The 115,343-nt window shown below is 71.3% G+C and carries 98 protein-coding genes, 1 pseudogene and 1 riboswitch (1 of these 100 cut by a window edge); of the genes and pseudogenes, 66 read left to right on the top strand and 33 right to left on the bottom strand.

The annotated features are described in order from the left end of the window. A protein-coding gene (gene glgP, locus FHS39_RS01025) for an alpha-glucan family phosphorylase (RefSeq protein ID WP_184345835.1) crosses the window boundary here: on the top strand, nucleotides 1-795 show its 3' end. 1,833 nt of this gene lie to the left of the window's left edge; only the last 795 of its 2,628 coding nucleotides appear in the window; its start codon lies beyond the left edge, outside the window; its stop codon occupies nucleotides 793-795. Nucleotides 796-945: 150 nt separating this feature from the next. Next, the gene (locus FHS39_RS01020; protein WP_184345834.1) at nucleotides 946-1,494 is read left to right on the top strand and encodes a hypothetical protein; all 549 of its coding nucleotides are present in this window, start codon (nucleotides 946-948) and stop codon (nucleotides 1,492-1,494) included. A 104-nt stretch (nucleotides 1,495-1,598) separates the two neighbouring features. Here FHS39_RS01020 and FHS39_RS01015 read toward each other — a convergent pair whose 3' ends face one another. The 3 genes from FHS39_RS01015 to FHS39_RS01005 all read right to left on the bottom strand — a co-directional run bounded on the left by FHS39_RS01015 (nucleotide 1,599) and on the right by FHS39_RS01005 (nucleotide 7,607). Continuing rightward, nucleotides 1,599-3,884 carry a M4 family metallopeptidase gene (locus FHS39_RS01015; protein WP_184345833.1) on the bottom strand — a complete coding sequence of 762 codons (2,286 nt, stop codon included), beginning with the start codon at nucleotides 3,882-3,884 and terminating at the stop codon, nucleotides 1,599-1,601. A gap of 271 nt (nucleotides 3,885-4,155) precedes the next feature. Further along, a complete protein-coding gene (locus FHS39_RS01010) occupies nucleotides 4,156-5,949 on the bottom strand; it encodes an ABC transporter ATP-binding protein (RefSeq protein WP_184345832.1) in 1,794 nt (597 codons plus the stop codon). After that, on the bottom strand, nucleotides 5,946-7,607 hold the full coding sequence (locus FHS39_RS01005) for an ABC transporter ATP-binding protein (RefSeq protein WP_246469742.1): 1,662 nt from the start codon (nucleotides 7,605-7,607) through the stop codon (nucleotides 5,946-5,948). The genes FHS39_RS01010 and FHS39_RS01005 overlap by 4 nt, the downstream gene beginning before the upstream one ends. Between FHS39_RS01005 and FHS39_RS25630 the strand changes: the two genes are divergently transcribed. Beyond that, nucleotides 7,594-7,722: a hypothetical protein gene (locus tag FHS39_RS25630; protein ID WP_281396759.1), complete on the top strand. Its 129-nt coding sequence runs from the start codon at nucleotides 7,594-7,596 to the stop codon at nucleotides 7,720-7,722. The genes FHS39_RS01005 and FHS39_RS25630 overlap by 14 nt on opposite strands. Before the next feature lie 87 nt (nucleotides 7,723-7,809). Here the strand turns inward: FHS39_RS25630 and glgX are convergent, their stop codons facing one another. Beyond that, nucleotides 7,810-9,999: a glycogen debranching protein GlgX gene (gene glgX, locus FHS39_RS01000; RefSeq protein WP_343069291.1), complete on the bottom strand. Its 2,190-nt coding sequence runs from the start codon at nucleotides 9,997-9,999 to the stop codon at nucleotides 7,810-7,812. Between the two features lie 198 nt (nucleotides 10,000-10,197). Here glgX and FHS39_RS00995 point away from each other — a divergent pair, with 198 nt between their 5' ends. The 6 genes from FHS39_RS00995 (at nucleotide 10,198) to FHS39_RS00970 (ending at nucleotide 15,658) form a co-directional block, all read left to right on the top strand. Then, a complete protein-coding gene (locus FHS39_RS00995; RefSeq protein WP_184345830.1) occupies nucleotides 10,198-11,424 on the top strand; it encodes a L,D-transpeptidase in 1,227 nt (408 codons plus the stop codon). Between the two features lie 280 nt (nucleotides 11,425-11,704). After that, nucleotides 11,705-12,889, top strand: coding sequence for an Ig-like domain-containing protein (locus FHS39_RS00990; RefSeq protein WP_184345829.1), 1,185 nt, complete (start codon nucleotides 11,705-11,707; stop codon nucleotides 12,887-12,889). A gap of 107 nt (nucleotides 12,890-12,996) precedes the next feature. Next, nucleotides 12,997-13,764, top strand: coding sequence for an enoyl-CoA hydratase/isomerase family protein (locus FHS39_RS00985; RefSeq protein WP_184345828.1), 768 nt, complete (start codon nucleotides 12,997-12,999; stop codon nucleotides 13,762-13,764). A 279-nt stretch (nucleotides 13,765-14,043) separates the two neighbouring features. Continuing rightward, on the top strand, nucleotides 14,044-14,547 hold the full coding sequence (locus FHS39_RS00980) for an ATP-binding protein (RefSeq protein ID WP_184345827.1): 504 nt from the start codon (nucleotides 14,044-14,046) through the stop codon (nucleotides 14,545-14,547). 358 nt (nucleotides 14,548-14,905) lie between these two features. Beyond that, nucleotides 14,906-15,406, top strand: a complete 501-nt coding sequence (locus FHS39_RS00975) for an N-acetylmuramoyl-L-alanine amidase (RefSeq protein ID WP_184345826.1) — start codon at nucleotides 14,906-14,908, stop codon at nucleotides 15,404-15,406. Between the two features lie 39 nt (nucleotides 15,407-15,445). Then, complete coding sequence (locus tag FHS39_RS00970) at nucleotides 15,446-15,658, top strand: EF-hand domain-containing protein (RefSeq protein ID WP_184345825.1); 213 nt, start codon at nucleotides 15,446-15,448, stop codon at nucleotides 15,656-15,658. A 35-nt stretch (nucleotides 15,659-15,693) separates the two neighbouring features. Here FHS39_RS00970 and FHS39_RS00965 read toward each other — a convergent pair whose 3' ends face one another. Continuing rightward, on the bottom strand, nucleotides 15,694-16,002 hold the full coding sequence (locus tag FHS39_RS00965; RefSeq protein WP_184345824.1) for a hypothetical protein: 309 nt from the start codon (nucleotides 16,000-16,002) through the stop codon (nucleotides 15,694-15,696). Between the two features lie 58 nt (nucleotides 16,003-16,060). Here FHS39_RS00965 and cutA point away from each other — a divergent pair, with 58 nt between their 5' ends. After that, on the top strand, nucleotides 16,061-16,390 hold the full coding sequence (gene cutA / locus FHS39_RS00960; protein WP_184345823.1) for a divalent-cation tolerance protein CutA: 330 nt from the start codon (nucleotides 16,061-16,063) through the stop codon (nucleotides 16,388-16,390). Nucleotides 16,391-16,463: 73 nt separating this feature from the next. Here the strand turns inward: cutA and FHS39_RS00955 are convergent, their stop codons facing one another. From FHS39_RS00955 to FHS39_RS00930, 6 genes are all read right to left on the bottom strand, one after another. Next, nucleotides 16,464-17,846 (bottom strand): L-serine ammonia-lyase, encoded by a 1,383-nt coding sequence (locus tag FHS39_RS00955; protein WP_184345822.1) that lies wholly within the window; start codon nucleotides 17,844-17,846, stop codon nucleotides 16,464-16,466. 156 nt (nucleotides 17,847-18,002) lie between these two features. Beyond that, nucleotides 18,003-19,106, bottom strand: coding sequence for a M14 family metallopeptidase (locus FHS39_RS00950; protein ID WP_184345821.1), 1,104 nt, complete (start codon nucleotides 19,104-19,106; stop codon nucleotides 18,003-18,005). Nucleotides 19,107-19,133: 27 nt separating this feature from the next. Further along, a complete protein-coding gene (locus FHS39_RS00945; protein ID WP_184345820.1) occupies nucleotides 19,134-19,943 on the bottom strand; it encodes a hypothetical protein in 810 nt (269 codons plus the stop codon). A gap of 10 nt (nucleotides 19,944-19,953) precedes the next feature. Then, on the bottom strand, nucleotides 19,954-20,682 hold the full coding sequence (locus tag FHS39_RS00940; protein WP_184345819.1) for an iron-containing redox enzyme family protein: 729 nt from the start codon (nucleotides 20,680-20,682) through the stop codon (nucleotides 19,954-19,956). 34 nt (nucleotides 20,683-20,716) lie between these two features. Continuing rightward, entirely contained in the window at nucleotides 20,717-21,805 is a 1,089-nt protein-coding gene (locus tag FHS39_RS00935) for a PADRE domain-containing protein (RefSeq protein ID WP_184345818.1), read from the bottom strand. A gap of 198 nt (nucleotides 21,806-22,003) precedes the next feature. Then, entirely contained in the window at nucleotides 22,004-22,996 is a 993-nt protein-coding gene (locus FHS39_RS00930; protein WP_343069289.1) for a hypothetical protein, read from the bottom strand. Nucleotides 22,997-23,343: 347 nt separating this feature from the next. On the opposite strand from FHS39_RS00930, the gene FHS39_RS00925 reads away from it, so the two are divergent. From FHS39_RS00925 to FHS39_RS00890, 8 genes are all read left to right on the top strand, one after another. Next, the gene (locus FHS39_RS00925) at nucleotides 23,344-24,642 is read left to right on the top strand and encodes an MFS transporter (RefSeq protein WP_343069288.1); all 1,299 of its coding nucleotides are present in this window, start codon (nucleotides 23,344-23,346) and stop codon (nucleotides 24,640-24,642) included. A 31-nt stretch (nucleotides 24,643-24,673) separates the two neighbouring features. Next, nucleotides 24,674-25,942 (top strand): ATP-grasp domain-containing protein, encoded by a 1,269-nt coding sequence (locus FHS39_RS00920; RefSeq protein WP_184345816.1) that lies wholly within the window; start codon nucleotides 24,674-24,676, stop codon nucleotides 25,940-25,942. Between the two features lie 256 nt (nucleotides 25,943-26,198). Next, nucleotides 26,199-27,491, top strand: coding sequence for a hydroxyacid-oxoacid transhydrogenase (locus FHS39_RS00915; RefSeq protein WP_246469740.1), 1,293 nt, complete (start codon nucleotides 26,199-26,201; stop codon nucleotides 27,489-27,491). Nucleotides 27,492-27,551: 60 nt separating this feature from the next. Continuing rightward, nucleotides 27,552-29,036: an aldehyde dehydrogenase family protein gene (locus FHS39_RS00910; RefSeq protein ID WP_343069286.1), complete on the top strand. Its 1,485-nt coding sequence runs from the start codon at nucleotides 27,552-27,554 to the stop codon at nucleotides 29,034-29,036. A gap of 41 nt (nucleotides 29,037-29,077) precedes the next feature. Continuing rightward, entirely contained in the window at nucleotides 29,078-29,566 is a 489-nt protein-coding gene (locus tag FHS39_RS00905) for a response regulator transcription factor (RefSeq protein ID WP_184345813.1), read from the top strand. A gap of 107 nt (nucleotides 29,567-29,673) precedes the next feature. After that, nucleotides 29,674-30,645 (top strand): GlxA family transcriptional regulator, encoded by a 972-nt coding sequence (locus FHS39_RS00900; protein WP_184345812.1) that lies wholly within the window; start codon nucleotides 29,674-29,676, stop codon nucleotides 30,643-30,645. A gap of 38 nt (nucleotides 30,646-30,683) precedes the next feature. Next, the gene (locus FHS39_RS00895) at nucleotides 30,684-31,733 is read left to right on the top strand and encodes an aspartate-semialdehyde dehydrogenase (RefSeq protein WP_184345811.1); all 1,050 of its coding nucleotides are present in this window, start codon (nucleotides 30,684-30,686) and stop codon (nucleotides 31,731-31,733) included. Next, entirely contained in the window at nucleotides 31,730-33,004 is a 1,275-nt protein-coding gene (locus FHS39_RS00890; RefSeq protein ID WP_184345810.1) for an amino acid kinase family protein, read from the top strand. Before FHS39_RS00895 ends, FHS39_RS00890 begins: the two co-directional genes overlap by 4 nt. Here the strand turns inward: FHS39_RS00890 and glyA are convergent. The 3 genes from glyA to gcvT all read right to left on the bottom strand — a co-directional run bounded on the left by glyA (nucleotide 32,961) and on the right by gcvT (nucleotide 35,818). Further along, nucleotides 32,961-34,220, bottom strand: coding sequence for a serine hydroxymethyltransferase (gene glyA, locus FHS39_RS00885; protein ID WP_184345809.1), 1,260 nt, complete (start codon nucleotides 34,218-34,220; stop codon nucleotides 32,961-32,963). The two genes, FHS39_RS00890 and glyA, sit on opposite strands and share 44 nt — an antisense overlap. A 34-nt stretch (nucleotides 34,221-34,254) precedes the next feature. Next, the gene (gene gcvH, locus FHS39_RS00880; protein WP_184345808.1) at nucleotides 34,255-34,635 is read right to left on the bottom strand and encodes a glycine cleavage system protein GcvH; all 381 of its coding nucleotides are present in this window, start codon (nucleotides 34,633-34,635) and stop codon (nucleotides 34,255-34,257) included. Between the two features lie 67 nt (nucleotides 34,636-34,702). Next, the gene (gene gcvT, locus FHS39_RS00875; RefSeq protein ID WP_184345807.1) at nucleotides 34,703-35,818 is read right to left on the bottom strand and encodes a glycine cleavage system aminomethyltransferase GcvT; all 1,116 of its coding nucleotides are present in this window, start codon (nucleotides 35,816-35,818) and stop codon (nucleotides 34,703-34,705) included. A 173-nt stretch (nucleotides 35,819-35,991) separates the two neighbouring features. Continuing rightward, a riboswitch (glycine riboswitch) is annotated at nucleotides 35,992-36,089 on the bottom strand. 155 nt (nucleotides 36,090-36,244) lie between these two features. Here gcvT and FHS39_RS00870 point away from each other — a divergent pair. The 12 genes from FHS39_RS00870 to mnmA all read left to right on the top strand — a co-directional run bounded on the left by FHS39_RS00870 (nucleotide 36,245) and on the right by mnmA (nucleotide 50,071). After that, nucleotides 36,245-36,892: an AAA family ATPase gene (locus FHS39_RS00870; RefSeq protein WP_343069284.1), complete on the top strand. Its 648-nt coding sequence runs from the start codon at nucleotides 36,245-36,247 to the stop codon at nucleotides 36,890-36,892. A 178-nt stretch (nucleotides 36,893-37,070) separates the two neighbouring features. Further along, complete coding sequence (locus FHS39_RS00865; protein WP_184345806.1) at nucleotides 37,071-37,850, top strand: enhanced serine sensitivity protein SseB; 780 nt, start codon at nucleotides 37,071-37,073, stop codon at nucleotides 37,848-37,850. A 164-nt stretch (nucleotides 37,851-38,014) separates the two neighbouring features. Beyond that, nucleotides 38,015-38,770 (top strand): enhanced serine sensitivity protein SseB C-terminal domain-containing protein, encoded by a 756-nt coding sequence (locus FHS39_RS00860; protein ID WP_343069365.1) that lies wholly within the window; start codon nucleotides 38,015-38,017, stop codon nucleotides 38,768-38,770. A 321-nt stretch (nucleotides 38,771-39,091) separates the two neighbouring features. Continuing rightward, nucleotides 39,092-40,090, top strand: a complete 999-nt coding sequence (locus tag FHS39_RS00855) for an ABC transporter permease (RefSeq protein WP_045933281.1) — start codon at nucleotides 39,092-39,094, stop codon at nucleotides 40,088-40,090. Nucleotides 40,091-40,208: 118 nt separating this feature from the next. Further along, nucleotides 40,209-41,984: an ABC transporter substrate-binding protein gene (locus tag FHS39_RS00850; protein ID WP_184345805.1), complete on the top strand. Its 1,776-nt coding sequence runs from the start codon at nucleotides 40,209-40,211 to the stop codon at nucleotides 41,982-41,984. A 122-nt stretch (nucleotides 41,985-42,106) separates the two neighbouring features. Beyond that, nucleotides 42,107-43,105 carry an ABC transporter permease gene (locus FHS39_RS00845; RefSeq protein ID WP_045933283.1) on the top strand — a complete coding sequence of 333 codons (999 nt, stop codon included), beginning with the start codon at nucleotides 42,107-42,109 and terminating at the stop codon, nucleotides 43,103-43,105. Further along, complete coding sequence (locus FHS39_RS00840) at nucleotides 43,102-44,244, top strand: oligopeptide/dipeptide ABC transporter ATP-binding protein (protein WP_184345804.1); 1,143 nt, start codon at nucleotides 43,102-43,104, stop codon at nucleotides 44,242-44,244. The genes FHS39_RS00845 and FHS39_RS00840 overlap by 4 nt, the downstream gene beginning before the upstream one ends. An 11-nt stretch (nucleotides 44,245-44,255) precedes the next feature. Beyond that, nucleotides 44,256-45,296 (top strand): ABC transporter ATP-binding protein, encoded by a 1,041-nt coding sequence (locus FHS39_RS00835; RefSeq protein WP_184345803.1) that lies wholly within the window; start codon nucleotides 44,256-44,258, stop codon nucleotides 45,294-45,296. A 117-nt stretch (nucleotides 45,297-45,413) separates the two neighbouring features. Next, a complete protein-coding gene (locus FHS39_RS00830; protein WP_184345802.1) occupies nucleotides 45,414-46,841 on the top strand; it encodes a M1 family metallopeptidase in 1,428 nt (475 codons plus the stop codon). An 84-nt stretch (nucleotides 46,842-46,925) separates the two neighbouring features. Further along, nucleotides 46,926-47,591, top strand: a complete 666-nt coding sequence (locus FHS39_RS00825; protein ID WP_045933287.1) for a trimeric intracellular cation channel family protein — start codon at nucleotides 46,926-46,928, stop codon at nucleotides 47,589-47,591. Between the two features lie 44 nt (nucleotides 47,592-47,635). Continuing rightward, nucleotides 47,636-48,805, top strand: coding sequence for a cysteine desulfurase family protein (locus tag FHS39_RS00820; protein ID WP_045933288.1), 1,170 nt, complete (start codon nucleotides 47,636-47,638; stop codon nucleotides 48,803-48,805). A gap of 114 nt (nucleotides 48,806-48,919) precedes the next feature. Then, nucleotides 48,920-50,071 (top strand): tRNA 2-thiouridine(34) synthase MnmA, encoded by a 1,152-nt coding sequence (mnmA, locus tag FHS39_RS00815; RefSeq protein ID WP_184345801.1) that lies wholly within the window; start codon nucleotides 48,920-48,922, stop codon nucleotides 50,069-50,071. Between the two features lie 7 nt (nucleotides 50,072-50,078). Here the strand turns inward: mnmA and FHS39_RS00810 are convergent, their stop codons facing one another. From FHS39_RS00810 to FHS39_RS00800, 3 genes are all read right to left on the bottom strand, one after another. Continuing rightward, complete coding sequence (locus FHS39_RS00810; protein ID WP_184345800.1) at nucleotides 50,079-51,209, bottom strand: sensor histidine kinase; 1,131 nt, start codon at nucleotides 51,207-51,209, stop codon at nucleotides 50,079-50,081. Further along, nucleotides 51,206-51,892 (bottom strand): response regulator, encoded by a 687-nt coding sequence (locus FHS39_RS00805; protein WP_184345799.1) that lies wholly within the window; start codon nucleotides 51,890-51,892, stop codon nucleotides 51,206-51,208. The genes FHS39_RS00810 and FHS39_RS00805 overlap by 4 nt, the downstream gene beginning before the upstream one ends. 243 nt (nucleotides 51,893-52,135) lie before the next feature. Next, nucleotides 52,136-52,594, bottom strand: a complete 459-nt coding sequence (locus tag FHS39_RS00800) for a hypothetical protein (protein WP_184345798.1) — start codon at nucleotides 52,592-52,594, stop codon at nucleotides 52,136-52,138. A gap of 250 nt (nucleotides 52,595-52,844) precedes the next feature. On the opposite strand from FHS39_RS00800, the gene FHS39_RS00795 reads away from it, so the two are divergent. From FHS39_RS00795 to FHS39_RS00745, 11 genes are all read left to right on the top strand, one after another. Beyond that, the gene (locus FHS39_RS00795; RefSeq protein WP_184345797.1) at nucleotides 52,845-53,384 is read left to right on the top strand and encodes an LOG family protein; all 540 of its coding nucleotides are present in this window, start codon (nucleotides 52,845-52,847) and stop codon (nucleotides 53,382-53,384) included. Nucleotides 53,385-53,398: 14 nt separating this feature from the next. Continuing rightward, the gene (locus FHS39_RS00790; RefSeq protein WP_184345796.1) at nucleotides 53,399-54,100 is read left to right on the top strand and encodes an SDR family oxidoreductase; all 702 of its coding nucleotides are present in this window, start codon (nucleotides 53,399-53,401) and stop codon (nucleotides 54,098-54,100) included. 25 nt (nucleotides 54,101-54,125) lie between these two features. Beyond that, nucleotides 54,126-55,148 carry a uroporphyrinogen decarboxylase/cobalamine-independent methonine synthase family protein gene (locus tag FHS39_RS00785; RefSeq protein ID WP_184345795.1) on the top strand — a complete coding sequence of 341 codons (1,023 nt, stop codon included), beginning with the start codon at nucleotides 54,126-54,128 and terminating at the stop codon, nucleotides 55,146-55,148. A gap of 8 nt (nucleotides 55,149-55,156) precedes the next feature. After that, nucleotides 55,157-57,421 carry an NAD-dependent DNA ligase LigA gene (gene ligA / locus FHS39_RS00780; protein WP_184345794.1) on the top strand — a complete coding sequence of 755 codons (2,265 nt, stop codon included), beginning with the start codon at nucleotides 55,157-55,159 and terminating at the stop codon, nucleotides 57,419-57,421. A 173-nt stretch (nucleotides 57,422-57,594) separates the two neighbouring features. Continuing rightward, nucleotides 57,595-59,688 carry a putative bifunctional diguanylate cyclase/phosphodiesterase gene (locus tag FHS39_RS00775; protein ID WP_184345793.1) on the top strand — a complete coding sequence of 698 codons (2,094 nt, stop codon included), beginning with the start codon at nucleotides 57,595-57,597 and terminating at the stop codon, nucleotides 59,686-59,688. A gap of 688 nt (nucleotides 59,689-60,376) precedes the next feature. After that, nucleotides 60,377-60,673, top strand: a complete 297-nt coding sequence (gene gatC / locus FHS39_RS00770; protein WP_045933298.1) for an Asp-tRNA(Asn)/Glu-tRNA(Gln) amidotransferase subunit GatC — start codon at nucleotides 60,377-60,379, stop codon at nucleotides 60,671-60,673. A 5-nt stretch (nucleotides 60,674-60,678) separates the two neighbouring features. After that, complete coding sequence (gatA, locus tag FHS39_RS00765; protein WP_221462257.1) at nucleotides 60,679-62,172, top strand: Asp-tRNA(Asn)/Glu-tRNA(Gln) amidotransferase subunit GatA; 1,494 nt, start codon at nucleotides 60,679-60,681, stop codon at nucleotides 62,170-62,172. After that, nucleotides 62,169-62,447 (top strand): hypothetical protein, encoded by a 279-nt coding sequence (locus FHS39_RS00760; protein WP_343069282.1) that lies wholly within the window; start codon nucleotides 62,169-62,171, stop codon nucleotides 62,445-62,447. The genes gatA and FHS39_RS00760 overlap by 4 nt, the downstream gene beginning before the upstream one ends. A 31-nt stretch (nucleotides 62,448-62,478) precedes the next feature. After that, nucleotides 62,479-63,987: an Asp-tRNA(Asn)/Glu-tRNA(Gln) amidotransferase subunit GatB gene (gene gatB / locus FHS39_RS00755; protein WP_184345791.1), complete on the top strand. Its 1,509-nt coding sequence runs from the start codon at nucleotides 62,479-62,481 to the stop codon at nucleotides 63,985-63,987. Between the two features lie 194 nt (nucleotides 63,988-64,181). Further along, nucleotides 64,182-64,802: an AMIN-like domain-containing (lipo)protein gene (locus FHS39_RS00750; protein ID WP_184345790.1), complete on the top strand. Its 621-nt coding sequence runs from the start codon at nucleotides 64,182-64,184 to the stop codon at nucleotides 64,800-64,802. A gap of 178 nt (nucleotides 64,803-64,980) precedes the next feature. Next, nucleotides 64,981-67,218 carry an MMPL family transporter gene (locus FHS39_RS00745; protein WP_184345789.1) on the top strand — a complete coding sequence of 746 codons (2,238 nt, stop codon included), beginning with the start codon at nucleotides 64,981-64,983 and terminating at the stop codon, nucleotides 67,216-67,218. Between the two features lie 52 nt (nucleotides 67,219-67,270). Here the strand turns inward: FHS39_RS00745 and FHS39_RS00740 are convergent, their stop codons facing one another. The 3 genes from FHS39_RS00740 to FHS39_RS00730 all read right to left on the bottom strand — a co-directional run bounded on the left by FHS39_RS00740 (nucleotide 67,271) and on the right by FHS39_RS00730 (nucleotide 69,774). After that, nucleotides 67,271-67,435 carry a DUF6191 domain-containing protein gene (locus tag FHS39_RS00740; protein WP_184345788.1) on the bottom strand — a complete coding sequence of 55 codons (165 nt, stop codon included), beginning with the start codon at nucleotides 67,433-67,435 and terminating at the stop codon, nucleotides 67,271-67,273. Between the two features lie 85 nt (nucleotides 67,436-67,520). Next, a complete protein-coding gene (locus FHS39_RS00735) occupies nucleotides 67,521-68,639 on the bottom strand; it encodes a PQQ-dependent sugar dehydrogenase (protein ID WP_343069280.1) in 1,119 nt (372 codons plus the stop codon). Nucleotides 68,640-68,763: 124 nt separating this feature from the next. After that, a complete protein-coding gene (locus FHS39_RS00730) occupies nucleotides 68,764-69,774 on the bottom strand; it encodes an aldo/keto reductase (RefSeq protein ID WP_184345787.1) in 1,011 nt (336 codons plus the stop codon). A gap of 73 nt (nucleotides 69,775-69,847) precedes the next feature. Here FHS39_RS00730 and FHS39_RS00725 point away from each other — a divergent pair, with 73 nt between their 5' ends. The 6 genes from FHS39_RS00725 to serA all read left to right on the top strand — a co-directional run bounded on the left by FHS39_RS00725 (nucleotide 69,848) and on the right by serA (nucleotide 79,685). Further along, nucleotides 69,848-70,822, top strand: coding sequence for a 2-hydroxyacid dehydrogenase (locus FHS39_RS00725; RefSeq protein ID WP_184345786.1), 975 nt, complete (start codon nucleotides 69,848-69,850; stop codon nucleotides 70,820-70,822). Between the two features lie 253 nt (nucleotides 70,823-71,075). Further along, on the top strand, nucleotides 71,076-73,985 hold the full coding sequence (locus tag FHS39_RS00720; protein WP_343069279.1) for a putative bifunctional diguanylate cyclase/phosphodiesterase: 2,910 nt from the start codon (nucleotides 71,076-71,078) through the stop codon (nucleotides 73,983-73,985). Between the two features lie 229 nt (nucleotides 73,986-74,214). Further along, nucleotides 74,215-76,104: an acetolactate synthase large subunit gene (locus FHS39_RS00715; RefSeq protein WP_184345784.1), complete on the top strand. Its 1,890-nt coding sequence runs from the start codon at nucleotides 74,215-74,217 to the stop codon at nucleotides 76,102-76,104. Nucleotides 76,105-76,131: 27 nt separating this feature from the next. After that, nucleotides 76,132-76,656 carry an acetolactate synthase small subunit gene (gene ilvN, locus FHS39_RS00710; RefSeq protein WP_184345783.1) on the top strand — a complete coding sequence of 175 codons (525 nt, stop codon included), beginning with the start codon at nucleotides 76,132-76,134 and terminating at the stop codon, nucleotides 76,654-76,656. A 146-nt stretch (nucleotides 76,657-76,802) separates the two neighbouring features. Further along, nucleotides 76,803-77,804: a ketol-acid reductoisomerase gene (gene ilvC / locus FHS39_RS00705; protein ID WP_184345782.1), complete on the top strand. Its 1,002-nt coding sequence runs from the start codon at nucleotides 76,803-76,805 to the stop codon at nucleotides 77,802-77,804. 276 nt (nucleotides 77,805-78,080) lie between these two features. Further along, nucleotides 78,081-79,685, top strand: a complete 1,605-nt coding sequence (gene serA, locus FHS39_RS00700; RefSeq protein WP_184345781.1) for a phosphoglycerate dehydrogenase — start codon at nucleotides 78,081-78,083, stop codon at nucleotides 79,683-79,685. 69 nt (nucleotides 79,686-79,754) lie between these two features. Here serA and FHS39_RS00695 read toward each other — a convergent pair whose 3' ends face one another. Continuing rightward, nucleotides 79,755-81,338 carry an MFS transporter gene (locus tag FHS39_RS00695; protein WP_184345780.1) on the bottom strand — a complete coding sequence of 528 codons (1,584 nt, stop codon included), beginning with the start codon at nucleotides 81,336-81,338 and terminating at the stop codon, nucleotides 79,755-79,757. 143 nt (nucleotides 81,339-81,481) lie between these two features. Here FHS39_RS00695 and FHS39_RS00690 point away from each other — a divergent pair, with 143 nt between their 5' ends. From FHS39_RS00690 to FHS39_RS00655, 8 genes are all read left to right on the top strand, one after another. Continuing rightward, nucleotides 81,482-82,477 carry a TetR/AcrR family transcriptional regulator C-terminal domain-containing protein gene (locus FHS39_RS00690; RefSeq protein ID WP_184345779.1) on the top strand — a complete coding sequence of 332 codons (996 nt, stop codon included), beginning with the start codon at nucleotides 81,482-81,484 and terminating at the stop codon, nucleotides 82,475-82,477. 171 nt (nucleotides 82,478-82,648) lie between these two features. Beyond that, the gene (locus FHS39_RS00685) at nucleotides 82,649-83,872 is read left to right on the top strand and encodes a cytochrome P450 (protein ID WP_184345778.1); all 1,224 of its coding nucleotides are present in this window, start codon (nucleotides 82,649-82,651) and stop codon (nucleotides 83,870-83,872) included. Between the two features lie 23 nt (nucleotides 83,873-83,895). Further along, nucleotides 83,896-84,099, top strand: coding sequence for a ferredoxin (locus tag FHS39_RS00680; RefSeq protein ID WP_184345777.1), 204 nt, complete (start codon nucleotides 83,896-83,898; stop codon nucleotides 84,097-84,099). Nucleotides 84,100-84,295: 196 nt separating this feature from the next. Next, complete coding sequence (locus tag FHS39_RS00675) at nucleotides 84,296-85,288, top strand: metal ABC transporter solute-binding protein, Zn/Mn family (RefSeq protein WP_184345776.1); 993 nt, start codon at nucleotides 84,296-84,298, stop codon at nucleotides 85,286-85,288. An 8-nt stretch (nucleotides 85,289-85,296) separates the two neighbouring features. Continuing rightward, entirely contained in the window at nucleotides 85,297-86,163 is an 867-nt protein-coding gene (locus tag FHS39_RS00670) for a metal ABC transporter ATP-binding protein (RefSeq protein ID WP_184345775.1), read from the top strand. Next, nucleotides 86,150-87,052, top strand: coding sequence for a metal ABC transporter permease (locus tag FHS39_RS00665; protein WP_184345774.1), 903 nt, complete (start codon nucleotides 86,150-86,152; stop codon nucleotides 87,050-87,052). The genes FHS39_RS00670 and FHS39_RS00665 overlap by 14 nt, the downstream gene beginning before the upstream one ends. Then, the gene (locus tag FHS39_RS00660; protein ID WP_184345773.1) at nucleotides 87,049-87,924 is read left to right on the top strand and encodes a metal ABC transporter permease; all 876 of its coding nucleotides are present in this window, start codon (nucleotides 87,049-87,051) and stop codon (nucleotides 87,922-87,924) included. Before FHS39_RS00665 ends, FHS39_RS00660 begins: the two co-directional genes overlap by 4 nt. Nucleotides 87,925-87,952: 28 nt before the next feature. Then, nucleotides 87,953-88,402, top strand: a complete 450-nt coding sequence (locus tag FHS39_RS00655; RefSeq protein WP_184345772.1) for a Fur family transcriptional regulator — start codon at nucleotides 87,953-87,955, stop codon at nucleotides 88,400-88,402. A gap of 16 nt (nucleotides 88,403-88,418) precedes the next feature. Here FHS39_RS00655 and FHS39_RS00650 read toward each other — a convergent pair whose 3' ends face one another. After that, entirely contained in the window at nucleotides 88,419-88,718 is a 300-nt protein-coding gene (locus FHS39_RS00650; RefSeq protein ID WP_184345771.1) for a hypothetical protein, read from the bottom strand. 152 nt (nucleotides 88,719-88,870) lie between these two features. After that, a complete protein-coding gene (locus FHS39_RS00645; protein WP_184345770.1) occupies nucleotides 88,871-90,142 on the bottom strand; it encodes a PucR family transcriptional regulator in 1,272 nt (423 codons plus the stop codon). Nucleotides 90,143-90,334: 192 nt separating this feature from the next. Between FHS39_RS00645 and FHS39_RS00640 the strand changes: the two genes are divergently transcribed. The 3 genes from FHS39_RS00640 to FHS39_RS00630 all read left to right on the top strand — a co-directional run bounded on the left by FHS39_RS00640 (nucleotide 90,335) and on the right by FHS39_RS00630 (nucleotide 93,583). After that, nucleotides 90,335-91,261 (top strand): proline dehydrogenase family protein, encoded by a 927-nt coding sequence (locus FHS39_RS00640; protein ID WP_184346600.1) that lies wholly within the window; start codon nucleotides 90,335-90,337, stop codon nucleotides 91,259-91,261. Nucleotides 91,262-91,506: 245 nt separating this feature from the next. Then, on the top strand, nucleotides 91,507-93,138 hold the full coding sequence (pruA, locus tag FHS39_RS00635; protein ID WP_184345769.1) for an L-glutamate gamma-semialdehyde dehydrogenase: 1,632 nt from the start codon (nucleotides 91,507-91,509) through the stop codon (nucleotides 93,136-93,138). A gap of 301 nt (nucleotides 93,139-93,439) precedes the next feature. Then, the gene (locus FHS39_RS00630; RefSeq protein ID WP_107072705.1) at nucleotides 93,440-93,583 is read left to right on the top strand and encodes a hypothetical protein; all 144 of its coding nucleotides are present in this window, start codon (nucleotides 93,440-93,442) and stop codon (nucleotides 93,581-93,583) included. 32 nt (nucleotides 93,584-93,615) lie between these two features. Here FHS39_RS00630 and FHS39_RS00625 read toward each other — a convergent pair whose 3' ends face one another. Beyond that, nucleotides 93,616-95,241: a purple acid phosphatase family protein gene (locus tag FHS39_RS00625; protein WP_184345768.1), complete on the bottom strand. Its 1,626-nt coding sequence runs from the start codon at nucleotides 95,239-95,241 to the stop codon at nucleotides 93,616-93,618. Between the two features lie 129 nt (nucleotides 95,242-95,370). Between FHS39_RS00625 and FHS39_RS00620 the strand changes: the two genes are divergently transcribed. The 4 genes from FHS39_RS00620 to cimA all read left to right on the top strand — a co-directional run bounded on the left by FHS39_RS00620 (nucleotide 95,371) and on the right by cimA (nucleotide 101,067). Further along, nucleotides 95,371-96,426 (top strand): 3-isopropylmalate dehydrogenase, encoded by a 1,056-nt coding sequence (locus FHS39_RS00620; protein WP_184345767.1) that lies wholly within the window; start codon nucleotides 95,371-95,373, stop codon nucleotides 96,424-96,426. Between the two features lie 191 nt (nucleotides 96,427-96,617). Continuing rightward, the gene (locus tag FHS39_RS00615; RefSeq protein WP_184345766.1) at nucleotides 96,618-97,706 is read left to right on the top strand and encodes a branched-chain amino acid aminotransferase; all 1,089 of its coding nucleotides are present in this window, start codon (nucleotides 96,618-96,620) and stop codon (nucleotides 97,704-97,706) included. 141 nt (nucleotides 97,707-97,847) lie between these two features. Further along, on the top strand, nucleotides 97,848-99,158 hold the full coding sequence (locus FHS39_RS00610; protein WP_184345765.1) for an MFS transporter: 1,311 nt from the start codon (nucleotides 97,848-97,850) through the stop codon (nucleotides 99,156-99,158). A 283-nt stretch (nucleotides 99,159-99,441) separates the two neighbouring features. After that, nucleotides 99,442-101,067 carry a citramalate synthase gene (gene cimA / locus FHS39_RS00605; protein WP_184345764.1) on the top strand — a complete coding sequence of 542 codons (1,626 nt, stop codon included), beginning with the start codon at nucleotides 99,442-99,444 and terminating at the stop codon, nucleotides 101,065-101,067. A gap of 37 nt (nucleotides 101,068-101,104) precedes the next feature. Here cimA and FHS39_RS00600 read toward each other — a convergent pair whose 3' ends face one another. Continuing rightward, entirely contained in the window at nucleotides 101,105-101,743 is a 639-nt protein-coding gene (locus tag FHS39_RS00600; RefSeq protein ID WP_184345763.1) for a TetR family transcriptional regulator, read from the bottom strand. Nucleotides 101,744-101,846: 103 nt separating this feature from the next. Between FHS39_RS00600 and FHS39_RS00595 the strand changes: the two genes are divergently transcribed. The 4 genes from FHS39_RS00595 (at nucleotide 101,847) to FHS39_RS00580 (ending at nucleotide 107,823) form a co-directional block, all read left to right on the top strand. Continuing rightward, on the top strand, nucleotides 101,847-103,349 hold the full coding sequence (locus FHS39_RS00595) for an FAD-dependent monooxygenase (RefSeq protein ID WP_184345762.1): 1,503 nt from the start codon (nucleotides 101,847-101,849) through the stop codon (nucleotides 103,347-103,349). A gap of 90 nt (nucleotides 103,350-103,439) precedes the next feature. After that, nucleotides 103,440-105,809, top strand: coding sequence for a polysaccharide lyase family 8 super-sandwich domain-containing protein (locus tag FHS39_RS00590; RefSeq protein ID WP_184345761.1), 2,370 nt, complete (start codon nucleotides 103,440-103,442; stop codon nucleotides 105,807-105,809). A gap of 219 nt (nucleotides 105,810-106,028) precedes the next feature. Continuing rightward, nucleotides 106,029-107,612 (top strand): acyl-CoA carboxylase subunit beta, encoded by a 1,584-nt coding sequence (locus FHS39_RS00585; RefSeq protein ID WP_184345760.1) that lies wholly within the window; start codon nucleotides 106,029-106,031, stop codon nucleotides 107,610-107,612. A 13-nt stretch (nucleotides 107,613-107,625) separates the two neighbouring features. Then, nucleotides 107,626-107,823 carry an acyl-CoA carboxylase subunit epsilon gene (locus FHS39_RS00580; RefSeq protein ID WP_184345759.1) on the top strand — a complete coding sequence of 66 codons (198 nt, stop codon included), beginning with the start codon at nucleotides 107,626-107,628 and terminating at the stop codon, nucleotides 107,821-107,823. 110 nt (nucleotides 107,824-107,933) lie between these two features. Here the strand turns inward: FHS39_RS00580 and FHS39_RS00575 are convergent, their stop codons facing one another. The 8 genes and pseudogenes from FHS39_RS00575 to FHS39_RS00540 all read right to left on the bottom strand — a co-directional run. Continuing rightward, on the bottom strand, nucleotides 107,934-108,515 hold the full coding sequence (locus FHS39_RS00575) for an ATP/GTP-binding protein (RefSeq protein ID WP_184345758.1): 582 nt from the start codon (nucleotides 108,513-108,515) through the stop codon (nucleotides 107,934-107,936). Next, on the bottom strand, nucleotides 108,496-109,020 hold the full coding sequence (locus FHS39_RS00570; RefSeq protein ID WP_078848004.1) for a DUF742 domain-containing protein: 525 nt from the start codon (nucleotides 109,018-109,020) through the stop codon (nucleotides 108,496-108,498). The genes FHS39_RS00575 and FHS39_RS00570 overlap by 20 nt, the downstream gene beginning before the upstream one ends. Before the next feature lie 84 nt (nucleotides 109,021-109,104). Beyond that, a complete protein-coding gene (locus FHS39_RS00565; protein WP_078848005.1) occupies nucleotides 109,105-109,518 on the bottom strand; it encodes a roadblock/LC7 domain-containing protein in 414 nt (137 codons plus the stop codon). 10 nt (nucleotides 109,519-109,528) lie between these two features. Next, a complete protein-coding gene (locus FHS39_RS00560) occupies nucleotides 109,529-112,660 on the bottom strand; it encodes a sensor histidine kinase (protein WP_425507721.1) in 3,132 nt (1,043 codons plus the stop codon). A 326-nt stretch (nucleotides 112,661-112,986) separates the two neighbouring features. Continuing rightward, a complete protein-coding gene (locus FHS39_RS00555; protein ID WP_184345756.1) occupies nucleotides 112,987-113,571 on the bottom strand; it encodes an ATP/GTP-binding protein in 585 nt (194 codons plus the stop codon). Further along, nucleotides 113,552-113,959 carry a DUF742 domain-containing protein gene (locus FHS39_RS00550; RefSeq protein WP_184345755.1) on the bottom strand — a complete coding sequence of 136 codons (408 nt, stop codon included), beginning with the start codon at nucleotides 113,957-113,959 and terminating at the stop codon, nucleotides 113,552-113,554. Before FHS39_RS00550 ends, FHS39_RS00555 begins: the two co-directional genes overlap by 20 nt. A 104-nt stretch (nucleotides 113,960-114,063) precedes the next feature. Beyond that, nucleotides 114,064-114,477, bottom strand: a complete 414-nt coding sequence (locus FHS39_RS00545; protein ID WP_184346598.1) for a roadblock/LC7 domain-containing protein — start codon at nucleotides 114,475-114,477, stop codon at nucleotides 114,064-114,066. A gap of 9 nt (nucleotides 114,478-114,486) precedes the next feature. Further along, nucleotides 114,487-115,343, bottom strand: a pseudogene (locus FHS39_RS00540) (histidine kinase); the annotation flags it as partial.

Here is a 115,343-nt window from a genome sequence, read left to right as displayed (position 1 = left end):
TCGGGCATGAAGGCCGCGCTCAACGGCTGCCTCAACCTCTCCGTCCTCGACGGCTGGTGGGACGAGTGGTACGAGCCGGACTTCGGCTGGGCCGTCCCCACGGCCGACGGCGCCGCCATGGACGAGGTGCGCCGCGACGACGTGGAGGCCGCGGCCCTCTACGACCTGCTGACCCAGCGCGTCGCCCCGCGCTTCTACGACCGGGCCGCGGGCGGGCTGCCGGTCCGCTGGATCGAGATGGTCCGCAGCACGCTGGCCAATCTGGGGCCCAAGGTGCTCGCCGGGCGCATGGTGCGCGAGTACGTCGAGGAGCTCTACGGGCCCGCGGCCCAGGCCCAGCGGGCGCTGGACCCGGTCGCCGCACGTGAGCTGGCCGCCTGGAAGGCACGGGTGCGCGCGGCCTGGCCGGCCGTCGCGGTGGACCACGTGGAGACGGTCTCGGACACCGAGCCGGGCGGCAAGGCGGAGCTGGGCACCACGCTCTCGCTGCGGGTGAGCGTCACGCTCGGCGAGCTGGACCCCTCGGACGTGGAGGTGCAGGCCGTCGCGGGCCGGGTGGACCACTCCGACCGTCTCACCCGCAGCACCGCCTTCCCGCTCAAGCCGGCCGGCGCTCCGTCCCTTGACGGCCGCCGCCTCTACGAGGGCCCGCTCACCCTCGACCGCACGGGACCCTTCGGCTACACCGTCCGCATCCTGCCCTCGCACCGCCTGCTGGCGAGCGGGGCGGAGCTGGGGCTGATCGCGGTCCCGCCGGAGTCGACGGGGGAGGCGGCCGGGGTGCTGATGCGGTGACGTGACCCGCGGCATTCTGTGCGGCCTGGTCAACGGTTGGTCAACCGTCGGCCAGGCCGCGGCCATGGCGGGATATGGATCGCGTATGCCTCTGGCGCCTTGCGGCGAAATGCGCGATTGGGGCGCGCGGGCTTCTGCCTACCGTGCCCTGTGAAAAGAACTGCTGTACGGGCGTCGGTCAGGATCGACCCCCCGAAGGGCCAGGTGCGCTTCGGTGGCGCGTGCCTGCTGCTGATGGGGCTCCTCATCGGCGGCTTCTGTGTGCCCGCCCTCCCGTTCGCCTCCGGCCTCGCCGGGACCCGGGGCACCCTCACCGTGGAGAGCCACCGGGTCAGCTACTCCTCGAAGGGCTCCACCACCTCCTCCGAGGGCACCTTCCGCTCCGACGACGGGAAGATCACCGACCACCGGGCTGAGGTCGACCCGAACTTCGCACTGCTGCGCCGGGTGCCCGTCTCCCGGGCACCGTGGGCGTCGTACTACGTCGTCCACCCGGCGCGTTTCCTCGGTTGGCTGGCGGGGTCGTGCCTCGCGGTGTGCTTCCTGCTCCTCGGGGGGCCGGGACTTGTCTCCGGCAGGCGGTTGAGCCGGGACGCTCCGGCCCCGGGGGCGAACCGGCTGTACCGGATCGTCGCGGGCGCCTTCTACGGTGCTGTCGGCTGCAGTGTGCTGGCGCTGGTCGTCGACCTCGTGACCTGAGCCCCGTCGTCGGCCGGAGACGATGAGACGCCGCCCGGGGGAGTCGGACTCACCCCGGGCGGCGCCTGGTTCGCGTGGTGTACCGGAAGGCTCGATCAGCTCGGTCAGAAGGAGAGCTTCCAGCTGTTGATCGTGCCCTCGTCACCGGAGTAGACGTCCTGCACCTGGAGCTTCCAGGTGCCGGCCGCCGAGACCGCGGAGGCGTCGACGGTGTACGTCTCCTTGACGTCCGCGGCGGAGTCGTAGGCGTCGGAGTCCTTCAGCCGCCACGTCTTGCCGTCCGGGGCGACCAGGTCGATCTGCAGGTCACCGCGGTAGGTGTGGGTGATGTTGACGTCCACCTTGAGCGCCGCGGAGCCGTTGCCGCTGCGGGTGACGACGATCGGCGAGGTCACGGCCGCACCGGCGTCCGGGATTGCCACCGGGGTGGTGTTCTCGAAGACGCTGCCGCCGCCCGAGGTGTTCACGGTCCACTTGAATGAGGCGGTGGCCGTCTTGCCGGCCGCGTCCTTGACCGTGACCGTCACATTGCTGGTGCCGGTGGCGGTCGGGGTGCCGGAGATCAGGCCGGTCGAGGAGTTGATCGACAGCCCGGCGGGCAGACCGGTGGCCGAGTAGGCCAGCGAACCGCCGGTCGTGCTGGTGGCCTTGACCTGGAGCGAGACGGCGGTGTTGACGATCGAGGTCTGGTCACCGGGGCTGGTCACCGAGACGCCGGAGGAGACCCGGCTGCCGACGTTGATGGCCGCCCATGCGTTGGCCGCGTTGTTGTACGTCTCGCTGCCGACGCCGAACAGCTCGCCGGCGGCCCACAGGGTCGCGTCCCGCGCGGTCGCGTAGTTCGTGTTGGACTGCATGCGCTCGCTCAGCGCCTTGTACCAGATCTTCGCGGCGTTGTCCCGGCCGATGCCGGTGACCGGCTGCCCGTCGGAGGTGGGGCTGTCGTAGTGCACGCCGTTGATGTCCTTGGGGCCGCTGCCCTCGGACGCCAGGTAGAACCAGTGATTGGCCGGGCCCGACGAGTAGTGCACGTCCAGGCCGCCGAGGCCGGAGTACCAGCTGTCCTTGGAACGGCCGTCCCGGCTGGGCTTGTCCTGGTAGCGCAGCGGGGTGCCGTTGCCGTTGATGTCTATCTTCTCGCCGATGAGGTAGTCACCCGGGTCGCTGGGGTTGTTGGCCCAGAACTCGACGGCGGTGGCCATGATGTCCGAGGTGGCCTCGTTCAGGCCGCCGGACTCCCCGCTGTAGGTGAGGTTGGCGGTGGCGGCGGTGACGCCGTGCGTCATCTCGTGCGCCGCCACGTCGATCGCGGTGAGCGGCTTCTTGTCGCCCTGGCCGTCGCCGTAGGTCATGCAGAAGCAGCTGTCGTCCCAGAAGGCGTTGACGTAGCTGCTGCCGTAGTGGACCCGGCTGTACGCACCCACGCCATCGCCCCGGATGCCGCTGCGGCCGTGCACGTTCTTGTAGTAGTCCCAGGTCAGCTGCGCGCCGTAGTGCGCGTCGACGCCGGCCGTGGCCGGGTCGCCGACCGTGCCGTTGCCCCACACGTCGCTGGACTTGGTGAACAGCGTGCCGGTCCCGGACGAGCCGTGGTTGAGGTTGTAGGTCTTGTGCCCGCCGCGGGTGGTGTCGTTGAGCTGGTACGAGCCGCCCGACTGCGAGGTGCCGATGGTGACCTGGCCGCTGTACTGGCTGTTGCCGGTGCCCGTCTTGACGCCCTGGAACTGGAAGAGCTTCTTCCCGGTCTTCGCGTCGGTGATGACGTGCAGCTGGTTCGGGGTGCCGTCGTCCTGGAGGCCGCCGACCACCGTCTCGTAGGCGAGGACGGGCGTGCCGTCGGCCGCCCAGATCACCTTGCGCGGAGCGCGGTCGGCCTTGGTGGCCTTGGAGCCCTCGGCCCGCGCGGCCTTGACCGCGTCCTTCTCGGCCGCGGCCGAGGCGAAGGACGGGGTGGTGCTCGCCACGGCGAGCCGGGCCTTGCTGGCCTTGGCCACGGTCTTGACCTTGCCGCCCTTGGTCGCGTCGACCACCAGGTCGCCGCCGAGCACGGGCAGGCCGTCGTAGGTGCGCTCGTAACGGGTGTGGACCGTCCCGTTGTTGTCCTTGACGATGTCCTTGACGGCCAGCTTCTCCTTGGCGCCGAGGCCGAGGGTCTTCGCGGTGTCCGCCTTGGTCGCGTTGGCCTCGCGCAGGAGCTCCGCGCGCTGCGAGGGGGACAGCTTGGCGGGCAGGGCGCCGTTGTCCGCCTTGGCGAGCACCTTGCCCGGGGCGGCCTTGGCGTCGTCCGTGCGGGCGGTGGCCTGGCCGGTCTGGACGCCGACGGCGAGCAGCGCCGTCACGGCGACGAGCGCGCCGGTCGCGGCGGTGCGGCGATGGGGGGTTGGTCTCACTCTGACTCCTTCTGCGGTGGCCGCGTACAGGTGGGCGCGGCCGGTGGGCGGCCGGACGGCGAGAGGGCCGTCCGGGCAGAGCACGGCAGAGCTGTGGAGAAAGGGGGGAAGTGTCGGGCCGTCGCGGGGAGGTGGGGTGTGAGGGTGTGGGGGTGCCCCGCGCCAGTTGAGGTGAAGAGTCCCACCGCCGCCCGGCGAGTGTCAGGGGCGCGTCAACAACTTGGCCGGAAAATGTTCGTTGGCCAAAGATCGATGTCCGTATACCGGGCGTTTACACAAGGCTCTCCCGCCAGGCCCGGTGCAGGTCAGCGAAGCGCCCGTCGCCCGCGACGAGTTCGGCCGGAGTGCCGTCCTCCACCACACGGCCGTCGGCCATCACGAGCACCCGGTCCGCGATCTCCACGGTCGACAGCCGGTGGGCGATCACCACGGCCGTCCGGCCGCGCAGCACCGTGTGCATGGCGCGCTGCACCGCCTTCTCGCCCGGGATGTCCAGCGAGGACGTCGCCTCGTCCAGGACCAGGACCGCGGGGTCGGCCAGCAGCGCCCGCGCGAAGGAGACCAGCTGGCGCTGGCCCGCGGAGATCCGGCCGCCGCGCTTGCGGACGTCCGTGTCGTAGCCCTCGGGCAGGGCGGTGATGAAGTCGTGCGCGCCGATGGCCTTGGCGGCCCGCTCGATCTCCTCGCGGGTGGCGTCGGGGCGGCCGATGGCGATGTTCTCGGCGACCGTGCCGGAGAAGAGGAAGGCCTCCTGCGTCACCATCACCACCTCGCGCCGCAGCTGGGAACCGGCGATCTCGCCGAGGGGGACGCCGTCCAGCAGCACGCGGCCGTGCGTCGGGTCGTAGAACCGCGCCAGCAGCTTGGCCAGCGTGGACTTCCCGGCGCCCGTCGCGCCGACGATCGCGACCGTCCGGCCGGCCCGCAGCGTGAGGTCGAAGCGGGGCAGCACCTCGCCGCCCGTGCGGTAACCGAAGGACACGCCCTCGAAGACGGCCTCGCGGCCCGGCCGGTCCGCGGGACGCGCGGGCAGCGGCACGGGCGCCGTGGGCTCGGGCACCGTGGGGCGCTGGGCGAGCAGGCCCGCGATCTTCTCCAGGGAAGCGGCCGCCGACTGGTAGGAGTTGAGGAACATCCCCAGCCGGTCGATGGGGTCGTACAGCCGCCGCAGGTACAGCACCGAGGCGGCGAGCACGCCCAGGGCCAGCGAGCCCGAGGCCACCCGGTAGGCGCCCCACATCACGATGGCGGCCAGCGCCACGTTGGCCGTCAGGCGGGAGCCGACCACATAGCGGGCCATCTCCAGCATGGCGTCGCCGTTGGCCTGCCGGTGGCGGTGGTTGAGCTCGTCGAAGTGCGCGTCGTTGGCGCGCTCGCGGCGGAAGACCTGCACCGGCCGGATGCCGTTCATGGTCTCGGTGAACTTCACGATGACCGCCGCGATCGCCGTGGAGCGCCTGCGGAAGACCGCCATCGCCCGGCGCCGGTAGGACCGTACGAGCAGACACAGCGGCGCGAGGGAGAGCAGGGCCGCGGTGCCCGTGCTCCAGTCCAGCAGGAGCAGCGTGGCCGAGACGTAGAGCACCGACAGCACGATGCCGACGAGCTCCTGGAGGCCGTCGTTGAGCAGCTCGCGGATGGCCTCGACGTCCGTGGTGGCCCGGGAGATCAGCCGTCCCGAGGTGTAGCGCTCGTGGAAGTCGACGCTCAGGCTCTGCGCGTGCCGGAAGATCCGGCCGCGCAGCTCGAACAGTGCGTCCTGGCCGACGCGCGACGACACCCGTACGAACGCCAGCTGGAGCAGGCCGGAGGCCACCGCGCAGAGCGCATAGCCGACGCCCACGGCGGCGAGCGGCCCGTAGTCGCCGCGGCGCAGGGCGGGGACGGCGCGGTCGATGGCGTACGCGACGAGGAGCGGGCCCGCCTGGACGGCGGCCTGCTGGAGCAGCAGGAGGAGCGCCGTGAGGCGGACCCGGCCACGGACGGGGGCCAGCAGCGAGCGCAGCAGCGCGAGGGAGGCGCCCTTGGGGGCGGGCAGCACGTCGCGGTCGAAGAGGTCGGTCATCGCCGGTGCTCCTGCTCTGACTCCGGGCCGGACATGAGTGAGGCGTACTCCCGGCTGGAACCGAGGAGTTCGGAATGGGTGCCCACCGCGGTGATGCAACCGCCGGAGAGCAGGGCCACGCGGTCGGCCAGCAGCACCGTGGAGGGCCGGTGGGCGACGACGAGGGCGGTCGTGGTCGCGAGGACGTCGCGCAGGGCCGACTCCACGAGGGCCTCGGTGTGCACGTCGAGCGCGGAGAGCGGGTCGTCCAGGACGAGGAAGCGGGGGCTGCCGATCACCGCGCGCGCCAGCGCGAGGCGCTGGCGCTGCCCGCCGGACAGGCTCAGGCCCTGCTCTCCCACCTGGGTGCGGTGGCCCTCGGGGAGGGCGTGCACGAAGTCCGCCTGGGCGACCGCCAGGGCGCGCAGCAGCTCGGCCTCCCGGGCGTCCGCCGCGCCCATCAGGACGTTCTCCCCGGCGGTGGCCGAAAAGAGCGTCGGCTCCTCGAAGGCGACGGAGACCAGCTCGCGCAGCCGCTCCCTCGGCAGCGCGGTGATCTCGGCGCCGTCCAGGGTGATCCGCCCGGCGGTCGCCTCGTGGAGCCGGGGGATCAGCGCGGTGAGGGTGGTCTTGCCGCTGCCGGTGGTGCCGACGAGGGCCATGGTCTCGCCGGTGCGGATGTGCAGGTCGACGCCGCGCAGGACGGGCGGGGCGTCCGCCGGCGCGTCGGGGTAGCGGAACTCCACACCCTCCAGGCGCAGTCCGCCCTCGCGCGCAGCGGCCGGGGCCCGGGAGGCCACGGCGCGGGAGGCGGCGGGGTCGCGGGCGTCCATCACCTCGAAGAAGCGGTCGGTGGCCGTGGCCGCGTCATTGGTCACCGCGAGCAGGAACCCGATGGACTCCACCGGCCAGCGCAGCGCCAGCGCCGTCGACAGGAACGCCACCAGGGTGCCCGCGGACAGCGCGCCGTCGGCCACCTGCCGCACGCCGAGCACCAGCGCCGCTCCGACGGCGAGCTCGGGCAGCGTGATGATCAGCGCCCACAAGGCGCCCAGCAGCCCCGCCTTGTCCATTTCCGTCGCCCGCAAGCGCCCCGCCAGCGCCGCGAAGGCGCCCTCCTGGCCGCGGTGCCGCCCGAACCCCTTGATGATGCGGATGCCGAGGACGCTCTCCTCCATCAGCGTCGTCAGATCGCCCACCTGGTCCTGCGCCGTGCGCGCCTTGCGGGAGTAACGCTCCTCGAAGACCGAGCACACCGCGATCATCGGGACGACCGGCGCGAGCAGCACCAGCCCCAGCATCCACTGCTGCTGGATGAGCACGACGAATCCGACCGCGATCGTGACCGCGTTGACCAGCAGGAACACCAGGGGGAACGACAGGAATATCCGGATCAGCGAGAGATCGCCGGTGGCGCGGGAGAGCAGCTGGCCCGAGGGCCAGCGGTCGTGGAAGGAGACGGGCAGCCGCTGCAGGTGCCGGTAGAGCGCCGCCCGCATGTCCGCCTCGACCCGCGCCAGCGGCCGTGCGAGCAGCAGCCGCCGCACCCCGAACAGGGCGGCCTCCGCGCACCCGAGCACCAGCAGCACCACACCGCCGAGCCACACCCCCGCCGGATCGCGGTCGGCCACCGGACCGTCCACGATCCACTTGAGCGCCAGCGGAATGACCAGGCTCATGCACGAGGCCACCACCGCCACGCACGCGGCCACCGCCAACCTGCCGCGCAGGGGGCGCACATACGGCCATAACCGCACCAACGAGCGCACTGCCGAGCGGCGCTCCGATCGCTGAGGCACTTCCCCGGTTCCGGTCATCAGAGGGAGACTACGGTCCGGCACCGACAACGCCCACCGGGATTTTCTGCCGAGGACTTCCGGCCTAGGACGCAGGTGTCTGCGCCCGCCACACCTGCACCGAGCGCCCCCGGACGATGACGCGGCCGCCCGCCGGGCGGCGGACGCGGGGGGCCGCGGACTGGTCCTCCAAAGCGGTGTTGACCAGGAGGGCGTACGACTCGGCCCAGGGCGGGCCCGGCAGGGTGAAGCGGATCGGGCGGGGCCCCGCGTGCAGGACGGCCAGGAGGCTGTCGTGGGTGCGGGGGGTGCCGTGCCGGTCGTCGGGAAGGTCGAGGCCCGAGAGGTACATGCCGAGGGTGGTGGCACTGGCGTACCAGTCGGCCTCCGTCATCTCCGTGCCGCCCGGCGTGAACCAGGCCAGATCCCGCACCCCGTCCGCGCCTCGCGGGCGGCCGGTGAAGAAGGCGCGGCTGCGCAGGGCGGGATGGGCGCGGCGCAGGGCGAGCAGCCGGGCGCACAGGTCGGTCAGGGAGCCGTGGCCGGTGTCCGCGGGGGGCGACCAGTCGACCCAGCCGGTCTCGTTGTCCTGGCAGTAGGCGTTGTTGTTGCCGCCCTGGGTGCGGCCCATCTCGTCGCCCGCCACCAGCATCGGCACACCGGTCGACAGCAGCAGCGTGGCCAGCAGGTTGCGGGCCTGCCTCCTGCGCAGGGTCAGCACGGCCTCGTCGTCGGTCTCGCCCTCGGCGCCGCAGTTCCACGAGCGGTTGTCGTCCCTTCCGTCCCGGTTGCCCTCGCCGTTGGCCTCGTTGTGCTTGCGGTCGTAGCTGACGAGGTCGCGCAGCGTGAATCCGTCGTGCGCGGTCACGAAGTTGACGGAGGCACAGGGGCGGCGGCCACCCCACCCGAAGAGGTCGCTGGAGCCGGAGAGCCGGTAGCCCAGGTCCCGTACGTCCGGCAGGGCGCTGCGCCAGAAGTCACGCACCGCGTCGCGGTAGCGGTCGTTCCACTCGGCCCAGAGAGGGGGGAAGGCACCGGTCCGGTAGCCGCCCGGGCCCACGTCCCAGGGCTCGGCTATCAGCTTGACCCGCCGCAGCACGGGGTCCTGGGCGACGACCGACAGGAACGGCGCGAGCATGTCCACGCCGTCCGCGGTGCGCGCCAGCGCCGCCGCGAGGTCGAAGCGGAAGCCGTCGACGCCCATCTCCGTCACCCAGTACCGCAGCGAGTCGGTGATCATCCGGAGCGCCTGCGGCTGGACGACGTGGAGGGTGTTGCCGCAGCCGGTGTAGTCGGCGTAGCGGCGGGGGTCCGCCTGCAGCCGGTAGTAGCGGCGGTTGTCGATGCCTCTCAGGGAGAGCATCGGGCCCAGCTCTCCGCTCTCGGCGGTGTGGTTGTAGACCACATCGAGGATGACCTCGATGCCGGCCGCGTGCAGGGCCCTGACCATCTGTTTGAATTCGCCGACCTGCTGGCCGCGGGTGCCGTAGGCCGCATATGAGGCGTGCGGCGCGAAGTAGCCGACCGAGTTGTAGCCCCAGTAGTTGCGCAGGCCGCGCCGCAGCAGGTGGTCCTCGTGGGCGAACTGATGCACCGGCAGCAGCTCCACGGCCGTGACGCCCAGCCGCAGCAGGTGTTCGACGGTCGCCGGGTGCGCCAGCCCCGCGTAGGTGCCGCGCAGCCGCTCCGGGACGCCGGGGTGACGCATGGTGAAGCCGCGGACGTGCAGCTCGTAGACGACCGTGTCGGGCCAGGGCGTACGGGGCCGGCGGTCGTCCGACCAGTCGTCGTCATCGGCGACGACCACGCCCTTGGGGACGAAGGGCGCGGAGTCCCGCTCGTCGCGGACGGTGTCGGCGATGTGCTGCTGCGGCCAGTCGCGCACGTGCCCGTACACCTCGGGGGGCAGCCGGAACTCGCCGTCGACCGCGCGTGCGTACGGGTCGAGCAGCAGCTTGGCCGGGTTCCAGCGGGCGCCCGTCCAGGGGTCCCAGCGGCCGTGGACGCGGTAGCCGTAGTGGCGGCCCGGCAGGACGCCGGGCAGGAAACCGTGCCATATGCCGTGCGTCAATTCCTTGAGGGGATGACGTGTTTCACCCGCATGGGGCCCGTCGTCGTCATCGTCATCGTCGAACAGGCACAGCTCCACGGCCTCCGCGCCGCCCGCCCACAACGCGAAGTTCGTCCCGGCCGCGCTGTCGGAGCCCGCCGTGAACGTCGCCCCGAGCGGTTCCGGGCTGCCCGGCCACACCTCTTGCACCGCTGCGCTCGACACGTGTTCGCCTCCGGCGGCTCTCGGGTGGCGCGCCGGGCACCCGGCTTCCCGGGACCGGGTGTCTGGCGATTTCGTCCTTCTCCCCGTTCTTCCCAGATCCACGCATGCGCTCACACGTGTGATCGGGTGCAGCAAGCGAGTGCAGCCACGTTTCCCGCGGCGGAGCGCGTCGTTGGGAGCAATGTGACACTTGCACGCATGCGCCCGGTTCGGCGGCCGGCCCTCGCGGCGCGACTGGCCACCTTGGTTGCCTTGGTCGCGCTCGCCGGATGCACCTCCGTGGCCCCGAGGACCGCGGTCACCGACGACGCGCGCCCGTCGGGCGAGCTGATCCGCGTCCTGCCGCGCGACCGGGCGGAAGGTGTGCAGGCCACCGACCGCCTGGAAGTGCGCGCGCCGCGTGGCCGGCTGGAGGGGGTGCAGGTCACCGAGGTGCACCAGGGCATCAGCCGGACCGTGCCCGGCCGCATCTCCGCCGACGGCCACGACTGGCGTCCGGAGTCCGCCGGCGACGCGCCCCGCCTCGGCTCCCGCTACACCGTCGACGTGGTCGCCCGGGACCCCTCCGGACGCCGCTCCCGGCGGCACACCGGGTTCAGCACGTACGCGCCCTCCCAGCGCTTCATCGGCTACTTCACGCCCGAGCCGCAGTCCACCGTCGGCACCGGCATGATCGTCTCGTTCTCCTTCGACCGGCCGATCGCCGACCGGGCCGCCGTCGAACGCGCCGTCCGCATCACCGCCCGGCCGGCGACCGAGGTCGTCGGCCACTGGTTCGGCAACGACCGCCTCGACTTCCGCCCCCGTCACTACTGGCGCGCGGGCACCCGGGTGACGATGGATCTGCGGCTGCGCGACGTGCGGGGCGCGGAGGGCGTGTACGGGCTGCAGCGCAAGACCGTCGCCTTCACCGTCGGCCGCGACCAGACGAGCACGGTGGACGCGGCCGCGCACACCATGAGGGTCGTGCGCGACGGCAAGCCGCTGGCGATCCTGCCCATCACGGCGGGCGCGCAGGGCACCGAGACCTACAACGGCAAGATGGTCATCAGCCAGAAATTTAACGTTACCCGGATGAATGGGAACACCGTCGGCTTCGGTGGCGAATACGACATCTCGGATGTGCCGCACGCGATGCGGCTGACCGCCTCGGGAACGTTCCTGCACGGCAACTACTGGGCCGGGCCGGGGACGTTCGGGGTGCTCAACACCAGTCACGGCTGCATCGGCCTGCGCGACGAGCAGGGCGGCAACCCGTCCAGTCCGGCGGGCTGGTTCTACGGCTCGTCGCTGGTCGGGGACGTGGTCGAGGTGGTCCATTCCGCGGAGCGGGTGGTCGCGCCGGACAACGGGCTGAGCGGCTGGAACATGCCATGGGGGGCCTGGCGGGCGGGGTCGGCGCTCGGGGGCGGCGGAGCCCGGTAGTCACCCCGTCGGCTGACGGTCCGTCGGGGAGTTGACGGCGGCCGGAAACTACCGCTTCACTTCGGCCATCGCCTTCACCACAGGCGCACGGTTCGTATCACCTCTCCCATTCGGGACTGAACGGTGACATTCGATAGGTCAGCGATGTCGGTGACGTGTGGTTATCTATCGACAGGCGCTCGACAGCGCTCAGGGGGCGCCGCGTGGCCGCGGGCCGTGCGAGGGGAGACGGATCGTTTTGAACGTGCAGCCGATATCGAGGAGCCGGGGCCGTCGTGCTGTGTTGCCGGCGCTGCTGCTCGGGTCGGTGCTGACGCTCGTCAGCGCCTGTGGTGGCTCGGACAGCGGGGGCAAGTCCGGCAGTGCGAAGGCCGCTGACGGCCCCTCGCAGGCCGTGGTGGAGATATCCGTCAAGGACGGCGCGAGCGACGTCGCGACCAGCGGCTCCCTGAAGGTGACGGCCCAGAAGGGCAGCCTGACCTCCGTCAAGGTCGCCGACGCCAAGGGCAACCCGGTGGACGGCAAGATATCCGGCGACGGCTCCTCCTGGGAGCCGTCGGGACACCTGGGAGCCTCCACCAAGTACGCCGTGGACGCGATCGCCAAGGACAAGGAAGGCCGCCAGTCCGCCAAGCACGCGGCGTTCACCACCCTCACCCCGCAGAACACCTTCGTCGGCTACTTCACGCCGGAAGACGGCAGCACCGTCGGCGTGGGCATGCCGGTGTCGCTCAATTTCAGCCGTGGCATCACCGACCCCAAGGCCGTCGAGAAGGCGATCAAGGTCACCGCCGAGCCCTCCGTCCCCATCAAGGGCCACTGGTTCGGCAACGACCGCCTGGACTTCCGGCCCGAGAAGTACTGGGCGGCCGGCACCAAGGTCACCATGACCATGAACCTCGACGGCGTCCAGGGCCGTGAGGGCGTCTACGGCACGCAGAACAAGACGGTGAAGTTCACCGTCGGCCGCAGCCAGGTCAGCACCGTCGACGCCGCCGCCCACACCATGAAGGTCGAGCGCGACGGCAAGCTCCTCAAGGACGTCCCGATCTCCGCCGGCGGCCCGGGCCACTCGACGTACAACGGCCAGATGGTCATCAGCGAGAAGTACGAAGTCACGCGCATGGACGGCCGCACGGTCGGCTTCGGCGGCGAGTACGACATCTCGGACGTGCCGCACGCGATGCGCCTGTCCACCTCCGGCACCTTCGTGCACGGCAACTACTGGTCGGGCGAGGGCACCTTCGGCTCGGAGAACGTCAGCCACGGCTGCGTCGGCCTGTTCGACCAGCGGGGCGGCGGCGACTCCTCCACCCCCGCCGCGTGGTTCTACAACAACTCCCTCATCGGCGACGTCGTCATCGTGAAGAACTCCGACGACAAGACGATCGCGCCGGACAACGGCTTCGGCGACTGGAACCTGTCCTGGGCCGACTGGTCCAAGGACGCCCCGCAGGACAGCTGAGCCCCGGCTGCCCGCCTAAGGGCCGCTGACCGAAAACGCCTCCGCCCCGGTGCACTGTGACCAAGTGCACCGGGGCGCACGTTGTTAACCGCAGCTAACCTGCTGTCATGACTGTGCATCTTGAGGTCGCCGAAGGCGTCGGCACCATCCGCCTGGACCGGCCGCCGATGAACGCGCTGGACACCGCCACCCAGGACCGGCTCCGCGAGCTCGCCGACGAGCTGACCCGGCGCACGGACGTCCGTGCCGTGGTGATCTGGGGCGGCGAGAAGGTGTTCGCGGCCGGCGCGGACATCAAGGAGATGCGGGAGATGGACCACGCCGCCATGGTCTCCCGCTCCCGCGGCCTGCAGGACTCCTTCACCGCCGTGGCCCGCATCCCCAAGCCCGTGGTCGCGGCCGTCACCGGCTACGCCCTCGGCGGCGGCTGCGAGCTCGCGCTCTGCGCCGACTTCCGGATCGCCGCCGACAACGCCAAGCTCGGCCAGCCCGAGATCCTGCTCGGCCTCATCCCGGGCGCGGGCGGCACCCAGCGCCTGGCCCGCCTGGTCGGCCCGTCCAAGGCCAAGGACCTCATCTTCACCGGCCGTCAGGTCGACGCCGCCGAGGCGCTCGCCCTCGGCCTCGTCGACCGGGTCGTCCCGGCCGCGGAGGTCTACGAGCAGGCGCACGCCTGGGCCGCCCGGCTCGCGGCCGGACCGGCGATCGCCCTGCGCGCCGCCAAGGAGGCGGTGGACACCGGCCTGGAGACCGACATCGACACCGGACTGGCCATCGAGCGCAACTGGTTCGCCGGGCTGTTCGCCACCGAGGACCGCGAGATCGGTATGCGCAGCTTTGTGGAGGACGGTCCGGGGAAGGCCAAGTTCAGCTGATCCGACGGCGGTTGGGGGCATTGCTCCCATGGGGGCGTACACCGGCGGTTGCCTCGTGCGGGGGAATTCTGTCAGGTGTGCGCACCCGCCCGCACGCCCCTGTGCCATGGCCTGGACGATCTTCCGTGCCCCCTGGGTCGCCGCAGGTCAGTTGAGGTGCCGCGGGGGCAACGGGGCCACTGGCATATGTCGGCGGGGGCGCGCGGAAGCCTCGCCTCCGCTGAATCGAATCCCGAGGTTCCACTCCGTGGCGCCGTGACGACGGCCATGATGGGGTGCATGGCGGGCCTGGAGGGAACGGAGCAGCCGCGGCAACGGGTCGGCACGGCCCCTGCCCGGTGGACGCCGACCGTTGAGGATGAACTGGCGCTCAAGGCGCTCGAGCTGTTCGGCAACCCCACCCTCGGCGAAGTCCGGCTGCCCTCGCGCCCCGAGTCGGCCGCCGCCGCCCGCCGGCTGACCCAGTCCGTCGTGCTGCGGCACTGGGGGCTCTCGGCCCAGCTCACCGAGCACGCCGTGCTGCTGGTCTCCGAGCTCGTCGGCAATGCCGTCCGGCACACCGGCGCCCGCTACTTCGGGCTGCGCATGCTGCGCCGCCGCGGCTGGTTCCGGATAGAGGTGCGCGACCCCTCGCGCGGGCTGCCGGTGCTGCTGCCCGTGCGCGAGCTCGACACCAGCGGGCGCGGGCTCTTCCTCGTCGACAAGCTCTCCGACCGCTGGGGCGTGGACCTGCTGGCGCGCGGGAAGACGACGTGGTTCGAGATGCGCGTGGTGGACCGGTAAACGAAGAGGCCCCCATCCGTCGGAATGCGACGGGCCGGGGGCCTCTTCGTACGGCCGCGGGAGAAGTTGGGGTGTGCTCCCGCGGCGCCATGACGACCTGGCCCGGGTCAATGGGGGTCGTGCCCGTCGACTATGACAGACGGGGCAGAGGACACCCAAACCGGAACCTCGTTTCGCAAGGTGATGTGTGCCACCCGCCTTGCATTCCATGAATAAAGCCGGGTGTGAATCTTATTTTTATGCGGCGTTCCGCAACTCTTTGGATCGCCGTGGCCGGAGTCCTTGCGCTCGCCCCGTCCTCGCCGTGTCATGAGCCGTGTCATGTTCGCGCTTGGCGAGTACGGACCCGGGAGCCCCCATGGAACAGCCCGACTCCCCGCAGCCCCCCACCCACTGGATTCCGGCGAGCGGCGCCAACTTCACCGTCTCCGACCGGCCCGATGCCTACCCTGTCGAGTTCGTGGTGATCCATGTGACCGAGGAGACCTTCGGCGACGCCATGCGGATCTTCCAGAACCCCAAGGCGAAGGTCTCCGCGCACTACATGGTCGCCTCCGCCGACGGCTACATCGGACAGTTCGTGCGCGAGAAGGACATCGCCTGGCACGCGGGCAACTGGGACTACAACACCCGCAGCATCGGCGTCGAGCACGAGGGCTGGATCGACCGCCCCGCATACTTCACCGACGCCCTCTACCGCGCCTCCGCCAAGCTGGTCGCGGCGGTCTGCGACCGCTACGGCATCCCCCGCACCCGCGACCGCATCATCGGCCATGTCGAGGTTCCCGGATCCACCCATACCGACCCCGGACCGCACTGGGACTGGGACCGCTATATGCGCCTGGTGACCGGCGGTTAGTCTGTGCCGGTCCGTCAATCACACCAAGGGGAGGCCCGCATGGCCGACATGGACGCAGCACGCAAGGCTTTTGAGCGGTTCGACGTCAATGGCGATGGTTTCATCACCGCCGCCGAGTACAAGAGCGTGATGGCCGAGCTCGGCGACTTCAACGTGACCGAGACGGTGGCCCAGGCACTGATCAACAAGCGGGACGCCAACGGCGACGGCCTGCTGTCCTTCGACGAGTTCTGGGCCGCACAGCAGCACTGACCCGTCGTGTTACGGGCCAGGGCGAGGGCCCCGGGTCAGCGCCAGCCACGCCGCTGCGCGCCGGCCCGGCGCCGCCGGTCGTTGCACAGCAGGCACCGGCCCCAGCCGGGCGGCAGCGGATCGTTCTTGTCGCCGAACAGCGGGTCCACCGCCCCGCGCGGATGCTCCGCACAGCCGGTGACCCCCGCCGCGGCGCCCAGCGCCGAGGCCGCGGCCAGCGCCCGGCGCAGCGCGTCCGCCAGCTGGTCGGCCTCGTGCGGCGCGGGGGTGGCTTCGAGGGAGAAGGCGATGTCCGAGGCGGTGGTGAGCGCGCTCTGGAGTTCGCGCAGGTCTGCGTAACTCATGCCGGCGAGCGTAACCGCCACCACTGACAACGCCGACCGCTGCGCTACCGTCGGCGCCATGCCGGACGCCGACCACCTGCTCGTGATGACCACGATCGACAGCGAGGAACGGGCCCGCCGCCTCGCCGGGACCGTCATCGACCACCGCCTCGCCGCCTGCGCCCAGATCGACGGCCCCCTCAGCAGCGTCTACCGCTGGCAAGGCGAGGCCGGGACCGCCACGGAATGGCGCATCCTCTTCAAGACCACGGCCGACCGCTACGCGGCGCTGGAAGCGCACCTCACGCGCGAGCACACCTACGACGTCCCCGAGATCGTCGCCACCCCCGTCACGGCGGGCAGCGACGCCTATCTGGGCTGGCTGCGCGCGCAGACCCGGGACGAATGACCCACGAGAAAACCCCGCCCGCGAGTGCGTCGCGGGCGGGGTTTCGTGGTGTTTCAGGGCGCCTGGGGCGTCCTCAGCACTCGATGACGTTGACCGCGAGGCCGCCGCGGGCCGTCTCCTTGTACTTGACCTTCATGTCGGCGCCCGTCTCCTTCATGGTCTTGATGACCTTGTCGAGGGAGACGTGGTGCCGGCCGTCGCCGCGCAGGGCCATGCGGGCGGCGGTGACGGCCTTGGCGGCGGCCATGCCGTTGCGCTCGATGCAGGGGATCTGCACCAGGCCGCCGACCGGGTCGCAGGTCAGGCCCAGGTTGTGCTCCATGCCGATCTCGGCCGCGTTCTCGACCTGCTCCGGGGTGCCGCCGAGGACCTCGGCGAGGCCGCCGGAGGCCATCGAGCAGGCGGAGCCGACCTCGCCCTGGCAGCCGACCTCGGCGCCGGAGATCGAGGCGTTCTCCTTGAAGAGCATGCCGATCGCGCCGGCGGCGAGCAGGAAGCGGACGACGCCGTCCTCGTCCGCGCCGGGGACGAAGTTCATGTAGTAGTGCAGAACCGCCGGGATGATGCCCGCGGCGCCGTTCGTCGGGGCGGTCACGACGCGGCCGCCCGCGGCGTTCTCCTCGTTGACGGCCATGGCGTAGATGGTGATCCACTCCATCGCGCGGGCCTGCGCGTCGCCCTCGGCGCGCAGCTGCCGGGCGGTGTTCGCCGCGCGGCGGCGGACCTTGAGGCCGCCGGGGAGGATGCCCTCGCGGGACATGCCGCGCGAGACGCACGCCTGCATCACGCGCCAGATCTCCAGCAGGCCTGCGCGGATCTCGTCCTCGGTGCGCCAGGCCTTCTCGTTCTCCAGCATCAGGGCCGAGATCGACAGGCCCGTCTCGCGGGAGAGGCGCAGCAGCTCGTCGCCGGTGCGGAAGGGGTACTTCAGGACGGTGTCGTCGAGGACGATGCGGTCCTGGCCGACCGCGTCCTCGTCGACGACGAAGCCGCCGCCGACCGAGTAGTAGGTCTTCTCCAGCAGCGGGGCGCCGCTCTCGTCGTAGGCGAAGAGCGTCATGCCGTTGGCGTGGTACGGCAGTGCGCGGCGGCGGTGCAGGATCAGCTGGGTCGGCTCGTCGAAGTCGATCTCGTGGCTGGAACCTATCTCCGCGCCGAGCAGCCGCAGCCGCTTCGTGGCGCGGATCCGCTCGACCTCGGCGTCGGCGATCTCCACGTCGACGGTGCGCGGGGAGTGGCCCTCCAGGCCGAGCAGGACGGCCTTGGGGGTGCCGTGGCCGTGGCCGGTGGCGCCGAGGGAGCCGAAGAGCTCCGCACGGACGGACGTGGTGTGCGCCAGCAGACCCTCGTTCTTGAGGCGGCGCGCGAACATCAGGGCAGCGCGCATCGGGCCGACCGTATGGGAACTGGACGGACCTATGCCGATGGAGAAGAGGTCGAAGACGGAGATGGCCACGGCGGCGGACTCCTATGTCTGCTCGTGGTGGGACGGGCGGGGCGGACCCTGCCATAAGAGTCCTCCCTCAAGAGACTAACGCCTTCTCCGCCCGTCTCCGTGGCCGCGGCAAGCGAGATGTCATCCGTCTCACCATGCGATATGTGCCTCAGGCGATCACTTCGCCTTCGTATCGCAACTCGCCAGCCCCTTGAGGGCTTGATCGAAAACCTCCCTGGCCCGGCGCAGCACGGCCGTGCCCCACCGGTCGTCGTCCACGGGCGCAAAAGCCGCACGGATGAGCCGCTTCTCCGGCGCCCGCACCGCGGACTCCGGCGGCTGCCGCAGGTGCAGCAGATTGTCCGCGCAGAGGGCGAGCAGCACCTCGGGTCCGGGCAGGGTGCCGAATTCCAGGGTGATCGCCGTGAGCTCCTGGCCCTCGGCCAGCCCGTCGGCGACCGCGGTCGCGGTGTTGCCGACGATCACGGTAGAGGAGGAGGTGCCCTCCTCGGAGGCGGTCAGCGCCGCCCCGTACCAGGCGCGGGCCCGCTCGTGCGCGCCCGCGTCGCGGCCGCCGCGGAAGATCGGCTCGCCGGTGCCGCGCTCGCCGAGGCCGGTGTGCAGGTCGATGTAGGCGATGTGCTCGGCACCGGCCAGGTGCTCCGCCACGATCCGGCGCAGCACCCGGTGCGACCACACGGGCCGCTCACCGCCGTAGAACAGGCCGTCCGCATGCCGGTACTGGCCCCGGGTGACGGCCTCCTGGAAGGTGCGCGCACCCAGCCGGTCACGGAGGCCGAGCAGCTCCGCGGTGGTCTCCTCGGGCGAGAAGCGGGCGCGGCCGTGGCCGAGGAGGGCCGGGTGCACCCGGTCGTAGGCGTCGTTGTGCGGCGGCGCACCGTGGTCGACGAAGTTCCGGTTGAGGTCGACGTTGTCCTCGTTGACGCGGCGCAGGTAGGCGAAGCCGTACGGATTGAGGGCGTGCACCAGCAGGACGCCGGTGTCCGGCCCGGCGGCCCGTGCCAGGCCCTCCTCCAGCAGGACGCGGCTCTGGCAGGCGGAGCCGCAGAAGCCCTCGATGCCGTGCGTCCCGGAGACCGTCACCAGCAGCCGGGAGGCGTCCTTCGGGCCCGTGTAGGCGGTGTCCACGGTCAGCTGCGAGCCGTCGGGGCCGTGGCGGCCGGGCAGCCGGTGGCTGCGCAGGCTCGCGCCCGCGGCGCTCGCGGCCCGCAGGAAGTCCGCGCGTGCCTGGGCGTAGTCCAGGGGGAAGAGCCGGTGCATGGCCGCCCTCTCGTTTTCCGGGGTGGGCTACGGACGGGGCCCGGGCGGCCGTACGCCGAGGGCCGTGAGGATGGCGTGCCGCCCGGCCTCGGTGGGGACGTGCAGCATGCACAGCAGCCGGTCGGCCGGTTCGAGGCGGTCGGCGAAGTGGGCGTTGACGGCCGGCACCGAGCTCAGGGGCCGCTTGCGGTAGAGGTCGCGGGGCCGCCCGATGCCGGGGAAGATCCCCTGCACCGGGTCGAACGGGTGCCCGGGGACCAGGGCCTCCGCCACCTCGGCCGCCAGCGGATCGGGGGTGCGGGGCGCCCCCGTGAGGTCGGCCCCCGTGAGGTCGGGGTACATGCGGATGTCCGGATGCCCGGCGAACGCGGCCATCGCGCAGTGCACCACCGGGTTGTAGGTCTTGAGCGCGATCACCTCGGGGAAGGCGTGCCCGTCGGCCAGCAGCCCGCGGAAGTGGGCGGCCCAGCTCGCGGCGAACAGTGCCCCGTGCCGGTAGGCGTCGCCCACGAACTGGGTCATCACGTGCAGACAGCTCCGGCCCGAGGGCAGCGCCGCCCACCGCGAGGTGAGCAGGGCGACGACCGCGTCCCGCTCCCGGTCCACGGCCGCCACCACGTAGTCGGCCTCGGTGAGCATGTCGCGGCGCTCGGCGAACAGCTCGCGGGCCCGCAGGTCGGGCATGGCCGTCACCAGGCCGTCGACGATCCACCGCTCGGTCGCGGGCGGCAGCAGCCGGCCGGGCGGCAGCGCCAGCACCTCGGCGCCCGGCTGCCCGGCCGCGCGGGCCGCCCCGGGGGTGCCGGGCGCAGCCGCCCGGCCGCTCGGGCCCCGCACCCCGGGGCCCTCAGGCCTCGGCCGCGGTGGGCAGCGCGATCTGCTCGCCCTCCTTGCCCAGCACGGTGCGCTGGTGCAGCTCCACGAAGTACAGCTTCCACAGCCAGTAGATGTGGTGCAGGTGCCGCTCGACCGCGCGCTCTTCCTCGTCCGTGGTGACCAGGCTGGTCAACACGCGCCAGACGAAGTCGTCGTGGTCGTCGTCCAGGTCGGTGTTGACGTGCGCGCGCTGGCCCTTGACCTCGTCCGCGCCCAGCACCTTCTCCAGGTTGTCCAGCCACTCCGGCTGGGTGCGGGTGGTGGTGTACTCCACGAAGTAGACGCTGGCGATCAGGGCCAGGGGGCTGTCCTCGAACTCCATGCCGTACTGGAGGTACCCGGTCAGCAGCTTGGTGGAGAGCAGCGGTTCGGTGGAGTAGATCTCCTCCTTGGAGACCCCCACCTTCGCCAGGTCGGCGGCGAAGAGCCGGTCGTGCAGCATCTCGTCGTCGGTGTAGTGCGCCCAGGCCTTGGCCTGCACCGGGTCCTTCTTGGTGAAGTACTTGATGGCGAGCGCGTCGATGGTGCGCTTGCGGCGCAGCCGCAGGATCGTCTCGATGTTGTGCCGCTTGTAGTACTCGAGGTCGATCTTCTCGGCGCTCTTCTGGTGCCGGGCGTAGGGGACGGTCTCGTAGAAGTCCTTGATGAAGGAGTCGAGGAGCGCGTCGACGCGCTCGCGCAGTCCGGGCCTGGACGGCATGGTGTCCTCCTTGGGACGGTCGGGTGGCGGCCGGTCAGTGGCAGCCGCAGCTCGCGCTGGAGACCCGCCGCATCCGTCCGCGGCGCACGGCCCTGCGGGCACCGAGCACCGGGGTGCCGTCGGGGGTCAGCAGCGAACTGCGCGGGCAGAGGAAGGCGAGGGCGAAGCGGGTGGTGGGGGTGACCCCGAGCCCGAGGTTGACCACCCCGTGGGAGGCCCCGTGGACCTCGTTGGGCCCGCAGTTGGCGGGGATGATCTCCGTCGTGGTGTTGATGCCGAAGCCCAGCTCCCAGATGGTGCGGTAGAGCGGTTCGGTGCCCAGCAGAGCGTCGAGCGCCTCGGCGGCGGGCCGGGCGGCGGCGTCCGGCGCGGTGACGTCCTCGATGACGCCGCCGGTCACGGTGAGCCATACGGGGTGGGAGACCAGCGGCGCCAGGGCCTCGAACAGCCGTTGCTGGCCGGGCTCGTCGGCCGGGTCGGCGCCGCGGTGGACGATGGGCCAGCCGCGCAGCGCCAGTGTGCCGGTCAGCCCGCTCAGCCGGGCCTCGGGGGAGAAGACGGTGATCTCGGCGGCCGTCACGCTCAGCTTGCCCGACGGGAAGACCTGTTGCTCGCCGGGGGAGAGCACCCCGGCCTGCTGGTTCCACACGCACTCGCCCGCCGTGTGGTCGAACTCGGCCTCGCAGCCCGCCTCGTCGTCCGTGATCAGCAGCCGGTCGTAGGCCTCGGCGTGTCCGAAGAACTCCTCGGCCAGCGCCTCCTGGCGGGCCACGTCCGTACGGGCCGCGGTCTGCAGGAGGTAGGCGACGTGGCCGGGCGTCAGCGGGGTCGAGCCGGCCGGGAGCACCGACAGCTTCCGCCCGCCCAGTTCACGGGGGCCCGGCGAGGTGACGAACCGGCCGGGGCAGGCCACCAGCACATGGGCGTCCGCGGGCACGCGCGCGTCGAGGAGCTCGCCCAGGCTCTGTCCGTCGGGCAGCGTGAGGTGCAGGACCCGGTCGTATCCCCGCCCCGGGAGGCAGTGGATCGCCTTGCCGCCGCTCTCGTCCGTCACCAGGCAGAAGGTGCCGGACGGTTCGCCGAACTGGCCGAAGTCGCTTGCGGTGATTTCCAGCGGTGACACGGGCGCACTCCTTCGGGTTCTGCCGGCATGACCGTGTGCCCGGTGAACCCGTGGCGGGGCCTTGAGGGCCCCGCCACGGGACGGTGATCAGCCGAGCAGCGTGCCCAGGTAGTTGCGGTTCTTCTGAACCTTGATCTTCTTGTCCTTCATCACTGTCACCTCCTGTCGGCGATGTCGGTGGTGCACACCCCTGGCCGTTCAGACGGAGACGACCCGCTCGACGGTGGGGTGGTCCAAGTGCCCGATCAGGGACGGGCCGTTGTCGCTCACGACGCGGGTGTCGGGCGAGATGATGTCGAGGTGGTACTGGGTGAACGGCGTCAGGCCCAGCCCGTAGTGCAGGCAGCCCTCGGTGCCGCCGTACACCTCGTTCATGGCGTGGTTGCCCGGAAGGATGTCCAGCGCGGTGTTGAGCGCGTGCCCGATCTCCCACACGATGCGGTAGCGGGAGTCCACCGCGAACATCTGCTCAAGCATCTCCAGCGCCGGGGCCGCGCCCGCGTCGAGCGCCGTCAGGTGCGTGATCCGGCCGTCCTCCACGACCGCCTTGATGGCGTTGTCGCGCATGGTCCACAGCCGGGAGTGGATGCGCGCCTGGTCGGCGCGGGAGAACGACGGCGTGCCGCTGTGCAGGATGGGGTAGCCGCGCAGCGTGATCTCGCCTTCCAGGGGCAGCCGCAGGTCCTCCTGGAACTCCCGGATCTCGATCGGCAGCACGCTGATCTCGCCCGCCGGGACGATCTGCTGGTCGCCCCAGTCGAGCGGGCCGGCCTGCTGGTTCCACACCAGGCCGTCGCGCAGGTGGTCCATGACGGCGCGGGTGCCGTGCCGGGGGTCGACGTACTCCAGGTGGCCGGCCTCCTCGGCGATCTCGAAGAACGTGTCGGAGAAAGCGCCCTGTTCGGCGGCCGAGGTGCGTTCCATCACCCCGAGGAAATGCCGGATCTCGGTGAGCGTGGTGGGCGTGGAATTGCACGCCATACCCATGATCTTCCGGCGCCCGACCAAGGACGGGTCGGGGGACTCGAAGAACCGGTACGGGGATATCACGAGAATATGGGCCGGCTCCGGAATGCTCTTTTCCAGCAGATCCTCGAAGCGCTCGCCCGCGCTGATGGTCAGCGTCAGGAACCGGTCGTAGGCGGCGGTCTCCGCCACCTCCAGCGCATCGGTCAGTTCGGGATTCGTCACCAAGCAGAAAGTGCTTCCGGCGGCCTGGCCGAATTGGCTGAGCTTTCCGGGATCGACAGTGATTCGTGCGGCCATGAGAACTCCCGTCGCGACCGTGGTGCACCACCGTTGTGCACTTCAATTCCGGTGCCTCGCTGCTGCGGAACACACTCGTACGGCAGGGTGGCCCGCCGCCATAGGACATTGGTCCCGGCGGCCCCGCTGGGACCCCCTGCCCAACCCGGCGGGCGGTGGCAGCAATTCGTGGTTGCCGGGCAGTCCTGCCGCTGTTGCTCGGGCGCGGGCGGCAGCAGAGTTGCCGGAGACGGGGCGATCAACGGGCCGGCAGCCGGCCAGGAGGTGGTGTGGTGGGAGACCAGCAGCGCGCCGGTGTGAAGACGGTGTGGCGGGAGTCTCCGGCGGCGGTCAGGGCTCTGCTCCTGGGCACCATGGTCAACCGGCTCGGCGGGTTCATCCAGGTCTTCATCGTGCTCTACCTGACCCAGCGCGGCTTCTCCGCCACCCAGGCGGGCGGCGCGCTGGGGGTGTACGGGGCCGGGACGGTCCTGGGCGTACTGACCGGCGGCGGGATGTCCGACCGGATAGGCCCTCGGCTGACCATCATGTCGACCCTGGTGTGCTCGGCGGTGCTGCTGCCCGCCGTGCTCTACCTGGACAGCTACGGTGCCATCCTCGCGGTCATCGCCGTCGGCGCGGCGGCCGGCCAGGCCTACCGGCCCGCCTCCACCAGCATGATCAGCCAGCTCATACCGGCGGACCGGCAGGTCATGATCTTCGCCATGGTGCGGCTGGCGATCAACCTCGGCACCACGGCGGCGCCCCTTCTGGGCGCGGCGCTGGTCCAGGTCTCCTGGGACTTCCTGTTCTGGGGCGAGTCCGTGGCCGTCCTGATCTTCGCGGCCATCGCCGCGACCACCCTGCCGAAGGGCCGGGGCGAGGAGGCGGCACAGCCGTCCGAAGCGGCGCCGGACGCCGCCGGGCAGCGGAAGCCGAGCTACATGGCGGTGCTGGCGGACCGGAAGTACCTGCTGTTCCTGGTGGCGATGTTCGCCAGCTCGATGATCTACATCCAGTACGTCTCCACGCTTCCCCTGACGGTACGTCACGAGGGATACGGCACCGGCGTGTACGCGTCCATGGTGTCGCTCAACGGCTTCCTCGTGATCACCTGCGAGCTGCTGGTCGCCAAGGTGGTGCAGCGCTGGCCGGCCCGGCTCGCGGTGATCTCCGGGGTGCTGCTCACGGGCGTCGGCATGACCCTGTACGCGCTGCCGTGGGGCCTGGCCGCGCTGGTCATCGGCACCCTGGTCTGGTCCTTCGGCGAGATCGTGGGCTACCCCACGCTGTTCTTCGCCTACCCCTCCCAGGCCGGACCGCCCGAGCTGCGCGGACGCTACCTCGGCGCGTCGAACTCCCTGTACGGACTCGGCACCGCGCTCGGCCCATTCGTCGGGGTCATGCTCTGGAACCGCTTCCACGCGGGACTCTGGCTGGGGTGCGGGATCGTCGGGCTGCTCGCGGTGGCCGCCGCCTGGTGGGGGGTACGCCCCTTGGGGCAGGCGGAGGAGGCCGCCGACGCGGGGGAGGAGCCCATCGGGCCGGACACGGAGACGGCGGCCGGCCCAGGACGTGTGACCGGCACATGATGTGCGGCAGCGCCGATCGCGGAGGAATGGAATGCAACGCTACGTCATTCTCGTCGATCCCTATGCGGGTGCGGCGGAGTTCGCCAACGCCTTCCGGGACAGGGGTGTGGAACCGGTGGCGGTGCTGAGCACCCCCGGCCCGCTGAATTCCTACCGGCGCACCTGGACGCCGGAGAAGTTCCACCAAGTGCACTGCTACGCGGGGGATTCGGAGGACGGCCGGAACTTCGACGACCTCGTGGCCACCGTGCGGGGCTACGACCCGGTGGCCGTCGTCCCCGGGAACGAGTCGGCGGTCATGCTGGTGGACCGGCTGATCGCGGCGCTCGCACCGGGCACGGAGAACGCGCTGGAGCTGTCCGAGGCCCGGCGCGACAAATGGGCGATGGCCCAAGCGCTGGAGGCGGGCGGGGTGCCCCCGCTGCGCCAGATCGCCACCGGCGACATGGACGAGGCCGCCGCGTGGATCGTCCGCAACGGCCTGGAGGGCAGGCCGCTGGTGCTCAAGCCGTGCCGCAGCGGCGGCACGGACGACGTGCACAAGGTGGCCGAAGGCGAGGACTGGCGGCCGTACTTCAAACGGCTGCTGGGGTCGGTCAACCGCTTCGACCTCACCAACGACCTCGTCCTGATCCAGGAATTCGCCGAGGGCGCCGAGTACGTCGTCGACACCTACTCCGTCGACGGGCGGTTCGGCCTGGTCACGGTGAGCCGCTACAGCAAGTGGGCCAAGGGCGACCGGATCGGGGTCTACGACTGCCTCGACTACCTGCAGCCCGACGATCCGCTGGTGGCGGTGCTGGGCGACTACACCCGGCGGGTGGCCGAGGCGGTCGGGGTCCGCAACGGCCCCACGCACACCGAGGTGATCCTCACCTCCGACGGCCCCCGGCTCATCGAGATCGCGGCCCGGCTGGTCGGCAGCTGCCTGAACTACTCGGCCCGGCTGGCCACCGGCGACTGCCACATCGACCGCACCGTCCGGCACTGCCTGGACGGGCCGGGCACCTTCACCGAGGGCTACCGGATCCTCCGGCCGGTGCGGGTCGTCTGGCTCACCTCCCCGCGCGAGGGAATTCTGCGAAATGCAGAGGTATTCAACGCCGTACAGGACCTCCCCTCCTTTCAGCGGATGGCCCTGCCCTATGCCAATGGTGAACAGGTCCCCGTTACGGAGGATTTGTTCACCAGCCTGGGCTGGGTGATTCTCGCCGCCGACGACCAGGCGGCTCTGGACACGGATACCCGCCGTGTCAAGGAAATCCAGGGCCGGGTGATCGTGGAACCGGTGCGGCGCTGATCGAAAAGGCGGAATGTGGCGGAGTGGATCGGCGGCCGAGGCCGTGATCCGCTCCGTCGCCCGAAGTGTCAACCGGCCCCGCATGGCCGGTTCTTGATGCCCGTATAGGTCCCCGGTCCTATACCGAGAACCCTTGGCCAGGGCTAGGATGGCGCAGCCGGTCGTGAGGCCGATGGCATTGAGGCGGCCCTTGGCGCAGCGGACGGTTCTGTCCGGCCGGAATGGTTTTCGTCGAGTGAAGACGGGGGTTCGGGATTTGCCTCTCGGCGACGGGATTCACGAAAAGATCATTACCTGGCAGGCTCCACCGCTGAAGTTCGGCGTCGGCGCCACTGAGGAAATCGGCCACGAACTGACCCGCGCCGGACTCCGTTCGGTACTGCTGGTCACCGACCCCACCCTGGCCCGCTCGGGGCTGCCGGCGCAGGTCGCCAAGCTGATCGAGCAGGAGGGCGTCGCGGTGACGCTCTTCGACCGGGCCCAGGTCGAGCCCACCGACACCGGCTGCGCCGAGGCCGCGCGCGAGCTGGCCTCCGTGGAGGTCGACGGCTACGTCGCCCTGGGCGGCGGCAGCTCCATCGACACCGCCAAGATGCTCAACCTGCTGGGCAGCCACCCCGGCAGCACCGTGCACGACTACCTCAACAAGCCGGTGGGCGCGGGCCGTGCGATACCGGGCCCGCTCAAGCCGCTGGTGGCCGTGCCGACGACGGCGGGCAGCGGCAGCGAGTGCACGGCCATGGTGGCGCTCGGCGTCACCGGCCTGCGGGTGAAGACCGGCATCAGCGACCCCTATCTGCGGCCCTCGCTCGCCCTGGTCGACCCGGCCAACACCCTGACCCTGCCCGCCGAGGTCACCGCGGCCTCGGGCTACGACGTGCTGACCCACGCCTGCGAGTCGTACACCGCCCGGCCCTACGACCGCAGACCCCCCTTCGGCTCGCCCGCCGACCGGCCGCTGTACATCGGGGCCAACCCGATCAGCGACATCTGGGCCGAGCGCGCCCTGGAACTGGTCGGGCGCCACCTGCGCCGGGCCGTGCTCAACCCCCACGACCTCGAGGCCCGCACGGCGATGAGCCAGGCGGCGAGCTTCGCGGGGATGGGCTTCGGCAACGCCGGCACCCACATCCCGCACGCCTGCGCCTACCCCATCGCCGGCCTCGTCCGGGAGTACCGGCCGGCCGGCTACGACGTGAGCCACCCGATGGTGCCGCACGGCGCCGCCGTCGTCGCCACGGCGGCCGCGGCCTTCGCCTTCACGTATCCCACCGCTCCCGAACGGCACCTGCGCGCCGCCGAGTTGCTGGGCGCGAATCTCCGGGGGATCACCGTCGCCAATGGCGCGGACGTCCTGCCCGCGACGCTGCTGAGCCTGGTCGCCGACACCGGAGGCCCCACCGGGACCGCCGCCTTCGGCTACACCCGCAAGGACGTGCCCGACCTCGTCGAGGGCGCCCTCAAGCAGCAGCGGCTGCTGGTGTGCTGCCCCCGCGACGTCACCGCCCGCGACCTCCGGAACGTCCTGACCGCCGCGCTCGCCGGCTGACCCCCACCCCCCTCTGCCCGTCCAGCCCCGAGCCGCACCTCCCCCATGCCAAGGAGTGCCGTGTCAGACGCCGAGACCACGGGGACCGAGGAACACGCAGCCGTCATCGCCGGGGAGCACGTCCGCCCGGGGGAGTGGATCGACGTCGTCGACCCCTTCGACGGCTCGCCCCTGGCCCGGGTGGCCCGCTGCCGGGCGCCCGAAGTGGAGGCCGCGGTCCGGGCGGCCCGCGAGACGTACGAAACGCACTGGCGGCACACCACGGCACAGCAGCGCGCGGAGCTGTGCCGCGCGCTGGCCGCCACCCTGCGCGCAGAGGGCGAGGCGCTGGCCCGGACCGAGAGCCTGGACACCGGCAAACCCCTCGGCCAGGCACGCACCGACGCCGAAGTGGCAGCCCGCTACTTCGACTTCTACGGCGGCGTGGTGGAAGCCCTCGGCGGCGAGACCGTGCTCACCCGCCCCGACCTGCTGGCCTTCACCCTCCGCGAGCCGTACGGCGTGTGCGGCCACATCATCCCCTGGAACTACCCGCTCCAGGTGGCCGCCCGCACCGTGGCCCCCGCCCTGGCGGCCGGGAACTGCTGTGTCCTCAAGCCTGCCGAGGACGCCCCGCTCACCCCCCTGCGGCTCGGCGAACTGGCCCTGGCCGCCGGATTCCCGCCCGGCGCCCTCAACGTCGTGCCCGGCTACGGCGAGGAGGCCGGAGCGGCGCTGGCCGCCCACCCCGGCATCGACCACCTGGCCTTCACCGGCTCCCGCGAAGTGGGTGAGTCGGTCATGGCGGCGGCCGCACGCAACATCGTCCCCGTCACCCTGGAACTCGGCGGCAAATCACCGCACATCATGCTCCCGGACGCCGACATCGAGCGCGCCCTGCCGCTGATCGTGCGGTCCATCACGGAGCACGCGGGCCAGAACTGCTCGGCGGGCAGCCGGCTGCTGGTCCACGAGAGCCTGCACCCGCAGGTCGTGGCGGCACTGGGCGAGGCCTTCGGCGCACTGCGCCTGGGCCGCGGGCTCGACGACCCCGACGTCGGCCCGCTGATCTCCGCACGCCAGCGCGACCGGGTGCTCGGCCATCTGCGCGAGGCGGCCGCGGACTGCGAGGTCGTGACCGGAGGCGGAGTGCCCGAGGACGCCGCGCTCGCCGCGGGCTTCTTCGTCCAGCCGACCCTGCTGGACGGGGTCTCGCCCAAGCAGCCGGTCTTCACCGAGGAGGTCTTCGGCCCCGTCCTGTGCGTCACCCCCTTCACCGGCACCGACGAGGCCGTCGCCCTGGCGGAGGCCACCTCCTACGGGCTCGCCGCCGGCATCTGGACCCGGGACGTGGCCGTGGCCCACCGACTGGTCCGCGAGCTGAGGGTGGGCCAGGTCTTCGTCAACAACTACAGCGCCGCCGGCGGAGTGGAGCTGCCCTTCGGCGGCTACAAACGCTCCGGAATCGGCGTGGAAAAGGGCTTCGAGGCACTGCGCGAATACACGCGGTGCAAGACGGTCGCCATCCATGCGGAGGCCGGCGGCCGGGGCATCGGCACGCCCTGAAAGAGAGCGGCCATCCGATCCCTTGAAATCGAGGAGTGCGCATGGTCAAGAGAATCCCGGGCAAACCCCTTCGAATGGTGCAGCCGCCGATCTGTGCGCGGTGCGACGACAGGTCTCCGTTCTGCGCCGACCTGGCGGAGACACTCGACAGGCTGCATGCCGCACTCAACGCGGCCCAGGAAATCCTGGAGTACCGCAGGATGGTCTCGGACTGCGCCCTGGACCACCCGGACGGCACGCCCGAGGCCCTGCCCATGCCGCAGGACGACGGTGAACCGGCCTTCACCCGGGCGCTGTCGCTGCTGACGCCCCGGGAGCGCGAGGTGCTGGAACTCGTGGCCCAGGGCAAATCCAACCGTCAGGTGGCCAGTTCTCTCGACATTGCGGAGAAGACCGTGAAAAACCACCTCTCCGCGGTTTTCGCCAAAGTCGGTGCGGCCGACCGCACGCAGGCCGTCGTTTTCGGCATACGTGGGGGAATCGCCATCAGCGGGGCGGGCGCCGGCGGTAAGCCCGGGGAAACGGGATGAGGCCGGAGCCGAGTGTGTGAACCATGGTTCCATGGTGCCGGGATACCCGGCCGGGAAACAGCGGCTGGGCTGTCGGAGAACCACGAAAATCTGCCATGTTGGTCGGCATGTTGAAGAACGTGGCCGCTGTGCTGCTCAATGACGTGCACCCCTTTGAACTCGGCGTCGTATGCGAGGTGTTCGGCATCGACCGCCGGGCCGAGGGGCTCCCCGCCTACGACTTCGCGCTCGTCGCCGCGGAGGCCTCGCCCGTACGGGCCGTTCCGGGATTCACCATCGGCACCCCGTACGGTCTGGACCGGCTGGAGGAGGCCGATCTCATCGCCGTGCCGGTGGGCGACGACTTCTCGCACCGGGAGTTCCCGCCCGAACTCCTGGGTGCGTTACGCCGGGCCGTCGACCGCGGCGCCCGGGTGCTCAGCGTCTGCGTCGGGGCCTTCGTCCTCGGCGAGGCGGGGCTGCTGGACGGCCGGCGCTGTACGACGCACTGGAAGTACGCCGACGTGCTGGCCCGGCGCTTCCCGGCGGCGAAGGTCGATCCGGACGTGCTCTACGTCGACGAGGACCCGGTGATCACCTCGGCCGGCACCTCGGCGGGCATCGACGCCTGCCTGCACCTGGTGCGCAAGCTCCAGGGCAGCGACGTGGCGAACGGCATCGCCCGGCGCATGGTGGTGCCGCCGCACCGCGACGGAGGTCAGGCCCAGTACATCGAGCGCCCGGTGCCGGACGCCCGTGAGGACGGCGTGCGCGAGGTGCTCGCCTGGATGGAGCGGCACATGGACCGCGAGCTGACCGTCGAACAGCTCGCCGCCCAGGCGTCGATGTCGGCCCGCACCTTCGCCCGGCGCTTCCGGCAGGCGACGGGCACCACCCCCTACCGCTGGCTGCTGCGGCAGCGGGTGCTCTTCGCCCAGCGGCTGCTGGAGGGCACGGACGAGACCGTGGAGGCCATAGCGGCCCGCACCGGATTCCCCAACGCGGCGGCGCTGCGCCACCAGTTCGTGCGCTCGCTGGGCACCACCCCGCACGCGTACCGGCGTACGTTCCGGTCCCCGCACCCGGCCGCCGCCCACTGAGAACAGGGACCGGCGACGGCCCCGGGAGGAGAGGACGCATGCTGCGTATCGCGCTGATCGGCGCCACGGGGGCCGTGGGCCGCGAGTGCCTGGCCCTGCTCGATGCGGGCGCCGTGCCGCTGGCCGAGGTGGTGCCGGTCGCATCCGCGCGGAGCGCGGGCACCGACCTGGCGGCGGAGCTGGACCTGTCGCTGCCGCTTGCCCCGCTGACGCCCCTGGAGGAGTGGGACCGGACCGGGGCGGACGTGGCCCTGCTGTGCGCGGGAGCAGAGATCAGCAGACGGGAGGGGGAACGCCTGGCGGCGGCCGGTGCGCTGGTGGTCGACAACAGCTCGGCCTTCCGGATGCGGCCCGACGTGCCGCTGGTCGTACCGCAGGTGAACCCCGGGGCCCTCGCGGAGCGCCCCGGCAGCGGGCTGGTCGCCAACCCCAACTGCTCCACCATCCAGCTGGTGCGCGCCCTGCAGCCGCTGCACAAACTGGCCGGACTGGACGACGTGGTCGTCGCCACCTACCAGGCGGCGTCCGGCGGCGGCCTGCGCGGCCTCGCAGAGCTCGGCGAGGCGTCCGCGCGGATGCTGTCGGACGTCGGCGCCCCGGCGGAGCCGCCGGGGCGGTTCGGGCAGCCGCTCGCCTTCAACCTGGTGCCCGAGATAGGGCTGCCGGACGAGACCGGCTTCGCACACGAGGAGCGCAAGCTCGCCTGCGAACCCCGGAAGATCCTCGGGCTCCCGGAGCTGCGGATCACCGCCACGGCGGTGCGGGTGCCCGTCTTCCACTGCCACTGTGAGGCGGTCCGGATCCGGGTGCGCAGACCGGTGACCGCGGCGCAGGTGGAGGATGCGCTGGCCGCGACGCCGGGCATCCGGCTCTACCGGCGCACGGACGCGGTGCCCTATCCGATGCCCCGGTTCGCCGCGGCCCGGACCGAGGACCGGGCGCTGGTCCACGTCGGCCGGGTGCGGGTCGAGCCCGACGACCCCCACGGCGTGTGGCTGTGGGTGGTGGCCGACAACCTGTGGGTGGGGGCGGCGTCCAACGCGGTCGAGATCGTGGAACTCGCCGTGAAACACGGGTGGCTGGGGTGAGGGCGGACACCTCGCCGCTGGTGCTCAAGTTCGGCGGGTCGTCCTTCGCCGACCTGGAGGGCTATCCGCGGGTCGCCCGGCACGTGGCGCTGCGCGCGGCCGGGGGGCGGCCGGTGGTCGTCGTGGTCAGCGCGATGTCCGGCACCACCGGCAGGCTGCTGCACACGCTGGAGCAGATCGCCGAGGCCCCGCCGGACCGGACGGCCGCCATGCTGCTGACCACCGGCGAGACGGTGAGCGTCGCCCTGCTCGCCGCGGCGCTCGCCGCCGAGGGCGTGCCCGCGAGGCCGCTGGCCGTCGCCGAGACGGGGCTGCTGGCGGCGGGCCCCGCCGACCGGGCGGAGCTGGAGCGGGCCGGTGCGGGCCCGGTGCGGGCGGCCTTGGCGGAGTGCCCCGTCGTGGTGCTGCCCGGTGGGCAGGGCGTGGATGCGGCGGGGCGCGTGGTGATGCTGGGGCGCAATAGCTCGGACCTGTCGGCGGTGGCCGTGGCGGGGGCGCTGGGGGCGCCGGTGTGCGAGCTGTTCTCCGATGTGCCGGGGGTGTGCACCGCCGACCCGTTCCTGGTGCCGGACGCGCGGGTGCTGCCGCGCATCGGCTACGGCGGGGTGCGGCGGATGTCCCGGTACGGCGCGAAGGTGGTGCACGAGCGGGCCGTGGAATGGGCCGAGCGCACGGGCGTACGGCTGCACTGCCGTCCCTTCCCGCCGGACGGCCCCGGTACGGAGGTCGGCCCCGGGCCGGGCGCGGCCGCCGTGGTGACTCATACGCACGGCGAGGTCCGGCGCTTCGACGGACCCGGGCCGCGCGGGGCCGCGGCGGACCGGCTGGCGGCCGAGGGCCTGGAGAGCGTGGCCGTCGACGACGGCGGGGCGGCACTCCTCGTGGTGCCGGGCGGGGTGCGGGGCGCTCGCGCGATGCTGGGTGCGGGCCGGCACCTGGCGCACCTGCGTCTGCTGACGACGCTGCACGAGGACGGGCGGGCCGAGCCGGTGCTCGTGGAGCAGACCGCCTTGGCGGCCGAGGCCCGGCGGCGGCACGCGCTGCTCTACCCGGCAGGGGACGACCGGCCCGCGGCCCCGCGGGCCAAGACGCGCTCGGCACTCAGCGACCTGCTCGTCTCGGGCGCTTCCCATGGCCTCCCGGACCCGGATCCGCGAACGCCGGGCGGGCTGGAACCAGCCCGCCCGGCGTTCGCGGACGATGTGTCGCTCGGGGGCTCGCCCCGAGTTACAGCGAGGGGTACAGCGGGAACTTCTCCGCCAGGGCCGTGACCCGGGCGCGGAGCGACTCCACGTCGTAGGACGGCTTCAGCGCCTCGGCGATGATGTCCGCGACCTCGCGGAAGTCCTCCGCCTGGAAGCCGCGCGTGGCCAGCGCCGGCGTGCCGATCCGCAGGCCCGAGGTGACCATCGGGGGCCGCGGGTCGTTCGGGATCGCGTTGCGGTTGACCGTGATGCCCACCTCGTGGAGGCGGTCCTCGGCCTGCTGGCCGTCCAGCTCGGAGTTGCGCAGGTCCACCAGGACCAGGTGCACGTCCGTGCCGCCGGACAGGACGGAGACGCCGGCCTCGGTCACGTCCGGCTGCACCAGACGCTCGGCGAGGATCTTCGCGCCCTCGAGGGTGCGCTGCTGGCGCTCCTTGAACTCCTCGCTCGCGGCGACCTTGAAGGAGACCGCCTTGGCCGCGATGACGTGCTCCAGCGGGCCGCCCTGCTGCCCGGGGAAGACCGCCGAGTTGATCTTCTTGGCCAGCTCGGCCGTCGAGAGGATCACACCACCGCGCGGACCGCCCAGCGTCTTGTGCGTGGTGGTGGTGACGACGTGCGCGTACGGCACCGGCGAGGGGTGCAGCCCGGCGGCGACGAGGCCCGCGAAGTGGGCCATGTCGACCATCAGGTATGCGCCGACCTCGTCGGCGATCCGGCGGAAGGCCGCGAAGTCCAGCTGCCGCGGGTAGGCGGACCAGCCGGCGACGATCAGCTTCGGCCGGTGCTCCTTGGCGAGGCGCTCGACCTCCTCCATGTCGACCAGGTTGGTCTTCTCGTCGACGTGGTAGGCGACCACGTTGTAGAGCTTGCCGGAGAAGTTGATCTTCATGCCGTGGGTCAGGTGCCCGCCGTGGGCGAGGTTCAGACCCAGGATGGTGTCGCCGGGGTTGAGCAGCGCGAACATCGCGGCCGCGTTGGCCTGCGCGCCGGAGTGCGGCTGGACGTTGGCGTGCTCGGCACCGAAGAGCGCCTTGATCCGGTCGATCGCGATCTGCTCGACGACGTCGACGTGCTCGCAGCCGCCGTAGTAGCGGCGGCCCGGGTAGCCCTCGGCGTACTTGTTGGTGAGGACCGAGCCCTGGGCCTCCATGACCGCGACCGGAGCGAAGTTCTCCGAGGCGATCATCTCGAGGGTGGACTGCTGGCGGTGGAGTTCGGCGTCGACTGCGGCGGCGACGTCGGGGTCGAGCTCATGGAGGGGGCTGTTCAGCAAAGACATGAGTTCTTCCTGGACTTCCTGGGGAGGGGCGGGGTCAGCCTGCGGTGAAGGCCGTGTAGTCGTCGGCCGACAGCAGGTCGTCCGGCTCGTCCGTGATCTTCACCTTGAACAGCCAGCCGCCCTCGAAGGGGGCGGTGTTCACCAGCGCGGGGTCGTCCACGACGTCCTGGTTGGCCTCGACGACCTCGCCCGTCACCGGGGCGAAGAGGTCGCTGACCGACTTGGTCGACTCCAGCTCGCCACAGGACTCGCCCGCGGTGACGGTGTCGCCGACCGCGGGGAGCTGGGCGTAGACCACGTCACCGAGGGAGTTCGCGGCGAACTCGGTGATCCCGACCGTCGCCACACCGTTCTCGTCGGCGGCCGACAGCCACTCGTGCTCCTTGCTGAAGCGCAGCTGCTGGGGGTTGCTCATGGCTAGATTCTCCTGTACGCGCGGTGGTGCTAGTGCAACGGGTCTTGACGGGTGAGATGAGGGGTGATCAGCGCTCGCGCTTGTAGAACGGCAGGGCGACGACCTCGTACGGCTCATGAGTGCCGCGAATGTCCACGCATACCCCTTCCGTCCCCGGCGCGGCGTGTGCCGCGTCGACGTAGGCGATCGCAATCGGCTTGCCGAGGGTGGGGGAGGGAGCGCCCGAGGTGACCTCGCCGACGACCTCGCCCCCGGCGGTGACCGCGAATCCGGCCCGCGGCACCCGGCGGCCCTGGGCGATCAGCCCGACCAGCTTGCGCGGCGGCGCGCTCGCGGCCCGCTCGGCAGCGGCCTGCAGCGCCGCCCGGCCCACGAAGTCGCCCTCCTTGTCGAACTTCACGACCCGGCCCAGCCCCGCGTCGAACGGCGTGGTGGCGGTGGTCAGCTCGTGCCCGTACAGCGGCATGCCCGCCTCCAGGCGCAGCGTGTCGCGGCAGGAGAGCCCGCACGGCACGAGCCCGGCCTCGGCGCCCGCCTCGGTCAGTGCCTGCCAGAGCTTCTCCGCGTCGCCGGGCGCGACGAACAGCTCGAAGCCGTCCTCGCCGGTGTAACCCGTGCGGGCGATGAGCGCGGAGACGCCTGCGACGGTGCCGGGCAGCCCCGCGTAGTACTTGAGGCCGTCCAGGTCGGCGTCGGTGACGGACTTGAGGATGCCGGGGGAGGCGGGGCCCTGGACGGCGATGAGCGCGTAGTTCTCGCGGTCGTCGCGGACGTCCGTCTCGAAGCCGGCCGCCCGCTCGGTGAGGGCGTCCAGCACCACCTGGGCGTTGGAGGCGTTGGCGACGACCATGAACTCCTGGTCGGCCAGGCGGTAGACGATCAGGTCGTCCAGGATGCCGCCCTCGGCGTTGCAGATCATGGTGTAGCGGGCGCGGCCGACCGCCAGCGCGGAGAGGTTGCCGACGAGGGCGTGGTCGAGCGCCCGGCCGGCCTGCGGGCCGGTGAGGGTGATCTCGCCCATGTGCGACAGGTCGAAGAGGCCGGCGCGGGTCCGCACGGCGACGTGCTCGTCGCGCTCGCTCCCATAGCGCAGCGGCATGTCCCAGCCCGCGAAGTCGGTCATGGTGGCGCCCAGCGCGCGGTGCAGCGCGTCGAGGGCCGTACGGCGGGGGGCTTCGGTCATGGTCAGGCTCCCGGGCATGAATCGCGTGGCTCGCGGAGGAGGACACGGGGGGACACGGCCTCCCCATCTGTCATCGGAACCTGAGAGGTTCACCGAGAGCCCTCGCCTGTCACGGGCGTCACGGCTTGCACCTTGGGTGGGACCGCACACGGCGGCCCGCTTTTCAGATCTGCCTCACCCGCGCGGTACGGGGCCTGAGAGATTCAAGGGAGGAACTTGCTCCTTCGGCGCCCAGCGGGACGGCATGCTGGGACTCTCCCGCGCGGATTCGAGCGGCCGGTATGCAGTTGGATGCGTGCTTGGCGCGCACATCATTGCACGTACGGGCGTACGACGGACTGCCAGGAGGCCCGTGAATTCGATTACCTTTCTTTTACATTCCGTGGGTAGGGGCAGTGAACGGACGGGGGAGGGACGGCGATCACGGTGCGTACGGACGTATACGCGGGCGTCAAGGGGGAGGGCGCGGCACCGCCCGCGGCGCCCGTCGGAGTGCTCGATCTGCGCGGCGGGCGCATACCGGCCACGCTGGTCTACCCGCCCGGCGATCTGCTCGTCGTCTCCGGACTGCCCGGCAGCGGCAAGTCCACACTCATCCGGCGCACGGTCGCGGCCCTGGACGCCCGCGGCCGGGTCGTCCACTGCGTCGACTCCCAGGACGCCCGGGAGCGCATCGAGCGCCGCACGCCCCCCTGGTTGCCGTACGCCGTCTACCGCCCGCTCGTGCGCCTCGCCCACTACGCCGCGCTGCGCCGCGCCCTGCGCTCGGACGCCGGCGTCGTCGTCCACGACTGCGGCCAGCGCGCGTGGGTGCGCCGCTGGCTCGCCCGCGACGCGCGCCGCCGCGGCGCGGAGGCACACATGCTGCTGCTCGCCGTCGGCCCGGACCTCGCCCGCGCCGGGCAGCGCTCGCGCGGGCGCGAGGTCTCCCCGCGCGCCTTCCGGCGGCACCGGCGGGCGATGGCCCGCCTGGTGGACGGGGTGACGAATGGACAGCTGCCCGACGGCACGGCCTCGGTGGCCGTCCTGGACCGCCGCGGCGCCGATGCGCTGCGCTTGATCGACTTCGGGTGACCCATGCCTCGGCTCCCGCGCCGCCCGGAGGGGCCCGCAGCCGTGCCGCATCTTCCCGGGGAACAACCCCCGGACCCCCGGCCGGGACTGCGGGCCGGCGAGGTCTCCCGAACCGTCATCGCAAGGAAAACTTCAGTAAGGTGCGGGTGCGGTGTTGACGAGACGGTGGTTGGACGACATGAGCATCCCCGAACAGTACGGCTGGACCCCGGAGCAGGGCGGAGCCACGGGCTGGCCCGCCAATGCCCTCGAAGAGGTGCTCGCCGCCTCCCTGGGCGTGCCGGACGCGGGGCCGCGCATCGTCGAGGCGCTCGGCCGCAGCCACGTCTGGATCCCGCTGCCCAAGGGCGGCGGCACCGACAGCGCCGACCTCGACCTGCCCACCGTGGAGCTCGGCGGCGCGGCCTACGTCCCGGTGTTCAGCTCCCAGGAGCAGTTCCTGCGCGTCATGGGCGATGCGATGTCCTTCGCCGTGGCGCCCGCCGTCGAGTTCGCCCGCGGACTGCCCCCGCAGGTCGGCATCGCCGTCAACCCCGAGGGCACGGTCACCGTCCCCCTGCCGCCGCCCGCCGTGGCCGCGCTCTGCCGCATGGGGCGCACCGCGCTCGACGGCGAGGCCTCCGGCGGCCGGGTGCGGCTCTTCGAGCCCGACTGGCAGGACGAGCCCACCGCCTTCCTGGCCGCCGCCGGCCTCGCGTTCGCGGGCGCGAGCGGCGTGCGTTCGGCCCGCCGGGCGCTCGCCAGCGTCGAGGGCGCGGACCCGGCGCTCTTCATCGGCGTCGAGCTCGACCTGCCCGACCCGCCCAGCCGCACCGCCGCCCTGGACGCCCTCGGCCGCGCGCTCGGCGAAGCGCCCGTGCCCTGGCCCGTCCAGCTGGTCCTCCTCGACGTCGCACAGGACCCGGTGGGCGACTGGATCCGCGAGCGCGTCCGCCCGTTCTACGACCGTGACCTGTGACAGCCGCGACAGCCCCCGTGGCCGCGGCCGCGCTCTCGTAAGCTGGTTGGATGACCGCACCGGGAGCCGCGATGCGCCCGGGTGCGTTGGCGAGTGCGGTGCAAAGACGGTCGAGAGAAGAGGCGGACCAGGTGAGCGCGGGCGCGGAGAGCGGCGTGGAGCAGGTGCTGCGCCAAGTGGCGCCCGGCCGGTACGACACCTATGAGGCGCTGCTGCACGCGGTCGCCGAGGGCCGGGTCTGGATGCTGCTGTGGCACGGACAGCCCGGCTCGCCCGACGCCCAGTACGGGAACATGGAAATTGACGGCCTGGGCTACGCCCCCTGTGTGACCTCCGCCCAGGAGCTCGCCGCCAGCGGCTGGAACCGGGCCCACGAGGTGGTCACCGGCCGGGCCGTCGCGGCCTCCCTCTACCCCGACCGCTGGGGCCTGTGGCTCAACCCGCACGCACCCGGCGGCGGCGTCGGCATCCCCTGGCTCGACCTGCGCCGGATCACCGCGGGCCTGGACCGGCTGCCCGCCGGACCGCTGCAGCTGAGCGAACCGGCCGTGGAGATTCCGCAGTTCTACGCCCTCCTCGGGCAGAACGCCCACCGCACCCCGGTCGTCCGGGCGCTGCGCCGGGCCTGGGTGCAGCCCGCGGTGGGCACGCCCTATCTGGCGATCGGTCTGGATCTGTACGACACGTCCCAAGTCGCCGTGGAATCGGTGCGCTTGATGATGCAGCAGTCGGTCGGCGTGGTGCCGGAGGGGCTGCCGGTGTCGACGGTGTCGATGTCCGACGACTACGACCCGGTCGCGATGTGGATGCGGGCCAACGCCAGGCCCTTCTTCGACCGCGACGCCTACGGCACCTCGCCCGCCCCGGCCGCGGGCTACGGCTACCCGCCGCAACAGGGCTGGCAGGCCGGGGCCTACTAACTCGTCACATGATCCTGTGAGTTGCCGCTCCGGTAACGGATCACAACTGTCCGTATAACGGAACCTCTCTGCGTACATCACGGTTGCGCATACATTGCGGGTGGGGGCTGGCGGGTGATCGCGGGAGCGTTGAAGACTCCCGCAGCAAGGACTTGGTCCTGCGTACGGCCTGCTCCGGCGTACGGCCTGCTCGGCGTGCACGTCCCGCTCCACACGCACTACCGCACCACTCGCACTATGCGCACCAGTGATGTGAACCAGTCGCGTTGAACGCGGTTGGGCGTTGGGCCGGTCAGCCGGCCGAGAGGGGTCCAGCAGACGATGACGGCTCCATTGCACGACACGGGCGCGGCCGAGACCGCAGCCGTCGATGTCGCCGCCGGCGTCCCGGCGAAGGCCATCGAAGGGCGTTCCCCCTGGCGCATTGCCTGGATACGGCTCAAACGCGACAAGGTGGCGCTCGCCGGTGGCGTCGTCGTCCTGCTGCTGATCCTCGTCGCGATCTTCGCGCCGCTCATCGTGAGCCTGCTCGGCCACCCGCCGAACGACTACCACGAGGATCAGATCGACGCCCTCTTCGGCACCCCCAAGGGGTCCTGGGGCGGCATGAATTCGGACTTCCTCTTCGGCGTCGAGCCGGTCAACGGCCGCGACGTTTTCAGCCGCGTCGTCTACGGCGCCCGGGTCTCGCTGCTGGTCGCCTTCCTGTCGGCCGTCGTGGCCGTGCTGATCGGCACCGTCGTCGGGATCGTCGCGGGCTACTTCGGCGGCTGGGTCGACGCGGTCATCAGCCGGATCATGGACCTGCTGCTGGCCTTCCCGCAGCTGCTGTTCATCATCGCCCTGGTCTCCGTGGTGCCCAATTCGCTGTGGGGACTGTCCGGTTCGGGCGTGCGCATGGCCGTGCTGATCGCGGTGATCGGCTTCTTCGGCTGGCCGTACGTGGGGCGCATCGTGCGCGGGCAGACGCTCTCGCTCAGGGAGCGCGAGTACGTCGAAGCGGCGCGCAGTCTGGGCGCAGGGCGCACATACATCCTCTTCCGCGAGCTGCTGCCCAACCTGGTGGCGCCGATCACCGTGTACGCCACGCTGATGATCCCCACCAATGTGCTCACCGAGGCCGCGCTGAGCTTCCTCGGTGCGGGCGTCAAGCCGCCGACCTCCTCCTGGGGGCAGATGCTCTCCAAGGCCGTCACGACCTACGAGTCCGACCCGACGTTCATGGTCATCCCGGGCCTCGCCATCTTCGTCACCGTGCTGGCGTTCAACCTCTTCGGCGACGGCGTACGGGACGCGCTGGATCCCAAGGGCTCTCGCTGAGTCCCGGGCCGCAGCCCTCTTCCGCTCCTTCCACCGCCCCTGTCGATCCGTCAGGAGGCCGTTTTCCCGCACCGCCGGCCCGTCCCCGGGCGGCGACGATCACGGAGGTCGCGACATCTTGACAACCCAAGGAACTTCGAGGCGCAGACTGGCCGCCGGGGCGGCCCTCGTGGTCGCGGCGCTGGTGTCCACCACCGCCTGCGGTGGCGGTGGCGGCAGCAAGGACAGTAAGGGCAGCGGCAAGGCGGCCGGCTTCAACGCGGCCGTGGGCAAGGTGGCGAGCGCCTCCGACAAGACGGGCGGCGAGCTGAAGTTCATCGGCACCCAGGACGCCGACTCGTGGGACCCACAGCGCGGTTACTACGGCTTCATGTGGGACTTCGCCCGCTACTACACCCGTACGCTCGTCACCCCCAAGCCCGCACCGGGCCCGGACAGCTCCACGGTCGTGGCGGACATGGCCACCGACACCGGCCAGATCTCGGCCGACAAGAAGACCTACACCTTCAAGCTGCGCGAAGGCCTGACGTGGGAGGACGGCCAGCCGGTCACCACCCAGCAGATCAAGTACGGCATCGAGCGCACCTGGGCCCAGGACAAGATCTCCGGCGGCCCCACCTGGCTGATGCAGGTCCTGGACCCGGGCAAGGAGTACAAGGGCCCGTACAAGGACGACAGCAAGGACAAGCTGGGCCTCAAGGCGATCGACACGCCGGACGAGAAGACCATCGTCTTCCACCTGCCCAAGCCCAACGGCGACTTCCTGCAGATGCTGGCCATGCCCGCGGCCGGGCCGGTGCGCCAGGACAAGGACACGGCGGAGAAGTACGGACTCAAGCCGTTCTCCAACGGCCCGTACAAATGGGTCTCCTACACCCCGAACAAGGGTCTGGAGCTCACCCGCAACGACAAGTGGAACAAGTCCTCCGACTCGATCCGCAAGGCCCTGCCGGACAAGATCACGGTCAAGCTCACCTCCAACGCCGACGACATGGACAACCGTCTGATTGCCGGCGACTACGACCTCGACCTGAACGCCACCGGCATGGGCTCGGCGGGCCGCCAGAAGGCGCTGCAGTCCGCCAAGGCCAACGTCGACAACCCGCAGACCGGCTTCATCCGCTACGCGGCGTTCCCCAAGTCGGTCGCGCCCTTCGACAACGAGCACTGCCGCAAGGCGGTCATCTACGGCGCCGACCACACCTCGCTGCAGACCGCCCGCGGCGGCCCCGAGGCGGGCGGTGACATCGGCACCAGCATGATGCCCCCGGCCATCAAGGGCTTCGACCCGGGCTACGACCCCTTCAACCTCAGGCAGGGCAAGCCCGACGAGGCCAAGGCCAAGGAGGAGCTCAACGCCTGCGGCAAGCCGACGGGCTTCAAGACCACCATCGCGGTGCGCAACAACAAGCCGCAGGAGGTCGCCACCGCCGAATCGCTGCAGGCGTCCCTGAAGAAGATCGGCATCGACGCCCAGATCGACCAGTACGACGGCGCCCAGTCCACCGGCATCGTCGGCGCTCCCAAGAACGTCAGGGCCAAGAACTACGGAATCATCATCTTCGGCTGGGGCTCCGACTTCCCCAGCGGCCAGGGCCTCCTCCAGCCGATCGCGGACGGCCGCTTCATCCTGGACAGCGGCAACAACAACTACCCCGAGATCAACGACCCCGAGATCAACAAGCTCTTCGACGAGGGCATCGCGGAGACGGACCCGGACAGGGCGGGGAAGATCTACCAGGAGGCCAACAAGAAGATCACCGAGGGCGCCTACTACCTGCCCTTCACCTTCGAGAAGAACATCATCTGGCGCAGCTCCCGGCTGACCAACGTCTACACGGCCGACTCCTACAACGGCCGCTACGACTACGCCTCGCTGGGTGTCGTCAAGTGACAGTCCGTCCGCTCCACCGGCGCACCCGCCGCTAGGCCCGAAGGGCAGGTGAGGGCCGCGCGCGGCGGCCCGGGGCCCCTCTTCGCCGAGGGGTCCCCGGGCCCGCCGCCGGGCCGAACGCAGTGTTCGCATACATCGTCAGGCGACTGTTCGCCGTCATCGTGATGCTGCTCGTCGTCACCCTGGTGACCTTCGGCATCTTCTTCGCGATCCCCAAGTTCACCGGCACCGACCCCGCGACGCTCTACGTCGGCAAACAGGCCGACCCGGCGACCATCGAGGGCATCCGGCAGAAGCTGGGGCTCGGCGACCCGATCCTCGTGCAGTTCTGGGATTTCGTCCACGGAATCTTCGCCGGCCGCGACTACACCGGAGGCGGGACCAGCGACCACTGCCCTGCGCCGTGTTTCGGCTACTCCTTCCGCACCGAGCAGGCCATCTGGCCGGAGCTCATGGACCGGCTGCCCGTGACGCTCTCCCTCGCCGGGGGCGCGTGCGTGCTGTGGGTGCTGGGCGGCGTGGCCACCGGCGTGGTCTCCGCCCTCAAGCGCGGCAGCCTGCTGGACCGCACGGCCATGACCGCCGCCCTGAGCGGCGTCTCGCTGCCGATCTACTTCACCGGCCTGGTCTCGCTCGCGATCTTCCACTACTGGCTCAACTGGACCGACGGCGAATACGTCGACTTCGCGGACGATCCCGGGGGGTGGTTCGGCGGACTGATCCTGCCGTGGGTCACGCTCGCCTTCCTCTACGCCGCGATGTACGCCCGCCTCACCCGCGCCACCATGCTGGAGATCCTCGGCGAGGACTACATCCGCACCGCCCGCGCCAAGGGCCTGCGGGAACCGGTCGTCATCGGCAAGCACGCCATGCGCTCCACCATGACGCCCATCCTCACCATCCTCGGCATGGACCTCGGCGCCCTGGTGGGCGGCGCGATCCTCACCGAGAGCACCTTCAACCTGCCCGGCCTCGGCGCCGCGGCCGTCAAGGCGATCGGCGACCGGGACCTGCCGCTGATCCTCGGCGTCACGCTCATCACCTCCGCCGCCGTCATCATCGCCAACCTCGTCGTGGACCTCCTCTACGCCGTGATCGACCCCCGAGTGAGGCTCTCGTGACCACTGCATCCGTCCCGGAGGACACCCCCGGACCCCCCGCGACGAAGAGCGGCGCCGTCGGCGAGCCCGTCGGCGGGGACGCCACGACCCCCACCGCCTACCTCGACGTACGCGACCTGCGGATCCACTTCCCCACCGACGACGGCCTGGTGAAGTCCGTCGACGGGCTCAGCTTCCGGCTGGAGAAGGGCCGGACCCTCGGCATCGTCGGCGAGTCCGGCTCCGGCAAGTCGGTGACGTCGCTGGGCATCATGGGCCTGCACACCGTCGGCCAGTACGGCCGCCGCAAGGCCCGCATCAGCGGCGAGATCTGGTTCAACGGCAAGGAGCTGATGAGCGCGGACCCCGACGAGGTGCGCCGGATGCGCGGTCGCGAGATGGCGATGATCTTCCAGGATCCGCTGTCGGCCATGCACCCGTACTTCACCGTGGGCGCCCAGATCATCGAGGCCTACCGGGTCCACCACGCCGTGGACAAGAAGACCGCCCGCAAGCGCGCCGTGGAACTGCTGGACCGGGTCGGCATCCCGCAGCCGGACCGCCGGGTCGACGACTACCCGCACCAGTTCTCCGGCGGCATGCGCCAGCGCGCGATGATCGCGATGGCGCTGGTCAACAACCCCGAGCTGCTGATCGCCGACGAGCCGACGACCGCCCTGGACGTGACCGTCCAGGCGCAGATCCTGGACCTGATCCGCGATCTCCAGCAGGAGTTCGGCTCGGCCGTCATCATCATCACCCACGACCTGGGCGTGGTCGCCGAGCTGGCCGACGACATCCTCGTGATGTACGGCGGCCGGTGCGTCGAGCGCGGCCCGGCGGAGCAGGTCTTCCACGCGCCCCAGCACCCCTACACCTGGGGCCTGCTGGGCTCAATGCCGCGCATCGACCGCGAGCAGACCGAGCGGCTGATCCCGGTCAAGGGCTCCCCGCCCAGCCTCATCAACGTGCCCTCGGGCTGTGCCTTCAACCCGCGCTGCCCCTACGCCGACGTGCCCAAGGGCGGCGTCACCCGCACCCACCGGCCCGAGCTGGCACCGGTCGCGGGCGAGGAGGGCGGCCGGCACCACTCCGCCTGCCACCTGTCGCAGGAGGAGCGGACCCGCATCTGGACCGAAGAGATTGCGCCGAAGCTGTGAAGGACCAACAGATGACGATCCCCGAGCAGCCGGCGCCGTCCGACGAGGTCGTGCCCCTGCTGAAGGTGGCGGGCCTGGTCAAGCACTTCCCGATCACCAAGGGGCTGCTGCGCCGCCAGGTCGGCGCGGTCCAGGCGGTGGACGGCCTCACCTTCGACGTCCGCCCGGGGGAGACGCTGGGCGTGGTGGGGGAGTCCGGCTGCGGCAAGTCGACCATGGGGCGGCTGATCACCCGGCTGCTCGAACCGACCGCGGGGACGATCGAGTTCGAGGGCAAGGACATCACCCACCTCGGCGTGGCCGGGATGCGGCCGATCCGGCGCGACGTACAGATGATCTTCCAGGACCCGTACTCCTCGCTGAACCCCCGGCACACCGTCGGCACCATCGTCGGCGCGCCCTTCAAGCTCCAGGGCATCACGCCCGAGGGCGGGGTGAAGAAGGAGGTGCAGCGGCTGCTGGGGCTCGTGGGCCTGAACCCCGAGCACTACAACCGCTATCCGCACGAGTTCTCCGGCGGCCAGCGCCAGCGCATCGGCATCGCCCGCGCGCTGGCGCTCAAGCCGAAGCTGGTGGTCGCCGACGAACCGGTCTCCGCGCTGGACGTCTCGATCCAGGCCCAGGTGGTCAACCTGCTGGACGACCTCCAGGATGAGCTCGGGCTCACCTACGTGATCATCGCCCACGACCTGTCGGTCATCCGGCACGTCTCGGACCGGATCGCGGTCATGTACCTGGGCAAGGTGGTCGAGCTGACCGACCGCACGTCCCTGTACGCGACGCCCATGCACCCCTACACCAAGGCGCTGCTGTCCGCCGTCCCGGTGCCGGACCCAGGGCGCCGGAAGCGAGGAGCGGCTTCCGGCGGCAGCGGGGGAAGGATCCTGCTCAAGGGCGACGTGCCCTCGCCGATCGCCCCGCCGTCCGGCTGCCGCTTCCACACCCGGTGCTGGAAGGCGACCGAGGTGTGCAGGCAGCAGGAGCCGCCGCTGCAGGCGCTGCGCACCGGCCACCAAGTGGCCTGCCACCACCCGGAGAACGCCCCGGCGTAATCGGTGACCGGGCTGATGTGCATGACAAATTGATAAAGGCGTGTGCATGACGAGGCGGGAGGGTGCAGAGTCGGCGGATCCGACGTACGGCGATCCGCGTGTTCGAAGGGACGGCTCATGGCACTCTCCCGCTCGGTCCTGCACCGCTCATTACGGCCCGGCCACAGACTTCTGGCCCTCGCCACGGCGGCGGCCTCCGCCTGGGTGATCTCCGCGGCCCCGGCCTCCTCCGCCCCCCGGCCCGGGGCACCCGGCATCGGCGACTCCTACTTCCCGGAGCTCGGCAACGGCGGTTTCGACGTCCGCCACTACGACCTCGACGTCGGCTACGCCCCCGGCACCGGCCGCCTGGACGGCAAGGCCACGCTCACCGCCCTGGCCACCCAGAGCCTCTCCTCCTTCGACCTCGACCTCCAGCAGCTCGCGGTCGCCTCGGTCGAGGTGGACGGCAGGCGCGCCGCCTTCAGCCGCAGCGGCGACGAACTGAAGATCACCCCCGCCCGCGCCCTGCGCAAGGGCCGCACCTTCAGCGTCACCGTCACCTACGGCGGCATACCCCAGCCGCTCGGCGGCCCCATCATCTTCGGCTCCAAGTACGGCTGGATGAAGACCAAGGACGGCGTCTTCGTCGCCTGCGAACCCAACGCGGCCTCCACCTGGTTCCCCTCCAGCGACCACCCCGCCGACAAAGCGACCTACGACATCCGCATCAAGGCCCCCAAGGGCCTCACCGCCGTCTCCAACGGCCGGCTGATCTCCACCCGCGACCGCGGGGACAGCACCGTCACCCACTGGCGGGAGTCGCGGCCCATGGCCACCTACCTCGCCACCGCCACCATCGGGAAGTTCACCGTCAAACAGGGCAGGACCCCCGGCGGCATCCCCATCTACGTCGCCACCGACCCCACCCTGCCGACGACCAAGCTCGACGTCTACGCGGTGACCGCCGAAGCCACCGACTACTGGTCGAAGCTGTTCGGGCCGTACCCCTTCGAGGAGACCGGCGCGATCGTCGACGACATGCCGGAGGCCGGCTTCTCGCTGGAGACGCAGAGCAAGCCGATCTACTCCGCCGTCCGCGACGAGACGACCGTCGTGCACGAGCTCGCCCACCAGTGGTTCGGCGACTCCGTCTCCGTCCACCGGTGGAAGGACATCTGGCTCAACGAGGGCTTCGCCAGCTACGCCCAGTGGCTGTGGGACGAGCACAAGGGCCGCCGCAGCGCCCACCAGTCCTTCCTCGACGCCTACAACGGCCGCAAGGCCGACGACTCCTTCTGGAAGATCGACGTCGCCGACCCGCAGCGCGACACCATGTTCTCGCGGCCGGTCTACACGCGCGGCGCGATGGTCCTGCAGATGCTGCGCGAGTGCATCGGCGACCCGGCCTTCTTCAAGCTGCTCCCGCTGTGGACCGCACAGCACCGGTACGGCAACGCCTCCACCGACCAGTTCGTCCGGCTCGCCGAGAAGGTCTCCGGGCAGGACCTCCACGGACTCTTCGCCACCTGGCTCTCGACGCCGAAGAAGCCAGACCTGCCGTAACCAGAAGCCGGACCTGCCGTAACCACCGGTACGCGTGTTTCCGCTGATGTCGGAGGCACCACCCGTGACGAGTAAGAATGTCGCGTGCTCACCGATCTGTTCAGCCCCACCGTCCAGCACTCGCTCGACCTCGCCGGGATCTTCGTCTTCGCGATCTCGGGCGCGCTCCTCGCCGTGCGCAAGAACTTCGACGTCTTCGGCATGGCAGTGCTCGCAGAGGTCACGGCGCTGGGCGGCGGGCTGTTCCGGGATCTGATCATCGGGGCCGTGCCGCCCGCCGCCTTCACCGACCTCGGGTACTTCGTGACCCCGCTGGTCGCCACCCTGATCGTCTTCTTCCTCCACCCGGAGGTGGAGCGGATCACGAAGGCGGTGGGCGTCTTCGACGCCGCCGGACTCGGCCTGTTCTGCGTCGCCGGCACGGTGAAGGCCTACGCCTACGGGCTCGGCCTCACCTTCGCGGCCACGCTGGGCCTGGCCACCGCGGTCGGCGGCGGCGTCCTGCGCGACATACTCGCCCACGAGGTGCCCTCGCTGCTGCGCTGGGACCGCGACCTCTACGCGGTTCCCGCCATGGTGGGGTCCACCATGGCCGCCCTGCTGATTCGTTTCGGCACTCTCAACGCCAGCACCAGCGTGCTCCCCGTCATGACGGCCTTCGTGCTGCGGCTGCTCGCCATGCACTACCACTGGCGCGCACCGCGCGCCTGGCACCGCCGCAGCGCCGCCTCCGAGGAAGCCCAGGCCTGAGCCGGGTACCGGCCGGAGCCCCAGCTCGTAGAATCGTGCCCACCATGGCCTACCTCGACCACGCCGCCACCACTCCGATGCTCCCGGAGGCGGTGCAGGCGATGACCGCCCAGCTCGCCCTCGCGGGAAACGCCTCCTCGCTGCACGCAGCCGGGCGCCGGGCCCGCCGCACCGTCGAGGAGGCGCGCGAGTCGCTCGCCGCCTCGCTCGGGGCGCGCCCCAGCGAAGTGGTGTTCACCGCGGGCGGCACCGAAGCCGACAACCTCGCCGTCAAGGGCCTGTACTGGGCGCGCCGGGCCGCCGATCCGGCCCGGACGCGCGTCCTGGCCAGCCCCGTCGAGCACCACGCGGTCCTCGACGCGGTCGACTGGCTCGCCACCCACGAGGGCGCGACGGTGGAGTACCTGCCCGTCGACTCCCACGGGCGCGTGCACCCGGACGCGCTGCGCGAGGCGATAGCCCGCAACCCCGACGACGTGGCCCTGGCCACCGTGATGTGGGCGAACAACGAGATCGGCACGGTCATGCCGGTCGGCGAACTGGCCGCGGTGGCCGCGGAATTCGACGTTCCGCTGCACGCCGACGCGGTGCAGGCCGTGGGCCAGCTCGACGTGGACTTCGCCGCCTCGGGGCTGGCGGCCATGACCGTCAGCGGCCACAAGATCGGCGGCCCGTACGGCATCGGCGCCCTGCTGCTGGGCCGCCAGTACGCGCCCGTACCGCTGCTCCACGGCGGCGGCCAGGAGCGGCACGTGCGCTCCGGGACGCTGGACGTGCCGGCCATCGCCGCCTTCGCGGTCGCGGGCGTGCTGGCCGCGGAGCGGCGCGAGGACTTCGCACGCGAGGTGGGGGCGCTGCGGGACGCGCTGGTCGAGGGCGTCCGGACGGCCGTACCGGACGCGGTCCTGGGCGGCGACCCGAACCCGGCGGGCCGGCTGCCCGCGAACGCGCACTTCTCCTTCCCGGGCTGCGAGGGCGACTCGCTCCTGCTGCTGCTGGACGCGCAGGGCATCGAGTGCTCGACGGGTTCCGCCTGCACGGCGGGGGTGGCGCAGCCCAGCCATGTCGTCCTGGCCACGGGGACGGATCGGGATTTGGCGCGGGGGACGCTGCGGTTCTCTTTGGGGCACACTTCGACGCGGGCCGATGTCGATGCTTTGCTCGGGGCGATCGGGCCGGTGGTGGAACGGGCCCGGAGCGCGGGGCTGAGCTAGGGCTGAAATCAGCCCGTCCGGCGTGTGAGGACCGGGGTCCGGGGCGGAGCCCCGGGAAACGGAGAAAGGGCGGGACCGGGGCCTCCATCCCCCTACCCGTACCCTGGAGAAGCTATGACTGACTTCCCGGGTGCCCCCGACCTCACAGCCCCCCGCAAGGGGCTCCGCGTACTCGCCGCCATGTCCGGCGGCGTGGACTCCGCCGTCGCCGCAGCGCGAGCCGCCGAGGCCGGCCACGACGTGACCGGCGTGCACCTCGCGCTGTCCGCGAACCCCCAGTCCTTCCGCACCGGCGCCCGCGGCTGCTGCACCATCGAGGACTCCCGCGACGCCCGGCGCGCAGCCGACGTCATCGGCATCCCCTTCTACTGCTGGGACCTCGCCGAGCGCTTCCGCGAGGACGTCGTCGACGACTTCGTCGCCGAGTACGAGGCGGGCCGCACCCCCAACCCCTGCCTGCGCTGCAACGAGAAGATCAAGTTCGCGGCGCTGCTGGACAAGGCGCTCGCGCTGGGCTTCGACGCGGTCTGCACCGGCCACTACGCGACGGTCGTGGTGAACGAGGACGGCACCCGCGAGATGCACCGGGCCAGCGACATGGCCAAGGACCAGAGCTACGTCCTCGGCGTCCTGGACGAGAAGCAGCTCGCTCACGCGATGTTCCCCCTGGGCGACACGATCACCACCAAGGACGAGATCCGCGCCGAGGCCGAGCGCCGGGGCCTGGCCGTGGCCAAGAAGCCCGACAGCCACGACATCTGCTTCATCGCCGACGGCGACACCCAGGGCTTCCTGGCCAAGCGCCTGGGCAAGGCGGAGGGCGACATCGTCGACGAGTCGGGCCACAAGCTCGGCACCCACGAGGGCGCGTACGGCTTCACCATCGGCCAGCGCAAGGGCCTGCGCATCGGCCACCCGGCCCCCGACGGCAAGCCGCGCTACGTCCTGGACATCTCGCCGGTGAACAACACGGTGACGGTGGGCCCCGTCGAGTCCCTCGACGTCTCGGCGCTGACGGCGATCAAGCCGCGCTGGTGCGGAGCGGCGCCGCAGGGCCCGGGCACGTACACGGCCCAGCTGCGCGCGCACGGCGGCGAAACCGCGGTGACGGCGGAGCTGGTCGACGGCGAGCTGCGGGTGTCCTTCGCGGAGCCGGTGCGCGGCGTGGCGCCGGGCCAGGCGATCGTGCTGTACGACGGCACGCGGGTGGTCGGCTCGGCGACGATCGCGGCCACGGAGCGGGCCGGGGCCGAGGCGGCCCGGTAGGCACGCCCTAGGGCTCGACCGTGACCGGTGAGGCGCAGGGGAAGACGGCCCGCACCCGGAATCCGTCAGCGGTCGGCTCCGCCAGGAGCTCTCCGCCCAGCTGGTCGGCCCGCTCGCGCAGGCCCGTCAGGCCGTGCCCGCCGGACGGCAGGGCCCGGTCCGCAGGCACCCGGTCGGCACGCCCGTTGCGGATCTCGACCCGGAGCGCGGGCAGGCCGCGCCACTCGTCGCCGTCCACGCTCACGCTGACCGGCGCACCGGGCGCGTGCTTGCGCGCATTGGTCAGCGCCTCCTGGACCGTGCGGTAGGCGGCCTCCTCGACCCCCGTCGGCCACTGCCGGGAACAGGCCGCCGCCAGGCCGGCGTCCGTGCTCACGTCGAGGCCGCTGCCCGCGATCAGGGCGGGCAGCGCGCCCAGCCGCGGCCCGGCCGCCGTGTTGCCGGGAACGGAGCGCAGTACACGCACGAGCCCGCGCAGTTCCTCCATAGCGGTGACGCCCATGCCACGGATCAGCGAGGCCGTCTCGCGCGCCGCGGGCTCCTGCGCCGTACGCTCCAGCGCTCCGGCCTGCACGGTCATCAGGCTGACCTGGTACGAGACCACGTCGTGCATCTCCCGGGCCATACGGGCACGTTCGGCGACGACCGCGCGCTCGGCGATGAACTCGGCCTCGCGCTGGTGTGCCGCGGACAACTGGACGATGTGCTCGGCCAGTTCGCGCCGCGCCCGGCTCAGCTGGCCGGCTGCGGTGGGCCCCGCACACATCAGCGCGGAGGAGACGACCCCGAAGAGGAAGCCGTCCGGGGGAGGCAAGGTGCCGGTGGCCGAGGGCCACCACGGGCCCAGTGCGGTGACGAAGAACGCCAGGGCCCAGCCGTACACCGCCCGGCGGCTCTCCAGGCTCCGTGCCACCTGGAACAGCGCGATCATGGGCGCGATGAGCAGGTGTCCGGCGAAGGTGACGGGCAGCGCCGCCACCAGGACGGGCACGGGCCGGCGGCGCCGGAAGAAGAGGGCGAGCACCGCCACGCCGTAGAGGACGATCTCCGTCGTGCCGATCAGCGGGCGCATGGCCAGGACTTCGACCGCCGCCACCGGGATGACGGCGGCGTCCCGCACGCGGGGCGGAAGGGTCATGTGAGCCGGGTGGGGGCGGTGGCCGGGGTGTGCTCCGGTTCGAGGCCGACCAGCCCGAAGTGGTGGGCGAGGACCGCGGCCTGGACGCGGTTGGCCGCACCCAGCTTGGTGAGGATGGCGCTGACGTGGTCCTTGGCGGTGGCCACGCTCAGCAGCAGTGCGCGGCCGATCTCGGCGTTGGACCTGCCCTGCGCGAGGAGGGTCAGCACGTCGCGTTCCCGGTCGGTGAGGGAGGCGAGCCGCGCGTCCGGCATGCCGCGGCCGCCGTCGCGCAGGTAGCCGTCGACCACGCTGTCGGCCACGCTGGGGGAGAGCACCGTGCCGCCGGATGCCAGGATCCGTACCGCGCTGGCCAGTTCGTCCGGCACGGTGTCCTTGACGAGGAAGCCGGAGGCTCCGGCGCGCAGGGCCGCGGAGATGTCCTCGTCGGCGGAGAAGGTCGTCAGCATCGCCACCACAGGCGGCTCGGTCAGGGCGAGCAGCGAGGTGAGGACCGAGATGCCGTCCGTGTCGGGCATGTGGATGTCCAGCAGGACGACGTCGGGACGGTGCAGGGTCGCCATCTCCACGGCCTGCCGGCCCTCGCAGACGACCGGCACCTCGATGTCCGGCTCCGACGCCAGGATGCTTCGCATCCCCGCGCGCAGCAATTTCTCGTCGTCAACGAGCATGACGCGGATCACGAGTATCACTCCTGGGCAGATTCCGGCCAAAAATATACAACTCCCCGACCACCCCCGCCGACCGGCGGAAAGAAACCGACAGTTGGCGGATGGGCCGGGCCGGGCCGGAATTGGCAGCATGTGCGGAGGGGGTTGGTCCGCATGACCGCGGAAACGCCGAAACGCCGGAGGCGAGCCGGGGGCTGTACGGATCGGGGGATCGTACAGAGGGCTCGTCTCCGGCGTTCGCGGCCGGTCGGGTGCTCAGCCGGTGGTGCGCGTCACCTGGGTGATCTCGCACTTGACGCCCTTGGTCGAGGCGCCCGCCTTGGGGGTGTAGGGGGCCGCGATGTCGAGGGTGTCCATGCGGCCGGGGCGGACGTAGGGGAGTGACGGCTCCTGCGTGGCCACGGGGGTGCCGTCGGGGGCCGTGAACTTCACGGTGACGTTGTAGGTGTAGGTCATGGTCGCGCTGGTGTCGGTGGCGGTCAGTGTGGCCGTGATGCCCCGCTTGTCGGTGTATGCACAGTCCGAGATGTCGACATCCTTTTTGGGGTCGCGGGCGTCGTCCGCGCTGTTCGCGCTCTCAGTGGTGGGTGAGGCGCTGGAGCCTGAAGAGGCCTGACCGCCCGGATCGCCGCTGCAGCCGATTCCGCCCGCTCCGGTGAGGGCGAGGATGGCGAACCCGGAGACGGCGGCGGGACGGATATGGCGAAGCTTCACGGTGACTGCTCTCGTTTGCATGGCTTGAAATAGCGCCTGTGTCGGCACCATTGACGAGTCCGCGTCACCGTAGACAAGGATGTCGTATACAGCCATACCGCCGGTAACACTGTGACGGAGTCGCGACCCAACAGAGCCCTAACCCTGATCCGAGGTGGCTGAAACCGCCCCATAGCGCCGGGCGTACACAGCCGGCTCACAGGTGGGGCCCACCGCCCGCCTGTCGTACCCCCGGCGTACCGTGGGCTGCATGAACATCACCGTCTTCTGCTCCGCCGCCGACCTCGACGACCGCTACACCGCACCCGCCCGGGAGTTCGCCGCGCTCATCGGCAAGGGCGGGCACACGATGGTGTGGGGCGGTTCCGAGTCCGGGCTGATGAAGGTCATGGCCGACGGGGTGCAGGAGCACGGCGGGCGGCTCGTGGGGGTTTCGGTGGAATTCCTCGCCGCCAAGGCCCGTAAGGACGCCGACGAGATGGTCGTGGCCAAGGACCTCGCCGAGCGCAAGGCGCAGCTGCTGGCGCGCGGTGACGCGGTCGTCGTGATGGTCGGCGGCACGGGCACGCTGGACGAGGCGACCGAGATCCTGGAGCTGAAGAAGCACGGGCTGCACGGCAAGCCCGTGGTGCTGCTGAACACGGCGGGGTTCTACGACGGGCTCAAGCTGCAGTTCCAGCGCATGGAAGCCGAGGGCTTCCTGCCGCTTCCCCTCGCCGACCTGGTGTTTTTCGCGGAGGACGGAGTGGGTGCGATGGCGTACCTGGAGGAGTCCGCCGGGGTCCGATAGGGCAAGCTGACGGCATGGCAACACATCTGATCACCGGAGCGGGCTCGGGCATCGGAGAGGCGGTCGCCCGGCGGCTGCTGGAGCGCGGGGACGAGCTGTACCTCCTCGCGCGCGACGCGGGGCGGGCGAAGGAGCTCGCCGAGCGGTTCCCCGGCGCCCGTACGCTCGTCGCCGACCTCGCCAACCCCGACCGGCTCTCCTGGGCGCTCAGCCACCAGTCGCTGCCCGAGCGCATCGACTCGCTGCTGCACATCGCGGGCGTAGCCGACCTCGGTCCGGTCGGCGAGCTGACCACCAAGACCTGGAACCGCACGCTGGCCGTGAACCTGGTCGCGCCGGCCGAGCTGACGCGGCTGGTGCTTCCGCAGCTGCGGGTCTCCAAGGGGCAGGTCGTCTTCGTCAACTCCGGCTCGGGGCTGAACGCCAACGCCGACTGGGCCGCCTACGCGGCCAGCAAGCACGGCCTCAAGGCGCTCGCCGACTCCCTGCGGGCCGAGGAGCACGCGGCCGGCGTGCGGGTGACGAGCGTCTACCCGGGCCGCACCGCCACCGCCATGCAGGAGAAGGTGCACCGGCAGGAGGGCAAGGAGTACCAGCCGGAGAAGTGGATCGACCCCGCCTCGGTGGCGGCGACCGTGCTGCTCGCGATCGACCTGCCGCGGGACGCGGAGATCCACGACCTGACCGTCCGGCCGGGGTCGGCGGCGGGGCGCTGACTCACCCGTCTCGTACTCTTCCCGGGTGAGTGAGAAGAGCACAAGCAGTTGGGGCGCCGGGGCCGCGACCGGCGTCGGGTCGATGCCGGGGACGGACGCACGGGAGGCTGCCAAGACGGTCACCGGATCGCTGGAGGCGCTGCCGTACCTGCCGGAGCTGCCCGCCCGGGGGCCCGGCGCCGACATGATCGGCCGGACCGCCGGAATGCTGGTGGAGGTCTTCGCCCACGTCGAGCCCAGCGGCTGGCGCATCAGCGACCGGCCCGGGCGCGACACCAAGCGGGCCCGCTCGTGGCTGGGCGAGGACCTGGACGCCCTGGAGGAGTTCACCCAGGGCTACGAGGGCGCGCTGAAGGTGTCGGCCGTCGGCCCCTGGACCCTCGCCGCGGCGCTGGAGCTGCGCGGCGGCGAGGCGGCGCTCGGCGATGCCGGGGCCTGCCGGGACCTCGCGGCCTCCCTCGCCGAGGGGCTGCGGGCCCATCTGGCCGACGTGCGCCGGCGGGTGCCGGGCGCCCGGGTCGTCCTCCAGCTCGACGAGCCGTCGCTGCCCGCGGTGCTGCGCGGGCAGGTCCGTACGGCCAGCGGCTACCGCACGTACCGGGCCGTGGACCGGGCCGTCGTCGAGGGTGCGCTGCGCGATCTGGTGACGGCCGCGCGCGGGGCGACGGACGAGCCGGTGGTCGTGCACTCGTGCGCCCCCGGCGTGCCGTTCGCGCTGCTGAGGCGCGCGGGGGTCACAGGGGTGTCGTTCGATTTCTCGTTGCTCACCGAGCGTGAGGACGATGCGATCGGTGAGGCGGTCGAGGCGGGCACCACGCTGTTCACGGGCGTGGTGCCCGGCACGGACGGCCCGTTGTCAGACCCTGCCGGTAGCGTCATGGGTGTCAGGACGCTGTGGCGCAGGCTGGGGCTGTCGCCGGGGATTCTCGCCGAGTCCGTGGTGGTCACCCCGTCGTGCGGGCTCGCGGGCGCTTCGCCCGCATATGCCCGCGCGGCTCTCGCCCACTGCGTCCGGGCGGCGAAATCACTCGCAGACAACCCTGAGTGACGGCGCTCATGGATCAACGGGAGGACGAGACGGTGGCTGTCGAACGGCGTGACAAGAGGCTCGAAGCGCTCGCGGCACAGTCCGGCGTGCCCGCACCGGCGCGGGAGAAGCACGCGCTGCTGGCCGAGCAGATCGAGGAGCACCGCTTCCGCTATTACGTGAAGGACGCCCCGGTCGTCAGCGACGCCGAGTTCGACAAGCTGCTGCGCGAGCTGGAGGCGCTGGAGGAGCAGCACCCCGAGCTGCGCACGCCGGAGTCGCCCACCCAGAAGGTCGCCGGCGCCTACGAGGCAGCGTTTACGGTGTTCTCGGCCGTCGAGCACCGCGAGCGCATGCTCTCGCTCGACAACGCCTTCGACGACGCGGAGCTGGCCGCCTGGGCCGACCGCATCGCCAAGGAGGTCGGCGAGGGCGCGGAGTACCGCTTTTTGTGCGAGCTCAAGGTCGACGGCCTCGCGGTCAACCTCACCTACGAGCACGGCCGCCTCACCCGCGCCGCCACCCGCGGCGACGGCCGCACCGGCGAGGACATCACGCCCAACGTCCGCACCATCGAGGAGATCCCCCAGTACCTCCGGGGAGACCGCATCCCGCCCCTGGTCGAGGTGCGCGGCGAGGTCTACTTCCCGATGGAGAAGTTCGAGGAGCTCAACGCCCGTCTGGTGGAGGCCGGCAAGCCGCCCTTCGCCAACCCGCGCAACGCGGCGGCCGGTTCCCTGCGGCAGAAGGACCCGAAGGTCACCGCCACCCGCCCGCTGCACATGGTGGTGCACGGCATCGGTGCCCGCGAGGGCTTCGACATCGACTGCCAGTCGCACGCCTACGGACTGCTGAGCGAGTGGGGCCTGCCCACGGCCGCGCACGCCGAGGTCGTCGACTCGCTCGCGGGGGTGCGCAAGTTCATCGCGCACTACGGCGACCCCGAGGTGCGGCACTCGATGGAGCACGAGATCGACGGCGTGGTCGTCAAGGTCGACGAGATCCCCCTCCAGGGCCGTCTCGGCTCCACCTCGCGCGCCCCGCGCTGGGCGATCGCCTGGAAGTACCCGCCGGAGGAGGTCAACACCAAGCTGGTCGACATCCGGGTCGGCGTCGGCCGCACCGGCCGGGTGACGCCGTTCGCGGTGGTCGAGCCGGTCACGGTCGCGGGCTCGGAGGTCGAGTTCGCCACCCTGCACAACCAGGACGTCGTCAAGGCCAAGGGCGTGCTCATCGGCGACACCATCGTGCTGCGCAAGGCCGGGGACGTCATCCCCGAGATCCTGGGCCCCGTGGTCGACCTGCGGGACGGCACCGAGCGGGAGTTCGTGATGCCCGCCGAGTGCCCCGAGTGCGCGACGGCACTGCGCCCGATGAAGGAGGGCGATGTGGACCTCCGGTGCCCCAACGCCCGCTCCTGCCCCGCCCAGCTGCGCGAGCGCCTCTTCTATCTGGCCGGCCGCAAGAGCCTGGACATCGAGAACTTCGGCTACGTCGCCGCCGCCGCGCTCACCCGGCCGCTGGAGCCGGCCGAGCCGCCGCTGCGCGACGAGAGCGATCTGTTCGACCTGACGATCGAACAATTGCTCCCCATCAAGTCCTACGTTCTGGACCCGGACTCCGGTCTGCCCAAGCACGACCCCAAAACGGGTGAACCCAAGGTCGTCACTTTCTTCGCCAACCAGAAGGGTGAACCGAAGAAGAACGCCCTCGCCATGCTGGCGAACATCGAGGCGGCCAAGCAGCGCCCGCTCTCCCGCTTCCTCACCGGCCTCTCCATCCGGCACGTCGGCCCGGTCGCGGCCGAGGCGCTGGCCAGGGAGTTCCGCTCGCTGGACCGGATCGAGGAGGCGGGCGAGGAGGAGCTGGCGGCCGTCGAGGGGGTCGGCGACATCATCGCGGCCTCGGTCAAGGAGTGGTTCGCCGAGGACTGGCACCGCGAGATCGTGCGGAAGTGGAAGGCCGCCGGCGTCCGCATGGAGGAAGAGGTCGGCGAGGACGAAGGGCCGCGTCCGCTGGCCGGACTGACCGTCGTCGTCACCGGCACGCTCGCGAGTTACACCCGGGACGGCGCCAAGGAGGCGCTGCAGAGCCGGGGAGCGAAGGTGACCGGTTCGGTATCGAAGAAGACCGACTTCGTAGTGGTGGGCGACAACCCCGGTTCCAAGTTCGACAAAGCGATGCAGTTGAAGGTCCCCGTGCTCGAAGAGAACGGCTTTGCCGTACTGCTCGAGCAAGGCCCCGAGGCGGCGCGCGGGGCGGCCGTGCCCCAGGAGGCCACCCCGGCGGAGTAATGGGCGCATAGGCAGTGGGCATTACCCCTACAGCGCGTACCAGATGGCTACAGAAGGCCGGATCGCATTCGGGCAACCGCTGCCGATCGCTGCCCGCCGTAGCCTTCTGCGGCCTACTGTTGAGATGTGCGCCTGCCGTGGCGCGGGCACCGCCGGCTGTGAGAGGGACGGGCATGAAACCCACCGACAGCGCCGAACCGGCATCGCGGTTGCGCCGGCTTTCCCCGCCCGCGCTGCCGACGGTCTGCGTGGCCTTGGCCGCGCTGGCACTCGCCGCCGGCACGGCCTGTACGGCCGTCGCGGGCCGGGCCCTCTTCCCCGGCCACACGGTCGGCTGGTCGCTCGCGACGCTGACCGCGCTCATCGTCGCCCATCTGGTCGCGTTGGGGCGCGACCGCTGGTGGGGCGGCACCGGTTCCGGCGCCGCCCTCACCCTGGCCGTGCTCCTGCTCTACGGCTGGCTGCCCGCCGTCCTGATCAGCATCGCCGTCGTCACCCTCGTCGCCACCGCCCGCAGGCACCGGTGGCGGCAGGCCTTACTCCACGGTGCGGTCGACATCCTGGGCATCGCCGCCGCCGGACTCGCCCTCGCCGCCTGGGGCGTGAGCGCCAGCGTCGAAGACCCCTGGCTGCCCGAGACCTGGCGGCTCTCCGCCGCCCCCAAGATCGCCCTCGCGGCCTTCCTCTACCTCGCCGTCACCCGCGCCCTGCTCTGGTACTCCATGGCGCCCCGCGCCGCGCTGACCAGCATCGCCCGCACCGCACTGCTGCGGCAGGGGCTCGTCGGGGGCGCCCTGCTCGGCATCGCCCCGCTCATCGCCGTGGTCGCCGGCCACGCCCCGCTGCTCCTGCCCCTGTTCGCGGTGCCGCTCATCGCCCTGGACTCCACGCTGTGGATCGCCCGCGCCCGCGCCGAGGAGCAATTGCGCGACCCGCTGACCGGCCTGCCCAACCGGCAGTGGCTGCTGGAGCGCACCTGGACCGCCCTGGACGAGGCCGAACAGGCCGGGACACGGGCCGCGCTCGTCCTGATCGACCTCGATCGCTTCCGCTCCGTCAACGACACACTCGGCCATCTGGCGGGGGACCGGCTGCTCCTGCAGATAGCGGAACGGCTGCGCCTCGCCCTGCCGCGCGATGCGGAGGCCGCCCGGCTGGGCGGCGACGAGTTCGCGGTGCTGCTACCCAGGGCGGATTCTCTGACCAGCGCTCAGCGCGTGGCGCGCGCCCTGGTCGCCGACCTCGGCTCGCCCCTGGATCTGGACGGCCTCACCCTCGTCCTCGAAGCCAGCGCGGGCGTGGCCGTCTACCCCGACCACGCGCTGGACGCCGAGGGGCTGCTGCGGCGCGCGGACGTGGCGATGTACCAGGCGAAGCGGGATCGCAGCGGCGTGGAGGTCTACGAGGCCCGGCGGGACGGCAACACCCCCGACCGGCTGGGGCTGTTGGGCGATCTGCGGCGCGCGCTGGACGCCGGCGAGGTGGAGCTGCACTACCAGCCGAAGGTCGGCTTCGACGGCCATGTGGAGGGCCTTGAGGCGCTGGTCCGGTGGGTCCATCCGGAGCGGGGCCGGGTCTCCCCGGACGAGTTCATCGCCATCGCGGAGTCCTCCGGGCTCATGCCGCGCCTGACGGAGTACGTCCTGGAGACGGCGCTCGGCCAGGTGGCGAAGTGGCGGGCCATGGGGCTGGACGTGCCGGTCGCGGTCAACGTCTCGCCGCGTGACGTCCACACGCCCGGCTTCGCGGGATCGGTCGCCGCCCGGCTGGCCCGGCACGGGGTCCCTGCGGGGGCGCTGCAGCTGGAAATAACCGAACACGTGCTGCTGGAGGACCCGCAGCGGGCGGCCGACACGCTGGCCGGTCTCACCGGGCACGGCGTGAAGATGTCCCTCGACGACTTCGGGACGGGCTACTCCTCGCTGGTGCACCTGCGGCGGCTGCCGGTCAGCGAGCTCAAGATCGACCGGTCGTTCGTGGCCCGGCTGGCGATCGACAACGAGGACGCGGAGATCGTCCGCTGCACCCTCGACCTGGCCCACTCGCTGGGCCTGCTCGTCGTGGCGGAGGGCGTGGAGGACGACGAGACGTGGGAGCGCCTGCGCGACCTGGGCTGCGACGCGGTCCAGGGCTGGCTGGTGGCCGCCGCGATGCCGCCGGACGAAACGACGGCCTGGCTCCGCCTCCGCAGCGAGTCCGGCTGGCGCCGGGAGACCACCCCGGTGCCGGCCACAGCCGAAAAGGACGCCGACCAACCGGTCACGTAACGCCTGCGGCGGGCGGCGCCGAACGAGCCCCAACTCACACCCGCCGCCCGGCGGGCCGGCCTGGTGGCGGCCTCGGCCACCACTTCCACCGCAACGGCGGCCAACCACGACGCCGCATCCCGGCGGTGCCAACCGGGCGGTGCCCGGCCCCCGACGGCGCCAAGCCGACGGCCCCACGCCCTGGCGGGCCGGTGGTGGCGTCCCCGGCCACCACTCCCGCCGCAACGGCGAGTAACCACGACGTCGCACTCCGGCGGTGCCAAGCCGCCCCCGGCCTCACCCCCGGCGGCGCCGAACCGGCCCCGGCCCCGCACCCCGGCGGGCCGGCCTGGTGGCGGCCTCGGCCATCGCTTCCACCGCAACGGCGGCCAACCACGACGCCGCATCCCGGCGGTGCCAACCGGGCGGTGCCCCACACCCCAACGGGCCGGCCTGGTGGCGGCCCCGGCCACCACTTCCGCCGCAACGGCGGCCAACTACGACGGCGCATTCCGGCGGTGCCAAACCGCCCCCCGCCCCACCCCCCGGCGGAGCCGAACCGCACCCCGGCGGAGCCGGCCCCCGCCCCCGGGGCGGAAGCCCTGAATCCCCGAAAGCCCAGCGGCAGCGAAACCGTTTCGCGGGCACGCGACTCTGAGCCATAGGATTGCCCCGAAAACTACACTCACCCACCCTTGAGGATCGCTGCATGCCTGGCATCACGCGCGAGGAGGTCGCCCACCTCGCCCGGCTGTCACGTCTGGAGCTGAAGGCCGAAGAGCTCGACCACTTCGCCGAACAGCTCGACGTGATCATCGGCGCGGTCGCCCGCGTTTCCGATGTGGCCGACGAGGACGTCCCCCCGACCTCCCATCCGCTGCCCTTGACCAACGTCATGCGGGCGGACGAGGTCCGTCCGTCGCTGACCCCCGAGGAGGCGCTCTCCGGCGCCCCCGCCCAGGAGCAGCAGCGTTTCAAGGTGCCGCAGATCCTGGGGGAGGAGTGACCGACATGGCAGACCTGATCAAGCTCACCGCCGCCGAGATCGCGGCCAAGATCGCCTCCGGCGAGGTCACGGCCGTCGAGGTCACCGAGGCCCACCTGGCCCGGATCGACGCCGTCGACGAGAAGGTCCACGCGTTCCTGCACGTGGACCGCGAGGGCGCCCTCGCGCAGGCCCGCGCCGTCGACGCCAAGCGCGAGCGCGGCGAGAAGCTGGGCCCGCTGGCCGGCGTCCCGCTCGCCCTGAAGGACATCTTCACGACCAAGGGCGTCCCCACCACCGTCGGCTCCAAGATCCTCGAAGGCTGGATCCCGCCGTACGACGCGACGCTCACCAAGCGTCTGAAGGACGCCGACGTCGTCATCCTCGGCAAGACCAACATGGACGAGTTCGCCATGGGGTCCTCCACCGAGAACAGCGCCTACGGCCCCACCGGCAACCCCTGGGACCTCACCAAGATCCCCGGCGGCTCGGGCGGCGGCTCCAGCGCCGCACTCGCCGCGTACGAGGCCCCCCTCGCCATCGGCACGGACACCGGCGGCTCCATCCGCCAGCCCGCCGCCGTCACCGGCACCGTCGGCGTCAAGCCGACCTACGGCGCGGTCTCCCGCTTCGGCATGGTGGCCTTCTCCTCCTCCCTGGACCAGGGCGGCCCCTGCGCCCGTACGGTCCTGGACGCGGCCCTGCTGCACGAGGTGATCGCCGGCCACGACCCGCTGGACTCCACCTCCATCGACGCCCCGGTCCCGCCGGTCGTCGAGGCGGCCCGCAGCGGCAGCGTCGACGGCATGCGCATCGGCATCGTCAAGCAGTTCCGCGGCGAGGGCTACCAGGCCGGCGTCATCCAGCGCTTCGACGAGTCCGTCGAGCTCCTCAAGGAGCTGGGCGCCGAGATCGTCGAGCTGGACTGCCCGTCCTTCGACCTCGCCCTGGCCGCGTACTACCTGATCGCGCCCTCCGAGTGCTCCTCGAACCTGGCCCGCTTCGACGCCATGCGCTACGGCCTGCGCGTCGGCGACGACGGCACCAAGTCGGCCGAGGAGGTCACCGCCCTCACCCGTGAGGCCGGCTTCGGCCCCGAGGTCAAGCGCCGCGTCATGCTCGGCACCTACGCGCTCAGCTCCGGCTACTACGACGCGTACTACGGCTCCGCACAGAAGGTCCGCACGCTCATCACGCGCGACTTCGAGGCGGCCTTCGAGCAGGTCGACGTGATCGTCTCCCCGACGACGCCGACCACCGCCTTCGCGATCGGCGAGCGCGCCGACGACCCGATGGCGATGTACCTCGCGGACCTGTGCACCATCCCGACCAACCTGGCGGGCAACGCCGCCATGTCGCTGCCGTGCGGCCTGGCGCCCGAGGACGGGCTGCCCGTCGGTCTGCAGATCATCGCTCCCGCCCTGAAGGACGACCGGCTCTACAAGGTCGGTGCCGCGGTCGAGGCCGCGTTCACCGAGCGCTGGGGCCACCCGATTCTCGAGGAGGCACCGTCGCTGTGAGCACCGAGAAGAGCATCGAGAAGAGCGCCGACAAGAAGAGCGCGCTGAAGAAGGCCAAGGGCTTCAAGAAGTCCAAGGCCGGCACGTACCTGTCCATCGGCACCACGCTGTTCGGCGCGGTGAGCGTGGCCAAGCAGGCGAAGAAGGCCCGCGGCGAGCGCGACACGCTCCAGCTGGTCGACGCCGTCGTCTCCGCCGCCGCCATCGCCACCGGCGTCGCCCTGCTCGTCCGCGAGCTGCGCCGCATGAACAGCGACGACGTCCTCGCGGGCTGACGCGCTGACGCGGACTGAAAGGTTAGTTTCCGTGACTGTCACCGACCTGGTGTCGTACGAGGACGCGCTTGCCACCTACGAGCCCGTCATGGGCCTCGAGGTGCACGTCGAGCTCGGCACCAAGACCAAGATGTTCTGTGGGTGCGCGACCGAGCTGGGCGCCGAACCCAACTCGCAGACCTGCCCCACCTGCCTCGGCCTGCCCGGCTCCCTCCCGGTCGTCAACGGCATCGCCGTCGAGTCGGCCGTGAAGATCGGCCTGGCGCTGCACTGCGAGATCGCCGAGTGGTGCCGCTTCGCCCGGAAGAACTACTTCTATCCGGACATGCCGAAGAACTTCCAGACCTCCCAGTACGACGAGCCCATCGCCTTCAACGGCTACCTGGACGTCCAGCTGGAGGACGGCGAGGTCTTCCGCGTGGAGATCGAGCGCGCCCACATGGAGGAGGACACCGGCAAGTCCACGCACGTGGGCGGCGCCACCGGCCGCATCCACGGCGCGCAGCACTCCCTGCTCGACTACAACCGGGCCGGCATCCCGCTCATCGAGATCGTCACCAAGCCGATCACCGGTGCGGGCGAGCGCGCCCCCGAGGTCGCCAAGGCGTACGTCGCCGAGCTGCGCGAGCTCATCAAGGCGCTCGGCGTCTCCGAGGCCCGCATGGAGATGGGCCAGATGCGCTGCGACGTCAACCTCTCGCTGATGCCCCATGGCAGCGAGAAGTTCGGCACGCGCTCCGAGACGAAGAACGTCAACTCGCTGCGTTCGGTCGAGCGGGCGGCGCGCTTCGAGATCATGCGGCACGCGGCCGTGCTGTCCTCCGGCGGCACGATCGTCCAGGAGACCCGCCACTTCCACGAGGAGGACGGCTCCACGACGTCCGGCCGCATCAAGGAAGAGGCCGAGGACTACCGCTACTTCCCCGAGCCGGACCTGGTGCCGGTGGCCCCCGCCCGCGCGTGGGTCGAGGAGCTGCGGACGGGCCTGCCCGAGCTGCCGCGCCTGCGCCGCAACCGGCTGCGCGAGGAGTGGGGCGTCTCCGCGCACGACATGCAGTCGATCCTCAACGCCGGTGCGGTCGACCTGATCGTCGCCACGATCGAGGCGGGCGCGGACGCCGCCTCCGCCCGCAAGTGGTGGATGGGCGAGCTGTCCCGCCGTGCCAACGAGGACGGTGTCGACCTCGCGGCGCTGCCGATCACCGCGGAGCAGGTCGCCCGGGTGTGCGCGCTGGTCGCGGAGGGCTCCCTCAACGACAAGCTGGCCCGCCAGGTCATCGAGGGCGTGCTCGCCGGTGAGGGCGCTCCGGACGAGGTCGTCGAGAAGCGCGGCCTGAAGGTCGTCTCCGACGAGGGCGCGCTGGGCACCGCCGTGGACGAGGCCATCGCGGCCAACGCGGCGATCGCCGACAAGATCCGCGGCGGCAAGGTCGCGGCGGCGGGCGCGCTCGTCGGCGCGGTCATGAAGGCCACCCGGGGCCAGGCGGACGCGGCGCGCGTCCGCGAGCTGATCCTGGAGCGCCTCGGCGTCACGGAGTAATCAAGAGCAGTTCGAAGCCTCTCCGGCACCGATGGCCGCCCCTGCATGCAGGGGCGGCCATCGTCGTATCGTCCGATGTTGAGTCCCCCAAAGGCCGGAATTCACGGATACGCCCCTCGCGTCCCGAAATCGGTCCGGCATGATCGCGGCAGCGGGCCGGTCCACGCGCCCGCAAGCGATTGCTGGGGGTAGCAATGCGACGGTTGGGCACAGCGCTGGCCGCGCTCCTGCTGGCGGGTGCCGGGCTGGCGGCGCTGGCGGGCTCCTCGGCCTCGGCCGGCACGGCCGGGGGCGCCGGGGTGACCACCAAGGCGGTCACGGTGGCCGCGGCGCGCACGCGGGGGTGCACCCACAGCTGGAGCAGCCGCCCCAAGATCAGCACCGACACCGACTACGCACCGCTGATGCACATCAGGACCGGGTCGCACGCCTGCTTCGACCGCATGGTCTTCGACATCGGCGACCTCCCCGGAAACCCGGTCGGCTACCGGGTTGCCTACGTCGACGAGCTGCACCAGGACGGCTCGGGCGCCGTCGTCCCGGTCTCCGGCGGCGCCGTCCTCGAAGTGCGGGTGGCCGCCCCGAGCCACGACCCGGAGAACGGCGAGGTGACGTACGAGGGGCGGGCGGGCGCGCCGCTGCCGGGCGTGGACCTGAGCGGCTACCGGACCTTCAGGGACGTGCGCTACGGCGGCAGCTTCGAGGGCGAGACCCAGATCGGCGTGGGGGTGCCCGCCCGGCTGCCGTTCCGGGTCTTCCAGATGGGCAACCATGTGGTCCTGGACGTCGCCCACCAGCCGCGTCGGCTCCACTGAACCGTCGATTCCGTGTCCCTTTTGTGCTGTAAGCCACAAAGGGGACAAAGGATCTTTTCCTGCTGTCACAGTGAGGTCGGCAGAGGTCCCTCATGCGGCCTTCGCCCAGTCTCTTGCTGTCGGAACCACGGGGCATGTCCCGGCGTGATCGACGCGATACCGATACCCGGAAGCCGACATGACCTCACTCGCCCGATGGTGCCTGCGCCGCCGCTTCACGGTCGTCGTGCTGTGGCTCGCCGCCCTCGTGGGCAGCATCGCGGCGGCCACGCTCGCCGGGTCGTCCTACTCCGACGACTACAGCGTCCCCGGCACCGAATCCGCCCGCGCCACCGCCCTGCTGCAGAAGGCCTTCCCCGGCCAGAGCGGCGACGACACCATCGTCTGGCACACCGAGCACGGCACCGTACGCGCCGCCGATGTCGAGCAGCGCATGAAGACCACCCTGCACGAGGTCGCCGCCCTGCCCGGCGTCGCGCACGTCGACAGCCCGTACGCGTCCTCCGGCGCCTCCGGCCTCGTCAGCAAGGACCGGCACACCGCCTACGCCTCCCTGACCTTCGACAGCACGGCAGGCGGCCCCGGCAAGGCCGAAGTGCAGAAGGTCGTCGACACCGCCCGCAAGGCGGCCGACGGCAATCTCAGCGTCGCCCTGGGCGGCAGCACCATCGGCACCACCGAGGGCGCGAGCGGACACCTCAGCGAGATCATCGGCGTGGTCGTCGCCGCGGTCGTGCTGTTCGTCGTCTTCGGATCGCTCGCGGCCAGCGTGCTGCCCATCGCCACCGCCCTCGTCGGCGTGGGCACCGCCTCCATGGGGACCACCCTGCTCGGGCACGTCATGAACGTCGCCGGCTTCGCGCCCATGCTCGGCACCCTCATCGGGCTCGGCGTGGGCATCGACTACGCCCTGTTCATCGTCACCCGGCACCGCAAGGGCCTCAGGCAGGGCCTGCCGGTGGCCGTCGCGGCGGAGCGGGCCGTGGCCACCACCGGGCGCGCCGTCGTCTTCGCGGGCGGCACGGTCTGCGTGGCGCTGCTCGGCATGCTCATCCTCCGCCTGAGCTTCCTCAACGGAGTGGCGATAGCGGCCTCACTGACCGTCGTGCTGACCGTGGCCGCCTCCGTCACCCTGCTGCCCGCCCTGCTCGGCATCATCGGCCCCCGCGCCCTCAGCCGCCGGGAACGCCGCCGCCTCGCCCTCGGGGAGCCCCGCCCGGAGAGCACCACCGGTCTGGCCGCCCGCTGGTCCGCCTTCGTCGAACGCCACCCCAAGCTGCTGGGCACCCTCGCGGCTGCCGTCATGCTGGTCCTGGCGCTGCCCACCCTCTCCCTCCACCTGGGCACCTCCGACCAGGGCAACAACCCCGCGTCGAGCACCACCCGGCAGGCCTACGACATGCTCGCCCGCGGCTTCGGCCCCGGGGTCAACGGCCCCCTGACGCTGGTGGCGCCCCTGGACAGCGCCGCCGACCGGCTCGCCTTCGGCAAGCTCCCCGACACCCTCCGGCACACGCCGGGCATCGCCTCCGTGAGCGCCCCGGAGCTCAGCGCGGCCCGCGACACCGGTGTCATCACCGTCGTCCCCACCACCTCGCCGCAGTCCCGCGCCACCAGCGCCCTCGTCGACCGGCTGCGCAGCACCGTCCTGCCCAAGGCCACCGGCGGCATCGGCCCGAAGGTCCGCGTCGGCGGGGTGACCGCGAGCTACGACGACTTCGCGGCCGTCATCCTCGGCAAACTCCCGCTGTTCGTGGGCACCGTGGTGGGCCTGGGCTGCGTGCTCCTGCTGCTGGCCTTCCGCAGCATCGGCATACCGCTCAAGGCCGCCGCCATGAACATCGCGGCCGTCGCCTCGTCCTTCGGCCTGATCGTCGCGATCTTCCAGTGGGGCTGGGGCGGCGAATCCCTCGGCCTGGGCGGCGCCGGGCCCATAGAACCGTTCCTGCCGGTGGTCATGGTCTCGGTCCTCTTCGGCCTCTCCATGGACTACCAGGTCTTCCTCGTCAGCCGCATGTACGAGGAGTGGCTGGCCACCCGCGACAACTGCCGGGCGGTGCGGGTCGGTCTCGCCGAGACCAGCCGCGTCATCAACTCCGCGGCCGTCATCATGATCTCCGTCTTCCTGGCCTTCGTGCTCAGCGGCGACCGCGTCATCGCGATGTTCGGCATCGGCCTCGCCACCGCGGTAGCCCTGGACGCGTTCGTCCTGCGTACCCTCTTGGTGCCGGCTCTGATGCACATGCTGGGCGGCGCCAACTGGTGGCTGCCCGCATGGCTGGACCGCCTGCTCCCGCGCATCAGCATCGAACCGCCGGAGCAGACCGTGACGGTGGTGGAGGCCACCCTGATCCCACAGCCCCGCCCGAACGAGCCGGCGGTGCTGAACGGCGCAGGCTCCTCGTCGGCTCTCTAAGGCGCCCAGGCAGGGCACTTACGGCCCTCAAAGCCGGGCCGGCTGCGGTTGTTCACCCCCGCCGCGGGCGGATGACGACGTGGCCGGAGTCGAGGTCGATCGGGCCCTTGCCCGGGTCCGCGTCGCCGGTTTCGTCGCGGCACAGTTCGAGTCGGTTGCGCTCCTCCTCGGTGTGCTCACGGCCCGGTGCGAACAGTTCCTCGATCACGTTGAACATCTCAACTCCCGTCGCCTTACGGCCCCACCGTGCTTTCCAGTCTAGGCAGACAGGTGTGCGATACGGCGGAACGCGCCCAAGTCCGTTATGTCACCTTGAGCAGCAACAGCCGGTCGTCGTCCCGGCTCGGTTCGCCGCGGCCGTCGGTGTTGCTCGTGGTCAGCCACAGCCCGCCGTCGTCCGTGGCGAGCACCGAGCGCAGCCGTCCGTAGCGGCTGTGCAGGAAGTCCTGCGGTGCCCCGGCCGGTTTGCCGCCCGCGACGGGGATGCGCCACAGCCGCCGGCCGCGCAGTCCGGCCATCCAGAGCGAGCCCTTGGCGTAGGCCAGCCCGCTGGGCGAGGCGTCGGCGGGGCGCCACTGTTCCACGGGGTCGGTGTAGCCAGGCCTGCCCGCCTTTCCCTCGACCACCGGCCAGCCGTAGTCGTGCCCCGGTTCGATCAGGTTGATCTCGTCCCAGGTGTCCTGGCCGAATTCCGAGGCCCACAGCCGCTTGTCCGTGTCCCACGCCAGGCCCTGCACATTGCGGTGGCCGAAGGTGTAGATCACCGAACCGGCCTCGGGGTTGCCGGGCGCGGGGCGGCCGTCGGGCGTCATCCGCAGGATCTTGCCGCCGAGCGACGACTTGTCCTCGGAGAGCGCCCGCCGCCCGGACTCGCCCGTCCCCGCGTACAGCATCCGGTCGGGGCCGAAGGTGATCCGTCCGCCGTTGTGGATGACGCCCTTGGGAATGCCGCGCAGGATGGTGTCGGGGGCGCCGAGCCGCCGGCCCTCGGGCTGCCGCTCGTCGACGCGCATCCGGGCGATGCGGTTGTCCGAGTCGGTGGTGAAGTAGGCGTACAGCAGGTGGTCGTCGGCGTAGCCGGGGGAGAGGGCCAGCCCCAGCAGCCCGCCCTCCTCCGTGTGCGAGACGCCGGGGACCGTGCCCAGCTCGCTCTGCCTGCCGTCCCGCGCCGCGATCTGTACGATCTTCCCGCTGTCGCGCGAGCCGACCAGCAGGTCGCCGCCGGGCAGCGCGGCGAGTCCCCAGGGAGAGCGGAGCTTCGTGGCGACCGTCCGGACGACGTCGACGGTGCCCTTGGCCGGGGGCGCGGAGGCGGCAGACCCGCCGGTGCCGGACGGGCCGCCGTCCGAGCAGCCGGCGAGCAACAGCAGGGCGGTGGCCGCCGCCAGCGCGGCCGTGATGCCGGTCGGGCTTCGTCGCACGGTGCGATCCTCTCGCCGGAAGAGCCCGCCGGAAACGGGGCAGGACGGACGCTCGCCGTACCTTGATACACCCCGCGGCCCGCCGAAACGGTCTCTTCCGGCAGCCGTCGGCGCGGGGGAGGGATCAGTCCCAGGAACCCATGGCCTTGGGCAGCGCCGTGATCTCGGCCAAGTCAGCCGCGGAGAGGCGCAGTTCGGCTGCCGCCGCGTTCTGCACCGCCCACCGGGCCTTCTTCGTGCCCGGCACCGGCACCACGTGCCGCCCCTGGGCCAGCACCCAGGCCAGGGCGGCCTGGGCGGCGGTGGCGCCGTGCCGGGCGGCGACCCTGCGCAGCCCGGCCACTATCGGCTGGTTGGCAGCCATCATCTCGGCGGTGAAGCGCGGATGCCGGGCCCGTACGTCCTCCGGCTCGAAGCCCTGGCCCGGGGTGAGCGTGCCACTGAGGAAACCATTCCCCAGCGGCATTGCGGCCAGCACCCCCACCCCCCGCGAGGCGCACCACGGCACCAGCCGGTCCAGCGCCTCCCGCGACCAGACCGACAGCTCCGCCTGCACGCAACTCACCGGGAAGACCTGCTGCACCCGCTCCAGGTGCCGGATCGTCGCGTCGTACATTCCGGTCCCCGCCCCGGCGGTGGAGCCGAATCTGCGCTGGGCGCGCGCCCCTATCGCGCACCAGCCCAGCGCCCGCACCTTGCCGGCCGAGACCAGCTCCGCCATCGCCCCCCACGTCTCCTCCACCGGCACCTCCGGGTCCGGCCGGTGCAGCTGGTAGAGGTCGATCACATCGGTCTGCAGCCGCCGCAGCGAGGCGTCGCACGCCCGCTTCACATAGCCGGGGCGGCCGTTGGCGACGATGTGCTGATCGCCCACCAGCAGCCCGCACTTGGTGGACACGAACGCCTCGGAGCGGCGCTCCCGCAACACCCGCCCCACCAGCAACTCATTGGTGAACGGCCCGTACATATCGGCGGTGTCCAGCAGGGACGCCCCGGCGTCCAGCGCCGCGTGGACCGTGCGCAGCGCGCCCTCGCCGCCCTGCTGGGAGGCGGTGTACGCCCAGTGCATGGGCATGCACCCGAGGCCGATCGCGCCCACTTCGAGCGCCGCCGCACCGATTGTCCTGCGCTCCACCGGCCGTTCCCCTCCCGTTCCTCGCCCCCAAACTAACCTCTGCGGTGCGGGCCTCTTCGCATAGCCTCCAGGCATGAGTGCAGATCACAGCGGTACCGGTACCGACGAAGGCCGCCCCCTCGCCTGGCTGCCGATCCGCCCCGAGGAGATCGAGGGGCTGCCGGACGGGCTGGAGTACGCGTACTGGAATGGCGAGCCGGACTTCCCCACCGATCCCGCCCGTTGCGTCTTCTACTGCGTCCCCTACCTCAAGGGCACCACGGTGTCCCTGCGGCCCCTGCCGTTGATGCCGAAGGTCAAGGTGGTGCAGGCGCTGACCGCGGGGGTCGACGACCTGCTGCCCGCGCTGTCGCTGCTGCCGCCCGGCGCCCGGCTGTGCAGCGCCCGGGGGCTGCACGACGCATCCACCGCAGAGCTCGCGCTGGCGCTGGTGCTGGCCTCGCTGCGGGACGTTCCCGGCTTCGTACGCGCACAGGACGCCCAGGAGTGGCGCCAGGGTTTCCGCCCGGCGCTCGCCGACTCGTCCGTGCTCATCGTGGGATACGGCTCCATCGGCAGCGCCGTCGAAGACCGGCTTGTGCCCTTTGAGTGCGCGCGGGTCGTGCGCGTCGCGCGCTCCTCGCGTATGACAGCACGAGGCCCGGTCCATTCGGTCGCCGACCTGCCCGCCCTCCTCCCCGACGCCGATGTGGTGATCCTGGTGACGCCGCTCACCGAGGAGACCCGGGGCATGGCCGACGCGGAGTTCCTCGCCCGGATGAAGGACGGCGCGCTGCTGGTGAACGTCGCCCGCGGCGGAATCGTCGATACCAAAGCGCTCCTGCGCGAGTTGGAGAACGGACGGCTGCGCGCCGCCCTCGACGTCACCGACCCCGAACCCCTGCCGCCCGGCCACCCGCTGTGGAGCGCACCGGGCACGCTCATCACCCCGCACGTGGGCGGGCCCTCTTCGGCCTTCGCCCCCCGAGCCAAGGCCCTCCTACGCGATCAACTGGCCAGATTCGTACGGGACGAGCCCTTGCGCAACGTCGTGACCAGCGAGGCCTGATACCACGTAGAGGCATCGTTTGGCTGCGCTCCGTATCCGTAATCCCGTAGCTAGTTACGCTATGTATATGAGCTATGTCCCTGAGTGACGAGTCTGGTGTATCGTCCGGACCGGGGGCTGCGCCCTGCACCGTACGGGCGCAGCGATGTACCGGAACTCGAGGGGGGCGACGGGCGATGCACGGCCAATGGACGATCAACCCGACGCGGGTCATGCACCGAGCACGACTTCACCGGCCCGGGACGGCGGCGCGGTGAGCGCCTCCGGAGCGGCCCTGCCCCGCCGGTCCCTCGGCGGCGGCGGGACGGGGGTGGTGCCCCAGCTCCTGCTCGCCCTCGTCTGCGGCGGTTACGCCACGGGCGCCGTGTTGGGGTGGGGCGGCGCCGAGCTGGCGCTCACCATGGGCGACTTCGGGCTCAGCGGCGCCGCGGGCCTCGCCGCGGCCTCCTGCCTGTGGTACGGGCGCACCCGCTCCACCCGCTTCCGCCCCGCCTGGCTGCTGTTCGCCGCCTCCTCCGCGATGGCCGGCTTCGGCAACTTCGTCTGGGGCTGGTACGAGGTCGTGCTCGGCCGGCAGGTGCCCAGCCCCTGCCCGGCCGACTTCTGCTTCCTGCTCTTCGCGCCGCCCGCCATCATCGGCCTGCTGGTCCTCGCCCGGCGCCCGGTCACCCGCGCCGGCTGGGTCTGCCTGGGCCTGGACTCCTGGCTCATCGGCGGCTCGCTGCTGACGCTCTCCTGGAGCCTGGCCCTCGCCCACACCGCGCACTTCTCGGGCGAGACCGTCGCGCACGCCGCGCTCTCCCTCGCCTACCCGCTGCTGGACATCGTGCTGGTGTCCATGGTGCTGGCGCTGCACTTCAAGCGCTCGTCCGCCAACCGGTCCGCGATCAACACCGCCATCGCGGCCCTCGCCCTGACCGTCCTGTGCGACGCCCTGTTCACCTCGCCGCTGCTGCGCGCCAACTACCGCTCCGGCCAGATCCTCGACGCCGGATGGTTCGCGGGCTACATGCTGATGGCCTACGCACCCTGGGTGGCCCGCGAGGAGGGCGAGGAGGCCCCCGTGCGCCGGGGCCGCACCGCCGTGCAGCACGCGGGCCGCCCCATCGCCGGCTCGCTCGCGGCCCTCACCCCGTACCTGGCCGCGGCCGTCTGCACCCTGGGGATCCTCTACAACGTCCTCGACGGCCACCACGTCGACCGCGTGGTGCTCTTCACCGGCTGCACGGTCGTCCTGGCGCTCGTCATCCGCCAGGGCATCATGCTGCTCGACAACATCTCCCTCACCCAGGAACTGGCCCAGAAGGAGAACCACTTCCGCTCCCTGGTGCAGGGCTCCAGCGACGTCATCATGATCGCCGCACCCACCGGGATACTGCGCTACGTCAGCCCGGCCGCCACGGGCGTCTACGGCCGCGACGCCGAAGAGCTCATCGGCTCCGAGCTGGCCTCGCTCATCCACCCCGAAGACCTGGGGCGGGTGGTGCACGAGGTGCGCCGCTTCCTCGCGGCACCGCCCGCCGAGGAGCCCACCACCCGCATCGAGTGCCGCTTCCGCTCCGGCACCGGCGACTGGCTCAACGTCGAGTCCACCGTCAACCGCCACCACGGCGGTCTGATCTTCAACAGCCGGGACGTCACCGAACGCGTCCGGCTCCAGGCCCAGTTGCAGCACACCGCCGAGCACGACCCGCTCACCGACCTGCCCAACCGCGCCCTGTTCACCAAGCGCGTCCAGCAGGCGCTCGCCGGCCGCAGAGTGACCGACGCCGGGACGGCCGTGCTCTTCATCGACCTCGACGGCTTCAAGGCCGTCAACGACAGCGTGGGCCACCAGGCGGGCGACGAGCTGCTGGTACAGGCCGCCCGCCGGCTCCAGGACTCGGTCCGCGCGGGGGATTCCACGGCCCGCTTCGGCGGGGACGAGTTCGCCGCGCTCATCATCGGCGACGGCACCCGCGACGCCGCCGCGCGCGAATACCGCATCCTGGAGATCGCCGACCGGCTGCGGCTCACCCTCTCCCAGCCCTACCTGGTCGAGGGCGGCACCGAGGTGCGCGTCGCCGCCAGCATCGGCGTCGCCTTCGCCGAGCCCGGCATCACCCACGGCGACCTCATGCGCAACGCAGACCTCGCCATGTACCGCGCCAAGCAGGCCGGAAAGGGCCGCGTGGAGCTGTACGCCCCCCAGATGCAGGCCGACGTCGTCCGCCGCGCCGAGCTGGCCACGCGGCTGCGCACCGCTCTGCACGAGGGGGAGTTCGCCCTGCTCCACCAGCCGGTCGTCGAGCTGGCCACCGGCCGGATCACCGCCGTCTGCGCCCAGGCCCGCTGGCGCTCGGCCCAGGGCATCCTCTTCACCCCCGACGAGTTCCTGCGCGTGGCCGAAATGGAGCGGGGCGACGAATCCGTCCGCACCGCCGAGCTCGGCCGCTGGACGCTGGAGCGGGCCGCCGAGCAGGCCGCCCAGCGCCGCCGCGCGGGCTACACCGTGCCCGTCCACGTCCGGATGCCCGCCGCCCGGCTGCTCGACAAGTCGCTGCCGCCCAAGAGCGTCGAGGCGCTCATCCTCCGCCACGGCCTGCCCTCCGGCTCGCTCGTGCTGGAGCTCTCCGGCGGCGATCCGCGCATCCCGCTCGACGAGCTGGAGCGGCGGCTGGTCTCCCTGCGCCGCTTCGGGGTGCGGGTGGCGCTCGACGGCTTCGGCAGCGGATACGCGGCGATGGCTGCACTGCGCAGGCTCCCGATCGACGTCCTCAAGCTCGACCGCGAGCTCGTCGACGGAGTGACCGATTCCGCCCGCCTGCACAAGATCACCGCGGGGCTGCTGAGGATCGCCTGCGACCTCGGCATGCAGTCGGTGGCCGACGGGGTCGACGAGCCCGAGCAGGCTCGCGTCCTGCGGGCCATGGGGTGCACCCACGGCCAGGGGGCCGCCTTCGCCGGGGCCCTCGACGAGCACCGGATGCGACACGCCCTCGACCGTTCCCCCTACGTCCTGCCCTCCGGACCGCTCACCCTCCCGGGTGATCCTGCGGACGGCGGAAACGAGGTGCTCGTCGGCGGTGCACTGCCCGTACGCTCCGGCGCGGCGGGCGGTGCCGGGGCGCTGGCCCATGCTCCATTGCGCTCAAATAATGAGACGCCCGTCCCACCCACTTGACACACCCCAGGTACCAGAGGGAGGGTCGGTCACATGCGCACCCGAATTCTCGTACTTGGACAGCGCGTCGGCTGAAGCAGGCAATCCTTTCAAGCCCTGCTGAACGCACCGGCGCGCTCCCCTCGTTTGCCTCACGGCACGAGGGGTTTTTTGTTGCATCGATCCACCGAAGTCACCGCAGAACCGCAGAAGCCCTCGAATCCGCGAATCCGAAACCTTCGAGAAGAGAATGTCGATGACAGAGCAGGCCACCGGGCCCCATCATCATCCGCAGCCGCGGGCCCGCACCGGCGCGGCGCAGCAGCCCGCCATCGTGGAGCAGGTCACGGGTGCCCAGTCCCTCATCCGCGCGCTGGAAGAGGTGGGGTGCGACACCGTCTTCGGCATCCCCGGCGGCGCGATCCTCCCGGCGTACGACCCGATGATGGACTCCTCGAAGGTCCGCCACATCCTCGTCCGCCACGAGCAGGGCGCCGGCCACGCGGCCACCGGCTACGCGCAGGCCACGGGCAAGGTCGGGGTCTGCATGGCCACCTCGGGGCCCGGCGCCACCAACCTGGTCACCCCCATCGCCGACGCCCACATGGACTCCGTCCCGCTGGTCGCCATCACCGGCCAGGTCGCGTCCAAGGCGATCGGCACGGACGCCTTCCAGGAGGCGGACATCTGCGGCATCACCATGCCGATCACCAAGCACAACTGGCTGGTCACGGACCCGGCGGAGATCCCGCGCACGATCGCCGAGGCCTTCCACGTGGCCTCCACCGGCCGCCCCGGCCCGGTGCTGGTGGACATCGCCAAGGACGCGCTGCAGGCGCGCACCACCTTCGTCTGGCCGCCCCACACCGACCTGCCCGGCTACCGCCCGGTGACCAAGCCGCACGCCAAGCAGATCCGCGAGGCCGCCAAGCTGATCACCCAGGCCAGGCGCCCGGTGCTCTATGTCGGCGGCGGCGTGATGAAGGCGCAGGCCACCGCCGAGCTCAAGGTCTTCGCCGAGCTGACCGGCGCCCCCGTCACCACCACGCTGATGGCGCTGGGCTCCTTCCCCGACAGCCACCCGCTGCACGTCGGCATGCCCGGCATGCACGGCTCGGTCGCCGCCGTCACCGCCCTGCAGAAGGCCGACCTCATCGTGGCCCTGGGCGCGCGCTTCGACGACCGGGTCACCGGCAAGCTGGACTCCTTCGCGCCCTACGCCAAGGTCGTCCATGCCGACATCGACCCGGCCGAGATCGGCAAGAACCGCGTCGCCGACGTGCCGATCGTCGGTGACGCCCGCGAGGTCCTCGCCGACCTGATCGTCGCCGTGCAGCACGAGCACGCCGAGGGCCACACCGGTGACTACGCCGCCTGGTGGGACGACCTCAACCGCTGGCGCGAGACCTACCCGCTCGGCTACGACCAGCCCGAGGACGGCAGCCTCTCCCCGCAGCAGGTCATCCAGCGCATCGGGCAGCTCGCCCCCGAGGACACCATCTTCGCGGCGGGCGTCGGCCAGCATCAGATGTGGGCCGCGCACTTCATCGACTACGAGAAGCCCCAGACCTGGCTCAACTCCGGTGGCGCGGGCACGATGGGCTACGCCGTCCCCGCGGCGATGGGCGCCAAGACCGGCATGCCGGACCGCACGGTGTGGGCCGTCGACGGCGACGGCTGCTTCCAGATGACCAATCAGGAACTGGTCACCTGCGCGCTGAACAACATCCCCATCAAGGTCGCCATCATCAACAACGGCGCCCTGGGCATGGTCCGCCAGTGGCAGACCCTCTTCTACAACCAGCGCTACTCCAACACCGTGCTGCACTCCGGGCCCGCAGTGTCCAATGGTGGCTCCGCCACGGGCTCCGGCAAGGAGCCCTGCGCGGGCACCCGCGTCCCGGACTTCGTCAAGCTCGCCGATGCCATGGGCTGCGTGGGCCTGCGCTGTGAGGACCCGGCCGAGCTCGACGCCGTCATCGAGCAGGCCAATGCCATCAACGACCGCCCGGTCGTGGTGGACTTCATCGTCCATCAGGACGCCATGGTCTGGCCGATGGTCGCTGCCGGGACGTCCAACGACGAGATCCTCGCCGCCCGGGGCGTCCGCCCGGACTTCGGCGACAACGAAGACGACTGAGGGACCGCGAGAAGAGAGTACGAGCCCATGACCAAGCACACCCTCTCCGTCCTGGTGGAGAACACCCCCGGCATCCTCGCCCGGATCGCCGCCCTGTTCTCCCGCCGCGGCTTCAACATCGACTCGCTCGCGGTCGGGGTCACCGAGCACCCCGACATCTCCCGCATCACGATCGTCGTCAACGTCGAGTCGCTGCCCCTGGAGCAGGTCACCAAGCAGCTCAACAAGCTCGTCAACGTGCTCAAGATCGTCGAGCTGGAGGACGCCGCGGCCATCCAGCGCGAGCTCGTCCTGGTGAAGGTCCGCGCCGACAACGAGACGCGCTCCCAGATCGTCGAGATCGTCAAGCTGTTCCGCGCCAAGACCGTCGACGTCTCCCCGGAGGCCGTCACCATCGAGGCCACCGGCGGCACCGACAAGCTCGGCGCCATGCTCAAGATGCTGGAGCCGTTCGGCATCAAGGAGCTGGTGCAGTCCGGCACGATCGCCATAGGCCGGGGCGCCCGCTCCATCACGGACCGCAGCCTGCGGGCGCTGGAGCGCTCGGCCTGAGCCCGGCCGCCGTCCGGTAGGGCGCGCGGCTCGCGCGATCGAGCCGTTCGGTTGGCCGAAGACCGATATACCCGATCCCCGAAGACCTTCCCCCGTCCGCCCGTCATACGGTGGGACGCACAACCGCACTCAAGGAGATACCCCACGTGGCTGCCGAGCTGTTCTACGACAACGACGCCGACCTGTCCATCATCCAGGGCCGCAAGGTCGCGGTCCTCGGTTACGGCAGCCAGGGCCACGCCCACGCGCTGTCGCTGCGCGACTCGGGCGTCGACGTCCGCGTGGGTCTGCACGAGGGCTCGACGTCCAAGGTGAAGGCCGAGGAGCAGGGCCTGCGCGTGGTCACCCCCGCCGAGGCCGCCGCCGAGGCCGACGTCATCATGATCCTGGTCCCGGACCCGATCCAGGCCAAGGTCTACGAGGAGTCCGTCAAGGACCACCTCAAGGACGGCGACGCGCTCTTCTTCGGCCACGGCTTCAACATCCGCTTCGGCTTCATCAAGCCCCCGGCCGGCGTCGACGTCTGCATGGTCGCCCCCAAGGGCCCGGGCCACCTGGTGCGTCGTCAGTACGAGGAGGGCCGCGGCGTCCCGTGCATCGCGGCCGTCGAGCAGGACGCCACCGGCGGCGCCTTCGCGCTCGCCCTCTCCTACGCCAAGGCCATCGGCGGCACCCGTGCGGGCGTCATCAAGACGACGTTCACCGAGGAGACGGAGACCGACCTCTTCGGCGAGCAGGCCGTGCTCTGCGGCGGCGCCTCCGCGCTGGTCAAGGCGGGCTTCGAGACCCTGGTCGAGGCGGGCTACCAGCCGGAGATCGCGTACTTCGAGTGCCTCCACGAGCTCAAGCTGATCGTGGACCTGATGTACGAGGGCGGCCTGGAGAAGATGCGCTGGTCGGTCTCCGAGACCGCCGAGTGGGGCGACTACGTCACCGGCCCGCGCATCGTCAACGACGCCACCAAGGCCGAGATGAAGAAGGTCCTGGGCGAGATCCAGGACGGCACCTTCGCCACCAACTGGATGAAGGAGTACCAGGACGGCCTGCCCAAGTACAACGAGTACAAGAAGGCCGACCAGGACCACCTCCTGGAGACCACCGGCAAGAAGCTGCGCAAGCTGATGAGCTGGATGGACGACAAGGAGTAGGCACCTTGCGGAAGGCCGGGCGGGTCTGCGTGTGCAGACCCGCCCGGCCTTTTGTCCATGGTGTCCAGCCACCCAAGGGTGACGTTTACACAGCGGCGCAGGACCGGGTTGCGACCACCGATACACTGCGGAGCACAAACGCGTCAGGCTCACAGCGTCGTGCGTCTTCCACGCGGCTGCCCCCTTCACCGCCTTCGGCCGTCGGGACGGCCGTCCTCCCCCCGTAGCCCTTCGGGCACGGGAGGGGCTCCCAGGACTAGTGAGGACTGAGACCACGTGAGTACTGCCTCGACTCGTAAACCCGTCGTGCTCATCGCCGAAGAGCTGTCGCCCGCGACGGTCGACGCCCTCGGCCCGGACTTCGAGATCCGGAACTGCAACGGCGCGGACCGCGCCGCGCTGCTGTCCGCCGTCGCCGACGTCGACGCCATCCTCGTCCGCTCCGCCACCAAGGTCGACGCCGAGGCCATCGCGGCCGCCAAGCGGCTGCGCGTGGTCGCCCGCGCCGGCGTCGGACTGGACAACGTGGACGTCTCCGCCGCCACCAAGGCGGGCGTCATGGTGGTCAACGCCCCGACGTCCAACATCGTCACCGCCGCCGAGCTCGCCTGCGGCCTGCTGGTCGCCACCGCCCGCAACATCCCGCAGGCCAACTCCGCGCTCAAGAACGGCGAGTGGAAGCGCTCGAAGTACACGGGCGTGGAGCTGTCCGAGAAGACCCTGGGTGTCGTCGGCCTCGGCCGGATCGGGGTGCTCGTCGCTCAGCGCATGGCCGCCTTCGGCATGAAGGTCGTCGCCTACGACCCCTACGTGCAGCCCGCGCGCGCCGCCCAGATGGGCGTCAAGCTGCTGACGCTGGACGAGCTGCTGGAGGTCTCGGACTTCATCACCGTGCACCTGCCCAAGACCCCCGAGACCCTGGGTCTGATCGGCGACGAGGCGCTGCACAAGGTCAAGCCGAGCGTACGGATCGTCAACGCCGCGCGCGGCGGCATCGTGGACGAGGCCGCGCTGGCCTCCGCCCTGAAGGAGGGCCGCGTCGCGGGCGCCGGCCTGGACGTCTACGCCTCCGAGCCGTGCACGGACTCCCCGCTCTTCGAGTTCGACAACGTCGTGGCCACCCCGCACCTGGGCGCCTCCACGGGCGAGGCCCAGGAGAAGGCGGGCATCGCGGTCGCCAAGTCCGTGCGCCTGGCGCTGGCCGGCGAGCTGGTGCCGGACGCGGTCAACGTCCAGGGCGGTGTGATCGCCGAGGACGTCAAGCCCGCGCTGCCGCTGGCGGAGAAGCTCGGCCGCATCTTCACCGCGCTGGCGGGCGAGGTCGCGGTGCGGCTCGACGTCGAGGTGTACGGGGAGATCACCCAGCACGATGTGAAGGTGCTCGAACTCTCCGCCCTCAAGGGCGTGTTCGAGGACGTCGTCGACGAGACGGTGTCCTACGTCAACGCCCCCCTCTTCGCCCAGGAGCGCGGCGTCGAGGTCCGGCTGACCACGGGCTCGGAGTCCCCGGACCACCGCAACGTGGTCACCGTCCGGGGCACGCTCTCCGGTGGCGCCGAGGTCTCCATCTCCGGCACCCTGGCCGGCCCCAAGCACCTCAAGAAGATCGTCGCGGTCGGCGACCACGACGTGGACCTGGCCCTCGCCGAGCACATGGCCTTCCTCCGCTACGGCGACCGGCCGGGCGTCGTCGGCACGGTGGGCCGCATCCTCGGCGAGGCGGGCATCAACATCGCGGGCATGCAGGTGGCCCGCGCGGTCGAGGGCGGCGAGGCGCTGGTGGCGCTGACGGTCGACGAGTCGATCCCGGCCCCGGTCCTGGCCGAGATCGCCGTGGAGATCGGTGCGGTGTCGGCCCGCGCGGTCGACCTGACGGACTGACGCGACAGCCCGGCGCTTAATGCCAAGGACCCGGCCGCCCGCTCATCGAGCGGGCGGCCGGGCTGTTCGTCACGCTGCGGTGACCGCCTCCGATGCCGCTTCCGGGGCCGTTTCCGCAGCAGCGGGCCGCACTCCCCGCAGCAGCATCGGTGCCAGCACCGCCCCCGCCGTCACCGCCACCGCGGCGCCGACCGCCGCCGCGTGCATGCCCGTGGTGAAGGCGCCGCGGGCCGCCGTCGCCACCGCGGAAGCCATGGGGGAGGGCAAGTGGCCCGCCGCGGCCAGGGCGTTGCCCAGCGTTTCGTGCACCGTCCGGAACGTCTCCGGCGGCAGCGTGGCCGGGACCGCATCCGTCACGTCGTGGCGGTAGAAAGCCGTGCCGAGGCTGCCCAGCACCGCGGTGCCCAGGGCCGCTCCGAACTCCTGACCCGTTTCGAGCAGGGCCGCCGCGGAGCTCGACCGGTGGGGCGGGGCGGTGTCCAGGGCCAGGTCCGTGATCAGGCTCATCACGGTGACGATGCCCACCGCGACGATGCCCGCCGACACCAGGATCACCCAGATGCCCGAGGTGGCACCGGCCGCCAGCGCCGCCAGGTAGCCGACCGCCGCGACGGCGAAACCGCCGCCGATGACATAGGCGCGGTCGACGCCCTTGCGGACCAGTGCCGTCGCCGCCGGAGCCGCGCCGCCCACCGCGACCGACGGAATCAGGCACCACAGTGCCGCCTCCAACGGGCTCTTGCCGAGCACCAGTTGCATGTACTGCGTCGAGAACACCGTGAAGCCGGCCATCGCGAACATGGCCACCGCGTTGACGCCGACCGCCGGGCCGAAGCCACGTCCCCGGAACAGCTCCGGGCTGATCATCGGCTCCTCGGCCGTCCGCTGCCGCCGTACGAAGAGGGCGCCGACCGCGAGCCCGGCGGCGATGGAGAGTGCCGGCCCGGCGGCGAAGCCGTCCGCAGCCATCTCCTTGAGCCCGTAGACGACGGGCAGCACGGCCGCGAAGGAGAGCAGCGAGCTGAGCAGGTCGAAGCGGCGGCCGGTCGGCGGGCTCTTGAACTCCGGTACGAGCAGCGGTCCCAGGATCAGCAGCAGGAGCATGGCGGGCAGGTTGACCAGGAAGACCGAGCCCCACCAGAAGTGGTTCAGCAGGAAGCCGCTGAGCACCGGCCCGAGCGAGATTCCGCTGGCCATGGCCGCCGACCAGATGGCCACGGCCGTGGCGCGCTGTTTGGCGTCGCGGAACATGTTGCGCACGAGCGCCAGCGTCGAGGGCATCAGCGTCGCCCCGCCGATGCCCAGCACGGCCCGGCAGACGATGAGCATGGTGGGGCTCTGGGCGTAGGCGGCGGCCACCGACGCCGCGCCGAAGGCGGTGGCGCCGATCAGCAGCAGCTTGCGGCGGCCGATGCGGTCACCGAGCGCGCCCATGGTCAGCAGCATGCCGGACAGGACGAAGCCGTAGATGTCGAAGATCCACAGCTGCTGGGTGCCGCTCGGCTGAAGATCGCGGGCGATGAACGGCACGGCGAAGTAGAGCACCGAGACGTCCATCGACACCAGCAGCAGCGGCAGCATCAGCACGGCCAGCGCCGTCCATTCCTTCCGTCCGGCGCGTGGGCCGGAGGCGGTCTCGTCATGCGGGTGCATCGGGGTCCCCCTAGTGCGGTACGGCTTGATGCGTACGGCGTATATGAAGTCGCGTACAGCGTAAGCAGCAAGCTGACTCCTGGGCAACGAAGGCGGTTTGGGTGCACTAGGGCACTAGGGCACTCCGCTGCTATTCTCGGCTCATGACCGCACTAGGGCAGCCCGCCGACCCGCCGTACCTCCGCATCGCCGCCGAGCTCCGCGCCCGTATCGCCTCCGGCGAACTGCGGGCGGGGGAGAAGGTGCCGTCCACCCGGCGGATCACCCAGGAGTGGGGCGTGGCCATGGCCACCGCCACCAAGGCGCTCGCGGTGCTGCGGCAGGAGGGGCTGGTGCGGGCGGTGCCCGGTGTCGGCACGGTCGTGCACGCGCCGGACTCGGCCCCCGAGGCCGTGATGGCCGTGCGGGCCCGCCGGCACGGCAAGGTGCAGCGCGGCGCCGATCCGTCGCTCACCAGCGAGCGCGTGGTGCGCACCGCCGTGGCCGTCGCCGACGTCCAGGGCTCCGAGGGGCTGTCGATGCGCGCCATCGCCGGTGAGCTCGGCGTCTCCACCATGGCCCTCTACCGTCATGTGCCCGGCAAGGCCGAGCTGGTGGAGCTGATGGCGGACGCCGTCTTCGGCGACATAGCGCTCCCGGCGCAGGCGCCCGCGCACTGGCGGGGGAGGCTGGAGGCGTCGGCGCGGCTCCAGTGGGCCCTCTACCGCCGCCATCCGTGGCTCGCCAGGGTGATGTCCTTCACCCGGCCGCTGATCTCCTCGAACGCGCTCGCTCTGATGGAGTGGACGATGGAGCCGATCCGTGAACTCCGGCTGTCCGCGAGCGAGATGCTGCACATCACGGTCTCCCTCGCGGGATTCGTCCGCGGCGTCGCCGTGAACCTGGAGGACGAGGCGCTGGCCGAGCAGGACACCGGCCTCACGGACGACGAGTGGATGGAGGCCCGCTTCGAGGAGCTGGGCGCGCTCATCTCCTCGGGCCACTACCCCATGTACGAGCGCATCCTGGCCGACCCCGAAGTCGACTTCTCCCTCGACACGATGTTCGACTTCGGGCTGGCGAGGCTGCTGGACGGGCTGACGGAGCTCATGCACGAGCGGCGCCCGCGTCCGGTGGGGCGGGGGCGCCGCACGGAGTGAGGGCGGGTCGGTGCACGCCGGGCGGGGGCTCGCGCCCGGCGCGCCGGATTCCGCTGCGGGCAAATAGCGTTGCGCCCAAGGGGTCTGACGGGGCGTACTGGACGTAACCGGTACACATTCGTTGTACTGGTTGCCCAAGGACACCAGTCCGCTTTCTCTGGGAGGTTACCCGTGACCGCGACCGGAGCCAAGGCCACCGCCCCGTCCGCCCCCGCCTTCCCCCAAGACCGCACCTGTCCCTATCAGCCGCCCGCCGACTACCCCGGGCTGGCCGCCCACGGGCCGCTGACCCGGGTGACCCTCTACGACGGCCGCCAGGTCTGGGCCGTCACCGGCCACGCCGAAGCCCGCGCCCTGCTCGTCGACCCCCGCTTCTCCTCCGACCGGGCGCACCCGGGCTTCCCCGTCGTCATGCCGCGCGCCGAAAACCAGAGCGACGTGGAGATCCCGCTGATCGGCGTCGACGACCCCCGTCACTCCCGGCAGCGCCGCATGCTCATCCCGCACTTCGGCACCAAGCGCATCGCCGCCATGCGCCCGCAGATCCAGCGGATCGTCGACGGCCTCATCGACACGATGCTGGCCAAGGGAAACGAGGCCGAACTGGTCTCCGCCTACGCCCTGCCCGTGCCCTCGATGGTCATCTGCGCACTGCTCGGAGTTCCCTACGGCGACCACGAGTTCTTCGAGTCCCGCTCCCGCGCCCTGCTCGCCGCGCCCACCGCGGAGGAGGCCGCCGAGGCCAGGGTCGAACTGCAGGACTACCTCCACCGGCTCATCGACACCCGGCAGGGCGAGTCCGGCGGAGGGCTCGAGGGCATCCTCGGCGAGCTCGTCTCCGAACGCCTCGCCGAAGGCGAGCTAGACCGCGACGAACTCGTCATGATGGCCCTCGTGCTGCTCATCGCCGGCCACGAGACCACGTCCAACATGATCGCCCTCGGCACCTTCACCCTCCTCGAACACCCCGACCAGCTCGAAGCATTACGCGCCGAACCGGCGCTGATGCCCGGCGCGGTCGAGGAGCTGCTGCGCTACCTCTCCATAGCCGACGGCCTCGTCCGGGTGGCCACCGAGGACGTCGAGATCGCGGGGCGGACCATCCGCGCCGGGGAGGGCGTCCTGCTCGCCACCTCGGTGATCAACCGCGACGCCGGCGCCTACGAACGCCCGGACGCCCTCGACGTCCGCCGCTCCGCGCGCCACCATGTGGCCTTCGGCTACGGCGTCCACCAGTGCCTCGGCCAGAACCTCGCCCGGACCGAGATGGAGATCGCCCTCGGCACCCTCATCACCCGGATCCCCACCCTGCGACTGGCCGTCGCCCCCGACGAGATCCCCGTCAAACCCGCCGACACCCTGCAAGGCATCTACGCATTGCCGGTCGCCTGGTGACGACCGGAGAACGGAGCACCGCCATGCGTTTGACCATCGATTCCGACGTCTGCATCGGCGCGGGAATGTGCGCCATGACCGCGCCCAGCGTCTTCACCCAGGACGACGACGGCTACGGCGCCGTCCTGCCCGGCCGCGAGGACGGCGGGGGCGACCCCCTCGTCACCGAAGCGCTACGGGCCTGCCCCGCCCAGGCCATCGCCTGGGGGGAGGGCGGCGAAGGCTGACCCGCGCGAGCCGCCCTGGAGGGCGCGTCCGACAGGTCCGTACGGGCCCTTCGGGCGCGCCCTCGACCGTTCCCGGCGTGACCCACCCGGAAGGGTCGGGTCCCAGTCAAAAGATGGCAACGGTTTTCATTTGTGATTGATGTGAAAATCGTTTTCATCTACCTTCGGGGTGAGCCTGCCCACCGAAGGAGCCCCCATGAGCACCCCCTCCGCCGCCCCCACTCCTCGCCGCGCCCGGCCGGCCGTGCGCATCTCGTCCGCCGCCGCCATGGCAGTGCTGACAGCCGTGTCCGCCGCCGCCTGCTCGACTTCGAGCCCGGCCTCTTCCTCGTCGAAGACGGGCGGCAGCACGCCGGACGGCGCTTCGGGCAGGACGATCCGGGTGGTGGCCGCCGAGAACTTCTGGGGCAGCATCGCCGCCCAGCTCGGTGGCGGCCACGTCCACGTGGCCAGCATCATCGCCAACCCCGACACCGACCCGCACGACTACGAGCCGACCGCCGCCGACGCCCGTACCGTCGCCGGCGCCCGGTACGCGATCGTCAACGGCGTCGGCTACGACGCCTGGGCCGACAAGCTCCTCGCCGCCAACCCGGCGGCCGGACGCGCGGAGCTGAAGGTCGGCGACCTGGCCGGCGTCAAGCCGGGCGGCAACCCGCACCGCTGGTACGCGCCGGACGACGTCCACCAGGTCATCGAGAAGATCACCGAGGACTACAAGAAAGCCGACCCCGCCGACGCCGCCTACTTCGACCAGCGGAAGAAGGACTTCGAGACCAAGGACCTGGCCACCTACAACAAGCTCATAGCGGACATCAAGAGCACGTACCACGGCACGCCCATCGGCGCCTCGGAGTCCATCGTCAGCCCCCTCGCCGACGGCCTGGGGCTGAAGATGCTCACGCCCCGGACGTTCCTCGACGCGATGAGCGAGGGCGCCGACCCCACGGCCAAGGACAAGGCCGCCATCGACGACCAGATCAAGAACAAGCAGATCAAGGTCTACGTCTACAACACCCAGAACTCCACGCCGGACGTGCAGGCCCAGGTCAAGGAGGCCAAGGACGCGGGCATCCCGGTGGCCGCCGTCACCGAGACCCTGACGCCCGCCGACGCCACGTTCCAGCAGTGGCAGACCGCCCAGCTCCAGGGCATCGAGCAGGCCCTGGCCAAGGCCACCGGGCGATGAGCCGCATCATGGACCCCGCGACGGAGGCGGACGAGCGGCGCGTGCCCGCTCCCGGGGCGGACGGCGACGGCCCGGTGCTCGCGCTCCGCGACGCCGCCGTGCGCGTGGGCGGCCGCACCCTGTGGTCGGGGGTGAACCTCCGCGTCGACGCGGGGGAGTTCACGGCCGTCCTCGGCCCCAACGGCGTCGGCAAGTCCACCCTCGTCAAGCTGGTGCTCGGGACCGTGCCCGCCGCGGCCGGCGACGTACGGGTCCTCGGGAAACCTCCCGGCCGGGCCAACCACCGCATCGGCTACATGCCGCAGCGCCGCGCCTTCGACACCTCGATGCGCCTGCGCGGCACCGACGTGGTCCGCATGGGCCTGGACGGCGACCACTGGGGCGTGCCGCTGCCGTTCCCGGGCCCCCGCCGCCGCGCCGCCCGCGCCCGCGTCGAGGAGGTCATCGAACTGGTCGGGGCGTCGGCGTACGCCCACCGGCCCATCGGCCAGTGCTCCGGAGGCGAACAGCAACGCCTGCTCATCGCGCAGGCCCTGGTACGCCGTCCGCGACTGTTGCTTCTGGACGAGCCGTTGGACAGCCTGGACCTGTCGCATCAGGGTGACGTGGCAGCGCTGACAGGGCGTATCTGTCATCGGGAGGGCGTGGCCGTGGTGATGGTGGCCCACGACGTGAACCCGATACTGCACCACCTGGACAAGGTGGTCTATCTGGCCGGGGGCGGATCCGCCACCGGGACACCGGAGGAAGTCATCACCTCCGCCACCCTGACGCGTCTCTACGGAACGCGCGTGGAGGTGCTGCGCGCCTCCGACGGGCAGTTGGTCGTCGTCGGCCGGCCGGAGACGACCGGAGGCGGCCATGCTGCCGGCTGACCTCGCCTCGCCGCTCTGGTCGTGGAACCTCGTCGCCGACTTCCAGCAGATGTGGTCGTTCCCGTTCATGGTCAATGCCTTCCGCGCGGGCACGATCGTGGCCGTGGCCGCGGCGGCGGTCGGATGGTTCGTGGTGATGCGGAGGCAGACCTTCGCCGCCCACACCGTCTCCGCCGTGGCGTTCCCCGGCGCTGCCGGGGCCGTACTGCTCGGGGCGGGTGCCGTCTACGGCTATTTCACGCTCTGCATCGCCACCGCCCTGGTCATCGCGGCTGTCCGGGGCCGCGGCGACCGCGAGGAGTCCGCGCTGACCGGGACCGCCCAAGCCTTCCTCCTCGCCTGCGGATACCTCTTCATCGCCCTGTACAAGGGGCTGTTGGAGGGCCCGCAGACGATCCTCTTCGGCACCTTCCTCGGCATCACCGACGGCCAGGTGACCCTGCTGCTCTGCGTCGGCGCGGCCGTCCTGGCGATACTGGCGCTCATCGGCCGGCCGCTGCTGTTCGCCTCCGCCGACCCGCAGGTCGCCACCGCGCACGGCGTACCGGTGCGTGCGCTGTCCGTCGTCTTCCTCGTGCTGCTCGGGGCGGCGACCGCCGAGGCGGGCCAGATCACCGGGACCCTGCTGGTCTTCGCCCTCATGGTGATCCCCGCGGCCACCGCCCAGACCCTCACCGCCCGCCCGGCCGCGAGCCTCGCCCTGGCCGTGCTGCTGGGCCTCACCGCCACGTGGGCAGGGCTGGCCGCCGCCTACTACTCGCCCTATCCGCTGGGCTTCTTCGTGACCTCGTTCGCCTTCGCCGGATACGTCATCGCCCTGGGCACGCGCGCACTGCGCGGCCTGCGCACCCCGTTCGCCGTGACCGTCCCGACCGAGGAGGCCGCATGACGACCGATCTCCTGGCCTCGTCGCCGCTGTCCCAGCCGTTCTTCCAGCACGCGCTGCTGGCCGGAACGCCGATCGCGGCCGCCTGCGGACTGGTCGGGTACTTCCTCGTGCTGCGGGCCCAGGTCTTCACCGCGGACGCGCTCAGCCACGTCGCCTTCACAGGTGCCATGGCCGCCCTCGCCTTCGGCTGCGACCTGCGCCTGGGGCTGCTGGTCGCGACGGTCGCCATCGCGTTGCTCTTCGGCACCCTCGGCCGCCGGGCCCGCCCGGACGATGTCGTCATAGGGAGCGTCTTCTCCTGGGTCCTGGGCCTGGGCGCGTTCTTCGTCTCCCTCTACACAACGTCCCGCAGCACCGCCGACGGCACGGCCGGCGTCAGCGTCCTGTTCGGTTCGGTCTTCGGTATCTCCGCCGGCCGGGCGACCGCCGCCGCCTGGCTCGCCGCCGGGATCTGCCTGGTGATGCTGATCGTCGCGCGCCCGCTGCTGTTCGCCACCGTCGACGAGGCCACGGCTGCGGCCCGCGGCGTCCCGGTGCGCCTGCTCGGCTACGGCTTCCTCGCCGCGGCCGGCCTCAGCGCCGCCGAAGCCACTCAGGCGGTCGGCTCCCTGCTGCTGCTCGGGCTGCTCGCCGCCCCCGCCGGGGCCGCGATCCGGCTGACCGACCGCCCCTACCGGGCACTCGCGCTCTCCGCCGGCCTCGCGGTGGCGGAGACGTGGGCGGGGCTGTTCGCCTCGTACGCCGTCCCGAAGATGCCGCCGAGCTTCGCGATCATGGCTGCCGCGACGGCCGTGTACGCCGTCACCTTCCTCATACGCCGCCCCGCCGCCACCCGCCCCCGTATCCGCACCCCGGCCCCCGCAAGGAGCTGAGGGCAGGCATCGAGAGAAGGCATCGCGAATGGTGAGCAATCGACCGCGCACCACCGCACCCCACGACGTGGTGCTGATCGGAAGGTCCACACAGCAGCGCGCCCTGGTACTGGGCGCCCTGATCGTGGCGGAAGGGTTCGTCAGCGCCCAGGCCCTGCACAAGCAACTGGTGGGCACCGGCTCGTCGGTGGGTCTCTCCACGGTCTACCGCACCCTGACGGCGCTGGCCGAGGCAGGACGCGCGGACATCGTCCGCGACACCAACGGCGAACGGCTCTTTCGCCACCGTCCCGGCCCCGACCACCGCCACTACCTGCTGTGCACCGAGTGCGGCCTCAGCCTGCCCGTCGAATCCGGCCCCGTGGAGAAGTGGGCGGAGAGGGTTGCCCGCAGCTCGGGTTTCGCGAACGTCCGGCATGTCGTCGAGCTCTCCGGCATCTGTCCGGACTGCGAACGGCAGCCGGGGCAGGCCACTTGAGGCTCAGCGCCTCGGCTCAGTGGTCGTCCCAGTGCCCGTCGTGCCGGGCGTGACGGTGCCCGTCGTGGAGGTAGTCGATGTGGTCACCGTGCGGCACGGCGACGTGCCCGCAGCCGGCGCCGTGCTCGTGCGTGTGGTTCGCGTGCACGGCGTGGACCGCGGGCTCGCACTCGTCGATGTGGTCCTCATGGGTCCGGTGCAGGTGGCCGTCGTGCACGTAGTCGATGTGGTCACCGTGCGGCACGGCGACGTGCCCGCAGCCGGCGCCGTGCTCGTGCGTGTGGTTCGCGTGAGAAGTGTGAGTGCTGGTCAGCATGGGTACAACCTTCCCTCTCCCCCGCGGAATCGGATCTTTCCGACCGCAGGGCCTGCCCCTCCATCGTCACCCCACGCCCGGCCATCGCGAAAGTCGCCGAAGTCGGCCGAAATCACTCCCCGTCCCACGGGCCCCACCGACACCCGCCTCCGCTAGGCCTGCTCCAGCCGGGCCGCCTTGAGTGTCATGTGGAGCAGCAGCCGGCCCTCGCCGTCGTCCAGGTCGAGGCCGGTGAGCTGCTCCACGCGGCCCAGCCGGTAGTACAGCGTCTGCCGGTGGATGCCGAGCGCCGCCGCCGCGCGCCCGGCCTGCCCCGCGCAGTCGAGGTAGACCTCGGCCGTACGGGCCAGCTCGGTGTGCGCCCCCTCCAGCAGCGGCAGCACCGCCGGATCCGCCGCATGCCCGGCCGCCAGCCCCGTCAGCACCCGGTACGGGCCGATCCCCGCCCACTCCGCCACCGGGCCCAGCCGGCGCTCCGCGGCCGCCGCACGCGCCGCCCCCAGCGCCTCCGCCCATGCGACGTGCGCCTCGGTCAGGCCGCGCCGCGGCGTGCCGACCCCGGCCGCCGCCAGCCCCGGATAGGCGCTCTCCGACGGCCCCGACGCCACGCGCCGCCCCGCCCGGGGCGAGCGCAGCAGCCGGTCCGCCGCCGTACGGGCCGGGGCGGGGGAGGCCGTCGCACGCAGCCGGATCAGCGCGGCGAGCGCCGCCGAGCCGTCCGGCAGCACGCCCGGCACCGCGCACATCGCGGCCACCCCCGACTGCGCCGCCAGCGCCGACCCCGTGCCGTCCCCGGCCCGCTCCGTCTCCCCCTCGCCCTCCCCGTCGCCCGTCATCCGCCACGGCGCCACCGCCACCACCGCCAGCGGCCCGTCCGCCGCCGGGCCCAGCGCCTCCCGCAGCGCCCCGCGGGCCGCCTCCCGGCCCCCGGGCCGGGCCGTCAGCAGATCCCGCAGCAGCTCGCCCAGCTCGGCCCCGGCACGCGCCTCCGCGGCCAGCAGCGCCCCGATCCGGGCCGCCGTCTCCATCGCCTGCGCCAGCCGGGGGTCCGCGAAGGGCACCGCCAGGTCGAGCCCCGCCAGATGCTCGTCGTCCAGCAGCCACACATAGCCGTGCACCACGCCGCGGTGCCGCACAGGCAGGCAGATCCGGCCCTTGAACACCCCGGCCGCGGGGTCCGGCGGAATCCGCAGCGGCGTCTGGGCCCGCGCGATGCCGAACGCCTCGAACCAGGCCCGTACCGCAGCCGTCGACCGCCGCTGGAGGATCGAGCGCGTGCGCACCGGGTCCATCGTCAGTTCGAGGTCGTCGTCACCCCCGTGGGCGCCGAAGGCGATCAGTGCGAAATCCCGGTCCTCCAGCGTCGCGGGGGCGCCGAGCGCCGCCGAGATCTCGTCCACCAGCTGCTGATACTCACCCCGCATGGCGCGCCCTGTTCCCTTCGTGCCGGACCGGTCGTGCAAGCCGCGCCATCATTGTCATACATCTGTCTGAGATCCCGGCCACGAATACGTGACAGCTGTCGATGGCCGCAAGATGGCGTGAACTCTACGTTTCACGATGAGTTACTTATGCCGTCTCCCCAGGTGGGGACGGCCGTCATCGTGGAGGTGCCCGTGCTGGGTCCCGTGATCCTCGCTGCGTCGCGCAGCGACAAAATGCGCCGTTTCGTGTCGGCTGCCCCGGGCACCAAGCAGGTCGTCGACCGCTTCATCGCCGGCGAGACCGTCGAGCAGGTCATCCCGGTCGTCGAGGACGCGACGGCCAAGGGCCTCGAGGTCACCCTGGACGTGGTGGGCGAGGACATCACCACCGTCGAGCAGTCCCACGCCGCGCGCGACGCCTATCTGGAGCTGGTCGGGCGCCTGAAGGAGCTCGGCCTCGGTGCCAGGGCCGAGATGTCCGTCAAGCTGTCCATGTTCGGCCAGGCGCTGGAGGGCGGCCACGAGCTCGCCCTCGCCAACGTCCGCCCCGTCGTCGAGGCGGCCGCCGCCATCGGCACCACGGTCACCCTGGACGCCGAGGACCACACCACCCTCGACTCGATGTTCGCCATCCATGAGGAGCTCCGCAAGGACTTCCCCGAGACCGGCTGCGTCATCCAGGCGTACCTCTTCCGCACCGAGGACGACGCCCGCCGGCTCGCCGCGGCCGGCAGCCGGGTGCGTATCGTGAAGGGTGCGTACAAGGAGCCCGCCTCCGTCGCGTACCAGGACAAGGCGGAGATCGACAGGGCGTTCGTCCGCATCGTCAAGATCCTGATGGCGGGCGAGGGCTACCCCATGATCGGGTCGCACGATCCGCGCCTGATCGCCATCGCCCAGGAGCTGGCCCGGCAGGCGGGGCGCAAACTGGACGAGTACGAATTCCAGATGCTGTACGGCATCCGCAGTGACGAGCACGTCCGCCTGGCGGCGGAGGGTCAGCGGATGCGCGTGTACACGGCGTACGGCACCGACTGGTACGGCTACTTCATGCGCCGCCTCGCCGAGAAGCCCGCGAACCTGCTGTTCTTCGCCCGCTCCATCCTCACCAGGGGCTGAGGTGAGCGGTGGTTGTCGTCACCCAGGTGCATCCTGGGTGACGACAGCCACCGCCCTTGGCCGGCTGAGCCGGACCCTGTTCCGGTCCATAAGGAGTAACGGAACCCGTGACTCCGCCCCGTAGGGCTTCTCACGCCCTCGCCGCAGCGAGGTCGTGACGGTCAAGCCCCGACCGCTGATCAACATACGTCACCGCTTCAGTTCCTCTCAGCTGAAGACAGGGATTCATCCGGAAGAGGTAACCCATGGACGCCGTCACCCAGGTCCCCGCGCCGGTCAACGAGCCGGTGCACAGCTACGCGCCCGGCAGCGCCGAGCGCATCCGGCTCGAGGTCAAGCTCAAGGAGCTGGCCGAGAACCCGATCGACCTGCCGATGACGATCAACGGCGAGAAGCGGATGGGCGGCGGCGAGCCGTTCCAGGTCGTCCAGCCGCACAACCACGCGGCCGTGCTCGGCACCTTCAACAACGCCACGCAGAAGGACGCCCAGGACGCGATCGACGCCGCGCTGGCCGCCGCCCCGGCCTGGCGCGCGATGTCCTTCGACGACCGCGCCGCGATCATCCTGCGCGCCGCCGAGCTGCTGGCCGGCCCCTGGCGCGAGACGCTGGCCGCCTCCACCATGCTGGGCCAGTCCAAGACCGCGCAGCAGGCGGAGATCGACACCCCCTGCGAGCTCGTCGACTTCTGGCGCTTCAACGTGCACTTCGCGCGCCAGATCCTCGCCGAGCAGCCGGTCGCCAACTCCGCGGGCGTGTGGAACCGCAGCGACCACCGGCCGCTGGAGGGCTTCGTCTACGCGATCACGCCCTTCAACTTCACCGCCATCGCGGGCAACCTGCCGACCGCCCCGGCCCTGATGGGCAACGTGGTCGTCTGGAAGCCGTCCCCGACCCAGACCCACTCCGCGGTGCTGCTGATGCAGCTGCTGGAGGCGGCGGGCCTGCCCAAGGGCGTCATCAACCTGGTGACCGGTGACGGCATCGCCGTCTCCGAGGTGGCCCTGAACCACCCCGAGCTGGCCGGCATCCACTTCACCGGCTCGACCAAGACCTTCCAGTACCTGTGGAAGACGGTCGGCAACAACATCGAGAACTACAAGTCCTACCCGCGCCTGGTCGGCGAGACCGGCGGCAAGGACTTCGTCGTCGCCCACCCGAGCGCCGACCGCGCGATCCTCAAGACCGCGCTGACCCGCGGTTCCTTCGAGTTCCAGGGCCAGAAGTGCTCGGCCTCCTCCCGCGCCTACGTCCCCCGCTCCATCTGGGAGGACGGCTTCAAGGAGGAGTTCGCGGCCGAGGTCGACGGCATCGCCATGGGTGACGTCACCGACCTGTCGAACTTCATCGGCGCCGTCATCGACGAGCGTGCCTTCGCCAAGAACAAGGCCGCCATCGACCGCGCCAAGTCCGACCCGTCCTGCACCGTCGTCGCGGGCGGCAGCTACGACGACTCGGTCGGCTACTTCGTCCGCCCGACCGTCATCGAGTGCACCGACCCGGGGAACGAGGTCTTCACGACCGAGTACTTCGGCCCGATCCTCGCCGTCCACGTCTACGAGGACGCCGACTTCGACGCGATGCTCGCCCAGATGGAGTCCGTCTCGGCGTACGCCCTGACCGGCTCGGTCATCGGCCAGGACCGCGCCGCGGTGGCCGACGCGATGGACAAGCTCCGCTTCGCCGCGGGCAACTTCTACATCAACGACAAGTCGACCGGTGCCGTCGTCGGCCAGCAGCCCTTCGGCGGCGGCCGCGCCTCGGGCACCAACGACAAGGCCGGTGCCGCGACCAACCTCCAGCGGTGGGTCTCGACCCGCTCGATCAAGGAGACCCTGGTTCCGCCGACCGAGTACGGCTACCCCCACATGGGCTGATCCGCCCCCGCGCGAAACTCCGCCCCTGCCCGGCCCCCCAGCCGGCCGGGGGCGGTTTCCATGTCCGGGTCCATGTCCGGCCGGCGTGTCGTCTCAGATAGTAGGAAGTCCGAGTAATCATGCAGACAGCGCCGCGGCGCTGTTCTAGCGTGGAGGCAGCCGAACCTCCCGCTCCATCGAGCGAAGGCGGTTGCGGCCCGGTGCCCTGGCGCAGGTGATCCCTGCGGCACCGCGGCCCCCGCCCCTGTCGACCGGCTTCCCTCCACCTTCTCGTGGCTCTCGGCAAGAGGAGACGTGACCCATGGCCGCAACCGCCGTCCGCAGGACTCGCCGCATCGCCCGTACGGCCGACAGCGCTCAGCGCGACAGTGACCGGGCCAACGCCGCCGCCGCGCTCCAGCGCGCGCTCGACCGCCGTGACAACGGCGGCGTGACCGGTCACTGAGTCCCGCCCCGGGCCTCAGCGACCCGGGCGGGTCACGCTGTTTTCCCGGCTCCGCTCCGCGTCACCTCGAAGCTGTCGATCCGCGCCCCGCTCTCCGCCAGCGCCGTCACCCGCAGCCGCGGGTGGCGGCCCGGCTCGGCCTCGACCGCGAGGAAGGAGTAGCCGGTGTAGCGCACCCGCGACCACTCCACCTTGTCCGGGCTCTTCGCACCGCCCTTGACCCAGTGGTAGCTGTCGACGCTCTCCACGTCCTTGACGTGGCCCTCGTAGCTGTCGGGCACGGGGAAGTCGTAGAGCGACTTGCCGGCGCCGCCTGCGGTTACGTACACGATGCCGTCGCGGGTGGAGTCCACGCTCTCGCCGATCGGGACCTTCTTCGCCACCCGCGTGCCCTTTATCGCGTCCGTGCGCTCGTAGACGTGGTTATGGCCGTTGATGACCAGGTCCACCTTGTGCTTCTCGAACAGCGGCACCCAGGCGTCGCGCACGCCGCCGTCGGAGGCGTGGCCGTTCGTGGTGGAGAAGGCGCAGTGGTGGAAGAAGATCACGATGAAGTCGATGCCGCGCTGCTTCCGCAGCTCCCCGAGTCTGCGGTCGAGCCAGGCGGTCTGGCGGCCGCTGCTGTAACCGGTGTTGGCGGTGATCTCGTACGAGACGTCGTTGGCGTCCAGCGCCACCACGGCCACGTTGCCGTAGGTGAAGGAGTACACGCCCGGCGAGTGCCGCGGGTCGAAGCCGTTGGCCGGCAGCGACCAGCGGGCGCTCTGGCCGCCGTAGCCGTTGGGGGAGTACCAGGCCTCCATGTCGTGGTTGCCGGTGGTCACCATCCACGGCACGGACTTGGCGACCGTCTCGGTCTGGGCCAGGAAGTTGTCCCACTGGCGGGCGTCGTAGACGTCGCCCGTCGTGCCCGAGCCGTCGGGGTCGGCGTAGCAGATGTCGCCCGCGTGCAGGTGGAAGACCGGGTTCTGGCCCAGGATCAGCTGGTCGTTGGCGAGCGCGTGGTAGCTGACGCCCTGGTCGCCGAAGGCGGTGAAGACGAACTTCTCCGACCGCGCCGGAGCCGTGCGGAAGGTGCCGATCGTGGAGAAGTGGCGCGGGTCGGCCGGGTCGAAGCCGTCGTGGCCGACGCCGTAGTAGTACGTCTGACCGGGGCGCAGGTTGTCCAGCGCGGCGTGCAGATAGACCTGGTCGACGGCCGGGAGCTTCTTCGACAGGGCGGGCGTGTGCAGACCGCGCACCTCGGCCTCGATCTTGTGGCTGAGGTCCCAGGGCTTGACGCCGATGCGCACGTACGGGCGCTTGACGGCGAACGGCACCTGCCAGGAGATGCGCATCTGTCGCTGCGGGTCGGCGCCGAAGGCGAGGTGGCGGCCGAACGGGGCGACGAGCGAGCCGTCGACCTTGGAGGTGGCGGGCGAGGAGAGCAGGGTCGGGGAGAGCGGGGCGGAGGCGAGCGGCCGGGCGGATGCGCTGCCGAGGCCGGGGCCGCCCAGCAGGCCGGTGCCCGCGACCACGCCGGCGGTGGCGGCGCCCGCGCGCAGCATGCCGCGCCGGGTGAAGCGCCCGGAGTGCTGGGCGCGCAGGTACTCGTGCTGCTCGGGCATGGTCATGCGGCGTGCAAGGCGGTCGGGGATGCCTACCCGTGGTGTGTCCATGACCGGCAACGTGCCAGGAATCGGCGACCGCGTCACGTACTTCGGGTGAACGCAATCTGACCGAATCGCAATGTGTCCGTATCGTGGACGGTGCGTGTCAAAGCTCGGGACGGAGAGTACGGTCCCGGTATGTCTCGCAGCCTTCGTCTCGCAGTGATCCCCGGTGACGGCATCGGTCCCGAAGTGGTGGTCCAGGGCCTCAAGGTCCTTGCCGCCGTGCTCCCTTCGGACGTCAAGCTCGAGACCCGGGAGTACGACCTCGGCGCCCGCCGCTGGCACGCCACCGGCGAGACCCTGCCGGACGCCGAGCTGGACTCCCTGAAGGACCACGACGCCATCCTGCTCGGCGCGATCGGCGACCCCTCGGTGCCCTCCGGCGTGCTGGAGCGCGGCCTGCTGCTCAAGCTGCGGTTCGCCTTCGACCACTACGTCAACCTGCGCCCCTCCAAGCTCTTCCCCAACACGGCCACCCCGCTCGCCGGGCGCCCGGAGATCGACTTCGTCGTCGTCCGCGAGGGCACCGAAGGCCCGTACACGGGCAACGGCGGCTCCCTGCGCACCGGTACTCCCGCCGAGGTCGCCACCGAGGTCAGCCTCAACACGGCCTACGGCGTGGAGCGCGTGGTCCGGGACGCCTACGAGCGCGCCAACGCCCGGCCCCGCAAGAAGCTCACCCTCGTGCACAAGAACAACGTGCTGGTGTACGCCGGGCATCTGTGGAAGAACATCTTCGACACGGTCGGCCGGGAGTACCCCGAGGTCACCACCGACTACCTGCACGTCGACGCCGCCACGATCTTCTTCGTCACGCAGCCCGAGCGCTTCGACGTGATCGTCACCGACAACCTCTTCGGCGACATCCTCACCGACCTCGCCGCCGCGATCACCGGCGGCATCGGGCTCGCCGCCTCCGGGAACATCAACCCCGGCGGCGCGTACCCGTCGATGTTCGAGCCGGTCCACGGCTCCGCGCCCGACATCGCGGGCACCGGCAAGGCCGACCCCACCGCCACCGTCCTGTCCGTGGCGCTCCTGCTGCGCCACCTCGGCTACGAGGCGGAGGCGGCCCGGGTGGAGACCGCGGTGGCCCAGGACGTCACGGCCAGGGACGGTGCTCCGCGCAGCACGGAGCAGACCGGCGACGCCCTGGTGTCGCGGGTCCTCGCCGCTTCCGTAACCAACTGATCCGGCCGCTGTTCCCGCGCGCGGCCGGATGCCACCATCGATTCCCGGCCGCGCGCACGTTTTCCGTCGGGCACCCCACGAGCGATAATCGAACGTGGGGCCGCGATATGAGGCGATGCTCGGACGTCCTCGATCCCATCGGGTGACAGTGAGCGCGGTCCGCCACACACCAAGGTGAAGGACATGCATTCATGACGACGCCCACGATCGAGCTCAAGCCCTCCTCGCACCCGCTGTCCGACGCGGAGCGGGAGCAGATTCTGGCCAGCCCCGGCTTCGGCCGCCACTTCACCGACCACATGGTGACCATCAAGTGGACCGAGGGCCGTGGCTGGCATGACGCCCAGCTCACCCCGTACGCGCCGCTGTCCATCGATCCGGCCAACATGACCCTGCACTACGCGCAGGAGATCTTCGAGGGCCTCAAGGCCTACCGTCGTCCCGACGGCTCGGTCGCCACCTTCCGTCCCGAGGCCAACGCCCGGCGCTTCCAGGCCTCCGCCCGCCGCCTCGCCATGCCCGAGCTGCCGGTCGAGACCTTCATCGAGGCGTGCGACGTCCTGGTCCAGCAGGACAAGGCGTGGGTCCCGGCGCACGGCGGCGAAGCCTCCCTCTACCTGCGCCCGTTCATGATCGCGACCGAGGTCGGCCTGGGCGTCCGCCCCGCCAACGAGTACCTCTTCATCGTGATCGCCTCCCCGGCGGGCCCGTACTTCCCCGGCGGCGTCAAGCCCGTCTCCGTCTGGCTCTCGGAGGACTACGTCCGCGCCGTCCCGGGCGGCATCGGCTTCGCCAAGACCGGCGGCAACTACGCGGCTTCGCTGCTCGCCCAGGCCGAGGCGGCCGAGAAGGGCTGCGACCAGGTGGTCTGGCTCGACGCACTGGAGCACAAGTGGGTCGAGGAGATGGGCGGCATGAACCTGTACTTCGTGTACGGGGACAAGATCGTCACCCCCGAGCTGACCGGCTCGCTGCTGGCCGGCGTCACCCGTGACTCGCTGCTGACGGTCGCCAAGGACCTGGGCCTTCAGTCCGAGGAGGGCCGGATCTCCACCGACCAGTGGAAGCGCGACACCGAGAACGGCACGCTCACCGAGGTCTTCGCCTGCGGCACGGCCGCGGTGATCACCCCCGTCGGCTCGGTGAAGTCCGAAGGCGGCGCATGGACCCAGGCCGACGGCAACCCCGGCGAGGTGACCATGAAGCTCCGCAAGGCGCTGCTGGACATCCAGACCGGTGCCGCCGAGGACGTCCACGGCTGGATGCACCACCTCGGCTGACCGCCCCTCGCACACGTGCGTGCGTCGTGTTCGCGAAGCCCGTGAACACGACGCCCGTGAACACAACGCACGCAAGTACGCGTGATCGTTGCCGCCCGGACCCTTGTCCGAAACCGTGCCGTTCCGCCACCGTGATGGCCCATGGGACAGCACTGGAAGAAGATATGGGTCGGGTCGGCGGGCAACATGGTCGAGTGGTTCGACTGGTTCGTCTACGCCGTCTTCGCGACCTACTTCGCGGACGCCTTCTTCCCCAAGGGAAATGACACCGCGAACCTGATGAAGACCGCCGGCATCTTCGCCGTCGGATTCTTCATGCGGCCCGTCGGCGGCTGGCTGCTCGGCCGCGTCGGCGACCGGCGCGGCCGCAAGGCGGCGCTGACCCTGACCGTGACGCTGATGTCCGCCTCCGCCGTGCTGATCGCCGCCGCCCCCACCTACGCGGTCGCGGGCTACGGCGGCGTGGCCGTGCTGCTGGTGGCCCGGCTGCTCCAAGGGCTGTCCGTCGGCGGCGAGTACGCGGCCAGCGCGACCTACCTCACCGAGGCGTCCGCACCCGGCCGCCGGGGCTTCGCCTCCAGCTTCCAGTACGTCTCCATGACCGCGGGCCAGATCCTCGGCCTCGGTCTGCAGATCGTGCTCCAGCACACCCTGACCAACGCGCAACTGCACGCCTGGGGATGGCGCATCCCCTTCGCCGTGGGCGCGGTCGGCGCGGCCGTCGTCTTCTACCTGCGGCGCAACATGCTGGAGACCGAGGCCTACGAGGAGAGCGGCACCGCGGCCGACGACCGCGGCACGATCCGGGCGCTGCTGCAGCACAAGCGGGAGGCGCTGCTGGTGGTCGCGCTGACCATGGGCGGCACGGTCGCGTACTACACGTACACGACATACCTGACCAACTACCTCTCCCACAGCGCCGGGATGCCCAAGCCGACCGCCAGCCTCGTCAGCTTCTTCGCCCTGATCGTCTTCGCCTGCCTCCAGCCACTGGCGGGCGCGCTCTCGGACCGGATCGGACGCCGCCCGCTGCTGATCACCTTCGCGGTCGGCGCCACCTTCCTCACCGTGCCGATCATGACGTGGCTGCGGCACGCGGGCTCGTTCTGGCCCGCCCTCGGCCTGTCCGTGCTGGGCCTGGCCATCGTCACCGGCTACACCTCGATCAACGCCTGTGTGAAAGCCGAGCTGTTCCCGACCGGCATCCGGGCGCTGGGCGTCGCCCTGCCCTACGCGCTCGCCACCGCCCTCTTCGGCGGCACGGCCGAGTACGTGGCCCTGTGGTTCAAGAACGCCGGCATCGAGTCCGGCTACTACTGGTACGTGGCGGGCTGCGCCGCCGTCTCCCTGGTCGTCTACCTCACCATGCGCGAGACCCGGGACATCGACCTGAAGCAGGTGGGGCGGGAGCCGGCCGGTGAGGCGGAGCCGGACCGGGTGCCCGCATCGTGAGACCCTCCCGCGCGGGGGCGCGATGCTGTGCAAGGATGCCGGGCATGCTCCAGTTCGCCATGATTATTGGTGACAGGCGCGCCGGTCCGCAGTGACCGCCCCGTACCACCCGTACGGCGCGGACACCGTCGTCCCAGACCCGCGCGCAGACCTCTCGCACCCGCGAGAGGTCTTTTCGTTTCCCGGCCCACCCTGCCCGGGGCGAAGCGCACGCGGGATCATAGGGGGACGGTGGAACCGGTCATTCCGGTAGACCGAGATCCCGACAGGAGTCAGATCAGCCATGTCAGCAACGACGGACGCAAACGCGGCGACCGACCGTCCCGACGACGGCTTCCACGTCTTCGACACCACGCTGCGCGACGGCGCCCAGCGCGAGGGCATCAACCTCACCGTCGCGGACAAGCTGACCATCGCCCGGCACCTGGACGACTTCGGCGTGGGCTTCATCGAGGGCGGCTGGCCCGGGGCCAACCCCCGGGACACCGAGTTCTTCCGCCGGGCCGGCGAGGAGATCACCTTCCGGCACGCCCAGCTCGTCGCCTTCGGCGCCACACGCAAGGCGGGCATCCGCGCCGAGGACGATCCGCAGGTCGCAGCCCTGGTCGACGCGCAGGCGCCCGTCGTCACCATCGTCGCCAAGTCCCACGACCGGCACGTCGAACTCGCCCTGCGCACCACGCTGGAGGAGAACCTCGCGATGGTGCGCGACACGGTCGCCTACCTGCGCTCCCGGGCCCGCCGCGTCTTCGTCGACTGCGAGCACTTCTTCGACGGCTACCACGCCAATCCGCAGTACGCCACGCAGGTCGTGCGCACCGCACACGAGGCCGGCGCCGACGTGGTGGTGCTCTGCGACACCAACGGCGGCATGCTCCCGGCCGCCGTCGAGCGCGTCGTACGGGCCGTACGGGAGGCCACCGGCGCCCGCCTGGGCATCCACGCCCAGGACGACACCGGCTGCGCCGTGGCCAACACCCTGGCCGCCGTGGACGGCGGCGCCACCCACGTGCAGTGCACCGCCAACGGCTACGGGGAGCGGGTGGGCAACTCCAACCTCTTCCCGGTCGTGGCCGCCCTGGAGCTCAAGTACGACCGCCGCGTCCTTCCCCCCGGCAAGCTGGCCGAGATGACCCGCATCTCGCACGCCATCGCCGAGGTCGTCAACCTCACGCCCTCCACGCATCAGCCGTACGTGGGGGTTTCCGCCTTCGCACACAAGGCCGGGCTGCACGCCTCGGCGATCAAGGTGGACCCGGACCTCTACCAGCACATCGACCCCGAGCGGGTCGGCAACACCATGCGGATGCTGGTCTCCGACATGGCCGGCCGGGCGTCCATCGAGCTCAAGGGCAAGGAGCTGGGCATCGACCTGAGCGGCGACCGCGCGCTCGTCGGGCGGGTGGTCGAGCGGGTCAAGGAGCGGGAGCTCGCGGGCTACACGTACGAGGCCGCCGACGCCTCCTTCGAACTGCTGCTGCGCCAGGAGGTCGAGGGCCGGGCCCGCCGCTACTACCGGGTGGAGTCCTGGCGCGCGATCGTCGAGGACCGCCCGGACGGTACGCACGCCAACGAGGCGACCGTGAAGCTGTGGGCCAAGGGGGAGCGTATCGTCGCCACCGCCGAGGGCAACGGCCCGGTCAACGCGCTCGACCGGGCGCTGCGCGTGGCGCTGGAGCGCATCTATCCGCAGCTGGCGGCGCTGAAGCTGACCGACTACAAGGTCCGCATCCTCGAAGGCAGCCGGGGCACGGGCTCGATCACCCGGGTCCTGGTCTCCACGAGCGACGAGCGCGGCGAGTGGTCGACGGTCGGCGTCGCGGAGAACGTCATCGCCGCGTCCTGGCAGGCGCTGGACGACGCCTATGCGTACGGGCTGCGGCGCGCGGGGGTCGAGCCGCAGGAGTAGGCCGGATCTCCGGGGAAGGGGCGGGGTGCGGGCGCACCTAGCGGCCGTACTCCGTCCCCAGCCCCGCCCCCAGCAAGTCGTACGCCCGGTCCGCGTCGCGGTGCGCCTCCGGCAGCGCATCGGCGATCCGCCGCCCCCCTGCCAGCTTGCGCCAGTTCTCCTGGGCGAGGCGCTGGTGGACCGTGATGATCTGCGCGGCCGCCAGCCCCGCCGTCAGCGCGTCGCCCCCGCCCGCCGCCGCGAGGGCCTCGGCCAGCAGCTCCTCGTCCCGGTCGGCGTAGCGGATCAGGCGGGCCAGCAGGCTGGGCGTGGTGTAGAGCATGTCGTTGAACGCCCGGACCGTCGCGTTGTCGTTGAGGCCCGTGACGGGGTCGTGGGCGTCGAGGCGCTCGTGGAAGTGCGTGCGCAGCGCGGCCAGGGGCGAGCGGCCCGCCGGGCGGCCGGTGACGACGCGCGCCGCCTCGCCCTGGTGGTCGGCGATCCGGTACAGGGCCAGATCTTCCTTGGCCGGGAAGTAGCGGAAGAGCGTCGGCTTGGACACCTCCACCGCGGCCGCCACGTCCGCGACCGACACCTGGTCGAAGCCGCGCTTGAGGAACAGCTCGACGGCGGTGTCGGACAGCGCCTGACGCGTGCGCTGCTTCTTGCGTTCCCTCAGCCCCGTCTCCTCAGTCACGAGGTCACCCTAGCAGGTGACGTTACTCGGAAAGTTTTGTTACTCGGTTGCATTTTCTTTCGAAGGGGTCTTTCATGGGATCACCGACAACGGAGGGATCCGCATGACCGCCGCCACCCCCACCGCCGTGCTGATCGCGGGCGCCGGCCCCACCGGCCTCACCCTGGCCTGCACGCTCGCCCGGGCCGGAGTGCCCGTGCGGATCATCGACAAGTCCCCCGAGTTCCACCGGGGTTCCCGGGGCAAGGGCCTCAATCAGCGCAGCCGCGAGCTGTTCGACGACCTGGGCGTGGGGCGCGAGGCCGCCGAATCCGGCAGCGAACACATCGCCTTGCGCAAATACCGCCACGGCGTCGCCATCGCCGACTCCATCGCCTTCGACGACCGTGCCCCCACCCCCGACACCCCCTACGCCAGCGGGCTCCTCATCCCGCAGTGGCGCATCGAGGAGATCCTGCGCGGCAGGCTCGCCGAATATGGTGTCGAGGTCGAACTGGGCCGTGAGCTGACCGAGTTCACCCAGACCGAGTTCACCCAGGATGGGGGCGGGGTGACGGCGCACCTCGCCGACGGCGGGCGCATCGAGGCCGCCTATCTCGTCGGCTGCGACGGTGGCCACAGCCGTGTGCGCAAGGCCCTGGGCATCGCCTTCGACGGCGAGACCGAGGCCGAGGAGTGCATGGTGATCGGCGACGTCCGGGCCGACGGCCTCGACCCCGCCTACTGGCACCAGTGGTTCGACGAGGACGCCGCCATCATGCTCTGCCCGTTCCCCGGCACCGCGCACTGGCAGTTGCAGGGCTCGCCCGAGCGCGACGCCGAGGGGCGGCTCGTACCGCCTTCCCTGGAGACCTTCCAGCGCCTCTTCGACCGCTGCGCCCGCCGGCCCGACATCCGCCTGACCGATCCCACGTGGACCTCCGTCTACCGCATCAACGTCCGCATGGCCGACCGCTTCCGCGTCGGCCGGGTCTTCCTCGCCGGGGACGCGGCGCACGTCCACTCCATAGCCGGCGGCCTCGGCATGAACACCGGCATCCAGGACGCCTTCAACCTCGGCTGGAAGCTCGCCTTCGTCCTCCGCGGGCTGGCGGGGCCCGCGTTGCTGGACACCTACGAGGAGGAGCGGCTGCCCGTCGCCGCCTGGACGCTCAACCTCACGAACGAGCGGCTGCGGGCGGTGGTGGAGGGCATCAAGGAGGCGGGCGTCGGGACGGAGACGGTGGTCACCGATGACATCACGACGCTGGGGGTGAGCTACCCCTGGAGCTCCCTGACGGGCCCCGGACCGCTGGCGGGGGAGCGGGCGCCGGACGGAAAGTGCGCGGAGGGGCGCCTCTTCGAGGCCTTCGCGGGGACGCGCTTCACGCTGCTCGGCTTCGGCCCCGGCACCACGGGGGCACTGGCGAGGGCACTGGACGGGGTGGGGGAGGGGGCGGGGGAAGGGATACGGACCGTTCTCGTCGACGATGACGACGCCCGGAAGGCCTACGGCCTGCGCGGCGAAGGCCTGGTGCTGGTGAGGCCGGACAACCATGTGGCGATGAGTGTGGGGCCGGACCGGGCGGAGGAGATCGCGAGCTATCTCAAGGCGCTTGCCGGATAGGACCCTTCGGCGGCGGCGGCGACGGCCGACGGCCCGGGTCCGGGGCGGATCCCCGGTTCGGGAGGGGGCGGGGTGGGGGAAGAAACGGCTGTGGCCACCCACTGGACCCGCCGCGCATTCCTTGCCGCCGCTGCCCTGGGCGCACTTGCCGCCCCGGCCGTGGCAGTCGCCGACGACGACGAATTCGGCACCCTGCGCCATCGCTGGCGCACCCTCCTCCTCGGCACCGGCTTCGACCCCGCCGCCGACCCCTACGCATCCGCCCTGCGGCACACCGCCGACCTCGCCCGCGCCCACCGGGCGAGCATGCGCCCGGCCCCCGGCTCCCTCTGGCCCGACGCCCCCTTCGATCCGCCCGCCGGTATCACCCAGAGCTATGCGCGCCTGGCCGCCATGGCCCAGGCCTACGCCCAGCCGGGCACCGGCCTGACCGGTGACGCCGGGCTCGCCACAGCCGTGCTCACCGGCCTCGACCACCTCCACGACCGCGTCTACCACCCCGGCACAGTGCGCTACGGCAACTGGTGGGAGTGGCAGATCGGCAGCCCCCGTCTGCTCCTGGACACCCTCGCCCTCCTCCACGATGAGGCGGGCGAGGCCCGCAGATCCGGATACCTCGCCGCTGTCGACCACTTCGTGCCCGACTCGATGCTCGGCTCCTACACCGGCACCAGCACCGGTGCCAACCGCGTCGACTTATGCCGCGTCGTCGCCCTGCGCGGCATCCTCGGTGCGGCCCCCGCCAAGATCGCCCTGGCCCGTGACGCCCTCTCACCCGTCTTCCCCCACGTCACCACAGGCGACGGCTTCTACGCCGACGGCTCCTTCATCCAGCACAGCTGGGTGGCTTACACCGGCACCTACGGCTGTGTGCTGCTCGACGGGCTCGGCCGCCTCTTCACCCTGCTCCACGGCTCGTCCTGGGACGTGACCGACCCCAAGCGGCAGCTCGTCCTCGACAGCGTCGAGAAGGCCTTCGCGCCCCTGATCCACAACGGCCTGATGATGGACAGCGTCTCCGGGCGCGCCATCAGCCGGGGCGTCCAGGCCGATGCCCCGCCCGGCGCCCCCGCCCAGAGCGACCACCAGCGCGGACATGCGGTCATCGCCGCGGTCGCCCTGCTGGCCGCAGGGGCGAGCCAGGCCGAGCGGGACCGCTGGCACGGACTGGTCAAGGGCTGGGCCGCCCGGGACACCACCAGCCCGCTGCTCACCGACCCGCAGTTCCCCGTCGCCGACCTCGCCCGGCTCGCCGCCGTCGACGCGAGCCCCGTCCCCGCCGCCCCCGAGCCCATCGGCCACCGGCTCTTCCCCGCCATGGACCGGGCCGTGCACCGCCGCCCCGGCTGGGCGGCCTGCATCGCCATGGCCTCCGACCGCATCACCCACTACGAGAACGGCAACGGCGAGAATCCGCGCGGCTGGCACGCCGGCGCCGGCATGCTCACCTGGTGGCCCTCCGACCGCTGCGGCGATCAGTACAGCGACGGATTCTGGCCCACCGTCGACCCCTACCGGCTGCCCGGCACCACCGTCTCCGCCCTCCCCCTCGCCGACAACCAAGGCGGCGGCTGGGGCGCACCCAAGCCCGCCGTCCGGTGGGTGGGCGGCGTCACCGACGGCGAGTTCGCGGCAGTCGGGCAGCACCTCAAGGGGCTGGGCTCCACGCTGGAAGCCCGCAAATCCTGGTTCTGCGCCGACGACGCCGTGATCTGCCTGGGCGCGGGCATCAGCGCACGGGACGGCACCACCGTCGAAACGATCATCGACAACCGCAACCTCAACGGGGAAGACAGTGCCCGCCTCACCGTCGACGGCGAACCCCAGCCCAGCGACGGCGACGACTGGGCGGAGACCTTCGAGCGCGCCCACTGGGCGCACCTCGAAGGACACGGCGGATACGTCTTCCCCGGCGGCGCCCCGCTGGAGGCGCTGCGCACCCGGCGCACCGGCTCCTGGCGCGACATCAACGCGCTCGGCTCGCCCGCCCCCGTCACCCGCCGCTACCTCACCCTCAGCCACCCGCACGGCACGGACCCCGAGGACGGTTCGTACGTCTACCTGCTCATGCCCGGCGCCGACGCGCACACCGTCGCCGCCCGGGCCGCGGCGCCCGCCCGGCTCGCCGTCCTCGCCAACACCTCCGCGTGCCAGGCCGTGCGCCTGCCGGCCGCCGGCCTGACCGCCGCCAACTTCTGGACCGCGGGCACGGTCGGTGCCCTCACCGTCACCGCACCCGCCTCCGTGCTCGTCCGGCAGCGCGGCCGCACCGCCACCGTCCACCTCGCCGAGCCCCCGCGCACCGGCGCCCCCGTGGAGCTCACCTGGCACCGTCCGGTCACCCGCGTCACCTGGCACGACGACACGGTCCGGGTCCTGGCCACGGGTGAAACGATCCGCCTGCTCGTCACGCCCGGCGCATCCTGCATCACGCACGGTTGCCGCGTCGAACTGGGCTGAGCCCGCCCCGCCCCACCCCGGCCGACCGGGGCCAAGCGCCCCATACCACGGTCGGCCCTAGGGGGATTTGTGGAGTGCCAACAGCGTGGGAGGGCCGGTCGAACGCCGACAACTGATAAGGGCGCTGTGCAGTTCTGTTCTGCCTGCCCACCAAATCGCGCAGTACGTTGTACGGAACCGACATGATGTTCCGGAGCCCCCGCCGCGTACCGTCTATCCATGAGCAATCTCGAAGGTGCGCCCGTAGAGGCGAGTGACGTCCGTGGGCGCGTCGCCGAGCTGCACGCGATCCGTGAGCAGGTTCGGCGTGGCCCGAGCGAGCGGGCTACCCAGGCGCAGAAGGCCAAGGGGAAGCTGACCGCTCGCGAGCGCATAGATCTGCTGCTGGACGAGGGCTCTTTCACCGAGGTGGAGCCGCTGCGCCGGCACCGCGCTTCGGGGTTCGGCCTGGAGGCGAAGCGGCCCTACACCGACGGTGTGATCACCGGTTGGGGAACCGTGCACGGGCGGACCGTGTTCGTCTACGCGCACGACTTCCGGATCTTCGGCGGCGCGCTGGGCGAGGCCCACGCCACCAAGATCCACAAGATCATGGACATGGCCATCGCGGCCGGTGCCCCCCTGGTCTCCCTGAACGACGGCGCGGGCGCCCGTATCCAGGAGGGCGTCTCGGCGCTCGCCGGTTACGGCGGCATCTTCCAGCGCAACACCAAGGCCTCCGGCGTCATCCCGCAGATCAGCGTGATGCTCGGCCCGTGTGCCGGCGGTGCGGCCTACTCCCCGGCGCTGACCGACTTCGTGTTCATGGTCCGCGAGACCTCGCAGATGTTCATCACCGGCCCCGACGTGGTCCGTGCCGTGACGGGTGAGGAGATCACCCAGAACGGGCTCGGCGGCGCCGACGTGCACGCCGAGACCTCCGGCGTCGCCCACTTCGCCTACGACGACGAGGAGACGTGCCTCGAAGAGGTGCGCTACCTGCTGTCGCTGCTGCCGCAGAACAACCGCGAGAACCCGCCGCGCGTCGCCAGCGAGGACCCGGCCGACCGCAGCGGCGAGGCGCTGCTCGACCTGGTGCCCGCCGACGGCAACCGCCCCTACGACATGCGCAAGGTCATCGAGGAGCTCGTCGACGACGGCGAGTACCTCGAGGTCCACGAGCGCTGGGCCACCAACATCATCTGCGCCCTGACCCGGCTGGACGGCCAGGTCGTGGGCATCATCGCCAACCAGCCGCAGTCCCTCGCCGGTGTCCTGGACATCGAGGCGTCGGAGAAGGCGGCGCGGTTCATCCAGATGTGCGACGCCTTCAACATCCCGATCGTCACTCTTCTGGACGTACCCGGGTTCCTGCCCGGCGTCGACCAGGAGCACGGTGGGATCATCCGGCACGGCGCCAAGCTGCTGTACGCGTACTGCAACGCCACCGTGCCGCGGATCTCGGTGATCCTGCGCAAGGCCTACGGCGGTGCGTACATCGTGATGGACTCCCAGTCGATCGGCGCGGACCTGACGTTCGCCTGGCCGACCAACGAGATCGCGGTCATGGGCGCGGAAGGCGCGGCCAACGTGATCTTCCGCAAGCAGATCGCGGAGGCCGACGACCCCGAGGCGATGCGGGCCCGCATGGTCAAGGAGTACAAGGCCGAGCTGATGCACCCGTACTACGCGGCCGAGCGCGGCCTCGTGGACGACGTCATCGATCCCGTCGAGACCCGGTCGGTCCTCATCCGCTCGCTGGCCATGCTCGCCAACAAGCACGCCGACCTGCCCTCCCGCAAGCACGGCAACCCGCCCCAGTAACGGAGACGACCCCATGAGTGACACGCTCGTACGCGTCGAGAAGGGCACCGCGGACGCCGAGGAACTGGCCGCCGTGACCGCCGTCCTCCTCGCCCGCGCCGCCGCCGGCAACCCGGACGCCACCCCCGCCCGCCCCCGCCGCACCGCGGCCGGCTGGCGCCGCCTGGAGCGCACGCCCGGCTTCCGGGCGCCGCACAGCTGGCAGGGCTGACAACCCCTCCTCGGCAGGGCTCACGCCCCGCACGCCGAGCGAAACGAAGCCGAGCAAAACGACAAGGTCCCCGCACTCCCGAGGAGTGCGGGGACCTTGTCGCATCCGTGCTAGCGGAGCCGCGCCATGAGGGCATGCTCGACGAGCGTGATGAGGGCGCTCTTGGCCTCGTTGCGATGCCGGGCGTCGGTGGTGATGATCGGCGCGTCGGGGCCGATCTGGAGGGCCTCGCGGACCTCTTCGGGGGCGTACGGCTGGTGTCCGTCGAAGCCGTTGAGGGCGATGACGAAGGGCAGGCCGCTGTTCTCGAAGTAGTCGACGGCGGGGAAGCAGTCGGCGAGGCGGCGGGTGTCGACGAGCACGACGGCGCCGATGGCACCGCGCACCAGGTCGTCCCACATGAACCAGAAGCGGTCCTGTCCGGGCGTGCCGAACAGGTACAGGATCAGGTCCTGGTCCAAGGTGATACGGCCGAAGTCCATGGCCACGGTCGTCGTGGTCTTGTCCGGCGCGTGGGTGAGGTCGTCGATGCCCGCCGAGGCGGAGGTCATGACGGCTTCGGTGCGCAGCGGGTTGATCTCCGAGACCGCGCCGACGAACGTGGTCTTGCCCACGCCGAAGCCACCCGCCACCACGATCTTTGCGGAGGTGGTGGAGCGGGCTGGCTCGCCGCTAGAGGTTCCGAAGTCCACTGAGCACCCTTTCGAGCAGTGTCACGTCAGGCTGGCCGCCGGCGGACGCGTCGCCGCCGGGCTGATGAATGGCGACGAGTCCGGCCTCCGCCAGGTCGGCGACGAGGATTCGGGCGACGCCGAGCGGGATGGACAGAAGTGCCGAGATCTCGGCGACCGATTTGATCTCACGGCACAGGAAGCAGATGCGCTGGTGTTCCGGCAACTGCCCTTGGAGCTGGGACGTCTGGGCCGTGGTGTGCACCAGCGCCTCGATGGCGAGCTGGTAACGCGGCCGAGTCCGGCCGCCGGTCATCGCATAAGGACGGACCAGCGGGTTGTGCTTGCCGCCCGCGGGGGACGACGGTGCGCGCCGGTGCTGCTGAGGCTGGGACGGCACGTGCGGAGGGCGCTGCTGCTCCGGCATGGCCTGGTGGCTTGGTGAGGAGGGGAAGTTGAAGCGGTTCAACGGGGGTTGAGCCTGCTGGTCATTGCCATACGGGTAACCGCCTGGGGGCGTTGCCACGTTTCCTCCTCCAACTTGCCTGTCTGCTGCTGGTCGCGCCACCGCACCTTATGGCGCGGTGGCGCGAAACGCACTGCCTCTTTGCTAGTTGAGAAGGCTCCCCTGCAGTTCGGACCGGAGCTCGGGCGTCAGCACATTGCCCGCCCGGTCCACCAGGAGGGCCATCTCGTAGCCCACGAGGCCGATGTCGCACTCCGGGTGCGCCAGCACGGCCAGCGAGGATCCGTCGGAGACGGACATGATGAAGAGGAAGCCGCGCTCCATCTCCACCACGGTCTGGTTGACGGCGCCGCCCTCGAAGATCCGGGAGGCACCCGCGGTCAGCGAGGTCAGCCCGGAGGCGACTGCCGCCAGCTGGTCGGCGCGGTCCCGCGGAAACCCTTCGGACATCGCCAGAAGGAGTCCGTCGGCGGAGACCACGACGGTGTGGGACACCCCTGGGGTGTTGTCCACGAAACTGGTGATCAACCAGTTCAGGTTCTGCGCCGCCTGGCTCATCGGGCTCACACTAACGCTCCTGATCGTAGGTGCCGCCGGGGCCGTAGCCCTGGTCGTGTTGCTCATGCTGGTCGTGGGCGGAGGCCGAGGTGGGCTCGGTCCCCGCGTTGCGCCCCTGCTGGATGCCGCGGCGCAGGTTCGCCAACCTGCCGCGGACATCCTCCGGTGCGCGGGATACCTGGGGGCCGCTCTGCGCGGTCTGGGCCGCCTTGCCCTCGACCAGGTTGGCCTTGGGTATGCGGCGGGGGAGTCCGGAGGAGGTCACTCCGCCGGCCTTCGGGTCCTTGAGCCGCTCGGCGCGGTGCCAGCGTTCGTCGTTGGCCGACCGCCACTCGGAGTTGTCGCTCTCCTGAGGCTGCGGGACCTCCTGCCGGGACCGCTCCGGTTCTGCGCCGTCCCTCGTGGCCTCCTCGCCCGTCTCGGTTTGCTGCCACCGCTTGTCGCGGCGCGGCAGACCGGACCCGGTCAGCGAGGGGGAGCCGCTCGAGGCGGGGCCCGGACGGTCGAACTCTACGCGCTCCGGCTGGGCCGTGTCAGCGGACGGCTGGGATTCCGGCTCCGCTGCGTAGTCCTGGCCGTACCCGTGCTGGTACGTACCCTGCTCGGCCCACTCCCCTTGGTACGCGGGGGCGTTGTAGTCGCCGTAGGTCTGCGAGGAGTCCGCCGGCTGCTCGGCGTAGCCGGATTCCGCGTAGGCGGTCTCCTGGTACTGCTGGGCGTTGTACTGCTGCTCGCCGTACTGCTCCTGGGCCTGCTGGGGCATCTGCGGCTGCTGGGCCTGCGGCGCGGGGGCCTCGGCCTGCGGCTGCTGGTACGGGGGCGGGGCCTGCGGCTGCTCGTACTGCTGCTGGGGCACCTCGTCGCGGAACAGCGGGCGCTGGCCCTCGGGGCCCTGGGAGCCGAGCGACGCACGGCGCTCCTCGCGCTGCAGCGAGCGGCCGACCGGGTCCATCGCGCCGGGGGCGCTCTGCCGGTCGTTCTCGCCCGCCTCGTAGCGGGAGTCGTCGAAGCCCAGCTCCGCCGCGGTGCGCTGACCGGCCTGCGGGGCCGACTGCTGCTCGGGGACCATCCGGGAGACCGTGAAGTCGTCCGGGGCGCTGTCCTCGCCACCACCACCGTGGGTGATCGCGTCCGGCAGCATCACCAGGGAGGTGGTGCCCGCCTGCTCGCCCGAGGGGCGCAACTGGACGCGGATGCCGTGCCGGGTCGCCAGGCGGCCGACCACGAACAGACCCATGCGCTGGGAGATCGCGGCGTCCACGGTCGGCGGGTTGGCCAGCTTGTGGTTGATGTCCGCGAAGTCCTCGGCGGTCAGGCCGATGCCCTTGTCGTGGATCTCGACCATGACGCGGCCGTCGGGCAGCCGGGTCGCGGTCACGCGGACCTTGGTGTGCGGGGAGGAGAACGTGGTGGCGTTCTCCAGCAGCTCGGCGAGCAGGTGCACGAGGTCGGTCACGGCGAGGCCGTGGATCTCGGCCTCCGGGACGCCGCTGAGCTCGATGCGCTCGTAGGCCTCCACCTCGGAGGAGGCGGCGCGCAACACGTCGACCAGCGGGATCGGCTGGTCCCAGCGGCGGCCGGGCTCCTCGCCGGCGAGAATCAGCAGGTTCTCGCCGTTGCGCCGCATACGGGTGGCCAGGTGGTCGAGCCGGAAGAGGCTCTCCAGCTGGTCCGGGTCCGCCTCGTTGTTCTCCAGCTCGGTGATGAGGGTCAGCTGGCCCTCGATCAGAGTCTGGTTGCGGTGCGACAGGTTGGTGAAGATCGCGTTGACGTTGCCTCGCAGCAGCGCCTGCTCGGCGGCGAGCCGCACGGCCTCCCGGTGCACCTGGTCGAAGGCGCGGGCCACCTGCCCGATCTCGTCCTTGGTGGTGATCGGGATCGGCTCGGTGCGGGTGTCGACCCGGCCGGGGTTGGTCCGCGAGAGCTGGTCGACCAGCGCGGGCAGGCGCTGCTCGGCCACGTCGAAGGCGGCGGCGCGCAGCCGCAGCATGTTGTTGCTCATGGAGCGGGCCATCCTGCCGGCCACGAGGAAGGCCACCAGCAGGGCGAACACCATGATCGAGGAGTTGACGATGGCGTCCTGCTGGGCGGAGGAGGAGATGTTCTCCGCCTCGTTCACGGCCTTGTCCGCCAGCTGCTCCTCGACGGAGCGGTACGCACCGAACTTCGCCGTGGAGGCGGCGAGCCAGCTGTCGGCGGTGATGCCCTTGGCCTTGAGCTGCGTGTTGGTGGCGCCGGACATGATGACCAGGGCCATCTTGTTCTGCTCGTCCACCTGTCCGTCGTGGCCCAGGGCGTCGTTGAGGCGCTTGATGTCCTCTTCGGTGCCACCGGCCTCGTACTCGCCGCGGGCGATGTACTCGAGGAAGTTGTAGGAGGAGAACGCCGTCAGCAGCGTCTCGTGCTCCTTGGCCGTGCCGGGCTTGAGCAGCAGGTGCACGCCGATCGAGCGCTGCAGCGACTCGGCGGCCTTCGCCAGCGACACCGCGTAGACCATGCGGCCGTACGAGGTGACGTTGCCGGTGCCCAGGCCCAGCTCGTTGGTGAACGCCATGAGGGGACGCTGGATGGCGCCGTAGCCGTCCTCCGTCTTCGCCCCTTCCAGGGCAGGCGTGTAGGCGGCCTGGCGCAGCTTGGGAAGCGTCGGCTCGGCATCGCGCACCAGCTTCAGCCGGCGCTGGAGGCTCGGGGTGTTCGGCATGCTCTTGACGCTCTTGTCGAACGCCGCGCGAGCACTGTCCGTGGTCTCCCGGGCCTTGGCGATCGCCGGGTCGTCCCGGTTGCCTTCGAGCATCGGCTTGGCGCTGATGTCGCGCTCGTCGATGACGGCGTGGGCGTAGGTGGCCGCGGCCCGCACCACACGTGCGGTGTTCGCGGCGTCCTTCGCCTCGGTCCAGGTGTCGACGGACTTGTTGACGTCCAGTCCGCCGAAGACCAGGGCGATGATCACCGGGATGAGCAGGATCGCGTTCAGCCGGACGGGCACGCGCCAGTTGCGGGGCGAGAATCTCCCGCCACGACCCTCGGCGGGCGCGGGGGACTCGGGCATATCGGACGGTGGCACCGCGGAACGCGAGGGCGGGGTGAAGTTACCCCGCGCGTCTCGCGTCTGCTGCGCGGCGCCCGTCTTTCTTCGCCTCACTCGACCAACAACCTCTCGGCGTCGGCACCTGTGCTGTGCCGTTTATCTGCTGAGCCGTGACTGCTCAGTCCGGGAATTCCAGCACGTCGGGCAGGTGCATTCCAAACAACGGACAGAGCCCGTGAAGGGCGCGATTTGCCTGACATAAAACGGGCATTAAGGCCGAGCCACGCCAAATGGCCGAGGAAGTGTGTGCACAGCGAAGTTGGCCGGACGCGCCCTGTGGTCGCGTCCGGCCAATTCTCTGTCGAAACGTTATGAATACCGAAGTGGTCCGTGGTCAATGCCACAACTCACGCCCCGTCACATCCGGGGTGTGTACCACGTTATTTCAGCCGCGCCATCAGGGCGTGTTCCACCAGGGTGATGAGGGCGCTCTTGGCCTCGTTCCGGTGGCGGGCATCGGTGACGATGATCGGTGTGTCGGGGCCGATCTGGAGGGCCTCGCGGACCTCTTCGGGGGCGTACGGCTGGTGTCCGTCGAAGCCGTTGAGGGCGATGACGAAGGGCAGGCCGCTGTTCTCGAAGTAGTCGACGGCGGGGAAGCAGTCGGCGAGGCGGCGGGTGTCGACGAGCACGACGGCGCCGATGGCACCGCGCACCAGGTCGTCCCACATGAACCAGAAGCGGTCCTGTCCGGGCGTGCCGAACAGGTACAGGATCAGGTCGTCATCGAGGGTGATGCGGCCGAAATCCATCGCCACGGTGGTCGTGGTCTTGTCCTGGACGTGGCTCAGGTCGTCGATGCCCGCCGAGGCGGAGGTCATCACGGCTTCGGTCCGCAGCGGGCTGATCTCCGAGACCGCGCCGACGAACGTCGTCTTGCCGACGCCGAAGCCGCCCGCCACCACGATCTTCGCGGAGGTGGTGGAGCGGCCGACGGCGCCTGTGTTAGAGCTTCCGAAGTCCACTGAGCACCCTTTCGAGCAGTGTCACATCCGGCGTACCGCCGGACTCGCCGCCGCCCGGCTGGTGGATCGCCACCATGCCGGCCTCGGCCAGGTCGGCGACCAGGATCCGGGCCACACCGAGCGGCATGTTCAGCAGCGCGGAGACCTCCGCGACCGACTTGACCTCACGGCACAGGAGGCAGATCCGCTGGTGCTCGGGGAGCAGGTTGCCGAGGTGAGCCGGGTCGGCCGTGGAGCTGACCAGTGCCTCGATGGCGAGCTGGTAGCGCGGCCGGGTCCGGCCGCCCGTCATGGCGTAGGGGCGGACCAGCGGCTGGTCGCCTTCACTCCCGTACGACGCGTGATGATGCGAAGCGCCGTACGGGCCGGGCGAGGCGGGCGGGGTCATGAATCCTCCGGGCGGGACAGCAGGATGGCAATGATGCCGTCGAGCGGGGGGCCGGTGGTGGGTTTTCGGCCTACGGTCGGACGGGACATGCGGTGTACGTGGGGTCAGTTCAGCAGGCTGCCCTGGAGCTCGGACCGGAGCTCGGGCGTCAGGACATTGCCCGCGCGGTCGACCAGCAGGGCCATTTCGTAGCCCACGAGGCCGATGTCGCACTCCGGGTGCGCCAGGACGGCCAGGGACGATCCGTCGGAGACGGACATGATGAAGAGGAAGCCGCGCTCCATCTCCACGACGGTCTGGTTGACGTGACCGCCTTCGAAGATCCGGGAGGCACCCGCGGTCAGGGAGGTCAGCCCCGAGGCGACCGCGGCCAGTTGGTCGGCGCGGTCCCGCGGGAAGCCTTCGCTCATGGCCAGCAGCAGTCCGTCGGCGGAGACCACCACCGTGTGGGACACCCCCGGGGTGTTGTCCACGAAGTTGGTGATCAACCAGTTCAGATTCTGCGCCGCCTGGCTCATCGGACTCAACTAACGCTCCTGCTGATAAGTGGGGTCGACGTGGTGACTGCCGGTGGCCGAGCTGTTTCCGGCCTGACGTCCCTGCTGGATACCCCGGCGGAGATTGGTCAGTCGGCCGCGTACGTCGTCGGGCGCACGCGAGACCGCCGGACCGGTCGGAAGGGACTGCTGCTGCTGGGCGGTGCCGTCGACGAGGTTGGCTCGCGGCACGCGCCGCGGCAGCCCGGACGAGGTGGTGCCGCCCGCCGCGGGCTCGCGGACCTGCTCGGCCCGGCGCCAGCGCTCGTCGTTGGGGGAGGCGGCCCAGTTCTCCTGCGAACCGCCCGCGGCGGCCGGGGCGTTCTGGGCGTTCTGGGCGTTCCCACCGCGGCGCGGCAGCGACCGGTCGCTGTCGGCGGGCTGCTCGGGCACGGCGGCCTGGCCCTCGGCGGTGCCGCGGAACCAGTTGGACTCCAGCTCCTCGAAGAGCGGCGTCCGGCCGTCACCGAGCAGGTCCGTCTGCGACGTGCTCTCGGTCAGCGGGGTCTCGCCGGGCTGGGCGAACTGCCCCGTGGTCGAGGACTGCGTGTCGCCGGGCGCGGTCGCGGGCTGCGCGAACCGGCCCGTCGTACCGGACTGCGACTCGCCGGCTGCGGGCAGCTGCGGGAACTGGCCGGTGTCGCCGGGGCCCGTGGGCTGGGCGAACTGGCCGGTGGTGCTGCCGAGCTCGTCGGGGCGCGCGAACTGGCCGGTGCTCTGCCGGTCGGCGGGACGGGCGAACTGGCCCGTGTTGCCGGCTGCGGGCAGCTGCGGGAACTGGCCGGTGTCGCCGGGGCCCGTGGGCTGGGCGAACTGGCCGGTGGTGCTGCCGAGCTCGTCGGGGCGCG

The organism is Streptomyces olivoverticillatus (genome assembly GCF_014203555.1).
Lineage (GTDB): Bacteria > Actinomycetota > Actinomycetes > Streptomycetales > Streptomycetaceae > Streptomyces > Streptomyces olivoverticillatus.
Note: the sequence above shows the minus strand (reverse complement) of the source record. Positions and strands in the feature narration are given on the sequence as shown.

Excerpts from the sequence above, each read along its gene's own strand:
- FHS39_RS00740 (WP_184345788.1), bottom strand. The coding sequence starts at position 67,435 with ATGTTCAACGTGATCGAGGAACTGTTCGCACCGGGCCGTGAGCACACC.
- FHS39_RS00995 (WP_184345830.1), top strand. The coding sequence starts at position 10,198 with ATGCGCCCGGTTCGGCGGCCGGCCCTCGCGGCGCGACTGGCCACCTTG.
- FHS39_RS00585 (WP_184345760.1), top strand. The coding sequence starts at position 106,029 with ATGAGCAATCTCGAAGGTGCGCCCGTAGAGGCGAGTGACGTCCGTGGG.
- FHS39_RS00795 (WP_184345797.1), top strand. The coding sequence starts at position 52,845 with ATGAACATCACCGTCTTCTGCTCCGCCGCCGACCTCGACGACCGCTAC.
- FHS39_RS01005 (WP_246469742.1), bottom strand. The coding sequence starts at position 7,607 with ATGAGCCTGGTCATTCCGCTGGCGCTCAAGTGGATCGTGGACGGTCCG.
- gatC (WP_045933298.1), top strand. The coding sequence starts at position 60,377 with ATGCCTGGCATCACGCGCGAGGAGGTCGCCCACCTCGCCCGGCTGTCA.
- FHS39_RS00670 (WP_184345775.1), top strand. The coding sequence starts at position 85,297 with ATGGACCCCGCGACGGAGGCGGACGAGCGGCGCGTGCCCGCTCCCGGG.
- glyA (WP_184345809.1), bottom strand. The coding sequence starts at position 34,220 with ATGTCTTTGCTGAACAGCCCCCTCCATGAGCTCGACCCCGACGTCGCC.
- FHS39_RS00715 (WP_184345784.1), top strand. The coding sequence starts at position 74,215 with ATGTCGATGACAGAGCAGGCCACCGGGCCCCATCATCATCCGCAGCCG.
- pruA (WP_184345769.1), top strand. The coding sequence starts at position 91,507 with ATGGACGCCGTCACCCAGGTCCCCGCGCCGGTCAACGAGCCGGTGCAC.
- FHS39_RS00665 (WP_184345774.1), top strand. The coding sequence starts at position 86,150 with ATGCTGCCGGCTGACCTCGCCTCGCCGCTCTGGTCGTGGAACCTCGTC.
- ilvN (WP_184345783.1), top strand. The coding sequence starts at position 76,132 with ATGACCAAGCACACCCTCTCCGTCCTGGTGGAGAACACCCCCGGCATC.
- FHS39_RS00950 (WP_184345821.1), bottom strand. The coding sequence starts at position 19,106 with ATGCACCGGCTCTTCCCCCTGGACTACGCCCAGGCACGCGCGGACTTC.
- mnmA (WP_184345801.1), top strand. The coding sequence starts at position 48,920 with ATGACTGACTTCCCGGGTGCCCCCGACCTCACAGCCCCCCGCAAGGGG.
- FHS39_RS00905 (WP_184345813.1), top strand. The coding sequence starts at position 29,078 with ATGGTCAAGAGAATCCCGGGCAAACCCCTTCGAATGGTGCAGCCGCCG.
- ligA (WP_184345794.1), top strand. The coding sequence starts at position 55,157 with ATGGATCAACGGGAGGACGAGACGGTGGCTGTCGAACGGCGTGACAAG.
- FHS39_RS00970 (WP_184345825.1), top strand. The coding sequence starts at position 15,446 with ATGGCCGACATGGACGCAGCACGCAAGGCTTTTGAGCGGTTCGACGTC.
- FHS39_RS00975 (WP_184345826.1), top strand. The coding sequence starts at position 14,906 with ATGGAACAGCCCGACTCCCCGCAGCCCCCCACCCACTGGATTCCGGCG.
- FHS39_RS00695 (WP_184345780.1), bottom strand. The coding sequence starts at position 81,338 with ATGCACCCGCATGACGAGACCGCCTCCGGCCCACGCGCCGGACGGAAG.
- FHS39_RS00750 (WP_184345790.1), top strand. The coding sequence starts at position 64,182 with ATGCGACGGTTGGGCACAGCGCTGGCCGCGCTCCTGCTGGCGGGTGCC.
- FHS39_RS00810 (WP_184345800.1), bottom strand. The coding sequence starts at position 51,209 with ATGACCCTTCCGCCCCGCGTGCGGGACGCCGCCGTCATCCCGGTGGCG.
- FHS39_RS00595 (WP_184345762.1), top strand. The coding sequence starts at position 101,847 with ATGACCGCCGCCACCCCCACCGCCGTGCTGATCGCGGGCGCCGGCCCC.
- FHS39_RS00655 (WP_184345772.1), top strand. The coding sequence starts at position 87,953 with ATGGTGAGCAATCGACCGCGCACCACCGCACCCCACGACGTGGTGCTG.
- FHS39_RS00830 (WP_184345802.1), top strand. The coding sequence starts at position 45,414 with ATGGCACTCTCCCGCTCGGTCCTGCACCGCTCATTACGGCCCGGCCAC.
- FHS39_RS00985 (WP_184345828.1), top strand. The coding sequence starts at position 12,997 with ATGACTGTGCATCTTGAGGTCGCCGAAGGCGTCGGCACCATCCGCCTG.
- FHS39_RS00690 (WP_184345779.1), top strand. The coding sequence starts at position 81,482 with ATGACCGCACTAGGGCAGCCCGCCGACCCGCCGTACCTCCGCATCGCC.
- FHS39_RS00660 (WP_184345773.1), top strand. The coding sequence starts at position 87,049 with ATGACGACCGATCTCCTGGCCTCGTCGCCGCTGTCCCAGCCGTTCTTC.
- cutA (WP_184345823.1), top strand. The coding sequence starts at position 16,061 with ATGCCGGACGCCGACCACCTGCTCGTGATGACCACGATCGACAGCGAG.
- FHS39_RS00620 (WP_184345767.1), top strand. The coding sequence starts at position 95,371 with ATGTCTCGCAGCCTTCGTCTCGCAGTGATCCCCGGTGACGGCATCGGT.
- gcvH (WP_184345808.1), bottom strand. The coding sequence starts at position 34,635 with ATGAGCAACCCCCAGCAGCTGCGCTTCAGCAAGGAGCACGAGTGGCTG.
- FHS39_RS00920 (WP_184345816.1), top strand. The coding sequence starts at position 24,674 with ATGCAACGCTACGTCATTCTCGTCGATCCCTATGCGGGTGCGGCGGAG.
- FHS39_RS00980 (WP_184345827.1), top strand. The coding sequence starts at position 14,044 with ATGGCGGGCCTGGAGGGAACGGAGCAGCCGCGGCAACGGGTCGGCACG.
- FHS39_RS00680 (WP_184345777.1), top strand. The coding sequence starts at position 83,896 with ATGCGTTTGACCATCGATTCCGACGTCTGCATCGGCGCGGGAATGTGC.
- FHS39_RS00835 (WP_184345803.1), top strand. The coding sequence starts at position 44,256 with ATGACGATCCCCGAGCAGCCGGCGCCGTCCGACGAGGTCGTGCCCCTG.
- gatA (WP_221462257.1), top strand. The coding sequence starts at position 60,679 with ATGGCAGACCTGATCAAGCTCACCGCCGCCGAGATCGCGGCCAAGATC.
- cimA (WP_184345764.1), top strand. The coding sequence starts at position 99,442 with ATGTCAGCAACGACGGACGCAAACGCGGCGACCGACCGTCCCGACGAC.
- FHS39_RS00650 (WP_184345771.1), bottom strand. The coding sequence starts at position 88,718 with ATGCTGACCAGCACTCACACTTCTCACGCGAACCACACGCACGAGCAC.
- FHS39_RS00940 (WP_184345819.1), bottom strand. The coding sequence starts at position 20,682 with ATGCCGTCCAGGCCCGGACTGCGCGAGCGCGTCGACGCGCTCCTCGAC.
- FHS39_RS00580 (WP_184345759.1), top strand. The coding sequence starts at position 107,626 with ATGAGTGACACGCTCGTACGCGTCGAGAAGGGCACCGCGGACGCCGAG.
- FHS39_RS00630 (WP_107072705.1), top strand. The coding sequence starts at position 93,440 with ATGGCCGCAACCGCCGTCCGCAGGACTCGCCGCATCGCCCGTACGGCC.
- FHS39_RS00565 (WP_078848005.1), bottom strand. The coding sequence starts at position 109,518 with ATGAGCCAGGCGGCGCAGAACCTGAACTGGTTGATCACCAGTTTCGTG.
- FHS39_RS00625 (WP_184345768.1), bottom strand. The coding sequence starts at position 95,241 with ATGGACACACCACGGGTAGGCATCCCCGACCGCCTTGCACGCCGCATG.
- FHS39_RS00820 (WP_045933288.1), top strand. The coding sequence starts at position 47,636 with ATGGCCTACCTCGACCACGCCGCCACCACTCCGATGCTCCCGGAGGCG.
- FHS39_RS00900 (WP_184345812.1), top strand. The coding sequence starts at position 29,674 with ATGTTGAAGAACGTGGCCGCTGTGCTGCTCAATGACGTGCACCCCTTT.
- FHS39_RS25630 (WP_281396759.1), top strand. The coding sequence starts at position 7,594 with ATGACCAGGCTCATGCACGAGGCCACCACCGCCACGCACGCGGCCACC.
- FHS39_RS00965 (WP_184345824.1), bottom strand. The coding sequence starts at position 16,002 with ATGAGTTACGCAGACCTGCGCGAACTCCAGAGCGCGCTCACCACCGCC.
- FHS39_RS00745 (WP_184345789.1), top strand. The coding sequence starts at position 64,981 with ATGACCTCACTCGCCCGATGGTGCCTGCGCCGCCGCTTCACGGTCGTC.
- FHS39_RS00865 (WP_184345806.1), top strand. The coding sequence starts at position 37,071 with ATGAGCATCCCCGAACAGTACGGCTGGACCCCGGAGCAGGGCGGAGCC.
- FHS39_RS00725 (WP_184345786.1), top strand. The coding sequence starts at position 69,848 with ATGAGTGCAGATCACAGCGGTACCGGTACCGACGAAGGCCGCCCCCTC.
- FHS39_RS00775 (WP_184345793.1), top strand. The coding sequence starts at position 57,595 with ATGAAACCCACCGACAGCGCCGAACCGGCATCGCGGTTGCGCCGGCTT.
- FHS39_RS00855 (WP_045933281.1), top strand. The coding sequence starts at position 39,092 with ATGACGGCTCCATTGCACGACACGGGCGCGGCCGAGACCGCAGCCGTC.
- FHS39_RS00645 (WP_184345770.1), bottom strand. The coding sequence starts at position 90,142 with ATGCGGGGTGAGTATCAGCAGCTGGTGGACGAGATCTCGGCGGCGCTC.
- FHS39_RS00790 (WP_184345796.1), top strand. The coding sequence starts at position 53,399 with ATGGCAACACATCTGATCACCGGAGCGGGCTCGGGCATCGGAGAGGCG.
- gcvT (WP_184345807.1), bottom strand. The coding sequence starts at position 35,818 with ATGACCGAAGCCCCCCGCCGTACGGCCCTCGACGCGCTGCACCGCGCG.
- FHS39_RS01010 (WP_184345832.1), bottom strand. The coding sequence starts at position 5,949 with ATGACCGACCTCTTCGACCGCGACGTGCTGCCCGCCCCCAAGGGCGCC.
- FHS39_RS00610 (WP_184345765.1), top strand. The coding sequence starts at position 97,848 with ATGGGACAGCACTGGAAGAAGATATGGGTCGGGTCGGCGGGCAACATG.
- FHS39_RS00675 (WP_184345776.1), top strand. The coding sequence starts at position 84,296 with ATGAGCACCCCCTCCGCCGCCCCCACTCCTCGCCGCGCCCGGCCGGCC.
- FHS39_RS00550 (WP_184345755.1), bottom strand. The coding sequence starts at position 113,959 with ATGACCCCGCCCGCCTCGCCCGGCCCGTACGGCGCTTCGCATCATCAC.
- FHS39_RS00545 (WP_184346598.1), bottom strand. The coding sequence starts at position 114,477 with ATGAGCCAGGCGGCGCAGAATCTGAACTGGTTGATCACCAACTTCGTG.
- FHS39_RS00895 (WP_184345811.1), top strand. The coding sequence starts at position 30,684 with ATGCTGCGTATCGCGCTGATCGGCGCCACGGGGGCCGTGGGCCGCGAG.
- FHS39_RS00615 (WP_184345766.1), top strand. The coding sequence starts at position 96,618 with ATGACGACGCCCACGATCGAGCTCAAGCCCTCCTCGCACCCGCTGTCC.